The organism is Luteimonas sp. MC1572, assembly GCF_016615815.1.
Taxonomy (GTDB): Bacteria; Pseudomonadota; Gammaproteobacteria; order Xanthomonadales; family Xanthomonadaceae; genus Luteimonas.
This window is the reverse complement of record NZ_CP067112.1, coordinates 2,891,740-3,005,636: the sequence shown is the minus strand read 5'-3', so window position 1 is coordinate 3,005,636 and position 113,897 is coordinate 2,891,740. Positions and strand designations below refer to the sequence as shown.

Below are 113,897 nucleotides of genomic sequence, written 5' to 3'. Positions count from 1 at the left end.
GGCAAGGATTTCTCCGCCACCGAGATCGCGCGCAACATCGAGCACGCGGTGACGGCAGCGGGCGGAGTGAAGGTGTACAGCGGCGAGGAGCCGTCCGACGCGCGCCAGGACAAGGCGATCCAGGCCGTGATGCGCGACTACCCGCCCGAGGCCAAGTGCCTGGTGATGCACCCGGTCGATGTGTACGTGCTGCGCCGCGACGACGGCAACGTGTGGGTGCGCGCGTGTTCAGGCCGCCACTTCTCCGGCCTGATCGTGCTGCGCGAGCGCGCGCTGGTGCCGACGTCGGCGCTGCTGCCGGCCGACGCGCTGCGCGCGAAGATCGATGCCGACGGCCGGGTGGCGATCCAGGTGAACTTCGCCGTGGACAAGGCCGACATCCTCCCTGCTTCGCAGCCGCAGGTGGACCAGGTTCTGCAGCTGCTGCGCGACGACCCGGCGCTGCGCCTGTCGATCGACGGCCATACCGACGCCAGCGGCGACGCCGCGCACAACCAGCGCCTGTCCGAGGCACGCGCGAAAGCGGTGGTTGCCGCGCTGACGACGCAGGGCATCGCCGCCGAGCGCCTGCAGGCGAAGGGCCACGGCCAGGCGCAGCCGGTGGCCGACAACGCGACCGAGGAAGGCAAGGCCAGGAACCGCCGCGTCGAACTCGTGAAGCGCTGAGTCGCTCTCGATCGCAGGCGGCACCGGCGCCTTGCCGGATCAGCGTGCGTCGTGTCAGACGCGAAAGGCGGCCCACGCCAGTCAGTGCGGATCGCGACGGCCGCGACGCATGAAGTATGGACATGCGGCCAATACGCAGCCGCCGTGGTTCAGCCGGACGTGGGCAGCCGGAAGAACGCGCGCGTGGTCGCGGTGGCGTTGGCCGCGGCCGATGCCACGTCCTCGCCGCGGTCGCGCGCGAGTTCCTCGACGATATGCGGCAGGTGCATCGGCTCGTTGCGGCGGTCCTTCGGCATCGGCTTGAGCGAGCGCGGCAGCAGGTACGGCGCGTCGGTCTCGACCATCAGCCGGTTTGCGGGGATGTTGGCGACGATCTCGCGCAGGTGCTGGCCGCGGCGTTCGTCGCACAGCCAGCCGGTGATGCCGATGTGCCAGTCGCGGTCGATGCAGTCGAAGAGCTCCGCGCGCGTGCCGGTGAAGCAGTGCACGACCGCGGGGCCGATGCGGCCCTCGAACTCTTTCATGATCGCGACGAAATCGGCGTGCGCGTCGCGCTGGTGCAGGAACAGCGGCTTGCCGGTATCCACCGCGATCTCCAGCTGGCGCTCGAACGCCTTGCGCTGGGCGGGGCGCGGCGAGAAGTCGCGGAAATAGTCGAGGCCGGTTTCGCCCACGGCCACCACTTCGGGATGCGCGACGAGCGCGCGCATCTCCGCGTCGCACTCGGCGGTGTAGTCGCTGGCGTGGTGCGGATGCACGCCGGCGGTGGCGAACAGTTCGCCGGGGTGGGCGCGGGCGAGTTCCAGCGCCATCGGCGAGTGTTCGCGGCTGGCGCCGGTGACGATCATCTGCACGACGCCGGCGGCGCGGGCGCGCGCCATGACCTGGTCGCGGTCGTGGTCGAAGCTGTCGTGGGTGAGGTTGGCGCCGATGTCGATCAGTTGCATGACGGCATTGTAGGCGAGGCGAATTGCGTGATGGCCGAGCGCGGCAGGCCCTATCCTTTGCGGGTGGACAAGGCTTCGTTTCCCATCGATGAGCTGCTGCCGGCGATACGCGCGAGCCTGGCGGAGCATGCGCGGCTGGTGCTCGAGGCGCCGCCGGGCGCGGGCAAGACCACGCGCGTGCCGTTGGCGCTGCTCGATGCGCCGTGGCTCGCCGGGCAGCGCATCGTGATGCTGGAGCCGCGGCGTGTCGCCGCGCGCGCGGCGGCGACGTTCATGGCGGCGTCGCTGGGCGAGGAGGTCGGGCAGACCGTCGGCTATCGCATCCGTTTCGAGAACCGGGTGTCGGCGGCGACGCGGGTCGAAGTGGTCACCGAGGGCATCCTCACGCGGATGCTGCAGGACGATCCGATGCTGGCCGGCGTCGGCGCGCTGCTGTTCGATGAATTCCACGAGCGCCACCTCGCCGCCGATCTCGGCCTGGCGCTGGCGCTCGACGTGCAGGCTGGGCTGCGCGAGGACCTGCGCATCGTGGTGATGTCGGCGACGCTCGACGGCGAGCGGCTGGCAGCGTTCCTCGACGCTCCACGGCTGTCGAGCGCCGGGCGAAGCTATCCGGTCGACATCGCGCACTTCCCGGCGCGGCGCGACGAGGTGCTCGAACACCACGCGCGGCGCGCCATCGAGCACGCGCTCGAGCGCCATCCCGGCGACGTGCTGGCGTTCCTGCCCGGGCGCCGCGAGATCGCGCGCTGTGCGGCGGCGCTGGAATCAGGCACCGCGGTCGCGGCGGCCGGTGCCGACGTGCTGGCGCTGCACGGCGAACTCGCGGTCGAGGAGCAGGCGCGGCTGCTGCGCCCGTCGACCGACGGCCGGCGCCGGGTGGTGCTGGCGACGAACATCGCCGAATCCAGCGTCACCCTGCCCGGCGTGCGCGTGGTGGTGGACAGCGGGCAGGCGCGCGAGCCGCGCTACGACCCCAACAGCGGCTTCAGCCGGCTCGACGTGGTGCGCATCGCACAGGCCTCGGCCGACCAGCGCGCGGGCCGCGCGGGGCGCGTCGCCGAGGGCTGGGCGTACCGGCTGTGGCCGGAATCGCTGCGCCTGGAAGCGCAGCGCCGCCCGGAGATCGCGCAGGTCGAACTGGCCGCGCTGGCGCTGGAGCTGGCCGCCTGGGGCAGCGACGCGCTGCGCTTCGTCGACCCGCCGCCGAGCGGCGCGATGGCGGCGGCGCGCGACCTGCTGCGCCGGCTCGGTGCGCTGGAGGGTGATGCGATCACAGCCGCCGGGCGGCGCATGATCGCCCTCGGCACGCATCCGCGGCTGGCGGCAATGCTGCTCGCCGCGCCCGACGCGGCGGCGCGCGCGCTGGCCTGCGACCTGGCGGCGCTGGTCGAGGCGCGCGACCCGCTGCGCGCGCGCAGCGATGCGATCGCGGCGCGCTGGCGTGCATTGGCGGCGTTCCGCGAGCGCCGCGTGCCGGCCGACGCCAACCGTGGCGCGCTGGCCGCGATCGATGCCGCGGCCAAGCAGTGGCGCCGGCGCCTGCGCTGCGATGCCGCGCCGCCCCGCGACGTGCCGGCGCATGCACTCGGCGACCTGCTCGCACACGCGTTCACGGACCGCGTCGCGGCGCGCCACGGCACTGACCTGCGCCGCTACCAGCTGGCCAACGGGCGCATGGCGCGGCTTGCCGACGACAGCGCGCTGGTCGGCGAGCCGTGGCTGGTCGCCAGCGAGCTGCGCTTCGAGGCGCGCGATGCGCTGCTGCTGCTCGCCGCCCCGGTCGACGAGGCGCTGCTTCGGCGCGATTTCGCCGCGCGCTTCAGCGACCGCGACGAAACCCGCTGGGATCCGGCGCGCCTGGCGCTGGTCGGCGAGCGCGTGCGCCGCTTCGACGGCATCGTGCTCGACAGCCGCGTGACCGGTCGCGTCGATCCCGCGGCCGCCGCGCAGGCGCTGACCGATGCGGTGCGCGCGCTCGGCCTCGACGCCCTGCCCTGGAGCCCCGGGTTGCAACAGTGGCGCGCGCGGGTGCGCGCGCTCCACGCCTGGCAGCGCCAATTCGAACTGCCCGGTTCCGGCCTGCCCGATCTGCACGATGCAGCGCTGCTGGCCAGCCTGGACAGCTGGCTGCGGCCGGCGTTCGCCGGCAAGTCCAGGCTCGATGCGCTCGGCACGGAGGAATTCGCGGGCGCGCTGCGCAGCCTGCTCGACTGGCCCGCGCAGCAGCGCCTCGAGGCGCTCGCCCCGACGCGCATCGTGGTGCCGTCGGGACAGGCGCGCGCGATCGAGTACGCGGTCGACGACGACGGCACGCCGCAGGCGCCGGTGCTGGCAGTGAAGCTGCAGGAACTGTTCGGGCTGGCGGATACGCCGCGCATCGTCGACGGCCGCGTGCCGCTGCTGCTGCACCTGTTGTCGCCGGCCGGACGCCCGCTGCAGGTGACCGGCGACCTGCGCGGCTTCTGGGATCGCACCTGGCCGGAAGTGCGTCGCGAAATGAAGGGCCGTTACCCGCGGCATCCGTGGCCCGAGGATCCGTGGAACGCCACGCCCACCCACCGCGCGCGGCCCCGCCAAGGCTGAATCAACGTTGTTCCGATCACGCCGGCGCGACGCGCGCGGCAACAGACTTGTTGCATCCTGTCACGCCGCCGGACCACTCCGGCGAACTACGCCAAGAGGCCCCCGCATGCGCAAGCGCCAGCATCTCCGCGACACCTTCCCCGACAAGGCCATGGAGCTGGTCGGCCAGCTCGGCGACGGGCTCCGCAACGTCGTGCCGGCCGGTGCCGGCAAGTGGCTGCAGACCGGCGCCGCGATCGGCGTCGCACGGACCGGCACCCGCGTGGTGGGCCAGGTCGTGCGTCGCAACCCGGTGGCGGTCGCTGCCGCAGCCGCAGGCATCGGCCTGGTGCTGTACGCGGTGCGCAGGCACCGCAGGAAGGCAGAAGCCGAGGCCGCCATCGAAGGCAAGTCGCGGCGTATCGAAGCCCGCCGTGGTGTGCCGCGCAAGCGCGCGTCCGCCCAGGATGGGGTGGTCGCCGCCAGCGGTGCCGACGGCGACTGAGGCCTCACCGCACGATCAGAGGGCGGCGGCTTCCGGCAGTTCGATCACGAAGCACGCGCCGCCACCCTCGCGGTCTTCGTACCAGAGTTGCCCGCCGGCGCCACTGACGATCTGCTGCGCCAGCGACAGGCCAAGCCCGCTCGAGGCGCCGGCAATCGCCGGGTCGTCGTTGGCCAGGCGCACGAATGGCCGGAACAGCTCGCGCTGGCGATGGCCCGGAATACCCGGGCCGCGGTCCTCCACGCGCAGCTGCCAGTAGCCCGGCGCGCTGGCCGGCGCCGACAGTTCGACATCGCTGCCGGGCGCGTACTTCATGGCGTTGCTGATCAGGTTCTCGGCGACCTGGCGCAGCACCACGGCGTCCATCGCCACCACCGCCGGTCCCACGGGCGCCGCCTGCAGCCGGCAGCCACGGTCTTCGAACTGCAGGCTGTAGCGGCCCATGATCCACTCCACCACGTCGCCGAGCGACGCGCGCGCGTCCGCCTGGGTGTCCTGCCTGCGCGCCTGGGCCTGGGTTTCCAGGTAGCGGCGGATGTAGCCCAGTCCGTCCTCCGCGCTGTCGCGGATCATCTGCAGGTAACGCGGCACGCGCTCGGCGCGCACGCTGTCGGCGAGCAGCATGTCGCTGGCGAACACGACGCTGGACAGCGGGTTCTTCAGGTCATGCGCGACCAGGTTGACCAGCTCCTGGCGCTCGCGTGCCACGCGTTCGAGGCGGTCGCGGGCCAGCTTCAGGCCGACGTGCGCGTTGACGCGCGCCATCAGCTCCTCGGGAATGAACGGCTTGGTCACGTAGTCCACCGCGCCGGCGCCGAATGCGCGCAGCAGCAGCTCACGGTCCTGGGCGGCGGTCAGGAACACGACGGGCACGCGCAGCAGCGCGCGCTCGCGGATCTCGGCCATCACCCCGAACCCGTCCATGCCCGGCATCATCATGTCCAGCAGGATCAGGTCGGGCACCTGCGCCTCGACCATGGCCAGCGCGGCCGGCCCGTTGTCGGCCACGGCGACGTCGTAGCCGTGGCGTGCCAGCAGCGCACTGACGACGCGGAGGTTGGCCTGCTGGTCGTCCACGACCAGCACGCGGCCCTGTGCGGTGATGCCTGATGCCATGACCTTCCGTGCCTGGGTTGCCATCCGGCGGCGTGAATACGCTGCGGATGGTGGACGTGAAGGTAGCAGAATCACCGGGGGGCGCTGCAAGCACCCCGGTGCATTGCATGGCGTCGCCGATGCGCGCCCTGAACCGTTCAGCCAAACGGCGTCGCCATCGGGATTTCGCGCCAGGCGCCAGGCGCGATGCCATCCAGCGCACACCCGCCAATCGCGATCCGCACCAGGCGCAGGGTGGGCAGCCCGACCGCCGCGGTCATGCGCCGCACCTGGCGGTTGCGGCCTTCGCGGATCTCCAGTTCCAGCCACGCATCCGGCACGGTCTTGCGCATGCGCACCGGCGGGTCGCGTGGCCAGAGCGGCGGGGGCATGTCGAGCAGGCGCGCGCGCGCCGGGCGCGACGGTCCGTCGCTGAGCGTCACGCCTGCGCGCAGGGCATCCAGCTGCGCGGGCGACGGCGCGCCCTCGACCTGCACCAGGTAGGTCTTGGCAAGCTTGTGCCGCGGGTCGGTGATGCGGTGCGCGAGCGCGCCGTCGTCGGTCAGCAGCAGCAGGCCTTCGCTGTCATGGTCGAGTCGGCCGGCGGGGTACACCGCCGCCGGCAGCCCGAAGCCGGCCAGCGTCGGCCGCGGCGGCGCGCTGCGGTCGGTGAACTGGCACAGCACGCCGTGCGGCTTGTTGAACGCGACCAGCACTACTTCACGAAGCGCAGGGTCATCCGGTCGCTTTCGCCGATCGCCTGGTACTGCTGGCGGTCCTCGGCGTCGTGGCGGTTGGTCGGCGGCAGCGTCCAGACGCCATTGGGATGATCGCGGTCGTCGCGCGGATTGGCGTTGATCTCGCTGGCGGCGTCGAGGCGGAACCCGGCGGCTTCGGCCATCGCGATCACCTGCGCCTGCCCGACATAACCGGACTTGTCGTCGGCGGGGACGTCGGCGCGCGCGCGGTGCTCGACCACGCCCAGCACGCCGCCCGGCTTCAGCACCGCATGGAAGGCCTTGAACATGCCTTCGGCCTGGCCCGCGCTGCGCCAGTTGTGCACGTTGCGGAAGGTCAGCACCGCGTCGGCCGAACCCGGGGCGCCCAGCACCGGCGCGGCGGGATCGTAGGCCACGATGCGGGCACGCGAGAACTGTGCGGGCGCGGCCGCGAAGCGCGCCTCGAGCCGGCCACGCGCGGTGTCCTGGTACGTGCGTCCGGAGCCCGCCGGCAGGGCGGCGGGATCGACCACCGCGGCGATGTAGCCGTCCGCAAGCCAGGGCGCGAGGATCTCGGCATACCAGCCCGCGCCGGGCGTGATCTCGATGACGGTCTGCCCGGTTTCGATGCCGAAGAAGGTGAGGGTTTCGCGCGGGTGGCGGTACTGGTCGCGGGCGACGTTAGCGGGCGAACGCCAGCTGCCGCCGAGCGCCGCGTCGAGCAACGGGTCGGGCGCGTGTTCGCCCACCCCGGCCGACCGTGCGCCGGGGCTGGTGCCGGCGGGCTGGGCCGAGGCGCAGGCGGCGAGCAGCAGCAGCGGCAGCAGGGCGCTGCTCTTGCGGAGGATGGACATCGGCGTGCTCCAGGGGATGGTGTCGCAAGCCTAACCGGAAACCATGCGCCTCCCTTGCACGCCACGCTGGATCGCGGTGTGTTCCCGCCCCGCCAACGAAAAGGCCCGGCGCAGGGCCGGGCCTTGTTTCACGCGGGTGTATCGATCAACGCACTTCGTACTCGCGCGTCTGCACGACGGCACCGTTGAGCAGGATCTCCACCTTGTAGCGGCCCACCGGCCAGCCGTCCGGCTTGCTGACCTGGAACGCGGTGTTGCCGGTGCCGGTGAAGTCGAAGTCGCGGCTCAGTTCGTCGACCAGCTGGCCATCCTCGAACGACCAGCGCGCGGTCAGCTGGCCGCGCTGTGGCATGGCCGGGTCCGACGACGTGGTGGCCACCGAGGCATGGATCGTGTCGCCTCTCGCGAACGTGGTGGCCGGCGCTGTGACGCGGTTGTTGGCGTCGACCGCGGTGCCGAGGTCGACCGACGTCACGCTGACCGCGGCTGCGGGGGCGGGAGCCGGCATGGGGGCCGGGGTCGGGGCCGGCGCGGCCGGAGGCGGGGTGACGACGGCGGGCTCGTCCTTCTTGCAGCCGGCCAGGGCCAGGGTGCCCAGCAGCGCCGCGGCCAGTGCGGCATGGATCGGGGTGCGCATCATGTGGTGGTTCTCCATGGGGTTCAGGGCGGGGGCGAACGTCGAGCGGGTCAGCTGTCGGCTTCGGCCGGGGGGATCTTCAGCACCTGGCCCGGCTGGATGCGGTCGGGATCGTCGAGCTGGTCGCGGTTGGCATCGAAGATGCGCCGCCACTGGCTGGCCTTGCCGTATTGCGCCTTGGCGATGTGCGAGAGCGTGTCGCCCTTCTGCACCGTGTAGCTGGTCGCGCCCGCCATGTCCTCGGTGGAGGACACCGAGGACTGCACATTGCCGAAATCGGCGCCGCGCGGGGCCGCCGCCTCGGTGCTGTCGACCGCGCTGCGGACATTGGAAAAGTCGGCCTTGCCCGGCTTGTTGCCGGTTTCCGCCTTGCGGTCGGATTGCAGCGACAGCGATGCCGGATCGTTGGGATTCTGCGGATTGCTCATGCTGGCCTCCTGTGCCTTGCAGCGCGGAGGTTCACACGGCCCTTGTTAAGGAAACATCGCGTCACCGTGAGCGACCAGGCGCGCGCCGCTTGGTGCGCGCGGCGTTGCCCCTGCGCTCACTGCCGCACGTCGCGCCGCGCCGCAGGCGGCGGCAGGCCTGGCGTGGCCCGCCAGGGATTGATGTCCAGGCCGCCGCGGCGCGTGTAGCGGGCTTCGACCGACAGCCACTCCGGGCGGCACTGCGCCATCAGGTCCACGAACACCTGCTCCACGCACTGCTCGTGGAACCCGGCGTGCTCGCGGAACGACACCAGGTAGCGCAGCAGCGCGGCGCGGTCGATGCGCGGGCCGCGGTAGGCGATGCGCAGGCTGGCCCAGTCCGGCTGGCCGGTGACCGGGCAGTTGGACTTCAGCAGCTGCGAGCGCAGGGTTTCCTCCACTTCCGCCGCCGGGTCGCAGGCGAGCAGTTCGGGCGCCGGGTGGTCGTAGGCGTCGATGGCGACGTCAACGCCGTCGATGTCGATGCTGCCTGCATCGTCGTCGACGCCGGCCATCGGCGGCAGGCCGAAGTCGACCGCCACCGTGGCGCCGGCCGCGCCCGAGAGGTCGGCGGCGATGCGCGCCCGCACATCCGCGGCATCCGCGAAACGCGTGCCGTTGAAGGAGTTCAGGTACAGCTTGAGCGACTTCGATTCGATCAGCCGCGGCGACGCGGCCGGCACCAGGAAGGTCGCGGTGGCCACCGCCGGCTTGCCGCGCGCGTCCAGCCAGGAGAGCTCGTAGGCCTGCCAGCGGTCGTGGCCGTCGAACGGCAGGGCGGCGCCGATGCCGAGCGTGTCGCGGCCGGCGTCGCGCGCGATCGGGAACAGCAGCGAGGCGTCGTAGGCGCGCGGGTAGGCGACTTCGCGGCCGAGGGGGAGTTCGGTGGTCATGGGCGCATTATCGCGCCTGCGCTCAGCCGCCGCTTGTGGGCGCGTCGTCGCCGTGCAGGTAGTCCAGCGTCAGCTGCAGCATCGCGCGCATTCCCAGGTCGAGCGCGGACTCGTCGAGGAAGAACGCCGGCGAGTGGTTGCTGGGCGCGGTCGCCGGGTCCTGCCCGACGGGCGTGGCGCCGACGAAAAAGAGCAGGCCTGGCACCTCGCGGGCGAAGAACGAGAAATCCTCGGCGCCCATGTTGAGCGGCATGTCCAGCAGGTTGCCCGGGCCGGCCACCTTCGCGAGGCTCGGGCGCATGCGCGCGGTCAGCGCCGCGTCGTTGGCGGTCACCGGGTTGCCGTCCTGGTCGGGCACGTTGGCCTCGACGGTCGCGCCGTGCGCGGCGGCCACCTTTTCCGCGACGTTCTTCAGGTCGGCGAACACCGCGTCGCGCATGCCGTCGTCGAACGTGCGGATGGTGCCGACCAGCTCCACCTGCTCGGGAATGATGTTGTAGCGGATCCCGCCCTTGATGGCGCCGAAGCTGACCACCACCGGCTGGCTGGAGATGTCCTGGCGGCGGCTGACGATGGTCTGCGCGGTGCCGATGATGTCCGCCGCGGCGACGATCGGGTCCACGCCGCCCCACGGCCGGGAGCCGTGCGTCTGGCGGCCCTTGACCACGATGTTGAAGCGGTCGGACGCGGCCATCGTCGGCCCGCTGCGCACGCCGAGCTTGCCGGCCTGCAGCGTGGAGAACACATGCAGGCCGAATACCGCATCCGGCTTGAAGTCGCGGAACACACCCTGCGCCAGCATCTCCTTCGCGCCGCCCTTCTCGTCGTCCGGCGGGCCTTCCTCGGCGGGCTGGAACACGAACAGCACCTCGCCCGGCAGTTCGTCGCGCATCGCCACCAGCGCCTCGGCGACGCCCATCAGCACCGAGGTGTGGGCGTCGTGGCCGCAGGCGTGCATCACGCCGACGGTCTCGCCGCGGTAGGTGGAGGTGGCCGTCGACGCGAACGGCAGGCCGCTGGTCTCGGTGACCGGCAGCGCATCCATGTCGGCGCGCAGCGCGAGGCGCGGCCCCGGCTTGCCGCCCTTGAGCACGGCGGTAACGCCGGTGGTGGCGATGCCGGTCACAGGCTCCAGGCCGAGCGCGCGCAGGTGCTCGGCGACCAGCGCCGCGGTGCGCGTCTCGCGGTTGCCGAGCTCCGGGTACTGGTGCAGGTCGCGGCGCCAGGCCACGACCTTGGCGCCGAGTTCCGACGCGGCCGCGGCCACTTCCGGGCGCTGCCCGTCCCGGGCATGCAGCGGCAGCGCCAGGCCGGCGAGGACGAACGACGACAGCAGGATGCAGGCGTTGCGTGACATGGCGCGTTCTCCCCGGGCAGTGCGCCGATGGTAACCGGCGGACGGCAGCCGTCAGAACGCCTCGTCGAAGGCCACTTCGCCCTCCACGCCCACCTGGTAGGCCGAGACCCGACGCTCGAAGAAGTTGGTCAGTTCCTGCACGTCCTGCAGCTCCATGAACGCGAACGGGTTGCGCGCGCCGAAATGCCGCGGCATGCCCAGCTGGGCCATGCGCTGGTCGGCGCAGTACTCCAGGTACTGGCGCATGTCCTTCAGCGACAGCCCGGCCACGCCGCCCGACAGCGTGTCCTCGGCGAACGCGTACTCGCACTCCACCGCCTCGGTCATCATTTCCACCACCTGCGCGCGGAACGCGTCGTCGACCAGGTCCGGTTCCTCCTCGCGCGCGGTGCGGATGACCTCGAACGCGAATGCCATGTGGCAGCTCTCGTCGCGGAATACCCAGTTGGTGCCGCTGGCCAGGCCGTGCAGCAGCCCGCGCGAGCGCAGGTAGTACACGTAGGCGAACGCGCCGAAGAAGAACAGGCCCTCGATGCAGCCGGCGAAACACACCAGGTTGAGCAGGAACTGGCGGCGCTGCGCGCGGGTCTCGATGCGGGTGACGCCCTGCAGCGAGTCGATCCACTTGAAGCAGAATTCGGCCTTGCGGCGGATCGAGGGGATGTTCTCGACCGCGGCGAAGGCACGCGTGCGGTCGGCGGGGTCGGGCAGGTAGGTGTCGAGCAGGGTGAGGTAGAACTGCACGTGCAGCGCCTCTTCGTACAGCTGCCGCGACAGGTACATGCGCGCTTCCGGCGCGTTGATGTGCTGGTAGAGGTTGAGCACCAGGTTGTTGGACACGATGGAATCGCCGGTGGCGAAGAACGCGATCAGGCGCTCGATCAGATGGCGCTCGGCGGGGCCGACTTTGGTCTTGAGGTCGGTGGTGTCGAGCGAGAAGTCGACCTCCTCCACCGTCCAGGTGTTGCGGATCGCGTCGCGGTACATCTCGTAGAAGCGCGGGTAGCGCATCGGCCGCAGGGTGAGTTCGAAGCCGGGGTCGAGCAGCAGCCGGGCGTGGTGCGTGGACATCATGGTGTTCCTCGGGATAGGGGCGGGCTTGCGGAGTCGCGTCTGCACGGCCTACTGGCAGGCCTCGCAGCTCTCCGGGTTCTCCAGCGAGCAGGCCACCGCCTCGGCCGGTGCGTACTCCCGCGGGGCCGGCGCCTCCGCGTCCATGCCAGCCAGCGTCGCCTTGGCGATCTTCGTGGCCGGCCGCGAGCGCAGGTAGTACGTGGTCTTGATGCCGCGCTTCCAGGCATGCATGTACATCGACGACATCGCGCCGATCGACGGGCTTTCCATGAACAGGTTGAGCGACGCGGACTGGTCGATGAACGCGCCGCGGTCGGCGGCCATGTCGATCAGCGAACGCATCGGCACTTCCCAGGCGGTGCGGTAGATCGCGCGCAGCGCCTCCGGGACCTGCGCCAGGCCCTGCACCGAACCCTCGGCGCGCTTGATCGCGTCGCGCACCTCCGGCGTCCACAGGCCGAGCTTCTTGAGTTCCAGCACCAGGTGGCGGTTGACCTGCAGGAAGTCGCCGGACAGCGTCTCGCGCTTGAACAGGTTGGACACCTGCGGCTCCACGCATTCGTAGCAGCCGGCGATCGAGGCGATGGTGGCAGTGGGCGCGATGGCGATCAGCAGCGAGTTGCGCAGGCCGTGCTCGCGGATGCGCGCGCGCAGCGCGTCCCAGCGCACGGTGTCGGCCGGGATCACGCCCCAGGCGTCGAATTGCAGCTCGCCGGCCGCGGCGCGGGTGTCGGCGAACGCCGGATGGCGGCCGCGTTCGATCGCCAGCTCGCAGGACGCTTCAAGCGCGTGGAAATAGATCGCTTCGGCGATGCGCGCCGACAGCGTGCGCGCCTCGTCGCCGTCGAACGGCAGGCGCAGCTGGAAGAACACGTCCTGCAGGCCCATCACGCCCAGCCCGACCGGCCGCCAGCGCAGGTTGCCGCTGCGCGCGGAGTCGATCGGATAGAAGTTGAGGTCGATCACCCGGTCGAGCTGGCGCACCGCGAGGCGAACGGTCTCGCCGAGCTTGTCGAAATCGAAGCGCGTGCCGTGCCCGGCATCGGCCTCCAGGTGGTGTGCAAGGTTGATCGAACCCAGGTTGCAGACCGCGGTCTCGCTGTCGGATGTGACCTCGAGGATCTCGGTGCACAGGTTGGACAGATGGATGACGTTGCCGGCCCGCGCGGTCTGGTTGCTGGCGCGGTTGCACGCGTCCTTGAACGTCATCCAGCCGTTGCCGGTCTGCGCCAGCGTGCGCATCATCCGCGCGTACAGCTCGCGCGCCTTCAGCGTGCGCACCGCCTTGCCGTCGGCCTCGGCCTGCGCGTAGGCGCGATCGAACGCGTCGCCATGGAGGTCGGTGAAGTCGGGCACCACGCGCGGATCGAACAGTGACCAGTCGCCATCCGCCTCCACGCGGCGCATGAACAGGTCCGGGATCCAGTTCGCCAGGTTGAGGTTGTGGGTGCGCCGCGCGTCGTCGCCGGTGTTGTCGCGCAGTTCCAGGAACTCCTCGACGTCGGCATGCCACGGCTCCAGGTACACGCAGGCCGCGCCCTTGCGCTTGCCGCCCTGGTTGACCGCCGCCACCGAGGAATCCAGGGTCTTCAACCACGGCACGATGCCGTTGGAATGGCCGTTGGTGGACGTGATCAGCGAACCGCGCGAGCGCACGCGGGTGAAGCTCACGCCGATGCCGCCGCTGAACTTGGAGAGCTGCGCGATCTCGCCGTACCTGCGGTAGATGGACTCCAGCGAATCCCGTGGCGAGTCGAGCAGGAAGCACGACGACAGCTGCTCGTGGGTGGTGCCGGCGTTGAACAGCGTGGGCGACGACGGCAGGTAGTCCAGGCGGCCCATGCGCCGGTACAGCGCCAGTGCCTCGGGCACGTCCTCGCTGAGCGCGCAGGCGATGCGCAGGAAGAACTGCTGCGGCGATTCGACCACCTTGCGCGTGTGCGGGTGGCGCAGCAGGTAGCGGTCGTAGAGCGTGCGCAGGCCGAAGTAGTCGAAGCGCAGGTCCAGCGACGCATCGATCGCGTCGTTGAGCTTGCGCGCGTTGGCCTGCACGAAGCCGAGCAGGCGCGCGTTGATCAGGCCGAGTTCGTGGCCGCGTGCGACCGACTGCGAGAACGCGTGGATCTCCTGGCCGGCGACCTCCTTGGCGATCACGCCGGCCAGCAGGCGCGCGGCGAGGCGGCTGTACTCGGGCTCTTCCGCGGTCAGCATGGCCGCGGTGCGGATCGACAGTTCGTCGAGTTCGCGGGTGCTGGCGCCGTCGTACAGGCCGGAGATGGTGCGCGTGGCGACGCGCATCGGGTCGACGGCGTGCAGGCCGTCGGCGCAGCGCTGCACGGCGCGGACGATCTTGTTGAGGTCGACGGCCTCGTCGCAGCCGTTGCGCTTGAGCACGCGCATCGTGGTGGCGGTGGGCGGCGGGGTGAGCAGGAAGCCGTCGGGGCTGCCGGCCGGTGCCGCGGGCGCGGCGCCGGAGTGGTCGTGTTCGGTCATGGCGTTCGCCTTGTACAGGGTGGCGCACCTGGCCATCGCTCCCTCGGGCGGCGGCCGGAGGCCTGGCGTCGCCAAGGGTCTGGTGTCGGTGTCGCAACGGCCGCGACGCACCCGCGCGAGCGGATGGGCGGAGCTGCGTCACCGGCCACCTCCCCCCGGAGATTCCACGGCCGGCACCGCGCGGCGTGCTTCGCGCGGCTGTCGGCAGGTCTTCGGACTCGTGGACACGGCGACGGAGGTCCGTCGCCACCTACTTGCCGCTGCTTCCCGGGGCGCGTGCCCCAGTGCATGTCGCGACTTCGTTTCCACCTACCGCTGCGGGGCAGTGCCGGCCTTGGCACACGTTCGAAGAACGCGCGCCGCACCGGCTTCCCTTTTCATCCCGTGGCGCAGGCCGCGGGAACCGACCGGCACAACATAGTGGGGTCGATGAGGTAGGTCAATACAATATGTCGTGGCCTAGTCGCGGTGCTCGCGCGCGAGGTATTCGGCGCTGCGCATCTCCACCAGCCGCGATGCGGTGCGCTCGAAGGCACCGCGCAGGCGCTCGCCGGAGTACAGCGCGTGCGGCGCGTCCGCGGCGGTGCACACCAGGTTGACGTTGCGGTCGTAGAGCTCGTCGACCAGGGTGACGAAGCGCCGTGCGGCGTCGTCGCGCGTGGCGTCCATGAGCGGGATGCCGCCGAGCAGCACGGTGTGGAACTCGCGCGCGATCTCGATGTAGTCGGCGGCCGCTCGCGGGCCTTCGCACAGCGCCGCGAAGTCGAACCAGGCCATGCCCTTGCAGCGTGCGCGGGTGGCGATCTTGCGGCCCTCGAGTTCGATCGAGCCGTCGCGGTGGGCATCGTCGCCGCCAAGCGCATGCCAGCGCGTCTCCAGCCAGGCGTCGCCGCCGTCGTCGAGCGGCGCGCGATACACCGGCGAGCGGGTCAGCTCGCGCAGGCGGTAGTCGGTGTCGCTGACCAGTTCCAGCACGTCGCAGTGCTGTTCGAGCAGTGCGATCGCCGGCAGGAACCGCGCGCGCTGCAGGCCGTCGGCGTACAGCGCGGAGGGCGGCGCATTCGACGTGGTCACCAGCACGATGCCTTCGGCGAACATCCGCTCCAGCACGCGCGCCAGCAGCATCGCGTCGCCGATGTCGCTGACGAAGAACTCGTCCAGCACCAGCACGCGCAGCGAGCGCCGCCATTCGGCCACGATCGTGGCCAACGGGTCGCGTTCGCCGGCGTGCTCGCGCAGGCGCTGGTGGACCACGCGCATGAAGCGGTGGAAATGGGTGCGGCGCTTGCCGTTGCCGCCGCGGGCGCCGGCGTCGAGCTTGGCGACCGGCAGCGGCAGGTGCTCGTAGAACTGGTCGACCAGGAAGGTCTTGCCGCGGCCCACGCCGCCCCAGAGGTAGAGGCCCTGGGGCGCGCGCTCGCCGGCGCCGAGCAGGCGCGTGAGCAGGCTGCCGCGCCGCCGCGCGATCAGCGCCGCATGCACGCGGTCGAGCGCCGCGAGTGCCGGCTGCTGGGCCGGGTCATGGCCCCAGTCGCCGCGTTCAACGCCTGCGCGGTAGGCCTGCGACGGCGACATCCCGCCGCGGTCGTCAGTCATTGCCGCCCGGCAGGTGGCGTCGCACGCCACTCTTGATGGCGCCGCGCAGGTCGATCAGCTTGCGATGGAAGAAGTGCGAGGTGTCGGGCATGCGCACCAGTTCGGCCTTGGCCTTGCGCTTGGCCAGCCAGTCATAGACCGCCTGCGGGTCGACGATCTCGTCGGCCTCGCCCTGCACCACCAGCCACGGCATGGTCGGCAGGGTGATGGCATCGAAGTCCCAGCCGCGGCCGGCCGGCGGCGCGATCGACACCAGCATCGCCGGCTGCAGTTCGCTCGCCATTGCCAGGCTCACGTAGGCGCCAAAGCTGAAGCCGGCCAGCCACAGTTCGTCGGACGGCCGCTGCGCGCGCACCCAGCCGGCCACTGCGCGCAGGTCGTCGCGCTCGCCATCGCCCTGGTCGAACGACCCGGCCGACTGGCCGGTGCCGCGGAAGTTGAAGCGCACCGTGGTCACGCCCAGCTCGCGCAGGGCGCGCGCCGCCATGGTCACCACCTTGTTGTGCATGGTGCCGCCCTCGGTGGGCAGCGGATGGCAGACCACGGCCACCACCCGAACCCGCGCGACGTCGTCATCGGGAACGTCGACGGCCACCTCGAGCGCACCCGCCGGGCCCGGCAAGAGCAGCGCGCCGGAGGCGTCGGGGAACACGGGCAGGGGGGTGGTCATGGGGGAATGATAGGTCCTGGTGTTCAGGGCGTGCGCAGGCGCAGGTCGACGACGACCGGGTCGTGGTCGGAGCTGCGCCATGGCTTGACGGCCTGTTCGCCGCCATTGCCGGCCTGATCGGCGACGTTCGATGCCTCGTCTGCGTTGCTGTGCCAGGCGGAGGCCGCCTGCAGGCGCGCTGCCAGCGCCGGGCTCAGCAGGGCGTGGTCGAGGCGGCCGGCCTGGGCGTCATAGACATAGGTGTACGGCGGGCTGGCTGGCGCCGCGTGGCTGCTGGCGGCAAACGCGTCCTGCCAACCCGCGGCGATGAAGTCGCGCACCGGCTCCTCCATCGCGTAGGCATTGAGGTCGCCGAGCACCGCGACCAGCGTGCTGCCGCTTCCGGTGGGATCGCCGGACAGCCAGTCGCGGAGCAGCGCGCCGGATGCGCGGCGCGTCGGGTTCCAGCAGGACTGGCCATCGCCCTGGTCGGCATCGCCGGCGCTGGCGTCGCGGCAGCCCTTGGACTTGAAATGGTTGGCCACCACCACGAACGCGGGGCCGTCGCCGGCGCGGAAAGCCTGCGCCAGCGGCGCGCGGCTGAGCGTCGCAAAGGGGCCGTCGGCAAGGGTGGCCGGCGCACCCACGGGGTGCACCCGGTCGCTGCGGTACAGCAGGCCGACGCGGATCGGGTCGCTGCCCGGGCCCGTGCCGGCATCGACGAAGCGCCAGCGCGCGCCTGTAGGGTCCAGGGCGGCGACCAGTTGCGCAATGCTCGAGCGCGCGTCGTAGCCGTCGTTCTCGACCTCCAGTACCGCGACGATGTCCGCCTCCAGCGCCGCCAGCGCGGCCACCAGGCGCGCCTGCTGCGCCACGTGTTCGCCCGGGGTGCGCGCGCCGCGCTCGGTGGGGAAGCCGCCGCCGGCGCCGTCACCGTTGAAGAGGTTTTCAAGGTTGAGGCTGGCCAGCCGCAACTCGCCGGCCCGCGGTGGCGGTGCAGGCCGTGGCGCGGGGCGCAGCGCCGGCGCGGCCGTGACCTCCAGCCGCGCGCCGTATTCGCCCAGGCGCAGGATGCCTTCGGCGCCATCGACGATTCCGCCGGCGCGCCAGTCGGCGGCCGCCACCTGCGCGTCCTCGCCCAGCGCCAGCACCAGGCTGCGCCGCCGGTTGTGGGCGGCCAGCGCTATCGCGTCGGGGCCGGGTGCGGCGACTTCGGTCGGCGCGAACAGGCGGCCGTCGAAGGACAGCACGACCTCGCCGTTGCGCGCCAGGCGCTGGTTGCCGCTCACGACCAGCGGAGCGGCGATGCGGATCCGTTGGCCTTCGTGCACCCGCCAGTCCGCGGGCGGTGCGCCGAGCACGGCGACCGAGTCCGCGTCCGCGGGGCGCGATGTCGCGATGCTGCCGCAGCCCGCCGTGATCGCCAGCAGGGTGGCGGCGAACAGCACGCCAGGAAAGGGCTTGGACAAGCTGCGCATGGCGACTCCGGCGGGGTGGGCGAACGGCAAGCGGGGGGCGGAAATGACAACGCCGCCCGAAGGCGGCGTCGTTGGCAGGCGGGTGGCCGCTTACTCGAGGTTCGCGACCATCCAGTCCACGGTGGCGATGACCTGTTCGTCGGTCAGCGCCGGGTTGCCACCCTTGGCCGGCATCATGCCGGCGCTGCCGGTGAAGCCTTCGATGGCGTGGCGGTGCAGGGTGTCGGCGCCCTGGGCGATGCGCGCCGCCCATGCCGCGCGCTCCAGCTTGGGAGCGCCGCCGGCGCCGGAGACGTGGCAGCCGGCACACAGGTTCTGGTGGATCACCGCACCGTCGAGCGTGCCGCCGTACGCGACCTGCGCGGTCGCAGCGGCGGCCGCGGCAGCCGAGGCCGCGGCCTGCGCGGCGGCACCGGTGGAGCCCGCATAGACGGCGCTGATCGGCGCGATGCGATCCGCGGTGCGCTTTGAAATGCTCGGGTCGACGTCCACTTCGAGGCTGTGGTGCAGGAAGTACGCGCCCACCATCAGGCCGAAGGTGACCAGGGTCAGGAAGACCAGCACCAGGGAAAATTTCTTGAGGAAATCGAGGTCGTAATTGCGCACGGAGCACCTTTCGCGCGTGGCGGGCGGCCACAGCTGGGCCGGATTATAGAACAGAGCCCGCGGCATTGGCCCGCCTCGGCCACGCCTCATCCGTTCGCGAGCGCCAGCCATGCCGAGATGGTCGCCACCGAGAGCACGGTGGTCACCGCCGTCACCCGCGAGCTCAGGAGGACGCGCGTGCCGAGATGTTCGGCGAGCATAGACGGCCCCGTGCCCGTGGGCAGCATGGCCATCAGCACCACCAGCTGCGCGTGCATCGGCGGCAAGCGCAGCAACGGGACCGCAATCAACCAGGCCACCGCGGGCTGCACCAGCAGCTTGGCCACCGACAGGCCGAGCACCGCGCCGCGCCCGGCGCCGGCGCGAATGTGCGCGGCGACCGGCAGCGCAGCGGCTTCGCGTCGGCCCTGTGTCAGGAACAGCCCGATCGCCACCAGCGCGCAGGGGCTGGCGCAGGCGGCCAGCCGGTCCACCGGGGCCGCCAGCACGGCCGGCAGCCGCCACTGCGCCCACGTCATCGCGGCGCCCGCCGCCGGCGCCCACAGCAGCGGGTTGCGCGCGAGCATCGGCAAGGTGCGCCGCAGCGTGGCGATGATCCCGGCGCCGCGCTGGCGGTCGAACTCGATCACCGCGAGCGCCAGCGCGAACAGCACGCACGCCGTCACCACCACCGACAGGCCGGCGCCGGGCAGCGCGGCATCGCCGAGCGCAACCTGCGCCAGCGCGATGCCGATGAAGCCGGTGTTGGCGTAGGACGCGCACAGGCCATCGAGGCTGGCTCCGGTGAGCGTGGCGCCGCGGCGCCGGGACCACCACAGCACCGGCAGGTACAGCGCCAGGGCGGTCAACACGAACGCCGCGAGCAGCCGCGGCTGCGCCAGCGACGCGCGGTCGGCGCCCGCCATTACCGCGAACAGCATTGCCGGCAGCGCCAGCGACACCACGAAGCGGTTGAGGCCGGCGGCCGCGACCGCATCCAGCACGCCAATGCGGCGCAACAGCACGCCCAGCGCGACCAGGAGGAAAACAGGCAGGGCGGCGGTGATCGTGGACATCTGCTTCCTCTCAATCTGCGCAGCGAACGCGGTGGGGCCGGCATGCGCATGGGTACGGAACGTCGCCTGCGCAGGCGCTGTTGCCGCGCTGCAGCAACGCGCCGGACGCCTTGCCGCAAGGGGTCATGGCGCGCACGGCCGCCGGCTATGTTGCGATGCGACACAGTTGCAACAGCAACCTTTGTTGACAGCCTTCCGCGACGCCGATGAGCATCCGGTGGCCGCCAAGTTACAGACAGATTGGTCGGTTTGTTACTTCAACCACGAACGCAACCTGGACCGCCCGACCGGCGGCCACCCAAAGGGGACGAACGCAGATGTCAGCGCAACCAACCGCGGATACCGCCGCGCCGCAGAGCATCCGCAAGGTGCTGATCGCCGGCTGGCTCGGAACCACCGTCGAGTACTACGACTTCTTCATCTACGGCATGGCCGCCGCGCTGGTGTTCCCGAAGATCTTCTTCCCGGAGCTCGGTGCCGCGGCCGGCGTGGCCGCTTCGTTCGCGACGTTCGGCGTGGCGTTCGTGGCGCGTCCGGTGGGCGGCGTGCTGTTCGGCTATCTCGGTGACAAGCTCGGTCGCAAGACCACCCTGGTCGCAACGCTGGTGCTGATGGGCGCGGCCACCGTGGCCATCGGCCTGCTGCCGCCGGGTTCGATGATCGGCATCTGGGCGCCGATCCTGCTGGTGATCCTGCGCTTCGCGCAGGGCCTCGCGGTCGGTGGCGAATGGTCGAGCGCGGCCTTGTTCGTGGGCGAATACGCGCCGGCCGACAAGCGCGCCTGGTACGCGTTGTCGCCGACCCTCGGAACCTGCTCGGGCCTGCTGCTGGCCACGCTGACCTTCCTCGTCTCGGGCTACTTCATGTCGCAGGAGACGTTCGAGGCCTGGGGCTGGCGCATTCCGTTCCTGCTCAGCGTGCTGCTGGTCGCCGTGGGCCTGTACGTGCGCGTTGGCATCGCCGAAACGCCGGTGTTCCGCGCCGCCGCCGCGCGCGCCGACAAGATCGCCGCCGCGCGCGCGCCGGTGGTCGAACTGTTCCGCCACCAGTGGCGCGAAGTGCTGCTGGCCGCCGGCTCGGTGTCGATGTGGCTGGCGTTCTTCTATCTCGGCGCGGTCTACCTGACCAACTACGGCACCAGCGTGCTCGGCTTCAGCCGCAACGAGATGCTGGGCGTGAACCTGATCGCGGTGGTGGTCAACATCATCGCCACGGTGATCGGCGCGCGCCTGGCAGACCGGATCGGCCGGCGCACGGTGATGGGCTGGGCCAACGGCCTGGCCGTGATCTGGGCGTTCTGCCTGTTCCCGATGGTCAATACCGGCAACCTGCTGCTGGTCGGCATCGCGATGTCGGTGACGCTGACCCTGGTCGGCCTGGCCAACGGCCCGACCGCGGCGCTGATCCCGGAGACCTTCCGCACCGCGTACCGCTCCACCGCCACCGGCGTGTCGTTCAACCTCGGCAGCGTCATCGGTGGCGCAATCCCGCCGATCCTCGCGGCGCCGCTGCTGGCCGCGTACGGCAGCATCGGCATCGGCCTGATGATGGCGCTGATCGCCGCCATCGCCACCGTCTCGATCCTGCTGATGCGCGAAACCGTCGGCACCTCGCTGCACACCGCGGGCTACAAGGCGGGCGACGCGCGGTCGGTCGAGTCGGCGGCTTCGTTCGCCGCCGAACGCGCCTGACGCCACCACTTCCCACCCGTACACCGGACCGCGGCATCCGCAAGGGTGCCGCGCGCCGGGCAACACAGGAACACCCCACGCAATGAGCAAGACCAGCGTCCTCATCGTCGGAGCCGGCCCGGTCGGCATGATCAACGCCCTCGGCCTGGCGCGCGCCGGCGTCGACGTCACCGTCATCGAACGCAACGCCGGCATCGTGCCGGAGCCGCGTGCCATGACCTACCACTGGACGGTGCTGGCCGGCATGCAGCGCCTGGGGCTGCTGGACGACATGGTCGCCGAGGGCTTCAAGCTGCACGAGATGTGCTACCGCATCCTCGCCAGCGGCGAGGTCATCCGGCTCGACATCGATGCCGTGGCCGACGACACCGCGCATCCGTACGCGGTGGTGCTGGGCCAGGACCAGCTGGAGCAGATCGCGCTGCGCAAGCTGGCCGCGTATCCCAACGTGCGCATCGACTGGAACACGCGGATGACCGCGCTGGCGCAGGATGGCAACGGCGTCGACGTGGAGGCCGAGCGCGACGGCAACACGGTGCGCTATCGCGCCGACTGGGTGATTGGCGCCGACGGCGGCGGCAGCGGCGTGCGCAAGGCGATCGGCGCGACCTTCGACGGCATGACCTGGCCGCAGCGGTTCGTGGCCACGAACGTCGTCTGCGACCTCGAGGCGCATGGCTGGGACGCCTGCAACTACCTGGTGGATCCCGCCGACGGCGCGGTGATCGCCAAGGTCACCCGCTCCGGCATCTGGCGCGTCACCTTTTCCGAAGACACCAGCCTCCCGCTGGAAGGCCTCGAGCAGCGCATCCACGCCTACTACGCGCGCGTGCTCCCCAGGGACATGCCCTACGAGCTGAAGCTGTACTCGGCCTACAACATGCACCAGCGCATCGTCGACCGCATGCGCGTCGGCCGCGTGCTGCTCGCAGGTGACGCCGCGCACGTCACCAACCCCACCAACGGCTTCGGCCTGGTGTCGGGCATGCTGGATTCGCAGGTGCTGTCCGAGGCGCTGGCCGCCGTGGTGCAGGGACGCGCGCCGGAGTCGGTGCTCGACCGCTATGCCGAAGAGCGGCGCCGGGTGTTCGCCGAGACCGCCTCGCCGACGTCGGTGGAGACCAAGCGCCTGGTGTTCCACTCCGAAGATCCCGAGCGCCTGGAGCGCGACCTGGAACGGCTGCGCAAGCTCGCCCAGGACAAGGAGTTGCGCCGTGCGCAGTTCAACGTCGGCCACCGCCTGCAGACGCCGTCGGTGCTCGATGCGATCCAGCGCCCGGCGGCGCCGGCGGAGGCCGTGCCGGCGTGAACCAGGCGTACGAGGTGGTGATTTCCGGAGCCGGCCCTGCAGGCCTGACGCTGGCGATCGACCTGGGGCGCCGTGGCGTGCGCACGCTGCTGCTGGAGCGCAACGCCGAGCCGGGCCCGTGGCCGAAGATGGAGCGCACCAACGCGCGCTCCATGGAGATCTACCGCCGGCTCGGGCTTGCCGACGCCATCCGCGAAGTCGGCTACGGGCCGGACACGTCGATGGACGTGTTCACCGCGGTCGACCTGGCCACGCCGATCGCGCGCCTGCGCTACCAGACGGTGCGCGAGCAGCGCGAGTGGATCGCCGCCACCAACGACGGCAGCGCGCCGCTCGAGCCGTACCAACTGGTGTCGCAGTACGCACTGGAGCCGCTGCTCAAGGCGGCCGCCGAGGCCCTGCCTTCGGTCGACGTGCGCTTCGGCCACGAGACCGTGGGCTTCGAGCAGGATGATGGCGGCGTCTGCGTGCAGGTGCGCGGCCCGGGTGACGACACGCAGCGCGTGCGCGGCCAGTACCTGGTGGCCTGCGACGGCGGCGCCAGCTTCATCCGCAAGACGCTCGGCATCGCGCTCGAGGGCCGCGGCCGGCTGGCGCACATGGCACAGGTGCAGTTCCGCTCCGAGCAGTTGTACGACCGCATTCCGATCGGCAAGGGGCGCCACTACTACCTCGCCGATGGCGCGATCGTGGTGGTTCAGGGCAACCGCACCGACTTCACCCTGCATACCTCGCTGCCCGCCGACAGCGACTTCGTGCCGGTGATCCGCGGCTACATCCCCGGCGACTACGACCTGCAAGTGTTGCGCGTCAACGAATGGGACCTGCACCTGCTGGTCGCAGAGCGCTATCGCGAACGCCGCGTGTTCCTTGCCGGCGACGCGGTGCACCTGGTGATCCCGACCGGCGGCCTCGGCATGAATACCGCCGTGGGCGACGCCATCGACCTGGGCTGGAAGCTTGCAGGCGCAGTGCAGGGTTGGGGCGGGCCGGCGCTGCTCGATTCCTACGAACACGAGCGCCGGCGCGTCGGCCTGTTCAATCGCGATGCCTCGGGCTGGGCATCGCAGGGGCCGCAGCGCTGGCGCGCCGCGGTGACGCCGGCGATCCATGCAGCGGGCGACGAAGGTGTCGCCGCGCGCGCCGCGCTGGCGCCACTCGCCGACGTCGAACAGCGGCGCGTGCACGAGATGGCCGGCGCCGAGCTTGGCTACCACTACGCGGGCTCGCCGGTGATCGCCACCGAGCCGGGCCCGGAGCCCGCCTGGGAGCTCAACACCTACGTGCCCAGTGCGCAGCCCGGCGCGCGCCTGCCGCACATGTGGCTGCGCGACGGCCGTGCGCTGTTCGACCTCGTGGGCGATGGCTACACGCTGCTCGCGCTCCCCGCCGCGCCGGATATCGAAGCGCTCGTCGACGCGTTCGCCGCTCGCGACGTGCCGCTGCAGGCGCTGGTGCTCGATGAGCCGGCGCTGGCACGCGTGTACGGAGCGCCGCTGCTGCTGCTGCGCCCGGACCTGCACGTCGCATGGCGCGGCGAACACCTGCCGGCGGATGTCGAGGCGCTGGTCGCGCGTGTCACCGGGCATGGCACGGACAGCCAGCCGGTGTCCGCAAAAGATGAATGCGCGGGCATTCGCGAATTGATCATCGAAGCCGCCGCACCCGCGTTGGAAACCGCCTCCAGCGAAGGTTGACATCACGGTGCAAGGGCGGCAACGATGTCCCATCACTTACAGACAGTCTGGTCGGTTTGTTACTGACTGCCGGATCCGGGGATTGAACGCGTGGACATGCAGCTCGACAACAACGTGGTGATCGCAGGCGCAGGCCAGGCCGCGGCGACGGCAGCCGCCGAGCTGCGCCGTGCCGGCCACGCCGGCGCGATCGTCATCGTCGGCGACGAGGCGCACGCGCCGTACGAGCGCCCGCAGCTGTCCAAGGCGATGCTCAAGCCCGGCGCCGCGCCTGCGCGCCACATCCGCGACGTCGCGGCCTTCGCCGCCGACGGCATCGAACTGCGCCTCGGTCGCCGCGTGCAGGCGGTCGACGCGGCGGCGCGCCATGTCGAGCTCGACGACGGCTCCACCCTCGCCTGGTCGCGCCTGTTGATCGCCACCGGCGTGCGTCCGCGTCGCCTGCCCGGCGCCATGGACGTGCCCGGCCGCGTGCGCTACCTGCGCTCGCTGGAAGACGCCGCGCACCTCGCGCGCGACTTCGACGAAGGCCATGCACTGGCGATCGTCGGCGGCGGCGTGATCGGCCTCGAGGTCGCCGCGGCGGCCGCAGCCCGGGGCATCGCGGTGACCCTGGTCGAGGCCGCCGACCGGCTGATGCCGCGCAGCCTCGATGCGCCGGTTTCCGCGGCGCTGGCGCGCATCCATGCCGCGCGCGGGGTCGACATCCGCCTGGGCTGCCAGGCCGTCGCGCTGCACGACGACGGCAGCGTGGAGCTGTCCGACGGCAGCCGCGTGCCCGGTGCGCGCGTGCTGGTCGGTATTGGCGTAGAGCCGAACATCGAAGCCTTCGCCGGCCTCGGCATCAGCGATGCGCTCGGCATCCGCGTCGACGCCTGCGGGCGTACCGCGATCGAGGGCATCTACGCCGCCGGCGACGTCGCCTCGCAGCCGCTCGCCGCCGGCCATGGCCGCATCGAGACCTGGGCCAATGCGCAGGACCACGCCGTCGCCGTGGCCCGCAACCTCATCGGAGAGCCGGTCGCGTACACGGCGCCGACGTGGTTCTGGTCCGACCAGGGCGGCACCAACCTGCAGGTGCTCGGCGACGCCACGCAGGGCACGCGCGTGGTGCGCGGCAACGAGGGCAGCGACCGCTTCAGCGTGTTCCGCCTCGACGACGCGGGACGGATCAGCGGCTGCACGACCTTGAACAACCCGAAAGACATGGCCATGGCGCGTCGCTGGATGCGCCAGGCCACCCGGCTGGAGCCTTCGAAGCTCGCGGACCCGGCCACCAACCTGAGCGACTGCCAGTCCTGACACGGACCAGCAAGAAAGAGGAAGCGACATGAGCGACAAGCTGGACATCAAGCTGATCGACCGCGGCGACGAGCACTTCCGGGTGTCGCGCGAGGCCTTCGTGCGCGAAGACGTGATGGACGCGGAATACGCGCGCATCTTCGACAAGTGCTGGCTGTACGTCGGCCACGAGTCCGAGTTCAAGAAGCCCGGCGACTTCGTCGCCCGCACCGTGGCGCGCCGCAACCTGCTGGTCACCAAGAACAACGAAGGCGAGATCGGCGCGTTCTTCAACACCTGTCCGCATCGCGGCGCCACCGTCTGCCGCGAGCCGCGCGGCAACGCCAAGAACTTCCAGTGCTTCTACCACGGCTGGGTGTTCGGCTGCGACGGCAAGCTCAAGAGCCAGCCGGGCAAGGAAAGCTACTGCGAGGACTTCAACGCGGAGGGCCGCGGCAACCTGATGCCGGTGCCGCGCTTCGCGATCTATGCCGGCTTCTGCTTCGTCAGCTACGACGCCGACATCGTGCCGCTCGAGGACTACCTCGCCGGTGCCCGCGAGTACCTCGACCTGGTCTCGAAGTATTCCGAGGCCGGCATGGGCGTCAACGAGGGCATGCAGGAATACGCGATCCGTGCCAACTGGAAGCTGCTGGTCGAGAACAGCATCGACGGCTACCACGCGGTCAGCACCCACGCGACCTACCTCGACTACCTGAAGAACACCAACGGCAGCCTGAGCAGCACCAAGCTGGAAGGCATCAGCCGCGACCTCGGCAACGGCCACGCCGTGCTCGAGTACGCCGCGCCGTGGGGCCGCCCGATCGCGTCCTGGGTGCCGCTGTTCGGTGAGGACGGCAAGGGCGAGATCGAAGCGATCCATGCGCGCCTGGTGGAGCTGCACGGCCAGGAGATGGCCGACCGGATGGCGTTCAAGAACCGCAACATCCTGATTTTCCCGAACCTCGTGATCAACGACATCATGGCGATCACGGTGCGCACGTTCTATCCGCAATCGCCCGACTACATGCTGATCAACGGCTGGTCGCTGGCGCCGAACGAAGAATCGGAGTGGGCGCGCAAGTACCGCCTGAGCAACTTCCTCGAGTTCCTCGGCCCGGGCGGGTTCGCCACGCCTGACGACGTGGAAGCGCTGGAGTCGTGCCAGAACGGCTTCAAGAACCATCGCCAGGTGCCGTGGAGCGACATCTCCAAGGGCATGTCGAAGGACGTGCCGAGCTACGACGACGAGCTGCAGATGCGCGCGTTCTGGTCGCGCTGGAACCAGCACATCAACGGCCTGCTGCCGGAGCCCGCCACGCGCGGCGCCGACGCCGCTCCCGCCACCGACCGCGTCGTCGCCTGAGGAGACCGCACATGAATGCCGTACTGCCCGAAGGCCGCGCCGCGGCCGCCACCACCCGCGCCGAAGTCGAGGACCTGCTGTTCACCGAGGCCGAGCTGCTCGACACCTGGCAGCTCAACGAATGGCTGGCGCTCTACACCGAGGACTGCACGTACCTGGTGCCGTCCACCGACCTGCCGAAGGATGCGAACCCCGACCGCAGCCTGTTCTACATCGCCGACGACGCCACGCGCCTGAAAGAGCGCGTGGTGCGGCTGATGAAGAAGACCGCGCACTCCGAGTGGCCGCGTTCGCGCACCCGCCACCTGGTGGCCAACGTCCGCATCCTCGCCGATGACGGCGACGAGGTCGTGGCCGGTGCCGCGTTCATCACCGCGCGCATGAAGAACGGCAGCAACGACCAGTTCATCGGCTCGCTCCGCTACCGCCTGCGGCGGATCGACGGCGAACTGCGCATTGCGGAAAAGCGCATCACGCTCGACCTCGAGAACCTGCGCCCGCACGGCCGCATCAGCATCCTGCTCTGACCCGCGGCCGCCACCCAGGACATCGCCATGACCGTGCCATTCCGCTACAGCAAGCTCGCCTACGCCGCGCTCAACGTCACCGACCTCAAGCGGTCGGTGGCGTTCTACCGCGACATCGTCGGCCTCGACCTGGTCGAGGAAGCCGGCGGCGTGGCGTTCCTGCGCTGCAGCCGCGACCACCACAACATCGTGCTGTACCAGTCGCCGGCACGCGGCCTGAAGCGCGTGGCGTTCGAACTCGAGTCCGGCCACGACGTCGAGGCCGCGTTCGCGCACTTCGCCGCATTGGGCATGGCGCCGGAGCGCATCACCGATGCCGAAAGCGCGCAGCTCCGCCAGCAGGACGGCTTCCGCGTGCGCGAACGCCACAGCGGGCTGCTGATCGAGCTGTTCGCCGGCGCGCGCCAGCTGGCCAGGCCGTTCGTGCCTACCCAGGCCGACATCGCGCGCATCGGCCACGTGGTCATCGGCAGCGCGGATTTCCCGTCGAGCCTCGATGCGCTGGTGCGCGACTTCGGCTTTCGCGTGTCGGACCACATCGAGGACCGCATCGCCTTCCTGCGCTGCCATCCGAACCCGTTCCACCACACGTTCGCGGTCGGGCCGGCGGCGGGCAGCAACTTCCACCACGTCAACTTCATGGTCACCGACATCGACGACATCGGTCGTGCGCTGTACCGCATCAAGAAGAACGACATCAAGGTGGTGTACGGCCCGGGCCGCCATCCGCCGTCGAACAGCGTGTTCTTCTACTTCCTCGATCCGGACGGCATGACGGTCGAATACAGCTTCGGCATGGAGGAGTTCCCCGAGGACGACGCGCGCCAGCCGCGCTGGCTGGAGCCGGTGCCCGAATCGCTGGATACGTGGGGCGCGGTGCCGGATCCGCTGTTCGGCCGCAGCGGCCCGCTCGAGGGTGCGCTGTGCAACGCGGAAGAGCCCGCGCCGCGGAGCGCTGCAGGAGTGGCTGTTTGAGCGCGATGGCGCCCCCGCACGGCGGCCTGCACGGCCATGCCGCGGTGGTCACCGGCGCCGCGCACGGCATCGGCCTGGCGATCGCATCGCGGCTGCTGCGCGAGGGCGCGGCGGTGATGGTCACCGATCTCGACGCCGCCGCCGCCGCCACGGCAGCGGATGCGCTGCGCGCCGACTATCCGGGCGCGCGCGTGTCGAGCCGCGGTGGCGACCTGTCGTTCGAGGCGGAGGCCGTCGCGCTGCACGAGGCCGCGCGCCGCGAGCTCGGCGGCAGCATCGGCATCCTCGTCAACAACGCCGGTGGCGGCGTGATCCTGCCGTTCCTGGAGCACACCCCGGAAACGCTCAAGGCCACCATCGACCGCAACCTGTGGACCACGCTGTGGTGCTGCCGTGCGTTCCTGCCGGACATGATCGCGGCGGGCTGGGGCCGGATCATCAACATCGGCGCCGACTCGGTGCGCAACGGCCTGCTCGACCACGCCGGCTACAACGCCGCCAAGGGCGGCATGCACGGCCTGACCACCGGGCTCGCGCGCGAGTTCGCGCGCAGCGGCATCACCGTCAACACGGTGGCGCCGAGCACCATCCACACCGCGGCGCTGCAGCGCTTCATCGACGCCGACCCGGCCAAGGCGCAGCGCTTCATCGACCCCATCCCGGTCGGCCGTGCCGGCGCGATCGACGAGGTCGCATCCATGGTCGCCCATCTCGCCCTGCCGGAATCGGCGTTCGTCACCGGCCAGGTGATCAGCGTCAACGGCGGCAGCACGATGCTGTGAGGACACCACGATGACAGTCAGCTCGCTTGTCGACCTGTGCGCCATGGCCGAGGTCGAGGCCGGTGGCATCCGCCGCGCCGAACTCCCCGATGGCCACGCCGTGGCCGTGTACAACGTCGACGGCACCTACTACGTGACCGACGACATCTGTTCGCACGGCGAGGCCTCGCTGTCGGAGGACGGCATGCTCGAAGGCCACCAGGTCGAGTGCAGCTGGCACTTCGGCCGCTTCGACGTGCGCACCGGCGAAGCCTGCGCGATGCCGTGCGAAACGGCGCTGCGCACCTGGCCGGTGCGCATCGAGAACGGCCGCGTGCTGGTCGATGCCGGCGACGCCGCGGCGATCTCCGCCGCTGGCGGCGGCTGTCCGAAGGCGCACGCGGCATGACGCCGGTCCCGTCGCCGGCGCTGGAGCGCCGCGTCCGCGTCGCCGCCCGCGCGCTGTCGCGCCATGGCCTGGTCCAGGCCTGGGGCCACTGCAGCGCGCGCATCGACGACGAACATTTCCTGGTCTGCGCGCCGCGGCCGATGGGCCGCATCGCGGTCGGCGAGGCCGGCACCGTGGTGCATGTCGCGCAGCCGCTTCCGGACGGCGTACTCGGCGAGGTGCGCATCCACCAGCAGGTCTACCGCCAGCGCCCCGACGTCGGCGGCGTGTGCCGGGTCATGCCGCCGAAGCTGGTCGCGCTGTCGACGCTGGGCATCGTGCCCTCGCCGCGCCACGGCGTTGGCGCCTTCAACGCCGCCTGCCGCTTCTGGCAGGACCCGCGCCTGCTGCGTGACGACGGCCTGGCGGCGGAACTGGTCGCGCACCTCGGCGACGCGCCGGCGCTGGTGATGCGCGCCAACGGCGCGGTCACCGTGGGCGGCAGCATCGAAATGGCCGCCGGCTTTGCCTGGTGCCTGGAGGACGCGGCGCGCATCGAGCACGACGTGCGCGCGATCGGCGCCAGCGCCGAGGTCGACGCCTGCCGGCTCACGCGCGACGAGATCGGCCTGCGCCAGGTCAGCTCGGGCCGCGTGTTCGAGCGGCTCTGGGACCATATGTGCGGCTCCGATCCGGAGGCCATCGAGGCCGAGGCGCAGTTTCCGGCGCCGGCCTGGGGCACGGCGTGAGCCAGGCCCGGGCCGCGAACGCCGCGCGCTCCGCGTCGCCCCGTCATTGCCGCCGCGACCCGGCGCGCGGTACGGTTGCGGCGATCACGCTCTTTCGTGTGCAGGCAGGACGCAATGCCCAAGACAACGGTGCCGGATGGCGCCAAGCCCAGGATCAAGGCGCCGCCGCGCAGGACGCAGGCGGAACGGCGCGAGGAAACCCGAAACCGCATTCTGGCGGCGGCGGTGAGCGAGCTGACCACCAAGGGCTATGCCGGCTTCCGGGTCAACGAGGTCGCGACCGCGGCCCAGGTCTCGAAAGGCGCGCAGACCCATCACTTCCCGACCAAGCAGAGCCTGGTGATCGCGGCGGTGCGACGCGCGTACGAAGAGTCGCATGCCACCAGCACGCGGTTGATCGCCTCGGTCAAGCCGGGCAGCGACGTGTTCGCGGCGCTGATCAAGGACTCGGAGAAGTTCTACTTCGGCGCGAACTTCGCCATCTCGATCACCATGATGGGGCTCGGCGACCACGAGCCGGAGCTGCGCAAGCAGGTGCAGCTGATCTCGCGCAGGTTCCGCCTGCCGATCGAGGGCGAATGGTTCCGGGTGCTGTGCGAATCGGGTCTGCCCGAGGACACCGCGCGGACCGTCCTCTACCTCACCCAGAACATCTACCGCGGCATCGTGATCCGGCGCTTGATGCGCAACGAGCCGCAGTACTCCCGCTATTCGACCAGCGCCTGGGCGAAGCTCGCCCGCGGCCTGATCGAAGCACAGCTCGGCAAGACCGCCATCCCGGCCTGAGCCGCGGCGCCGGCACGGCGCCCACCCGTTCCCGCAACGCCATGCCCCTGCGCTTCCGCGCGGGCGGGCGGCGCCTGCCCGTCATTCCCCATTGGAGAACCCCATGAGTCTCTGGCTCGATCTGCTCGGTACTGAAATCCGCTACGTCACCACGAAGAACTTCGGCACCATCCGCGTCGCCGAAGCCGGCAAGGGCAACGGCGACACGATCATCTTCCAGCACGGCCTGAACGGCCATCTGGAGGCCTACGCCAAGAACATCGTGCCGCTGTCGAAGGACTTCCACGTGGTCGCCTTCGACTACGTCGGCCACGGCCTCTCGAGCAAGCCCGAGCGCGAGTACACGCCGATGATGCTGGCCGAGCAGCTCGGCGAGCTGATGGATGCGATGGGCATCGACAAGGCGCACCTGTCCGGCGAATCGCTGGGCGGCTGGGTGTCCGGGCACTTCGCCGCGAACCACCCCGAGCGCGTCGGCCGGCTGATGCTCAACACCGCCGGCGGCATTCCGATCGTCACCGACAAGGGCCGCCAGGACCTGGCGACCTTCATCGGCCTCAACAAGCGCAACATCGACAACACGCCGAGCTACGAGTCGGTGCAGGCGCGCATGCACTGGCTGATGCACGAGAACAACCGGCACCTCGTGGACGCCGAGCTGGTCGACCTGCGCCTGGGCATCTACCTGCGGCCCGAGAGCCGCAAGGTGCTGCCGCTGCTCAACCGCATCATCGAGAACCACGACGACTACCTGATCCCGCTGGACAAGCTGCCCGAGGGCACGCTGTTCCTGTGGACCCGCGACAATCCGATCCACGACACGCCGTCGGTCGAGGCCGCGCAGGCACGGGTGCCGGGCAGCACGCTGTACATGATGCGGGGCGACGCCGCGCACTGGCCGCAGTACGAAGCCATCGACGAGTTCAACACGCTGGCCACCAACTTCTTCAAGACCGGGCGCGTCGAAGGATGAGCGACGCCCGCGTCCAGGCGATTGCCGACCGCCTCTGGCAGGCGCAGCAGGCACGCACGCCGTGCGCGCCGGTGCGCGACCAGTTCGAAGGCGACGCGGCGGCGGTCGCTGCCGGCGCCTACGCCGTGCAGCAGGTCAACATCGCGCGCCAGCTGGCGGCCGGCCGGCGCGTGGTTGGTCGCAAGATCGGCCTGACCTCGCCGGCGGTGCAGCGCCAGCTCGGCGTCGACCGCCCCGACTTCGGCACCCTGCTCGACGACATGGCGGTGGTGGACGGCGAAGCGATCGACACCGCCACGCTGCTGCAGCCGAAGGCCGAGGCCGAGATCGCGCTGGTGCTTGAGCGCGACCTGGTGCACGAGCGCCACACCGTGGCCGACATCATCGGCGCCACCGGCTACGCGCTGGCGGCGATCGAGGTGGTGGCCAGCCGCATCGCCGGCTGGGACATCCGTTTCGAAGACACCGTGGCCGACAACGCTTCGTCCGGCCTGTTCGTGCTCGGCACCCAGCCGGTGCCGCTGCGCAAGCTGGATCTCGCCGGCGCGGCGATGCGCATGCGGCGCGGCGCCGATGTCGTGTCGGAAGGCGTCGGCGCGGCCTGCCTGGGCAACCCGCTCAACGCCGCCCGTTGGCTGGCCGACACCCTGGTGCGCACCGGCACGCCGCTGCGCGCCGGCGACGTGGTGCTCACCGGCGCGCTCGGGCCGATGGTGGCCGTGCAGCCAGGCGACACGCTGACCGCGCACATCGACGGCTTCGCGCCGGTGCGCGCAATTTTTTCCTGAGGATTCCGAAATGGGCGACATCCACGACGACCGCGCCGCGGTCGCAATCATCGGCTCGGGCAACATCGGCACCGACCTGATGGTCAAGATCCTGCGCAACGCACGGCACCTGCGCATGGGCGTGATGGTCGGCATCGACCCGGCGTCGGACGGCCTCAAGCGCGCCGCGGGCATGGGCGTGGACGTGGTGGCCGACGGCATCGACGGCCTGCTGGCGCATCCGCGCTTCGCCGACATCCGCTTCGTGTTCGACGCCACCAGCGCCGGCGCGCATGCGCGCCATGACGCGCTGCTGCGCCCGCACGGGGTGCGCGTGATCGACCTGACGCCGGCGGCGATCGGCCCGTTCGTGGTGCCGCCGGTCAACCTCGACCAGCACCTCGATGCACCGAACCTCAACATGGTCACCTGCGGCGGCCAGGCGACCATCCCGATGGTGCATGCGGTGGCGCGCGTGGCGCCGGTGGCCTACGCCGAGATCGTCGCCTCGATCTCCAGCCGCTCGGCCGGGCCCGGCACGCGCGCCAACATCGACGAGTTCACCGAGACCACCTCGCGCGCGATCGTCGAAGTGGGCGGTGCGGCGCGCGGCAAGGCGATCATCGTGCTCAATCCGGCCGAGCCGCCGCTGATCATGCGCGACACCGTCTACTGCCTGGTCGCAGGCGACGCCGACCGCGCCGCGATCGCGGCATCGGTGGCGTCGATGGCCGCCGAAGTGCAGCGCTACGTGCCCGGCTACCGCCTCAAGCAGGAGGTGCAGTTCGACGCCTTGGACGGCCGCATGCCGGAAGAAGACGCCACGGCCGACATCGCGCCGCGGCTCAAGGTCTCGGTGTTCCTCGAGGTCGAGGGCGCCGGCCACTACCTGCCGAGCTACGCCGGCAACCTCGACATCATGACCAGCGCCGCGCTGGCCACGGCCGAGCGCATCGCCGCGGCCGCACGCGTCGTGGAAGGAGAACCCGCATGAGCGACCAGACCGCCGCCACCGGCATCACGCCGCGGCCGTTCGATGCCGCCCGCGCCATCCATGTCTCCGACGTCACCCTGCGTGACGGCATGCATGCCATCCGCCACCAGTACAGCCTGGATGACGTCGAGCGCATCGCACGCGCGCTGGACGGCGCCGGCGTCGACAGCATCGAGGTGGCGCACGGCGACGGCCTGCGCGGCTCCAGCTTCAACTACGGCTTCGGCGCGCACACCGACCTCGCCTGGATCGAACGCGCGGCATCGGTGGTCAAGCGCGCGCGCATCGCCACCCTGCTGCTGCCCGGCATCGGCACCGTGCACGACCTCGAGGCCGCGCATGGCGCCGGCGCCAGCGTGGTGCGCGTGGCCACCCACTGCACCGAGGCCGATGTCTCGCGCCAGCACATCGAGCACGCGCGCAAGCTGGGCATGGACACCGTCGGCTTCCTGATGATGAGCCACATGTCGGCGCCGGCGGCGCTGGCCGCGCAGGCGAAGTTGATGGAGTCGTACGGCGCGCAGTGCGTGTACGTGGTCGATTCCGGCGGCGCGATGAACATGTACGACATCGCCGACCGCTTCAAGGCGTTCAAGGACGTGCTCGATCCGGCCACCCAGACCGGCATGCACGCGCACCACAACCTGTCGCTGGGCGTGGCCAACTCGCTGGTCGCGCTGGAGCATGGCTGCGACCGGGTCGACGCCAGCCTCACCGGCATGGGCGCCGGCGCCGGCAATGCGCCGCTGGAGGTGTTCATCGCCGCGGCGGATCGCCTCGGCCTGGACCACGGCTGCGACGTGCGCGCGCTGATCGATGCCGCCGAGGACATAGTGCGCCCGCTGCAGGAGCGTCCGGTGCGCGTGGACCGCGAGACCCTCGCGCTCGGCTACGCCGGCGTGTACTCGAGCTTCCTGCGCCATGCCGAAACCGCCGCCGCGCGCTACGGCCTGGACGCCTTCAACATCCTGGTCGAGCTGGGCAAGCGGCGCATGGTCGGTGGCCAGGAAGACATGATCGTCGACGTGGCGCTCGACCTGGTGCGCGCACGCGACGCCGCGCCCGCGGAGGCCTGACCGACACGGGCCCGCCGCAAACCGACCACCCGGCTCCACCCGAACGCCGCCTCCCCCACGCGCGGTGCGCCCTTCCACCCACCACAACAACGGACCCCTGCCAGGGGCCCGAGGGGTTCGCCATGTCCAGTGATCCGCAAACGAAGCACTTCCACGCACGGACGCGTGCCGCCCGCCATCCGCTCGCCGCAGCACTGCTGCTGGCGCTGTTCGCCGCGCCGGTGATCGCCTCCGAACCGGTCGCGGATGCGCCGGTCGAAGCCGACCAGGTCGAAGCGCAGGCCGTGGCGCCCGAGCCGCCGCCCCCGGCGCCGGCCGCACCCGCTCCGCCGTTCCGCGCACCCAACGTGCACATGATCCCCTGGGCCAACAACTACGCGTTCCTGGCCGACCCGGCCAAGCGCACCGGCGCCGCCTGGGAAAAGCTGTCGTACATCCCGGTCAGCGATCGCGACCCGCAGAAGTTCCTCACCATTGGCGGCGAGTTCCGCTACTACGGGCAGTACTGGGAGCACGTCACCAACGGCATCGCGCCCAACGACAAGAACGACTCGCACCAGCGCCGCACGCGCATCTACGGCGACCTGCACCTGGGGCCGGACTTCCGCGCGTTCCTCGAGCTCGGCGAGAGCTGGGAGCACGACGCCGAGTTCCCGACGCCGAACAACTTCGACGGCCTCGACATCCAGCAGGCGTTCGTCGATGCCAGCTTCGGCATCGGCGACGGCCACCGCATCACCTTCCGCCCGGGCCGCTTCCAGATGCCGCTCGGCAACGGGATCATGGTCGGCACCCGCGACGGCACCGCGCTGCGCTACACCTATGACGGCCTGCGCGTGATGCTGGCCACCAAGGCGGGCAACAAGCTCGACGTGTTCGCGACCCGCCCGGTGGCGATCGCGCGCGGCAGCTTCGACAACGGCCCGGACAACGGCCGCAGCTTCAGCGGCGTGTACTTCAGCCACCCGACCGGCAAGGGCAGCGGCGTGGACGCCTACTGGTACAACGTCGGCCACGAACGGGTCGCGTTCCCGGGCGGCTTGGTGGGCCCGCAGCGCCGCCACAGCGTCGGCGTGCGCGCCTTCGGACGCCCCGGCCGCTGGGACTACGACGTCGAAGGCGTGCTGCAGGCCGGCAGCTTCGCCGGCGAGGACATCCGCGCCTGGGGCTTCATCTCCAACGGCGGCTACACCTTCACCGATGCGCGCTTCGCGCCGCGCCTGGGCGTGCGCGTCAACGCCTTCAGCGGCGACGACGACCGCGGCCAGGGCGACCTCGGCACCTTCGAGGCGCCGTTCCCGCGCACCGCGCTGCATACCGATGCCGGCCTGTTCGTGTTCATGAACCTGGTCAACGTGCATCCCACCGTGACCTGGGCGTTCACGGACCGCGTGCGCGCAAGCCTCGGCTTCAACGCGATGTGGCGCGAGAACACCAACGACGACATCTACTACGGCGGCACCGGCCGGCCGCTGGCCGCGGTGCCCACCCGTGACCGCCATGTGGCGACCAGCTACGAGGCGCAGGCCAACTGGCAGGTCAACCGCAACCTCAACCTCAACGTGTTCCTGTCGCACATCGAGGCCGGGCGTGCGCTCGAGGCCGCGGGCGGCGAAAGCGGCCAGTACTACGGCATGTGGGCGCAGTACCGCTTCTGACGCGCGTCCCCGCGCGCCGGCCATGCCCGGCGCGCGGACCGCCTCAGCCGTGTGCGTCGACGGCGTCCATGACGCGCGCCGAGTACACCAGCGCGGCCCCGGCGTTCAATGCGACCGCCACGGCCAGCGCCTCCGCGATCTCCTCGCGGCTTGCACCGCGCTTGAGCGCGGCATCCACGTGCACCGTGATGCCCAGTTGGTTGGTCTGCGCTCCGGCGTTGCTCAGGGTGGCGTAGCCGCGCACCGCGACTGGAACGGGTACCGGACCGACCTGGCGAAGCGGATCTCCGAGATCGGCACGCTGTCGCCGGACAGACGATCGACGGCGACGCGAGGGCCGCCAGTCGGTGCGATCGGTGCGATTGGTGCGCCTGGAGGGATTCGAACCCCCGACCAATGGCTTCGGAAGCCACTACTCTATCCGGCTGAGCTACAGGCGCGCAGGGCGGCATTTTCCACTATCCCGCCGGATGAAGCGAGCGCCGCGCCGCGGGATGCGCTGTTGCCGACGCCTGCGCGGTGGCTGCAGCAGCCCGGCGGTACCATGCTCGCCATGTCCTACGAACGTTTCGAGTCGCCACCCGCCACCACGCCGGACTGGCGCGCGCGCCTGGGTCTGTACTGGCGCCTGATGCGCGCCGACCGGCCGATCGGCTGGCTGCTGCTGCTGTGGCCGACCTGGTGGGCGCTGTGGATCGCCGCCGAAGGCGTGCCGCCGCTGTGGACCCTGTTCGTGTTCAGCGCCGGCGTGTGGCTGACGCGCGCGGCCGGCTGCGTGGTCAACGACTACGCCGACCGCTGGCTGGACCCGCATGTCGAGCGCACCCGCGAGCGGCCGCTGGCGACGGGCGCGGTGTCGGGGCGCGAAGCCCTGGCGCTGTTCGTGGTGCTGATGCTCATCGCGTTCGCGCTGGTGCTGACGATGAACCGCCTGACCATCCTGCTCAGCGGGGTCGGGTTGTTCCTCGCCGCCACCTATCCGTATCTCAAGCGCCACACCCACCTGCCGCAGGTGTACCTGGGCATGGCCTTCGGCTGGGGCATCCCGATGGCGTTCGCCGCGGTGCAGGGCGAAGTGCCGGCGGTGGCCTGGGTGCTGTACGTCGCCAACATCTTCTGGTCCACCGCGTACGACACCTGGTACGCGATGGTCGACCGCGACGACGACATCAAGGTGGGCTCGAAGTCGACCGCGATCCTGTTCGGCGAACTCGACCTGGTGGCGCAGGGCGTGCTGTACGCGCTGGCGTTCTCGGCGCTGGCCCTGGTCGGGCGGCAGGCCGGCCTGGGCAACTTCTATTGGGCGGGCCTGGGCGTCGGCGTGCTGCTGGTGGCGTACGAGTTCTGGATCGCCCGCCATCGCCAGCGCGACCTTTGCTTCCGCGCCTTCCTGCACAACCACTGGGTGGGGATGGCGGTATTCGCCGGCATCGCGGTGGACCTGGCGATGCGCGGCGCGGGCTGAGCGGCCAGTTCCCTGATGGCGCAGATTCCCCCGACTCCGCCAGCTCCAGAGCAGCGCCCGTCGGCGCTGTCGGCCATGCGCTATCCGATCTTCCGCAAGGTCTGGTTCGCGAGTGCGTCCTCCAACTTCGGCGGCATGATCCAGTCGGTCGGCGCGTCGTGGCTGATGATCTCGATCGCGCAGTCGGCCGACATGGTCGCGCTGGTGCAGGCGTCCATCGCGCTGCCGGTGATGCTGTTCTCGCTGGTGGCCGGCGCGATGGCGGACAGTTTCGACCGCCGCAGGATGATGCTGGGCGCCCAGCTGTTCATGCTGCTCGTGTCGGTGGCGCTGGCCGTGTGCACCTGGTCGGGACTGATCACTCCGTGGCTGCTGCTGCTGTTCACATTCCTCATCGGCTGCGGGGCTGCATTCAATGCCCCGGCCTGGCAGGCGTCGGTGGGCGACATGGTGCCGCGCGCGGAACTGCCCGGCGCGGTGGCCATCAACAGCATGGGCTTCAACATCGCGCGCAGCGTCGGGCCGGCGCTCGGCGGCGCGATCGTCGCCGCGGCCGGTGCCGCGGCGGCATTCGCGGTGAATGCCGTCAGCTACATCGCCCTGATCGTGGTGCTGGCGCGCTGGCGGCCGCCGTCGGAGCCACGGGCGCTGCCGCGGGAAACCCTGGGCGTCGCGATCTCCGCGGGCATCCGCTATGTCCTGATGTCACCCGCCATCCGCACCATCCTGGTCCGCAGCGCCGTGTTCGGCGTCGGCGCGAGCGCGATCATGGCGCTCATGCCGCTGGTGGCCAGGGACCTGATCGCGGGCGGTCCGCTGACCTATGGCCTGCTGCTCGGTGCCTTCGGCGTCGGCGCGGTCGCCGGTGCGATGGGCAGCGCGCACCTGCGGCGGCTGCTGTCCACGGAGGGACTGGTCCGCTACGGCTGCGTCGCCTTCGCGGTCGCCGCGGCCGGCGCCGCGCTGAGCACCCGGCTGCCGCTGACGATGGCGGCGCTGCTGCTCGGCGGCGCCGCGTGGGTGCTGGTGCTGTCGACCTTCAACGTCACGGTGCAGCTGTCCACGCCGCGCTGGGTCGTGGCACGCGCGCTGTCGCTGTACCAGATGGCGGCGTTCGGCGGCATGGCGCTCGGCAGCTGGCTGTGGGGCTTCATCGCCGAGCACGATGACGTGCGCACGGCGCTGCTGGCGGCGGCCGCGGTGATGATCGCCTGCGCGGTGCTGGGCCGCTGGCTGCCACTGGCGAAACTCACGGAACTCAACCTCGATCCGCTGCGGCGCTGGCAGGAACCCGCCACCGCGGTGCCGGTGCAGCCGCGCACGGGGCCGGTGGTGATCACCATCGAGTACGTGATCCGCGAAGAGGACGTGCTGGAGTTCCTCGGCGCGATGGCGGAGCGGCGACGCATCCGCCGCCGCGACGGCGCGCGCAACTGGCGGGTGCTGCGCGACCTCGCCGATCCGCAGGTCTGGATCGAGCGCTACGAGACGTCGACCTGGCTGGAGTACATCCGCCACAACAACCGCCTGACCCACGACGATGCGACCATTCCCGAGCACCTGCGTGCCCTGCACCAGGGGCCCGGTGCGCCCCGCGTCCGGCGGATGATCGAACGCCAGACCTCCGCGCTGCACACGGTCGCGGTTGCCGGGTCGTCGACGCTCAGCGAACCCCTGATCGATCCGAACCGCTCGGCCTAGGGCACCCGCGCCGCCACCCATGCGTCGACCCGCGCCACCCCGGCGCGCCGCAGCGCCGTTGCGGCGGCATGCAGGGTGGCGCCGGTGGTCATGACGTCATCGACCAGGGCCACGTGCCGCGGCACGCAGGCCGGGGCATGGTGGGTCGCGAACGCGCCGCGCAGGTTGCGCCGGCGGTCATCGGCATGCAGGCGCGACTGCGGCGTGGTGGCGCGCGCACGCAGCAGCAGGCCGTCGCACAGCGGCAGCGACAGGGCGCGCGCCAGCGGCCGCGCGAGCTCCAGCGCCTGGTCGTAGCCGCGTTCGCGCAGGCGGGCGCGGTGCAGCGGGATCGGCAGCAGCGCGTCGGGCCGCGGCAGCGACGCGAACGCGCTGGCCATCGCCGCCGACAGCAGGCGGCCGGCGGCCAGGTCGCGGTGGAACTTGAAGCGCGGCAGCAGCCGGTCCAGCGGGAAGGCGTAGACGAACGCGGCGTGCGCGGCATCGAGCGGCGGCGGCTGGCGGATGCAGGTCGCGCAGGGCAGGGCCCCCGCGCCCGGCGCCGCGCAGCGCGGGCAGGCCAGGCGGTTCCATGGCAGCGCCGCGGCGCAGGGCAGGCACAGGTCGCGCCGGCCGGCGGCCAGCTCTCCGCAGACCAGGCAGCGCGGCGCCCACAGGCTGCGGCCCATGCACGCGAGCCAGCCGTCAACCGCGCGGGCCCGGCTGCGGTTGACAGGCGCAGGCATGGTTTCCAGACTGCCGGGTCCGCAATACGTGCGCCCTCAGGACTCCGCCATGCCCGACGTCAGCGACTTCCGCGCCAGCGACGCCGCCATTCCGCGCCACGACTGGTCGCGGAGCGAGGTCGAGGCCCTGCTGGACCTGCCGTTCACCGAGCTGCTGCACCGCGCGTCCAGCGTGCATCGGCTGCATTTCGATCCCGCCGAGGTCCAGGTGAGCACCCTGCTGTCGGTGAAGACCGGCGGCTGCCCCGAGGACTGCGCCTACTGCCCGCAGGCACAGCGCTATGACACCGGCGTCGACGCGCAGAAGCTGATGGCCACGGGTGACGTGCTCGAGAAGGCGCGCCAGGCAAAGGCGGCGGGTGCCTCGCGCTTCTGCATGGGCGCCGCCTGGCGCTCGCCCAAGGACCGCGACATCCCCAAGGTCGCCGAGATGATCGCCGGCGTGAAGGCGCTCGGCCTCGAGACCTGCGCCACGCTGGGCATGCTCACCGGCACGCAGGCGCAGGCACTGAAGATGGCCGGGTTGGACTACTACAACCACAACATCGATACCGACCCCGAGCACTACGGCAACATCATCCACACCCGTGAGCTGCAGGACCGCTTCGACACGCTTGGGCACGTGCGCGATGCCGGGCTGAAGACCTGCTGCGGCGGAATTGTCGGCATGGGCGAGTCGCGCCGCCAGCGCGCCGGCCTGCTGCAGACGCTGGCGACGATGCCGGCGCACCCGGATTCGGTGCCGATCAACCGCCTGGTGCAGGTGGAAGGCACGCCGCTGCACGGCACCACCGAGCTCGATCCGTTCGAGTTCGTGCGCACGATCGCCGCGGCGCGCATCCTGATGCCGAAGTCGATGGTGCGGCTGTCCGCCGGCCGCGAGCAGATGAGCGACGAGCTGCAGGCGCTGTGCTTCGCCGCCGGTGCCAATTCGATCTTCCACGGCGACAAGCTGCTGACCACCGGCAACCCCGATACCGCGCACGACGAGGCGCTGTTCGCGCGCCTCGGCCTGCGCGCGATGGCGGTCGCCGTGGATGCCCCCGACCACGACCACGGCGGCACCGTGCACGCCGACATCGTCGCCTGCCAGCCGCGGAGGCAGGCCGTTGGCTGAGCAGCGCCCCGACCTGCGCCGGCGCGTGCAGTCGGCGCGCTCGAGCGCACTCGCGGACGACCTGGTGCGCCGCCGGCGCGTGGTCGGCCGCCGCGACGGCGTGCGGCTGGAGGTCGACGGCCGCTGGCTGCAGAACTTCTGCGGCAACGATTACCTGGGCCTGGCGCAGCAGTTCCAGGTGGTGGATGCGCTGCAGAATGCCGCTTCACGCGACGGCGCCGGTGGCGTCGCCTCGCACCTGGTCTGCGGCCACCACGTGGCCCACGAAGCGCTCGAGCGCGAGGTCGCCGACTGGCTCGGCACGCCGCGCGCGCTGCTGTTCGGCAGCGGCTATCTCGCCAACCTCGCCGTGCAGCAGGCGCTGCTCGGCGATGACGACGCCTGCGTGCAGGACCGCCTCAACCACGCCAGCCTGATCGATGCCTCGCGCCTGGCCGGCTGCCGCCTGCGCCGCTACCCGCACGCCGACGCCGAAGGCGCGCTGCGCCAGCTGAAGACCGTGCCGACCGGAGCGGCGATGCTCGCCACCGACGGCGTCTTCAGCATGGACGGCGATGTCGCGCCGCTGCGCCAGCTCGCGCTGGCCGCGCGCATGCAGTCGGCGCTGCTGTACGTCGACGATGCGCATGGCGTCGGCGTGCTCGGCCCGGGCGGCCGCGGCAGCGTCGCCGAGGCCAAGCTCGGCGTCGAGGAAGTGCCGCTGCAGCTGGCCACGCTCGGCAAGGCGCTCGGCGGCTACGGTGCCGTGGTCGCCGGTGATACCGACCTGATCGAACACCTCGCCGGCACCGCACGCCCGTACCTGTACACCACCGCGCTCCCGCCGGCGCAGGCCGCGGCGTCGCTGGCCGCGGTCAAGCTGGCGCGCCGCGAACACTGGCGTCGCGACAAGCTCGTCGCGCACGTGCAGCGCTTCCGCGACGGAGCCCGCCGCGTGGGCCTGCAGCTGCTGCCGTCCGACACCCCGATCCAGCCGGTGCTGTGCGGCGGCAACGCGCGCGCGCTGGACATGGCCTCACACCTCGAGGGCGACGGCTTCTGGGTGGCCGCGATCCGCCCGCCGACGGTGCCCGAAGGCCGCGCGCGGCTGCGGGTCACGCTGAGCGCGGTCCACGGCGACGAGCAGGTGGATGCACTGGTCGAGGCGCTGGCGCGCGCGCGTGACCGCGTCGACGCGCTGCACCTGGGCTGAGCGCAGTGTCCGCCGATGCGCCCGCTCCCGGCCGCGCGCTGGCCGCCGTCGGCATCGCCCTCGGCGCCTCGCTGTTCTTCACACTCACCTATGTGCTCAACCGCGCCGCCGCAGACCAGGCCACGCACTGGACCTGGATCGCGGCGCTGCGCTACCTGATCACCCTTCCGCTGATGTTGCCGCTGATGCCGTTCCAGGGCGGGGTGCGGCCGGTGTTGCGCGCGATCGCGGCGCATCCCTGGCCCTGGCTGCGCTGCTCGGTGCTCGGCTTCGGGCTGTTCTACTGCACCCTCAGCTACGCCGCGGCAAGCGGGCCGTCGTGGCTGGTGGCCGGGACCTTCCAGTTCACCGTGATCGCCGGGATGCTGTGCGCGCCGCTGCTCTACCGCGATGAGCGGCGCCGGATCCCGCGCGCCGGCCTTGCAGTCGCGGCCGTGATCTTCGCCGGCGTGCTGCTGATGCAGTTCGGCCATGCCAGCGGTGCACTCGATGCCGCCGGGTGGATCGCACTGGCCTGCCTGCTGGTCGCCGCGTTTTCCTTCCCGCTCGGCAACCGCATGCTCCTGCTGCACCTGGAGGACACCGGCGAGGCGCTCAACGCCGCGCAACGCGTGTTCGGCATGACGCTGGCCAGCCAGCCGCTGTGGATCCTGCTCGCGATCCATGCCTGGACCACGCAGGGCCCGCCCACCGCGTCGCAGATCTGGCTGTGCGCCGCGGTGGCGCTGTTCGCCGGCGTGATCGCGATGGTGCTGTTCTTCCAGGCCACCGGCATGGTGCGGCGGCAGCCGTTGGCGCTGGGCGCGGTTGAGGCGATGCAGGCGTCGGAGGTCGTGTTCGCGATGCTGCTTGGCGTGCTGCTGCTTGGCGAGGACCGGCCCCAGGGCATGGCGCTGGCCGGCGCGGCGCTGGTGGTGCTGGGCATCATCGCGTTCGCCTGGGTGGTGGCGCGCCCGGCTGCCGGTAGCGACCGCGCGACGCGCGTGCTGCGCACCGATCGGGGCGCCTGAGCGCGGCTATCCTGCCGGCGCGGCGTCGCTGCAGATCGGCCCCAGCTTCGCGGCTTCCACCGCCGGTGCCGCGAAGTCGATCGAGGCCAGCAGGCCGTCGTCGGCCACGTTGTACCAGGCCACCCCGTTGGCGAACATCGCCACGCTGATGCCGCCGAAGCCGGACATGAAGGGCACCCACGCGGGCTGCGCGCAGCCGAGCTCGGCCTGCAGGTTGCGCGCCCAGAAACCGTGCTGGTAGCGGTAGCGCTCGAGCGTCGCGACCTGCAGCCCGCGCCGTCCGGGATCGCGCTGCATCGCGGCTTCGAACATCACCGGATCCAGCAGCTGGTGGCCGTCGATGCGGCCCCGCCCCTCGCCCAGGAAGCGCGCCAGCTTGGCGATGTCGTCGGACAGCAGGGTCAGGCCGAAACCGGACAACGGCTGGCGCGCGTCGTCGTAGCTGCGGCGCGTGGCGCGCGCGGTCGGGCTCAGCGCCAGCGGGGCGAACACGTCGGCCCAGAGCACGTCGTCGAAAAGGTCGTCGCCAGCGCGGCCCGGCCAGCGGCGCAGCGCATCCTGCAGCACGGTGCCGAGCAGGTAGGTGTCCGAGGTGTGGTAGACCCAGCGCGCGCCGGGCGCGGCGCGGCGCGGGTACGCATCGCAGGCGAAGGCCAGGCGCTGCGCGTGGGTGTCGGGCGCGAAGAAGCCGCGCACCTTCGCGTCGTCCTCGTCGGCCATGTACGCGGGCGCGTCGTACTGCCCGGTGGCCATGTCCAGCAGGTGGTGGAAGCGCACGCCCTCCCATTTCTCCGCCCTGCAGCCACTGGCGCGCGCGACGTCGCGCACCGGCAGATCGGCGACGCCCGGATGCAGCCGCTCCATGCGCATCAGCGCGATGCCGGCCACCGCCGACTTCGCGACCGAATAGGACGGGATGGCCATCGCGTCGCAGTACGGATACGTGCCGTGGCGGGTGTTGCAGCCCGAGCGGTAGTGCGTGCCGCCGACGACGACGCCATGCACCGTGCGCCCGCGCGTTGCGCCGATGGCGAACCGCGTGGGGTCGATTCCCGGATGGTCCGTAGCCAGCGCGGACATAGGTCGTACCGGCATGCGGGTGGCCGCTTCGACGACATGCGCGGCGACCAGCTCGGCGCGCCCCGGCACCGTTTCGGGCACGTAGGTCGCGTCCAGCAGCCCCCACATGTCCAGCTGCAGGTAATGGCAGGTTTCGCTGCTGACCTGCATCGCCGCGCGCGATACCGCGCCGCCGTCCTTGAACAGCAGCATCAGCACGCCGTTGTGGGTGCAGTTGGCGTTGCGCTGCACCAGCGCGAACGGGATCGCGGCGCGCGTCCAACCGTCATCGCCCGGTTCGTCCCAGGCGCGCCCGGCCTCCAGCACGAACTCCCACCACGGATGGCTGCTGGCGATCGGGCCGCGTCGTGCCGGAAGCAGCACGGCCCCTTCCTGCACGAAGGCGATATCGAGATCCTGCGGCAGCGTGCGCCCCGCCGCCGCGCCGCCCGCGCCAAGGAAATCATCGAGCGCCAGGAGCGTGCGCGTGGCCGGCTGCCCGGAGAGGCGCAGGCGGCCTTCGAAGCGATGCGTCGGCGGCAGTGCGTCGGCGGGCGGCGCGTAGGCGGACAGGTCGACGCTGCGGCGGTACGCGCCCGTCAGCAGCGTGTCGCTGTCCAGCAGCGTGCGCGCGCCGGCATCGCGGTCGGCGCCTGCGGCGACGGCCGTGCCCGTTGTGGCGACTAGCAGCGCCAACCCGGCAAACGCACCGGCGAGCGCGTGCCGCATCGCCATCAGATCCCGCCGATGCACACGTACTTGAGCTCGGTGTAATCGGCGAGGCCGTACTTGGAGCCCTCGCGGCCCACGCCGGATTCCTTCACCCCGCCGAACGGCGCGACCTCGGTCGAGACCAGGCCGGTGTTGACGCCGACGATGCCGCATTCCAGCGCCTCGGCCACGCGGAAGGCGCGGGCCAGGTCGCGGGTGTAAAAGTAGCCGGCCAGGCCGACTTCGGTGTCGTTGGCCAGCGCCAGCACCTGCGCTTCGCTCGAGAAGCGGAACAGCGGCGCCACGGGGCCGAAGGTCTCTTCGCGGGCGAGCAGCATGTCGGAGTTGGCGTCGAGCAGCAGCGTGGGCTCGTAGAAGGTGCCACCCAGCGCGTGGCGCTTGCCGCCGATGGCCACGCGCGCGCCCTTGGCCTGCGCGTCGGCCACGTGTTCTTCCACCTTCTCCAGCGCCCTGGCGTCGATCAGCGGGCCCTGGTCAGTGGCGCCGGCCAGGCCGTCGCCGACACGCAGCTTCGCGATCGCAGCGCCCAGCTTTTCCGCGAACGCGTCGTACACCGCGTCATGCACGAACAGGCGGTTGGCGCAGACGCAGGTCTGTCCGGTGTTGCGGAACTTGCTGGCCATCGCGCCATCAACCGCTGCGTCGAGGTCGGCGTCCTCGAACACGATGAAGGGCGCGTTGCCGCCGAGTTCCATCGAGATGCGCTTCATGCTTTCGGCACACTGCGCCATCAGCTTCTTGCCGACGCCGGTGGAGCCGGTGAAGCTGAGCTTGCGTACCTTGGCGTTGCCGGTCATCTCGCCGCCGATCGCGGATGCGTCGCGGCCGGTGACGATGTTCAGCACGCCCGGCGGCAGGCCGGCGCGCTCGGCCAGCAAGCCGAGCGCCAGCGCCGAGTACGGGGTCTGCGTCGCCGGCTTGCAGACCACGGTGCAGCCGGCGGCCAGCGCCGGAGCGATCTTGCGACCGAGCATCGCCGAGGGGAAGTTCCAGGGCGTGATCGCGGCGACCACGCCGACGGGCTGGCGCAGGGTCATGATGCGTTTGTCCGCGGCGTGGCCGGGGATGGTGTCGCCGTACATGCGCCGGGCTTCCTCGGCGAACCACTCCAGGTAGCCCGCGGAGTAGGCGATCTCACCCTTCGATTCGGCCAGCGGCTTGCCCTGTTCCGCGGTCATCAGCCGCGCCAGATCATCCTGGTGCTCGAGCATCAGCCGGTGCATGCGCTTGAGCACGTCGGCGCGCGCCTTCGCGGTGCTGCGCGACCACGCGGGGAAGGCGGCGTGCGCGGCCTCGATGGCGCGGCCGGTCTCGCCGGCGCCCATGTCGGGCACCGTGCCGAGCAGCGCGCCCGTCGCGGGGTTGGTGACGTCGCAGGTGCCGCCGCCGTCGGCATCGCGCCATTCACCTCCGACCAGGCCGCGCATGCGCAGCAGGTCGGGATCGGACAGCGCCAGCGCGGATCCCGCGGCGTTGGTGGTGTTGCTCATGTGCGTGGTTCCAGTAAATCGATGCGCCGCGCGGCGGCCAGCATCGCCACGCCGGACAGCGCCAGCGCCGCGATCGCCGCCGCGATCAGCAGGGGGAAGTCGTCGTCGTGCAGCAGCAGGCCGGCCGCCATCGGACCGGACGCGAGGCCGAGCTTGGACATGAAGCCACCCAGCGTCGCGAGCCGGCCGGACAGGTCCAGCCGTGCCAGCATGCCGAACAGGTACGGCACCACGAACGACCAGGTGACCGCGGTGCCGACGTTGGCGATGAAGTACACCGGCTGGCTGCCGCTCCAGAAAAATCCGGCGGTGCCGGCCAGTGTGAGCAGCATCGCCACCAGCATCGGGCGCATGCGGCCGAAGCGGGTGCCCATGAAGATCACCAGCCCGGCGCCGGCGGCACCGACCCAGGTCGCCCAGCCCAGCGCCTGGCCGATGAAGCCGCGGCCGAGTTCGTAGTGTTCGCCGAGGCGGATGATGAACGCCGACAGCGCCATGTTGCCGGCCTGGAACAGGAGCAGCGCCAGCAGTGCCAGCACGGCCGTGGTGCGCGCGGTCGTCGACAGCCGTTGCGCGAGGGCGCCCTCGGCGGCCGGACGCGAGTCGGCGAGGTGCGGTATGGCGAAGATCGCGACCAGCGCGCAGGCGGTGAGCGCTGCCAGCGACAGGAACAGGATCCGCGCGCCGAACTCCGGCACCAGCGTCGGCAGGAACATCACCCCCAGCCCGCCGAGGCCGAACTGGACCAGCAGCAGCATGCCGAAGGCGCGGTCCGGGGACTGCGTCCTGGCCATGACCGAATAGACCACGCCGACCGCCATGCCGCCGACCAGTCCGTGCAGCGCGCGCATCGCGGTGAGCGGGCCGGCGGTGTGGATCGCAAGAGAGCCGAGGTCGAGCAGCAGCAACAGCGACAACAGAGCGAACAGCGTCGGCCGCCAGCGAACGCGCCGCACCAGCAGCACCGCGATGAAGCTGCCGACACTGGCGCCGTAGATGTTGGCGGCGGCGACGGTGCCGGCCTGCGCGTTCGTGAAGTCGAGACCGGTGATCAGGCCGTCGACGATCGCCGACATGATGTTGACGTAGAAGAAGCCGGCGGTGGCCACCAGTGCCAGCAGCGCGTACAGCCACAGCCGGTCCGGGGCTTGCGCGACCGGGGTCTGCACCGCGGCGGCGTCGATGGCGGGTGCGTTGGCGATGGCGGTCATGCGGAGGAAACCCTGTGGCCGTCGATCGCCACGCCGGCCGCTTCGAAGCGCCGCCGCAGCGGCGCGAGTCCGCGCTCGTGGTTGCGCCACAGGCCCACCGACGTGCGGTACACCGGCTGTCGCACCTGCGCCGCGCTGGCGGTCAGCGTGGGCTGCGGATTGCGCTCGAAGGCGAGGCAGGCCGGGTCCCAGTCAAGGCCGGCGTGGGCGACCAGGCGGCGGCTCACTGCGTCGTGGTCGGCCACCAGGTCCTCGTAATCCACTTCCATGAAGCGTTCGGTGGGAAGCACGCGCCGCCAGTGCGCCATCAGCGCGTCATGGCCGAGCCAGTAGCGGCCAAGATCGTCGAGGTCGTAGGAGAACGGATAGGCCATGCGGAACAGCGTCTTGTACATCGCGTAGCAGGCGTCCATCGGATTGCGGCGCAAGTGCACGATGCGCGCCTGCGGCAGCGCCGCGGCGATGAGACCGAGATACAGGACGTTGCCCGGTGTCTTGTCGATCACGCGCGCGTGGTCGCCGGCCGGCAGCGTGCCGCAGTACGCGCGCCCCAGGGCGGCGAAGTCCATCCCGGCCGTGCGCCGCACCAGTTCCGCCTTGCCGCTGGCGGGCCCCGCCATGCGCACCACGGCCTGCGCGAGGTCGGCGCTTTCGCCGCGGCTGGTCACCGCGCCGTGCGAGCCGAGGGTGCGATCGACCAGCGTGGTCCCGCTGCGCGGCAGGCCGACCACGAACAGCGGCCTGGCGTCGTCGTGCCCGGCGTGCTGGCGTGCGAAGAAGCCGGCATCGAAGGTGTCGGCGATCAGCCGCATGGTGTCGAGGTCGTCCTCGACCCGGTACTGCAGCCGCCGCCGGCGTGCGTCGGCGCCGCGCTTCAGCGCCGCGAATGCGGCGGCGTGTTCGCCCAGGTCCTCGCGTTCCTTGGCGATCGCGTGGCACAGCGGCACGACGGCGGGATCGGCGTCGGCCAGCTGCGCGAGCCGCGCTTCCAGCTCCGCCACGTGGTTGCGCGCCGGCGTCTGCCGGCGCAGCGTCGAGCGGTTGTACCAGGCGTCACCGTCGCCGGGCGCCAGCGCGATCACGCGGTCCAGCGCGGCTTCCGCCTCATCCAGCCGCCCCAGCGCGATGAGTGTCGTGGCGTGGTTGTACAGGCTCGACGGATCGCCCGGACGCAGCGCGAGCGCTCGCGCGTAGCAGCGCTCGGCGTCGTGGAACAGGCCGAGCAGCGTGTAGCGCAGGCCGAGCTCCTGCAGCAGGTCCACCTGTCCGCCGGCCTCGGTCGCCAGTACATGCATTGCCGCGATGCATGCTCCGGCCTCCCCCGCGCGATGGTGGGCATCGATGCGTCGCAGCGCCGCGTCCGCGGCGCCGCCCATCGTGTCCACCGGTCTGCGCTCCCCCATCTCAGAAACGGTAGCCGATCGTGACGCCCACGGTGCGCGGCAATGCGACCAGTGCCTTCGAGCCGTTGCCGAAATAGCCCTCGGCCGGCGCGGTGCCCATGTATTCCTCGGTGTACAGGCCGCCGATGCCTTCCTCGTTGGCGATGTTCTTCAGCCACAGCGTCAGGTCCCAGTTCTCGACGCTGTAGGTCGCCGACGCGTTGAAGATCGCGAAGCCGTCGAGCGTGCGCTTGAACTTCGGATTGAGGCTGAGCGCGTTCTCGGACTCGGACTGGTAGTAGGCATCGCCGCGCAGCGTCAGCAGGCCACGCCCGAGCGGGATGCCGTAGCTGCCGCCGGCGTTGAAGCGGTGCTCGGACACGCCGGGCAGCGGATCGCCCTTGCGGCCGTAGAGGTAGGCGCCGTCCACGGCCACCGCATCCGCTTCGAGGCGGGCCTCGGTGTAGGTGTAGCCGAGGTTGTAGTTGAAGCCTTCGCCAATGCCGCCGGCGAGCTCCAGCTCCACGCCGCGGGTGCTGGCCTTCTCCGCGTTCTGCACAGCGAAGAAGCCCCACCACGTGGTCGAGCTGTTGACCTGCGGGTCCTCCCAGTCGACGTAGAACACGTTGGCGTTGTAGCTGGTCCTGCCGATGCGGCCCTTGATGCCGAGTTCGTGGTTGCGCACGGTGTCGGACTTGTAGGTGGTCCAGGCCGGGTCTTCGGCGAAGTTGCCGGTGGTCGGCGTGCCGTTGGTGCCGCCGCGGCGATAGCCCTCCGAGACCGTCGCGTAAAGCTGGCTGTGCGGCGCGAAGAACCACGACGCGTTGCCCTTGAACAGCGTACGCGTGTCGCTTTTTTCGCCATGCGACTGCGAGCTGTCCACGATCGACGCCCAGTTGCTCGTGGTCTGCGCGACGTCGGTCTCCGCTTCGTGGCGGAAGTGGCGGAAGCCGCCGGTGAACTGCATGGCATCGGTGGCGTGCCAGGTCAGCTCGCCATAGACCGCGGTTTCCTGGAAGTTCTCGTCCTGCCGGTAGTCGAAGTCGACATCGCTGATCACCGCGCCCTCGAAGCCGGGGAAGGCGGCGTCCCACCAGCGCTTGAAGCCGCGCAGGTAGCTCACCTGGGTCGCGAAGCGGTCCTGGTCCTGGTAGTAGGCGCCGAGCACGTAATCGAAGCGGCCTTCGGACTTCGAGACCAGGCGCAGCTCCTGGGTGAAGGCCTTCTCGCCGTAGCTGCGCACCGCCGAGGCCAGCGGCCGCGGGTAGTTGTAGTAGAAGCCGAGCCAGCCGTTCTGTGCGTAGAAGCCGGTGTTCTCGCTGGTGATGTCGCCCTCGTGGTTGTAGTGCGAGGTGCTGGAGGTCAGCGTGGCGAAGCCGAGGTCGACATTGGCCTCCAGGCTGGTGAGGTTGACGTGGCGCGCGGCCGGTTCGCGCTGCACCGAGCCCACTTCGAGGTCGTCGTAGGGCACGCCCCAGCCATCGTTGCCGAGGCTGGTGGCACGGCGTCCGCCAAAGCGGTCGGCCTGGGCCATGTAGCTGAGCGTCAGGTCGAACGCGTCGCTGGGCTTCCACAGCAGCGAGCCGCGGCCGTAGTGCTGGCGCACGGTGTCGGCATCGCGGACGCGCTCGTATTCCGCCGTGTCGGCGAGGATGCCGTCCGGAGCGGTCGGCATGCCGTCCGCATCCAGGCGGTACACGTTGCGGTAGTCGGTGACGCCGGCGAAGTCGTTGCTGGTGACGTTGAAGCGCATTGCCAGCGTGTCCGACACCGGTACGTTCAGCATGCCGGAGCCGGACAGGCCGATGCCGCTGGAGCCGTCGACGCTCGACGCGCTGAAGCTGACCCGCGCATCCCAGGCATCGAGCTCGGGCTGGCGCAGCAGGAAGCGCACCGCGCCGCCGAGTGCGCCGGAGCCGTACAGCGTGCCCTGCGGGCCGCGCAGCACCTCGACGCGGTCGATGTCGGAGAGCAGGAAGTTGGCGAACAACGGCGTGTTGTCGACATACGTGGCGACCGTGGACATCGCCGAGACCGCGTAGTCACCCAGCGCCGAGCTGTCGACGTTGAGGCCGCGGATGCGGATGCCGCTGACCACGCTGGAATTGCGCGCGCCGCGATCGACCACGCCCACGCCGGCGACGCCGCGCATCAGCTCGGCGGTGTCGAGGATGTTCTGCTGCTCGATCGCCTCGCCCGACACCACGCTGATGTTGTAGGGCACCGCCAGGATGTCCTGCTCGCGGCCCTGCGCGGTCACCACGATGGTGTCGAGCTGGGTCGGCTGGCTGGCCGGCGCGTCGGCGGACGGCGCGTCCTGTGCGAACGCCGGTGCGTGCGCCAGCAGCCCGGCCATGACGGCGACGGCGAGTGGCGAGCAGCGCGGACGGCGGTGGTGCGGGATCTTGCGTGCGTTTGTTGCGGTCATCTTTTCGGCCTCCCCAGGCAACAACTCGAAACAGTGCGGATGTGTCGCGGATTCATTCGGTTCCGGGCAGCCGCAGCGCCCCGAGCGCATCGAACGCGGGCGAAGGCGCCGGCGCGGCGTCGTAGGCGGGAAACACCACGGTGCTGTCCCGGAAACTCTTGAGTGGTTGCCCGAGGCCCTGCCAGCCGCGCTCGCGGCAGCGGCGCACGTGGGCGAAATCGACCTCGAACGCGATCACCTCGCGCCCGCTGCCGGCCTGGTGGATCACCTCGCCGCCGGGTCCGCAGACGATGGAGCGTCCGACGCCGAGCGTGCCGGCGACGTTGATGTCGACGAAGTAGCACTGGTTGGTGGCCGCGCCCGCGCGGGCGATCGCGAGTTCGGTCTCGCGGTCGATGGTGTTGGTCAGGGTGGGATGCAGGATCACCTCGGCACCCAGGCTCACCAGCGAGCGCGTGGTTTCCGGGAACCACATGTCGTAACAGATCGACAGTCCGAAGCGGCCTGCACCGGGCACGTCGAACACCACGAATTCGTTGCCGGGCGCGACGCCGCGCTCGTACGGTGCGAACGGGAACATCTTGCGATAGCGCGCCACGACCTTGCCGGACGGATCGATCACCGGCGTGGTGTTGTAGACCGCGTCGCCGTCGCGCTCGTACAGCGAGCCGGGCACCAGCCACAGCCCGCTGTCGCGCGCGACATTGCGCAGGAACTGCTCGGCGTCGCCCGGCAGGCACTGCGCGTGGCCGGTGTTGGCGCCGAAGCCGCACAGCTCGCCCAGCAGCACCATCCGCACCCATGGGAAGCGCCTGGCCACCTGGGCCACCTCGGTCGCGATCCGCTCGAGGTTGTCGCCCGGCGCCAGGTCGAGCTGCAGCCCGGCGATCCCGAAGCCGGGAATTGTGTCGCTGTTGGCCAAGGCGTGATCCTGTTCGATGTGCACGAGGCCGACGGTAGGGGCAGCGGCGCGCGCAGATTAGAGCCAGTCGGCGGGCCTGGATGGTGCCAGAGCACACGGGTGACGCGGCTGGCCCCGCGGCACATCGCACGGCCGGGCACTGGCCCCATCGAAGCCCCCGGATTGGCGCTATCGCCGACCGGCATGCATGGGGCAGCGTGCGGTGGTCGCCTGTCCAGGCCAAGAGGTGCGCCGCCATGAAGCTGCCTGTCTTCGCGGGATCGGTCGTGGTGTCGTTGGCACTGGGGTTGGCGCTGTCCGCCACGGCGCGCGCGAGCACGGTGTTCGCCGTCGACTTCGCCGGAGGCATCGCCGGCTGGGCCACCAGCGGCAGCGTCGATGCTTACCAGGGCACGCTGCGACTGCGCGGCGCGGCGAGCGCGACCCGCGCGATCTCCACCGCGGGATACAGCGCGGTGCGGGCGGAGTTCACGATCTCGGCCGGCTCGCTGGAGAGCAACGAGTTCTGCCACGCGGAGGTCTCCACCAACGGTGGCGGCAGCTGGACCGCAGTGCTGACGCTTGGCAACGGCCAGGACAACGGCATCCCGTACACCGCGGGCGCCTCGCCCGCCGGCATCGACAACAGCACGCAGGTGCTGCTGCGCCTGCGCGGCAGCGGCACCACTACCGGCGACTACTGCTACGGGCACGCGGTCGTGGTCAGCGGAACCGCTGGTGCGCCCACCGGGCCGGACATCGTGGTGCCGGCGAGCCTGGGGTTTGGCAGCGTTGCGGTCGGTGCAAGCGCGAACGTGGTGGCGACGGTCGCCAACGCCGGCACCGCGGCGCTGGTGGTTTCGCAGGTGGTCGCGCCCGTCGCGCCCTTCAGCATCACCGCGCACGACTGCGGCACCCTGGCGCCCGGCGCGAGCTGCCAGGTCCAGCTGCGCTTCGCACCGCTTGCCGCCGGAAGCTTCTCCGGCACGCTGGTGATCGCCTCGAATGATCCCGACCACGCGCAGGTCGGCATTGCGCTGTCCGCCACCGCCACCACGGCACCGGGTGGCGGTGGCGATTTCGATCCGCTGCCCGGCAATGGCAACGTGGCCCGCAGCCAGCTCGGCTTCACCACGCTGATGAGCGGCACCGCGCCCGGCGCGCCGCTCGACTACGCCCACTACGCGCTCCCCGCGGGCGCGGCGACACCCGGCAACACCTTTGCGGGCCGGCTCACGCTGTCGGGCGAGGCCACCGCCGGCGGTTTCACCGAGCACGTGGACAGCTTCCGCTACACCGGCAGCCAGGACAGCCCGCTCAAGCACCTGCCGGAATTCGATTTCGAGCTGGTGCAGACCGGCAGCCACATCGTGCCGGTGCGGCGCGACTCGGTGCCCGCCCTCCATCCGCACTGGGAATACGTGCTGTCGCCCGGCCGCGTGTGGGATGAGGCTGGCGACAACGGCTACAGCCGCGTGGCGTTGCCGTTCGCGCTGCAGCAGAAGAACGCCAACTGCATGCACAACGGCGTGCTTACGTTCCTGTTCCGGGACGACGGCGCGGTATCGAAGGTGGCCTACCAGATCGCCTCGGAGACCTGCCTGTATTTCAAGGTCGACATGTGGGGACTGCTGGCCAGCGACTACACGCCGGCGGCGGTTGCCGGCGCGGCCAGCGTGGTCGCCGATCACCAGGCCGACGTCGCCGGCCGCATGCCGGTCCGGCCCCTGTCCGCGCTGGCCCAGGACTACCCGGGCACCGATCCGGCGAAGTTCGCAGCGCCCAACGGCAAGGATCCGCAGCACGTGTCGCTGGTGGGCTTCGTCATCGACGGCATCCACTACAGCGGCGGATGCACCACCCGTCGCGGCGCGTATCCCTACTGCGAGTCGCTGGTCGTGCCGTCGTACTCGGCCGCCAAGAGCGTGTTCGCCGGGCTGGCGATGATGCGCCTGGAGGCCAGCCATCCGGGCACCTTCGACCAGATCATCGGCAGCCACGTCCCGGCCTGCGCCGCGAACGGCAGCTGGAACGACGTGACCTTCGGCAATGCGCTGGACATGGCCACCGGCAACTACGCGCTGGCGGGCTACATGAGCGACGAGGGTGCGACCCACACCAACGGCCTGTTCCTGGCCGAGACCCATGCGGCCAAGATCGGCTACAGCTGCAGCCACTACAGCCGAAAGGCGCAGCCGGGGAGCCGCTGGGTCTACCACAGCTCCGACACCTACATCCTCGGTACCGCGATGAACGCACGCCTGAAGGCGCTGGAGGGCGCGGCCGCCGACATCTACGCCGACACCGTGCTCGGTGACGTGCTGCTGCCGCTGGGCGTGGGCCGCACCGCCGATTTCACCCGACGTACCTACGACGCGACGATCCAGCCCTTCACCGGCTGGGGGCTGATGTGGACGCGCAACGACGTCGCCCGGATCACCGACTTCCTTGCCAGCGGCAGCCAGTCGCAGGCCGTCCTTGACCAGGGCCAGCTCGATGCCGCCCTGCAGCGCGATCCCGCGGACCGCGGCCTCGCCCCGCTCGCCGGCTATCGCTACAACAACGGCTTCTGGGCGCACGACGTGGGCGGCCGGATGGCCGGCTGCAGCGGCGAGCTGTGGATTCCGCTGATGTCCGGCTATGGCGGCATCACGGTGCTGATCCTGCCCAACCGCAGCGCCTACTACTACTTCTCCGACGACGACACCTATCTGTGGATGGACGCCGCGCTGGCCGCGCACGGCATCCGCAGCCTGTGCCCGTGACGCAGTAGGCGCCCTAGCGCGCGCGGCGCCGGGTTGGCCAGCGCGTCAGCACCGCCGTATCGGCGAGGAACCCGTCCTCGCCGAAGAAGCGCACCTGGTCGCCGTCGACCACCACCGAGTAACCGGTCGCCTCGCCGTAGGCCCATTGCCGCCACTGCCGGTACCAGCGATCGTCTTCGATCCACCAGTGGCCGCGGTCGCAGTCCTCGCCGGCGTAGCCCGCGGTGCCGGCCAGGTCGCCGTCGGCGTGGATCTCCAGCGTGCAGGGCGCGCCATACACCGTGCTGTAAAGCAGCGAAGCGCCGGCGATCGCACGGCGCAGCGCCTTGCCGCGCAGGGGTGCGCTGGGCTCGTCTTCCATCCGGCGCGACGACGGCGACAGATCGCCGCGCACCAGCCGCGCCAGGTGGCGCACGCCCTCGCGGATGCGCGCGGCGGAAATGCCGGTTACGCCCATGCACAGCGCCTCGCGGCCGTCGCGGTGGCAGCCGGGTTCGACCAGCACGCCGATCCCGGCGGCCTGGCGCGCCAGCTCGCGCGCATCCATTCCGACGGGCACGCTCACCCAGTACGCACTGGCGCCGGGCGCGGTCTCGATGCTGACCCGTTCGTGCAGGTAGTGGTTGAGGGCGTCGCGCAGCGCCGTGCGGCGCTCGGCCAGCACGCGTCCGGCGCGGACCAGTGCTGACGAATAGTGGCCGAGCCCGATGAAGTACGCCCAGGCGCGCTGCATCAGGCGCGGCGGGATGGTGCCCTGCCGGGCGCGCAGCTCGCGCGCGCGCTCAATCAGTGCCGCCGGCGCGACCAGCATGCCCGGAGGCTCGCCGTACGACACCGCCGGCGCCAGCCCGCCGGCGTAGACCACCCGGCCGTCCTGGTCGAAGGCGCGCAGCGCGGAAGCGACGCGGCCGGTGTCCTGGACGCCGGACGGCACGTCGTGTTCGATCAATACCCCGTCCGCGGCCGCGACGCGCGCCAGCAGCCGTCCGGGGTCGTTCGAGCCGGAGGCGAAGCCGTGCCGTCGGCTGGTCACCACCACCGCACCCGGTGGCAGCGGCGCGAGCGGGTCGGGGTCGAGCATCGAAACGTCCGCATGGCGCGCGCGGAGCCGGCGCTCGAACGCGGGATCGGTCGGGCGCTCCAGCACCACCGGCGTGCCGCGCCTGACCAGCAGTTCCCCCGCGATCTGCAGGGCATGCGTGCTCGACAGCGTTACGAGAACTTCGTCGGCGCCGGCCTGGATGCCGCGCATCGGCAGGATCTTGCCGCGGATCTCCTCCACCAGCATGGCGTCGTCGTTGTCGCCGCCTTCCTGGTGCCACTGCTGCACTTCGTGGCGGGACCCGGCCAGCCGGATGGCTTCGCCCCATTCCGCGGCCGGAGTCAGTTCGGCGTCGACGCGGCCGTCGATGAACGAGAAGGGATAGCGGTGCCAATGCTGCGGACAGCGGAAGCCGGTGTCCTCGGGCTCCGCTGGCAGGCGCGCGGCCAGCGGCGATGCAGGATCGCGCCGCCGCCGCCCGGCGCCGATCCGCGCCCCGACCACGTCCGCGGCCACGTACACGCCGCTGCGCGAGCGACTCGAGAGGTAGCCATCGGCCAGCAAGCCGTCATAGGCCAGGCTGACGGTATTGCGCGACACGCCGATGCGTTCGGCGAGCTGCCGTGACGACGGCAGGCGCTGCCCGGGCCGCAGCACGGCGCGGTGCATGGCGTCGACGATCTGCTGCCGGAGCTGGTGCTGCAGGCTCAGCGGCGCGGCCGGGTCGAGGGCGAGGTTGAGCTGGTCGAGCGCGCGCGGTTCGGGCTTCATCGGCGGCATCGCATGCGCAGGACCGCCGAATGGTAGCCGCAGGACACCGATGCCGGCCCGCGCGTCAGGCCGCGGCGTCCGACGGCAGCAGCAGCGCCTGTTCCAGCAGCGCCATGCCCTCGTCGAACACGCCATCGGAAATCGTCAGCGGATACAGCAGGCGGATCGACTCGCCCTGGCCGCCGCAGCCCAGCAGCACCAGGCCCAGCGCATGCGCCCGCTGCAGCACCGCGCGGGTCGCGGCCGGATCCGGCGCGGCGTCGCCGCGGCGGGCGAGCAGGTCGAAGGCGAGCATCGAGCCGAGGCCGCGGACGTTGCCGACCGGGCGCAGGTCGTCGCGCTGCGCGAATGCCGCCAGGCGCGCGAGCACGCGCTCGCCGAGCACGCGCGCGCGCTCCAGCAGGCCCTCCTCCTCGATCACGTCCAGCACGGCGAGTGCGGCTGCGCAGGCGATCGGCGAGCCGGCATAGGTGCCGCCCAGCCCGCCGGGCTCGGCCGCATCCATCAGTGCGGCGCGGCCGATCACGCCGGACAGCGGAAAGCCGCCGGCAAGCGACTTGGCCACGACCATCAGGTCGGGGCGGACGTCCGAGTGTTCGATGCCGAACATCCGCCCGGTGCGACCGAAGCCGGTCTGCACCTCGTCGGCGACCAGCGCGATGCCATGCGCGTCGGCGATCTCTCGCAGCGCGCGCATCAGTCCGGCCGGCGCCGGCAGGAAGCCGCCTTCGCCCTGCACCGGCTCGATCACGATCGCCGCCACGTCCTCTGGCGACACGTCGGTGCGGAACAGGCTGTCCAGCGCCGCAAGGCTCTCTTCCACCGTGCCACCGCGGTGCGCGGCGGGGAACGGCAGGTGGTGGACGTCGCCGGGCAACGGGCCGAAGCCGCGCTTGTACGGCACGGTCTTGCCGGTCATCGCCATCGCCATGAAGCTGCGGCCGTGGAAGCCGCCCGAAAACGCGATCACCGCACGGCGGCCGGTCGCCGCACGGGCGATCTTGACCGCGTTCTCCACCGCCTCGGCGCCTGTCGAGAACAGGATCGTCTTGGCCGGACCGTCAATCGGCGCCAGCGCGTTCAGGCGTTCGGCCAGTGCCACGTAGGGCTCGTAGGCCATCACCTGGAACGCGGTGTGGGTGTAGCGGTCGAGCTGGTCACGCACCGCCGCCATCACTTTCGGGTGGCGGTGGCCGACATTGAGCACGGCGATGCCGCCGGCGAAATCGACGAAGCGCTGTCCGTCGGTGTCCCAGAGCTCGGCGTTCTCTGCGCGTTCGGCGAAGTTGGTCATCGCGGTCGCCACGCCGCGGGGAATCGCGGCCATGCGGCGCTGCTGCAGGCGGGTACTGTCGGTCACGATCGGGCTCCTGTGCTTTGGGGCCAGATTGCGAGGGCCGCGGGTGCGATCATAGGGCCAGATTGCCGCGGTCCATGGGGCCAGCCTCGGCCGCGGACCCCTTCCGTCAACCACCGGGCTCCGCGTCTGGTTGACAGGGTCGGACCCGGTTTCCAGACTTCCCGGTTCACTGCGCCGCTCTCTACGGAAATCCGCCATGCCCTTCGACAGGGACATTCCAGCCCCGCACCACAAGGTACCGACTGCGGCGTGAGCACGAACCTGCACGTCGAAGTCCGCGGCCAAGGCGCGCCGCTGGTGCTGCTGCACGGCTGGGCGATGCACGGCGGCGTGTTCGCGCCGCTGGTGGCACGCCTCGAGGACCGCTTCACCCTGCATGTGGTGGACCTGCCGGGGCACGGCCGCAGCCGCGACAGCGATGTCCCGCTCGCGCCGGAAGCCTGCGCCGCCGCGATCGCCGCGCGTGTGCCTGTGGCGCCGTGGCTGGGCTGGTCGCTGGGCGGGATGGTGGCGCTGCACGCCGCGGCCACGCGCCCGGAGCGCGTGCCGGCGCTGGCGATGGTGTGCTCGGCGCCGCGCTTCGTGCGCGACCCGGCGGCCGCGGGCGACGACGACGGCCGCTTCGGCATGTCGGCGGAGATCTTCGCCGGCTTCGCACGCGGGCTGCGCGAGGACTACCACGGCACGCTGGAGCGCTTCATCGCGCTGGAAGCCTTCGGTTCCGACGATCCGAAGGGCGAGCTTCGCGCCCTGCGCGCCGAGATCTTCGCGCGCGGCGAGCCGCCGGCATCGGCGCTGGCCGACGGCCTCGACCTGCTCGGCAGCGTCGACCAGCGGCCGCTGCTGCCCGCGCTGCGCGTGCCCAGCCTGTGGCTGGCCGGGCGCCGCGATCGCGTGGTGGATCCGCGCGCGATGCGCGCCGCGGCGGCGCGCACGCCTGCGTCGCAGTTCGTCCAGGTCGAACACGCCGGCCACGCGCCGTTCCTCACCCATGCCGACGAGGTCGCGGCCGCGATCAGCGGCTTCCTTGCCGCAGACGCATCGCCATGACCGACACCTTCGACACCCGCCAGGTGCGCCGCGCCTTCTCGCGCGCCGCTGCCGGCTACGGCGCCGCGGCGGCGCTGCAGCGCGACGTGGAAGCGCGGCTGATGGAATCGCTGGAATACCTCGGCGAGCGCGTGCCCGACACCGTGGTGGATGTCGGCAGCGGTCCGGGCAGTGCCGCGCTGGCGCTGCGCGCGCGCTGGCCGAAGGCGCGCGTGCTGGCCATCGACCTGGCGCTGCCGATGCTCCACCAGCTGGCGCCGCGCCGCGGCTGGAACCCGCTGCAGCGGCGCATCGACCGCGTCTGCGCGGATGCGCGCCTGCTGCCGCTGGCCGACAACAGCGTCGACCTGCTTTTCAGCAACCTGTGCGTGCAGTGGGTGGACGACCTCGACGCGCTGTTCGCCGGCTTCCGCCGCGTGCTGCGCCCGGGCGGCATGCTGCTGTGCTCGACGTTCGGCCCCGACACCCTGCACGAGCTGCGCGCGGCGTTCGCGGCGGCCGACGACGAGGCGCACGTGTCGCCGTTCGTGCCCATCGCCGGCTTCGGCGATGCGCTGATGCGGGCCGGCTTTCGCGACCCGGTGCTCGACCGCGAGGTTGAGGTGCACGGCCACCGCGACATGCCGGCACTCATGCGCGAACTGCGCGCGCTGGGCGCGACCAACGCGCTGGCCGGCAGGCGGCGCGCGCTCACCGGGCGTGGGCGCTTTGCCGCGGCGCAGGCCGCCTACGAAGACTGGCGCGGCGCCGACAACCTGCTCCCGGCCACGTGGGAAACGATCACCGCGATGGCCTGGTCGCCCGCGCACGGCGCGCCGATCCGCGAGGCCGGCGGCGAAGTGGCACGCTTCCCCGCGAGCGGCATCCCGGTGCGCCGCCGCAACGCCTGAGCCGCGGGTTCAGCGAACGCACACCGGCGCTGCCTACACTCCGCGGATGAGCAACCACATCCGGCACGCCATGACTGTCCGCAACGCGCCCGTCGCCACGGACGCCATCGCCCTCGCACCGCGTCCGGCGCTGCGCCGCTTTGCCGGCGGCGCCTTGATGGCCGTGCTGCTGGCTGGCGCCGCCTCCACCGCCAGCGCGCAGGGCTACGGGATCGACCTGTCGCGGATCGATGCCAGCCAGGTGCTGGCGATGGGCGATGACGTGCTGCTGCGCGCGCCCGACGCGACGATCGACAGGCTGTTCCAGGCGGTGCACGCCAGCTCGCGCCTGCCGGACGAATCGCTGGCGCTGTGCGCGCTGTTCGAACCCGATGCGGCACGCGATGTCGCCGCGTTCCAGCGCACGGTCGACCGCCTCGGCAGCGCCAGCCGCGAGCGTTTCGCACTCGCCTTTACCGATGTCGCAATCGCCGGCCTGCAGGGCCAGCCGCAGCCTTACGATCCGGTCCAGGCGCGCCAGGTGCTGAAGTCCGCCGCCGTCAGCGCGACCTTCCTGCATGACGGCTTCATGGCCGGGCTGATGTCGGAGGGTCGCGATGCCGCCAGTCGCGACGCGCGCTGCCGGTCCTTCCGCTGGCTGGTGGGCGTGCTGGTCGACGTGCCGCTGGCCGACCGTGCCGCCGCGACGCGCTGGCTGCTGCGCGAAGGCCTGACCCTGGTGTCCGCCACGCCCTGAGCGGGCATCCCCGCCGCTACTCGGGTCTGACCACCACGTCGCGGTGGAAGAAGTACACCTCGCGCGCGAGGAACCGCCATTGCGTGCGGAAGCTGCGGAACCGGCTGCTCGGCGTGGGCGAGCCGAGCGCGTCGATGCCGAGCCGGCGGCACAGCCGCAGCGCGCGCGCCATGTGCAGCGGATCACTGACCACGATCACGCGCTGCAGGCCGTTTTCGGACAGCACGTCGCGCGCCTGCGCCAGGTTCTGGAAGGTGGTGCGCGACAGGGTTTCGAACAGGATGGCGTCGTCCGGAACGCCCTGGCGCAGCGCATACGTGCGCGCCACCTGCGATTCGGAGAAACGCGCGCCGCTGCCATAGCCGCCGGTGAACACCAGGGTCGGCGCAAAGCCGCGTTCGTAGAGCGCGATGCCATGGCGGATGCGTTCGGTGAACACCGGCGACGGCCGCGTGTCGTAGGCGGCGGCACCCAGCACCACGATGGCATCGGCCGGCCCGGCCTGGTCGCGGCCGCCCACGTAGACGATCCACGCGGCCACCCCCGCCAGCCACAGCAGGCACAGCAGCACGAGGCGCGGCAGCCAGCGCAAGCTGCGCAGGCGCGGTTGCCGGCGGCGTTGGGCGCGGCGCCGGCTCATGCGCGCCACGGCAGTGCGTCGAGATCGACGTTGCCGCCCGAGAGCACCACGCCGACACGCTGGCCGGCGAAGCGCTCGCGCTGCCCAAGCACCGCGGCGAGCGCGATCGCCGACGACGGCTCGACGACCTGTTTCAGCCGCTGCCATAGCAGGCGCATCGCGGCGACCGTGTCGGCGTCGTCGACTAGGATGACTTCGGCGCCGTGCTCGCGGAGCAGGGAAAAGCCGGGCGCGCCGAGCGTGCCGCGCAGGCCGTCGCAGATGGTGTCGGGCACCAGGTCGGTGACCCGTTCGCCACATGCCAGCGAAGCCTGCGTGTCCGCGGCGCCGCGCGGCTCGGCGAGGAACAGGCGGCAGCCCGGTGCGCGCGCGGCCAGCGTGAGCGCCGTGCCGGCCGCCAGGCCGCCGCCGCCCACCGGCACCACCAGGGCATCCAGGTCACCCGCCTCGGCGAGCAGCTCCAGTGCTGCCGTTCCTTGCCCGGCGATCACCAGCGGATCGGCATAGGGATGGACCAGCGTTGCGCCGCTGGCCGTCTGGACCTCCGCGCAGGCCGCCTCACGGGCGGCGATGCCGGGCGCGCAGCGGTGCAGTACCGCACCGTACGCGGCAATGGCCGCCAGTTTGGCCCGCACCGCGTCCGCCGGGACCACCACGTGGCAGGACATGCCGCGCGTCGCCGCGGCCAGGGCCAGCGCACCGCCATGGTTGCCGGACGAATGGGTCACCACGCCGCGTGCGGCCACGGCGTCGGGCAGCGCCCACACCGCATTGCATGCCCCGCGGAACTTGAACGCACCCGCGCGCTGCAGGTGCTCGCCCTTGAAGGCGAGCGTGCACCCGGCCAACGCATCCAGGCCGCGCGACCGGAGCACCGGCGTGACCAGTGCGTGTGGCGCGATGCGGGCGGCAGCGGCAAGCACGTCGTCGAAGCTGGGCAGGGCGTCGGGCATGTCCGCACATTATCCGAGATGGCTGAGGGGTTCAGCCGCGCTTCTTGCAATCGGCGGTGGGTTAAGCGCCAATTCAAGGGCTTGGGCCGACTCTGGCCCAGTACACCTCCAGGGGAATCGCCATGATCCGCAAGTTCCTTATCGCCGCCGCCGCAGCGCTGGTGCTGGGCGGTTGCGCCACCGGTTACGGCTACAGCGGCCGTGGCGGATACGACGCCTACGGCGACTACTACCACGGTGGCGGCTACGGCCGTGGTGGTTATGACGGCTATGGCGGATACGGGTATGGCGCGCCGTACGGGCTCGGTGTCGGCATCGGCTATTACGGCGGCTATGGCCGCTACTACGGTGGTTACGGCTCGCCGTGGTACGGCGGTTCCTCATGGTACGGCTGGCCCGGTTACGGCTATTACCCGCCGTATCGCCCGCCATACCGCCCGCCGTACCAGGGCCGTCCGGACAGGCCGGATCCGCCGTCCACGGGCATTCCGTCGCGGCCGAGCCAGTCGCAGGCGCGCCCGCATATCCGCGACGGCTGGGAATCACGGCCCGGACGCACGATCACGCCATCTGACGGTCGCCTGCGGGCACCGGCTCCCGCAGACCGGGCGCCTCCGCGCACCCGCGAGCGCCCGCTGCAGCGGGATCCGCGACCCACGTCGATGATGGCTCCAGACGCCAGGCTGCGGACGCCCGTCGTGCAACAGGAGCGGCCGGGCGCGCGCATGCAGCCAGTCGAGCGCGCCGCGCCGTTGCAGGCACGGCAGCAACGCCCCGTGCCTGCGGCGGCCCAGGGCGGGCGCCTGCAGTCGCCAGCCAGGGTTGAGCGCAGCGCCGCCGTCCCCGCGTCGCGGCCTGCGGTCCGGGCGCCAGTGCGCAGCGCGACGGAGCGGCGCAGCACCCGCGAGGTCCTGACGGAGACGCCGTAACGCGACCTGTGTCGCGAACTTGAAACATATTGCCGCTTGCAAAGGGGCTCGCAGTGGTCGCAAGCTAGGCCAACTGACCGGTTGCGTCGCTTTAGGACGTAATTGGGTCTGACGATTGTCGACACCCGGCGGGGGATCCCGGATCCCCCCTGTTCCGCTCCCGCCGGGCGTCGGCGCCTTTCAAGGCGCCACCGGCCCGTTCCTGCGGCCAAAAAAAACGGGGCCGAACGTCCCCCGACGTTCGGCCCCTTCGCTCCCCCGGAATGCGCCTGGCCAGCCCTGTTCCAATCTCCGGCCCCGTCCCCCTGGGTCGTTGGCCATTCCGGGTGCGCCAGAAGAGAATGCAGGTAGCGTGCCAACTTTCCGCGCGCGCGCACTCCGCCAACAGCTAACGCGATAATCGCGACATGCATCACGACTTCCATCGCTACGACGTCATCGTCATCGGCGGTGGCCACGCCGGCACCGAAGCCGCGATGGCCGCCGCGCGCGCCGGTGCGCGCACGTTGCTGCTGACACACAACATCGAGACGGTCGGCGCGATGAGCTGCAATCCGGCCATCGGCGGCATCGGCAAGGGCCATCTGGTGCGCGAGATCGACGCGCTCGGCGGCGTGATGGCGCGCGCCGCCGACGCCGCCGGCATCCAGTGGCGCCGGCTCAACGCATCCAAGGGGCCGGCGGTGCGCGCAACGCGTTGCCAGGCGGATCGTGCGCTGTATCGCGCCTTCATCCGTCGCGCAGTGGAAGCGCAGGCCAACCTCACCGTGTTCCAGGCCGCGGTCGATGACCTGGTGATCGAAGCCGGCAGCGTGCGCGGCGCGGTGACCAACACCGGTCTGCGCTTCGATGCGCCGGCGGTGGTGCTGACCGCGGGCACCTTCCTCGCCGGGCGCATCCATGTCGGCGAAACCCAGTACTCCGCCGGCCGCATGGGCGACCCGCCGGCAACCACGCTGGCCGCGCGCCTGCGCGACGGCCCGTTCGTGGTCGATCGGCTGAAGACCGGCACGCCGCCGCGCATCGATGGCCGCAGCCTCGACTACTCGGTGATGGTGGAGCAGCCCGGCGACGACCCGCGCCCGGTGTTTTCGTTCATGGGCACGCACGCCGACCAGCCGCGCCAGGTCTCGTGCTGGATCACCCAGACCACGGAGCGCACGCACGACATCATCCGCGGCGCGCTGCACCGTTCTCCCCTGTACTCGGGACAGATCGAAGGCACCGGCCCGCGCTACTGCCCGTCGATCGAGGACAAGGTGGTGCGCTTCGCGGAAAAGGCGAGCCACCAGGTGTTCGTCGAGCCGGAAGGGCTGGATGTCGCCGAGATCTACCCCAACGGCATCTCCACCTCGCTGCCGTTCGACGTGCAGCTTGCGCTGGTGCGTTCGGTGCAGGGCTTCGGGCGCGCGCACATCACCCGCCCGGGCTACGCGATCGAATACGACTTCTTCGATCCGCGCGGGCTCAAGGCCACGCTGGAAACCAAGGCCGTGGCAGGGCTGTTCTTCGCCGGCCAGATCAACGGCACCACCGGCTACGAAGAAGCCGCCGCGCAGGGCCTGCTGGCCGGCGCCAACGCCGCGCGCCTGGTGCAGGGCCATGAAGGCTGGTCGCCGCGCCGCGACCAGGCCTACATCGGCGTCCTGGTCGACGATCTCATCACCCACGGCACGGTCGAGCCGTACCGCATGTTCACCTCGCGCGCCGAATACCGCCTGCAGCTGCGCGAGGACAACGCCGACCTGCGGCTCACCGCGATCGGCCGCGACCTGGGCCTGGTCGACGACGCGCGCTGGGATGCGTTCGCACGCAAGCGCGATGCGGTGGCGGCCGAGACCGCGCGCCTGGGCGCGCTGCGCGCGTCGCCCAACAACGCGACCGGGCGCGAGGCGGTGGCCACGCTCGGCATCGAACTGAGCCGCGAATCCAGCGCGCTCGACCTGCTGCGCAGGCCCGAGCTCGACTACGCGCGACTGGTCACGGTGCCGGCATTCGGACCGGCAGTGGCCGATCCGGCCGTGGCCGAGCAGGTCGAGATCGAGACCAAGTATTCCGGCTACCTCGAGCGCCAGCGCGAGGAGATCGCGCGCCAGCGGCGCAGCGAGGACACCACGATCGACCACGCGTTCGACTACGCCGTGGTCCGCGGCCTGTCGTCGGAACTGCGCCAGAAACTGGAGCAGGTGCGGCCTGGCACCATCGGCCAGGCGCAGCGCATCCCGGGCATGACTCCGGCGGCGATCTCGCTGTTGCTGGTGCACCTGCAGCGTCGCCGGCGCGTGGCTTAACGGCAGGCAACGGTGGACGCGCGATGCGGCCGCCGCCACCTTGATCACGGTTCCGCCGTTCCTATCTCCGCCAGTGGTGGGCCGGTGCGCCTGCCCTGCAACAACGGAGGAGGACATATGAACCAGATCAGCCGCCAGCGCGACCAGTGGCCTCGCGCCCAGGACCCGATGGGCCAGCTCTTCGACCGCCTCTTCGGCGGCAACCTGATGGGCGACACCGGCAACGACGAATCGTCGGTGGTCACCAGCCAGTGGGCGCCACGCGTCGACATCAAGGAAGAACACGACCGCTTCGTGCTCTATGCCGACATCCCCGGCGTCGACCCCAAGGACATCGAGATCCAGATGGACAAGGGGCTGCTCACCCTGAAGGGCGAGCGCAGCAGCGTGACCCGCGAGGAAGGCGAGCAGTTCTCGCGCATCGAGCGCAGCCACGGCATTTTCCATCGCCGGTTCGCACTGCCCGACAGCGCCGATCCGGACCGCATCTCGGCGAGCGGCGAGCACGGCGTGCTCGAGATCGTCATCCCGAAGCGGCCGGAAACCACCCCGCGCCGGATCCAGGTGGGTTCACGCACCACCACGCAGCAGAACGGCGGATAACGCCGCGCATTGCCAGGGTCGGCCGGCATCCGCGGCTGCGGGTGCCGGCCGACCAGTCCACGCGACGCAGGTTGTGTGCGCCGCTCAGAACTTCCAGGTCGCCCGCAGATACACGTCGTCGTCCCGTCGCGGGCCGGCGGCGCTGGCGGGCAGGTCGATCTCCTCGCGGCGGCGGATGCGCGCGTCGAGCTGCCAGGCCTTCGAGGCCTGCCACACCCAGCGCGCCTCGAGCAGCTCGTCGTGGGGGCGGAAGTCGCTCGACAGCAGCCAGCCGTCGGCCACGCGCCCGTAGACGAGGCCGAAGTCGTGGTCGGGCAGGACGTCCATGAAGCTGAAGGAGGCCTGCCAGGACAGCGCGTCGGCTTCGCCGGTGCCGGAGTTCACCGCCTCGCGGCGCGGCGTGTCCGGCGCCCAACCGATCTCGCCGCCGAGCCGGAACCTGGTGCCGCCGTCGCCCAGCGGCCATTCGGCGGCGGCCTTGGCGGTCACCGCCAGGTAGTCCTCGAGCGCCGGGTCGGCGAGGCCGTTGGTGCGCAGCGCGGACGGCAGCCAGGTCAGCGTGACCATGCGCTGCACCACGGGGCCGACGGCCGTCTTCGATTCCGCCGCCACGAACAGGCCGGCGCGCGAACCGCCATCGGCGAAGTCCAGCGGGCGGCGCAGCGCGCCGGTGGGGCCGCGGCGGTCGTTGTGCCGCGCGATCACGTGCGTGGTCCAGTCCTGGCCCCGCCACTGCCACCAGGCGCCATCGGTCCAGGTGATGTCGAAGTTGGTGCTGTCGTTCTGGTCCAACGACTTCTTCATGATGTCGTCGATGGCGAACGCGGCCTGGAAGCGCCCCAGGCGCAGGCTCCAGGGCGATTCCGCGGGGCGGTATTCCAGGTAGGCCTCGTCGATGGTCGCCTGGCCGTCCTCGAGTCCGGCGGGGCCGGGCGCGTAGGTGCGCACCCAGAATTCCGCGTCGTCCTGTTCGCTGTCGAGGCGCGCGGCCACGCGGCCGCTGGCATGCCAGTCGCCGCCGAGGTCGCCGCGCACGCGGAAGCGCACCCTGGCGCGGATGCTGTCGGCGTCGGTGGTGGCGCCGCTGCGGGCGCGCGTTTCGGAGCCGACGTAGCCGAAGCGGACGTCGCCGCTGGTTTGCCACGCGTCGCTGGCCTGCGCGCCGCCCGCGGCGAGTGCCAGGGCGAGCGCCAGGGCAGTGCGTCCGGCGTGGCGCGCCGGGGTTCGCCGGGCGAGCCGGCCTTGAATCGCGTGCACGTCGTCGACCTCCAGGCCATGCGGGTGCCGGGGCAGCGCGGAAACAGGCTGCCCCGGATCGTGGGAGGAGTATGGATACGCGCCTGCGGCGGGTCCTTGACCCGCATCAACCGGGCGCGTGCCGCGCGTGGCGGCATCGGGCCATCAGGCGCTGATGCGCCGGCGTCAGCCGGCGTCGGGGTGGCGCTCGAGCCAGCGTGCGAGCTGCTCGCGGTAGAACTGCAGCTCTTCGCTGTAGCTGTCATTCACGCACGGGTCGCAGCCGCTGTCGCAGCAGTCGCTGGGGAGCGGCGGCTCGGGCGGCACCGGGCGCGGGTCGCGGTCTGGGACGGGATGGAGCGTTTTCATCGCCCGCCATTGTCCCACGCAGCGCCCGGGCGAAGGTTCCGCCGCGCTGAACATGGCGTGCCAGCAGCGTGCACGCGTCGCGCCCGCCACGTCCGGCGTGGCGGGCCGACGTGGCCGGAGGCCGCAATCCTCAGCTGCGCTTCGCGCGGGAGAAGGCGTCGGCCAGTGCGCTGTTCGCTGGCGGGGCGTCGGCGCGCGGGGCGCCGCTGCGTGGACCATTCCCGGGTCCGCCAGCGCCGCGCGGGCCACCACCCGTGCGCGAGCGCGGATCGCGGGCACCGCCATCGCGGCGCGCGTCCTGCCGTTCCTCGCGCGGCGCCGGCGCATCATCCAGCCGCCGCGTCAGCGCGATGCGCTTGCGGGCCACGTCGACCTCCAGCACCTTCACTTTCACGATGTCGCCGGCCTTGACCACCTCGCGCGGGTCCTTCACGTAGCGGTCCGCCAGCGCGGAGATGTGCACCAGCCCGTCCTGGTGCACGCCGATGTCGACGAAGGCACCGAACGCGGCGACGTTGCTCACCACGCCCTCGAGGATCATCCCCACGCGCAGGTCCCTGATGTCCTCGACGCCGTCGGCGAAGGTCGCCGCCTTGAACTCCGGGCGCGGGTCGCGGCCCGGCTTTTCCAGCTCGCCGAGGATGTCGCGCACGGTCGGCTCGCCGAAGCGCGCGTCGGTGAACTGTGCGGGCTTGAGCGTGCGCACGAAGGCGGCATCGCCGATCAGCGCTTTCACCTCGCGGCCACAGGCCTGCACCATGCGCTCGACCACCGGATACGCCTCGGGATGCACGGCGGAGGCATCGAGCGGTTCGTCGCCGTCGGCGATGCGCAGGAAACCGGCGCACTGCTCGAAGGTCTTCTCGCCCAAGCGCGGCACCTTCAAGAGGTCCTTGCGGCGCTTGAACGGTCCGTTGGCGTCGCGGTGCGCGACGATGTTGTCGGCCACCGTGGTCGACAGCCCGGCAACACGCGCGAGCAGCGCACCCGAGGCGGTGTTGACGTGCACGCCGACCGCGTTGACGCAGTCCTCGACGCGCGCATCCAGCGCGCGCGCCAGCCGGTACTGGTCGACGTCGTGCTGGTACTGGCCGACGCCGATCGCCTTGGGCTCGATCTTGACCAGTTCGGCGAGCGGATCCTGCAGCCGCCGCGCGATCGACACCGCGCCGCGGATCGACACGTCCAGGCCGGGGAACTCACGGGCCGCGGTCTCCGATGCCGAATACACCGAGGCGCCGGCCTCGCTGACCACGATCTTCTGCAGCTTCAGTTCCGGCGCGGCCTTCATGACGTCGGCGGCGAGCCGGTCGGTCTCGCGCGAGGCGGTGCCGTTGCCGATCGCGACCAGCTGCACGCCATGCTCGGCGCACAGCTTGCGCAGCACGTGCACCGACTGGTCCCACTGCTTGCGTGGCTCGTGCGGATAGATGGTGTCGGTGGCGACCAGCTTGCCGGTGGCGTCGACCACCGCGATCTTGCAGCCGGTGCGGATGCCCGGGTCGATGCCGAGCACCGCCTTGGGTCCCGCCGGCGCCGCCAGCAGCAGGTCCTTGAGGTTGTCGCCGAACACCGTGATCGCTTCGGCCTCGGCCTTCTCGCGCGCCTGCGCGAACAGGTCGAGCATCAGGTGCAGCTGCAGCTTGGCGCGCCACGCCAGGCGGCAGGCGTTGAGCAGCCAGGCGTCGGCGGCACGGCCCGCCGCGCGGATGCCGGCGCGCAGCGCGACGCGGCCCTCGGCGTAGGCGTTGCCGGCGTCGACATCGCTGCCGGGTTCCAGCTCGATCTGCAGGAATTCCTCGCGGCGGCCGCGGAACAGCGCCAGCAGCCGGTGCGAGGGGATCTTCGCCAGCGGCTCGGCGTGGTCGAAGTAGTCGCGGAACTTCTCGCCGGCGGCTTCCTTGCCCTCGGCCACCTTCGACCGGATCACGCCCTGCGCGGACAGCCATTCGCGCAGCTCGCCGATCAGCGCCGCGTCCTCGCCCCAGCGCTCGATCAGGATCGCGCGCGCGCCTTCCAGCGCGGCCTTGGCATCGGCGACGCCGTTGTCGGCATCGACGAAGCCGAGTGCGAACTCGTCCGGCACCTGCGTCGGGTCGGCGAGCAGGCCGTCGGCCAGCGGCTCCAGCCCGGCTTCGCGCGCGATCTGCGCACGGGTGCGGCGCTTGGGCTTGTAGGGCAGGTACAGGTCTTCCAGGCGCGCCTTGCTGTCGGCGGCGTCGATGTCGGCGCGCAGTTCGTCGCTCAGCTTGCCCTGCTCGTCGATGCTGGCCAGGATCGCCGCGCGCCGCTCCTCGAGCTCGCGCAGGTAGGCCAGGCGGACCTCGAGGTCGCGCAGCTGGGTGTCGTCGAGGCCCTCGGTGGCCTCCTTGCGGTAGCGCGCGATGAACGGCACGGTCGCGCCGCCGTCGAGCAGCGCGGTGGCGGCGTCGACCTGGGCGGGGCGGGCACCGATCTCGTCGGCGATGGTGGCGGCGATCTTGCGCGCGAGCGCGGGCGTGATGTCCAGCGTCGTGTCCTGCAGGCAGGCGGCAGCAAATCGCCGCGGACCGGTGATTGTCCCCCGCGTCGCCGAAGCGCGTAACCCGTTGACAGCGCCGGCCGCTCAGGCCTTGCGCACGACCTCGTCGGAACCGCCGCGGCGCCGGCGCCATGGCAGCGGCAGGCCGAGCAGCATCAGCGCCGCCCAGGCGATGCGGCTGGAGACGGATTCGCGGTCGGGTGGCAGCAGGCGCGCGTCATCCGCTGCGGCTTCGGCCGCGTCGGCGGCATCGTCTTCGGCGGTGTCGAGCGCGTATGCGCCGGCATCGAGTTCGGCGAGCACGCGGCGCGCATGGATCGCCTGGGCGTCGGGCACCCGCAGGCGCATGCCGCCGATCGCCAGCCGCCACTCCCAGTTGGCGATCGCGGTGCCGGTGTCGTCCAGGCGTGCGTCGAGGCCCTCGGCCTGCAGCAGCCCGCAGGCGAGGTGCGCCTCGAGCGGATCGCTGTAGCTGGCGACGGTGGTGAACATGGCGTGGCCCACGGTACGCTGCAGCCATGCGCACCGCCATCCTCGCCCTTGCCGTGCTGGGCCTTGCCGCCGGATGTGGCGACAGGGCCGAGACCCCCGCGCCCGCCGCGCCCGCCGCCGGCGTCGATCCCGCCGTGGAGCGCGTCGTCGAGGACTGGCCGCTGCCGGCGACGCAGCCCGGCTCGGCGCTGCCGGACCTCGCGCGCGCGGCCGATGGCCGCCTGCTGCTGGCGTGGACCAATTCGCAGCCCGGCCGCCGCCACATCCTGCAGTTCTCCAGCTACCACCCGGGCGACCTGCGCTGGCAGACCGCGCCGGTCACCATCGCCATCGGCCAGAGCATGGTCGTGAACTGGGCCGACACGCCGCACATCACCGCCACCGCCGACGGCACGCTGTGGGCGCACTGGCTGCAGAAGAACGGCGCGGCGCCGCACGCCTACGACGTGGCCCTCAGCAACTCGCGCGACGGCGGCATGCGCTGGAGCACGCCGTTCAGCCCGCACGACGACGGCACCGCCAGTGAGCACGGGTTCGTGTCGCTGTGGCCGCAGGCGCAGGACAGCGTCGGCATCGCCTGGCTGGATGGCCGCAACACGGGCGCGGCGATGGCCGCGACCGATGCCGCTGCAGCGGAAGCCTCCGCTGGTGGCGACGCCGGTCATGCCCACGGCGCCGAAGCTGGCGGTGCGATGACCCTGCGCGCCGCCGTTTATGGCCCCACGCTGCGTCGCACGCTGGACACGGAGATCGACGCCAGCGTCTGCGATTGCTGCCAGACCTCGGTGGCGGTGACCGGGCGCGGCGCGCTGCTGGTGTACCGCGGCCGCACCTCCGGCGAAGTGCGCGACATCATGACCACGCGCCTGATCGGCGATGCGTGGACGACGCCCGTGCGCGTGCATGCCGACAACTGGACCATGCCGGCCTGCCCGGTCAACGGCCCGTCCGTGGCCGCCGAAGGCGATGCGGCGGTGGTGGCCTGGTACACCGCGCCTGACGGCGTGGCGCAGGTGCGCGCCGCGTACAGCGATGATGCGGGCACCACGTTCGCGGCGCCGGTGGACCTCGACCGCGGCGAAGCGGTGCAGGGCCGCGTCGATGTCGCGCTCGGCGATGACCAGGCCTGGCTGCTGTGGCTGCGCGAGGACGGCGACGGGCAGTCGCTGTGGCTGTCGCGCCGCTCGCCAGATCTCGCCACCGAATACCAGCGCCTGCAGGTGGCGAAGGTCGCTGGCCGCGGGCGCGGCACGGGCTTCCCGCAGCTGCAGGTCGCCAACGGCGTGGCGCATGTGGTGTGGACCGACGTCGTCGACGGCGTGGCGCAGCTGCGCGGCGCACGCGTTTTGGTGCGCTGACGCAGCGGCCTCGCGGCGCGCGGCGGCGCTTATTCAGCGCTCGTGGCGGTAGTTGATCGAGCCGCGGCTTTCCAGCGTGCTCGATTCGATCTCGATGTCGAAGCCGCGGCGCAGCAGGTACTTCAGCGTCAGTACCTGGCCGGTGCCGAGCAGCGACACGCCAAATCCGACATACAGCCGCGGCGACAGCTGCTTGCCCACGCCGAGCACGCTGCCGCCCAGCGCGCGCGATTCCATCACGCCGGCGTCGTCCAGGCCGATCTGCTTGCCCAGCTGGCCGGCCAGCAGGCTGCCGCCGGCGTTGAGCGCGGCGGAGGCGGCATCGAGGTCGCGCGCCTGGCTGCCGCTGAGGCTCGACAGCGGACGGCCGAGCGCCAGGTAGGCGAGGGCTTCGGCTTCGTCGCTGGCGGGATCGGTCCAGACGCGCGCGCGCGGCGCCGAGGCGCGGCCATCGACGTCGATGCCCGCCGTCACGTCGCCCACGCGGCGCTCGGCGCGGATGTCGAGCACCGGGTCGGCGACCGGCGTGTTCGACCACTCCAGCCGCCCGCGGGTGATGTCGAGCTCCTGGCCGTAGGCCTCGTAGCGGCCACCGACCTCGAGCATGCCGTCGCCGGTCATCTCGCGGCCGGCGCGCGAGCGCACGCGCAGGCGCCCACCCAGCGTGCCTTCCAGGCCGAAGCCGTTGAGCGTCACGGCGTCGCCCATCACCAGCGACAGGTCGAGCTCCATCGCCATCGGCGGTCCCTTCTCGGGGTCCACCGGGTCGAGGACGACCACGTCGGGCGAGACCGACGCGCCGTCGCTCAGGCGCTCCAGGTCCATGTGCGCACTGGGCACGCCGACCGTGCCGGTGACGCGCAGCGGCTGGCGCGCGGCATAGCGCACCTCGATGTCGGGGCTGGCCACGGCGCGCAGGTCGCGGGTGTCGGAGACCAGCACGTCGTTGCCGCGCACGCGCAGCACCAGCGGCGCGTCCGCACTCTGCCAGCCGAGGCTGCCGTCGATCGCCAGGCGCCCCGTGCCACCGGTGCCGAGCGTGCCGGTGATGCGCGCCGTGCCGTCGGGCAGCGCGTCCAGGCGCGCGCTGCCGTCGACGATCGCGATGGCGAGCGCCGGCAGCTCGGCGTTGAATCCGCTCAGCGCGGCCTGGCCGCCGAGCGACGGCTGCGCGCGCGTGCCACCAAGGCGGATGTCGGCGTCCAGCTTGCCGGTGGGCGAGACGATGTCCGGCGAGAAAACTTCCATCCAGGTGAGTTCACTGGTGGCCAGCGCGATCTCGCCGTCGAGCGGCGCGTAGGCATCCCAGCCGGTGCGCAGGCGCGCATCGATCCGGCCGTCGCCGTTGAACGCGCTGCCGAGCGTGGCGTCGATGCGGTTGGCGTCGAATCGCGCCGTGAGCGCCAGGCCTTCGTACGACAGCACGCTGCGCCGCGCGCCGGGCCGCGTGCGCAGCGCGCCACTCGCCGAGGTGAGGTCGACATGGCCCTGCCAGGCGCGGCCCGCCGGGCGCAGCCGGCCATCGAGGTCGATGCTGCCGTCCAGCGCCCAGGGGCGGCCGTTGTCCTGCTCCGGCAGATAGGGCAGCGCCAGCGCCAGCGGCAGGCCCTCGCCGCTGACCGCCAGCCCCTGGCGCGGCCAGTCGGCGCTGGCGCAGAGGTTGCCGCCGGCCGTGGACGCCAGGCAGGTGCGCGACAGCGTCCAGCGGCTGCCGGCCTGCTGGGCGAAGATGGCCGGTGCCTGCAGGCGCCAGCTGGCACCACGCGCCGGCGCGGCATCCAGCGACGCGAGCGCGCCGCGCCACAGGCCATTGCCGCCACGCTGCGCGCTGCCGGCCAGCGCGAGCCGACCGATCTCGCCCTGCGCGTCGGCGCCGAACTCGAGGTCTTCGACCGCGCCGCGCGCGCGCACCGCCAGGGTGTCGAAGGCGATGCCGGCCTGCAGCCCGCCGGCATCGATGGCGAGCTCGCCGCCGCGGCCACGCCAGGGCAGGTGGCCCTGCAGGCGCAGGCGGTCGGCGCGGTAATCGCCATGGCGCAGGCCCTCGCCGGTGAGGTCGGCGCGGATGTCGGGCGCGGCGCGCGGGCCGCTGACCGCGAACGTGCCGCGCAGCTGGCCGGACGCGCCGGGCAGCAGGTCGTCGAGCCGCAGCGGGCTGAGCGCGCCATCGACGGTGATGGTGTCGGTGAGGCGGCCGCTGGCGTCGATGCGGCTGGCGCCGACGGTCAGCGCGGCCTCGCCTTCAAAGCGCGCGACATCGGCCGCGGTCGCGGCGCCCTGCATCGCGAAGCGCGCACTGCCGGCCAGGCGCCGGCCGCGCAGCTGGCCGCCGAGGTCACGGGCATCGACGGAAATGTCCAGGCCGCCGTCGTCGCGGGTGGTGCCGGTGCTGGCGATGCGGCCGTCGATGGCGCCGTCGAAATCCGGCACGAAGTAGCCGGGGTCGAAGCCGGCCAGGGTGGCGTCCAGCGTCCAGCCCAGCGCCGGTGCCCAGGTCAGGTCGCCGCTGCCGTCGAGGCGGCCGCCGGGCATGGTCGCGCGCAGTGTCTGCAGCTGCATGCGGGCGTCGTCGCCGCGTCCCTTGAGCTCCAGTTCCGCGGATTGCGTGCCGCGCTCGAGTGCCGCCGTACCCACCAGCGCCCAGGCGTCGGTGCGCCCGGCGATGCCGAAGTCGGCATCGCCGCGCACGGTGGCCGCGGGGTCGGCGCTGGCGCCGTCTTCGGGTGTCGGCGCCCACGACAGCCCGCGGGCGATCACCGCGTAGCGGAATGTCGCCGCCTGCGGATCCTTGAAGTCGCCGCGTCCGGTGACGGTCACGCGGCCGTCGAACACGTCCAGCACCAGCGGCTCGAACGCCAGTACCTGTTCTTCCAGGCGCAGCTGCGACGGCTGCAGCACCGCGCGCAGCGTGCCCTGTGCCAGCTGCCCCTGCAGCGTCGCGGCACCGCCGGTGCCGTCGGCGCGCACGTCGAACGACAGCGGCGCGTCGCGGGTGCCGGTGCCGGCCAGCAGCGCCAGGTCGAGTTGTTCGCTGGCCGCGCTGAACGTCCAGCGCGGCGCGCCTGCGCCGCGCAGGGTGAGGCGCGCGCGCAGCGGCGCCGGGGCGTGGCCGGTCAGCGCGATGTCGAGCGCCGCCACGTCGCCGCGCGCCACCAGCCCGAAGCGCGGCCGGGTGCGGCCGACGGGGGCCGGCAGCAGCGCGGACGCGGTCAGGTCCATGCGGTAGTCGTCGCCCGGCGCGTACTCGCCGCCGGCGGTGAAGCGCCCGCGATCGCTCTCCACCACCACGTCGACGAGCTTGAGCGTGCCGCGCCGTGCATCCATGCCGCCGCGCAGCGAGGCGATGTCGATCAGCGGCTCGCCGCCGCGCAGCACGCCGAAGCCGTCGACCGCGATCGCGTCCGCCTGCAGGCCGAGCGGCGGATTGACCTGCGGCAGCACCTCGGGCCACTGCGGCAGCGAGAACGGCTCGTCGTCGGCGGGCGGCAGCTCGAGCACCGCGTCTTCGACCTCCAGGCGGTCGAGGCGCAGCAGGCGCCCGAGCAGCGGGCGGATGTCGGGGTCCAGGGTCACCCGGCGCGCGGCGAAGCGCAGCGCACGCGGCGTGGCGCAGCTGCCGTAGGGCGCCTGCTCGCCGTCGACGTCCGGGCACACCAGCTGCTCGAACACCACGTCGTGCATGGTCAGCGGCCCGGACGCCGGGCCTTCGGCGGCGCGCCAGGTGAGCGTGGTGCCGGCCGGCAGCCGCGCCACGACCTGGGCGAGCAGGAAATCACGGCCGCCGAGCGTGGACAGCAGCCAGTAGCCCGCCACCAGCAGCAGCGCGACCAGCGCGGCGGTGCCGATCGCGCTGCGCCGCGCCAGCAGGCGCATCCGCGCGCGGCGGCGTGCGCGCAATTCGGCGATGCGCGCCTCGCGCTCGTCCTCGCCCGGCTGCTGCGCGTGCGCCATCACAGGTCGGCGCCGATGTTGAGGTGCAGGGTGAACGGCGAGTCCGGATCGTCCAGGCCGCGCGCGACGTCGAACCTCAGCGGCCCTACAGGCGAACGCCAGCGCAGGCCGATGCCGACGCCGGTGCGGATGTCGGGTGAACCGTCGTAGGCGCTGCCGGTGTCGACGAACGCGGCCACGCCCCAGCTGCCGTCGAAGTAGTGCTCGTACTCGGCGCTGGCGGTGAACACGTGGCGCGCGCCGAGCGCGAAGCTGTCGTCATCGGCATCGACCACGCGCGGCCCGACCTCGCGCCATTCGTAGCCGCGGATGCTGTTGTCGCCGCCGGCGTAGAAACGCAGGCTGGGCGGCATGTCGACCAGCGCGCTGGTGGACGTGCGGCCGAATTCGCCGCGCAGGATCAGCCGGTCGAGTTCGCCGAAGCCCAGGTACCAGTGCGCGCGGGCATGCACCTGGGCGAAGCTCGCCTCCGAGCCCAGCCCTTCGGCGCCGCCGCGCAACAACAGGTGGCCGCTGTAGCCGCTGCGCGGGAACAGCGTGTCGTCGAGGTCCACGTAGCTGGCGCGCAGCGAGGGATAGGTGAAGGTGGCGTAGCGGTACAGCGCCGGCGTGTCGGGGTCGTTGTCGTCCTCGTACTGGTAGGCCCAGCGCTCGCGCAGCGCGTGCATCGAGGCGACCAGGTTGAGGTTGCGGTTGTACTGGCCGCTGCGGCTGGCGACGAATTCGATGCGGCGGGTGTCGATGTAGTCGGTCTGCTCGTCGGCCGCCTGCAGGCTGGCGGTGTACCAGCCGTCGAGCCACAGGAACGCCGGGATGCGGTACTGCATGGTGAGCGTCTTGCGCTTGCGTGCGTAGTCGAGCTGCGCCAGCGCCTTGTGGCCGCGGTCGTTGACGTAGCGGCGCTCCAGCCCGAGGCGCACGCCCGGCCCGCTGTCGGTGCCGTACGACAGGCCGGCGGTGTAGACGTCGCGCTTGGCGGGCGTGAGCGTCACGTCCACCGGCACCTCGCCGTCCACCGCCTCCTCGATGCGCGGCTGGATGTCGATGCGGCTGAAATAGTCCAGCCGCGCGAGCGAGGTGCGCAGCCGGTCCAGGCGGCCCTGGTGGTAATAGTCGCCCTCGTCCCAGTACACCAGGCGCTCGAGCAGGTCGTTGCGCACGACCGCCTTGGGCTCCTGCAGGAAGCGCGTCGCGCCCATGTCGTAGCGCGCGCCGCTGGTCCACACCAGCTCGATGTCGGCGGCGTGCTCGGCGCGGGTCACCGCCACCCGGCGCGCGGAGAAATCGGCGTCGAAGTAGCCGCGCTCGGCGAGGCGGCGGCTGATGCGCGTCTTGCTGGATTCGTAGGTCGGGTGGTGGAAGACCGAGCCTTCGCGCGGCAGGAAGGCGTCGATCTCCTCTTCCAGGTACCGGTCGTCGTGGCCGTCACCGAGGATGGCGATGTCGGCGCGACGCACGCGCACCGGTTCGCCGGGCTCGATGGTGATCACCACCGCGACCGGTCCGCGGCTGTCGGCGCCGCCCGCGCCCGGGGCGCGCACCTCGCGCGTCACCGCGGCCGCGCGCTCGGCATCGTCTTCGGGCGCGGCGGCGGTATCCAGCACGACCCGGCGGGCACCGTCACGCTCGCGCTCCACCACGATCCGCGGCGAGTAGTAGCCGAACGGCTCCAGCGCCTCGCGCGCCTCGTCGCCGGCGGCGCGCAGCATGTAGCCGAGGCGCCGTGGCGTGACCTCGCTGCCGATCGCGCCGCTCAGCGACAGCGAAGTGCGCACGTTGTCCTCGAGTTCGTCATCCAGGCCGCGGATCTCGACCGACGACACCTTCACCGCATGTGCAAGGCCGCCGATCGACAACAGGACGACGGCGATGGCGGCGCGGGAGGCTGGATGCATCGCGCGAGGATACCGGTCCGGCGTCAAGCCGCGATTAACGGCGCATGGCGCCGCAACCGCAGTGCCCGGCGGCACCGCGGTGCTGCCTGCATCAGGACGAAAGATGCTCGATCGCCGCCACCGCGCCCAGGCGCGCCGACAGCCGGCCAAGCAGCGCGAGGCGGTTGTCGCGCAGCGCGGTGTCGTCGACGTTCACCATCACCTCGTCGAAGAACGCATCCACCTGCGGGCGCAGGCGCGCCAGGCGCGCCAGTGCCGTGACGTAGTCGCCATTGGCCAGCGCTGGCGCGGTATCGGCTTCGGCGGCGGTGACCGCTTCGGCCAGCGCGCGCTCGGCGGGCTCGGCAAGCAGCGCCACATCGACATGGTCGGCGCGCGTGCCCTCGGCCTTCTTCAGGATGTTGCCGATGCGCTTGTTGGCGGCGGCCAGCGCCTCGGCCTCGGGCAGCGCCGCGAACGTGCCGATGGCGGCGACGCGGCGGTCGAAGTCGCGCAGCGACGCCGGGCGCAGTTCGGCCACCGCGGCGAAGTGCTGCGGCGGCACGCCGCGGTCGGTGTAGTAGCCGCGCAGGCGGTCGAGGATGAAGTCGTAGAGCTCGGTGGCCAGCACTTCCGGCGCCGGCGGAGGCGCGGCGGGCTTGCCGGCCTTGGCCGCGTCGCCGCCCGCGTCGGCCCTGGCGGCCAGCTGTGCGGCGTCGACCGCGGCGATGCCGGCGACCACGTGGCGCGCCGCGATCGCGGCCAGCGCCGGCAGGTCGAGCTCCAGACCGCTTTCGATCACGGTCCGCGCCAGGCCGAGCGCGGCGCGGCGCAGCGCGAACGGATCCTTGTTGCCGGTCGGCTTCTGGCCCGCGGCAAAGCCGCCGGCCAGGGTGTCGAGGCGCTCGGCGATCGCCAGCACCCGGCCCGCCGGCGACGGCGCGATGGCGTCGCCCGCGTGGCGCGGCTGCCAGGCCTCGTCGATGGCGTGGGCCAGCGCGAGGCGGTCGTCATGCGCGAGGTCTTGGAGCGACGCGTCCTGCATCGCGTAATAGCGACCGGCGATGCCCTGCAGCTCGGGGAACTCGTTGACCATGCGCGACTGCAGGTCGGCCTTGGACAGCAGCGCCGCGCGCGCCGCCAGCTCCGGATCGACGCCGACCGGGCGCGCGATGTCGCGCGCCAGCGCCGCCACGCGCGCGGCCTTGTCGGACACGCTGCCCAGCCGCGCCTGGTAGGTCACGCCCGCGAGGCCGGCATTCATCGATGCCAGGCCCTGCTTCATGTCTTCGACGAAGAAGAAGCGCGCGTCGGCAAAGCGTGGGCGGATCACGCGCTCGTAGCCCTTGCGGATCTCGGCCTCGTCCTTCGATTCGATGTTGGCGATGCCGATGAAGTGTTCGCCGAGGCGGCCGTCGGCGTCGAGCACCGGGAAGAACTTCTGGTTGGCTTCCATGGTCGCGATCAGCGCTTCATGCGGCACTGCCAGGAAGCCGGCGTCGAACGAACACGCGACCGCCTTCGGCCATTCCACCAGGCATTCCACCTCGGCCAGGTTGCCCGGCTCGATGCGCGCGCGGCCGCCGGCCGCGGCGGCCGCGGCCTCGACCTCGGCGACGATGCGCGCGCGGCGCTCCACCGGGTCCACCAGCACCCTGGCGGCGCGCATGGCGTCGACGTAGTCGCCGGGCTGGCCGATCCACACCGGCTTGTCGTGCATGAAGCGGTGGCCGCGGCTCATGCGGTCGGCGCTGGCGCCGAAGGCCGCGGCAGGTACGACCTGGTCGCCGAGCAGCACCACCAGCCAGTGCACGGGACGCGCGAAGGCGTGGCCGTGCGCGCCCCAGCGCATGGGCTTGGGGATCGGCATCGCGGCAATGGCGTCGGCGAGCACCGCGGGCAGCAGGTCGCGGGTGGCCGCGCCCGGCGTGACCGCACGGTGCACGAACCGCTCGCCCTTCTGGTCGCTGGTGCGCTCGAGCGCGGTCCAGTCCACGCCGGCCTTCTGCGCGAAGCCCTGCAGCGCGCGCGTCGGCTGGCCGTCGGCGTCGAGCGCGATGTTGACGTACGGCCCCAGCACCTCGCTGGCCTGCTCCGGCTGCAGCACGGCCACGCCGTCGAGCAGCGCGGCGATGCGCCGCGGCGAGTACAGCGGTCGCGCGTCGGCGGCGAAGGCGATGCCGCGGCGCGCCAGCGCGTCCTGCACGCCGGCGAGGAACGCCTGGGCCAGGCCGGGCAGCGCGGCGACCGGGAGTTCGTCGGTGCCGAGTTCGATGAGCAGCGGGGCGGTATCGGTCATTGCTGTGCCTTGGTGCGTCAGGCGGCCGAAGCCGGGGCCTGCTTGAGGCCCGGGAAGCCGAGCTTCTCGCGCTGTGCGTGGTAGCTCTCGGCCACCGCCTGCGACAGCCGGCGCACGCGCAGGATGTAGCGCTGGCGCTCGGTGACGCTGATCGCGCGGCGCGCGTCGAGCATGTTGAAGCTGTGGCTGGCCTTCATCGCCTGCTCGTAGGCCGGCAACGGCAGGTCGAGCGCGACGAGCTTCAGCGCCTCGGCCTCGCAGGCGTCGAAGCGGTGGAAAAGCTCGGCGACGTCGGCGTGCTCGAAGTTGTAGGTGCTCTGCTCGACTTCGTTCTGGTGGTAGACGTCGCGGTAGGTCACCGGCGTGCCGTCGGGGCCGTGCGTCCACACGATGTCGAACACGTTGTCGACGTTCTGCAGGTACATGCACAGGCGCTCGAGGCCGTAGGTGATCTCGCCGAGCACCGGACGGCACTCCATGCCACCGGCCTGCTGGAACCAGGTGAACTGGGTGACTTCCATGCCGTTGAGCCAGACTTCCCAGCCGAGGCCCCAGGCGCCGAGCGTCGGCGACTCCCAGTTGTCCTCGACCAGGCGCAGGTCGTGCACCAGCGGATCCACGCCCAGGCTCTTCAACGAATCGAAGTACAGCTCGACGATGTTGTCGGGGCTGGGCTTCATCGCCACCTGGTACTGGTAGTAGCGCTGCAGGCGGTTGGGGTTCTCGCCGTAGCGGCCGTCGGTCGGGCGGCGGCAGGGCTGCACGTAGGCGGCGTTCCACGGCTCCGGGCCCAGCGAGCGCAGGAAGGTCGCGGGATGGAAGGTGCCGGCACCCACCTCCAGGTCGAGCGGCTGGATCAGCACGCAGCCCTGCGCGGCCCAGAATTCGTTGAGCCGCTGGATCAGCTGCTGGAAGGTCGGTGCGGTCATGCGCGTTCGGTGCCCGTGGAAAGGCCGCGTGGCGGGGCGCGCTAGTATAGCGGCGCCCCCGCACGCCCCCATGCGGATGCCGGAGCGATGTTGCAGCCGCCTACTCCAATCCGCGACCACGCCACGCCTCCGCCCACGCGCCTGCCGCGCGGCCGCCTGGCGCTGGAACCGGTGCTTGCCGCGCTGGTCGCCGACGGCCTGCTCGCCGAGGACGATGCCGGGCGCGCACGCATCGCATCGCGCCAGGCCCGCGCGCTGGACGGCATCCATCCGCTGGTGCTGCTCGCCAACCTCAAGCTGCCCGCGCGCGTGCCGGTGGGCACCGACCTCAGCCTGGAGCGCCTGTCGCAGTGGCTCGCCGCTGCCTGCGGCCTGCCCTACCTGCGCATCGACCCGACCCGGGTCGACGTGGCCGTGACCACCGCGCTGGTGTCGCAGGCGTACGCGCGCCGCCATCGCATCCTCGCCGTCGAAGTCACCCCGACCCACGCGGTGCTCGCGACCAGCGAGCCGCTGGACACCGCCTGGCTGCCGGACCTGCAGCGCCTGCTGCGTCGCGAAGTCTCGCTGGTGGTGGCCAACCCGCTGGACATCGGCCGTTACGCCATGGAATTCCACGGCGTCACGCGTTCGGTGCGCGGCGCACGCGACACGCGCGAGGGCGGCGATGCCGGCCTGCCGAGCTTCGAGCAGCTGGTCGAGCTGGGCCGCGCCGGCGACGTCAACGCCGACGACCAGCACGTGGTGCACATCGTCGACTGGCTGCTGCAGTACGCCTACGAGCAGCGCGCCAGCGACATCCACCTCGAGCCGCGTCGCGAGGCCAGCCAGGTGCGGTTCCGCATCGACGGCGTGCTGCACAAGGTGTTCGAACTGCCGCCGCCGGTGATGGTGGGCGTGGTGAGCCGGGTCAAGGTGCTCGGGCGCATGGACCTGGCCGAGCGCCGGCGCCCGCAGGACGGGCGCATCAAGACGCGCTCGCCGGGCGGGCGCGAGGTCGAGATGCGCCTGTCGACCATGCCCACCGCGTTCGGCGAGAAGTGCGTGCTGCGCATCTTCGACCCGGACACCGCGTTCAAGCCGCTCGAGGCGCTGGGCTTCGATGCCGACGAGGCCGCGGCCTGGAACGACCTCACCACGCGTCCGCACGGCATCGTGCTGGTCACCGGCCCGACCGGCTCGGGCAAGACCACCACGCTGTATTCCACGCTCAAGCGCCTGGCCACGCCGGACCTCAACGTGTGCACCGTCGAGGACCCGATCGAGATGATCGCGCCCGAGCTCAACCAGATGCAGGTGCACAACGCGATCGACCTCGGCTTCGCGCAGGGCGTGCGCACGCTGCTGCGCCAGGACCCGGACATCATCATGATCGGCGAGATCCGCGACCTCGACACCGCGCAGATGGCGGTGCAGGCCTCGCTCACCGGCCACCTGGTGCTGTCCACGCTGCACACCAACGACGCGCCTTCGGCGGTCACGCGCCTGCTCGACCTGGGGCTGCCGCATTACCTGATCGCGTCCACGCTCAACGGCGTGCTGGCGCAGCGCCTGGTGCGCACGCTGTGCCCGCACTGCAAGGCGCCGGCGGAGGTGCCCGCCGATGACTGGCGCGCGCTGCTCGGCGAGGGTGCGCGCATCCCCGCGGGCACGCCGTTCGGCCCGGTCGGCTGCCTGGAGTGCCGCAACACCGGCTACTACGGACGCGTCGGCCTGTACGAACTGATGCCGGTGTCGCCCGCGCTGCGCGCGAAGATCAGCGCCGACATGGACCTCGCCGGCTTCGCCCGCGCCGGTGCCGCGGAGGGCCTGCGCACGCTGCGCATGGCCGGCGCGGAGAAGGTCGCACAGGGCCTCACCACGATTGCCGAGGTCGTCTCGGTGCTGCCGCCGCGCGAATAGCGGCGTGTCCATGGATCATTGCCGATGAGTCGCCGCCACGCCCCCTTCCTGGTCCTCGAAACCGGCCGCCCGGTCGCGTCGATGCGCCGCCACGGCGGTTTCGCGCACTGGATCCGCACCGCGGCCGGCCTCGCACGCGACGAGGTGAGGGTGGTCGACGTGCAGGCCGGCGCCAGGCCGCCGTCGCACCGCGGCTATGCCGGGGTCCTGGTCACCGGATCCGGCGCGATGGTCAGCCACCGCGAAGACTGGAGCGAACGCAGCGCCGAATGGCTGGGCGACGCGGCGCGCGACGGCGCCCCGGTGTTCGGCATCTGCTATGGCCACCAGCTGCTCGCGCATGCGCTGGGCGGCGAGGTCGGCGACAACCCGCGCGGCCGCGAGATGGGCACCGTCGCGCTCGACCTGCACCCGGATGCTGCCCACGACCCGCTGTTCGCCGGCCTCCCGCCGCGGATCTGCGCCCAGGCCACGCACCTGCAGAGCGTGCTGGCGCCGCCGGAAGGCGCGACCGTGCTGGCTGCGTCCGCGCTCGACGACTGCCACGCGTTCCGCTGGGGCGATGCCGCCTGGGGCGTGCAGTTCCACCCCGAGTTCAGCGGCACCCACATGCGCGGCTACATCGAAGCGCGCCGCGATGCGCTGGCCGGCGAGGGCCACGATCCGGTCGCGGTGCGCGACGCCGTGCGTGCCGCGCCGCGGGCCCGCGATGTGCTGCGCCGCTTCGTGCGCCACGCGCGTCGCGGCGGGGCCGTCGGGTAGGCGGCCGTCCAGTAGAATGTCGCCAGCGTGGCGACCGCCACGGACACGCTTGATTACGGGGAACGGCATGACCACGCGCGCGATGGGCCCGGTTGCGGGTTTCAGCTGGCTGAAACAGGCGATCAACCAGGGGGGCGGCAACCCGAAGGCCGTGTTTGGCGGCGCCGCGCTGCTGATGCTGGTGGCGCTGGTGCCCACCCTGGTGCAGATCGTGGTGCAGGGCGGCATGGGCGCGGTCAGCGCGCAGGCGACCATGGCGCTGCTGGGTTTCTCGGTGCTGTACTCGCTGGTGGTGATGGGCCCGCTGTTCGCCGGCTACCTGCGCCTGCTGCACGCCAACGAGTCGGGCGCGCCGGTGCATGCCACCTCGATCTTCCAGGTGTTCCAGGCCGGCCAGGGCGCGGGACGGGTGATCGCGGTCCTGCTGGTGGTGATCGTGGTCGGGCTGCTGCTGTTCGGTGCCATCGCGCTGGCGTTCGGCGGCGACTTCTTCGCCGAGATGGCGGTGGTGATGGAGGCGCTGGAGTCGGCGGAGCCCGGCGAGACGCCGGTGATCCCGGCGTTGCCGAGCGGCACCGGCACCCTGTTCGCGCTGCTGTTCATCGTCGGCGTGTTCTTCAACGGGGTGTATTCGCTCGCCCTGGGCCAGGCCGCGCTGGGTCGCGCGAGCGTGGGCCAGTCGCTGGCCGACGGCCTGCTGGGTGCGCTGAAGAACCTGTTGCCGCTGCTGGTCCTGACCGTCGCGGTGCTGGTGGTCGGACTGGTCGCGGTGTTCGTGCTCGCGCTCGCCGTCGCGCTGCTGATGGCGCTGGGCTCGTTCATCAACCCGGCGTTGGGCATGGTGCTGGCGGCGCCGCTGTACTTCGCGGCGATGGTCGCGGTGTACGTGGTGATGTTCGGCGTGATCTACGCCATGTGGCGCGACGTCTGCGGCGGCGCGGCCGACGCGGACAGCAGCAACGGACACGAAGTCGCGGCCTGAGCCGCCGCTCAGCCCAGCGCGCGTTCCAGCGCGGCCCGCAGCACGCCGCCGGCCGCGGACATCACCCAGGCGTTCGCCGCGAGCGTCGCGGCCGCGAGCAACCACAGCCATGCGCGTGCCCAGCCGGGCATGCGCGCCGTCGCGTCATCGGCCAGGCACACGCGCGTACCGCTGATGCGGTCGTGCAGCGCCGCGTGGCGTGGCGGCAGCGCGGCCAGCAGGTGGCCGACATTGAGCGTGAGCCAGGACAGGCCGCCGGCAACGAAACGCACGAGCAGCTGCGCGATGCGCGGCGGCTGGCCCGCGGCATCCACCACGCGCAGGCCGAGCGCGCGCTTGCCGGGCGTCGCCTGCCAGCGCGAGCGCTCGAAGCCGACGCACCACGCCATCCACGCGACCACGAACGCCGCCAGCGGCGGCAGCAGCATTGCGGACATGGCCGACTGCACATCGCCCGCCGCTGCCAGCAACACCGGGTCGCGCAACCAGCCATTGGCGAGGGCGAGCGGCGACTGCAGGGTCTGCAGTGCGTCGGCCATGCGCACGGCGGAAGCCTCGAAGAGCGTATGGGCTGCGGCCCCGAGCACGCCGGCCGAACGCTGCAGGTGTGTCCAACCCAACCCCACCACCGGCAGCGCAACCAGCACGGCATCCAGGCTCCACGCCGCGGCGCGCCGCCAGAAGCCGGCGGGTCGCATCAGTCGGCGCCGTCGCCCGCCGCGGGCTCGCGCCGCGACAGCGCACGCGCCGCCAGGATCCCGGCCTCGTACAGCAGGCACATCGGGATCGCCAGCATCAGCTGCGAGATCACGTCCGGAGGGGTGATCACCGCCGCCAGCACGAAGATGCCGACGATCGCGTAGCCGCGCGATTCGCGCAGCTGCGCGGGCGTCACCCAGCCCAGCAGCACCAGGATCACCAGTGCCACCGGCAGCTCGAAGCTGATGCCGAACGCCAGGAAGATCACCAGCACGAAATCCAGGTAGGCGTTGATGTCGGTCATCATCGCCACGCCCTCCGGCGTCACCGCGGTGAGGAAGGTGAACACCGACGGCAGCACCACGAAGAACGCGAACGCGCAGCCTGTGTAGAACAGGATCAGCGACGTTGCGAGCAGCGGCAGCGCCAGGCGCTTCTCGCGCCGGTACAGGCCCGGCGCCACGAACGCCCAGGCCTGGTACAGCAGCCACGGCATGCTCACCACCAAGGCCGCGAAGAACGCGAGCTTGAGCGGCGCGAAGAACGGCGAAGCGACTTCGACCGCGATCAGGTGCGCGCCTTCGGGCAGCTTGTCAATCAGCGGCTGCGCCAGCCACGCGTACAGGCGGTTGGCGAACGGCAGCATGGCCAGCAGCGCCACGCCCAGCCCCATCAGCCCGCGGATGATGCGCGCGCGCAGCTCCAGCAGGTGGTCGAACAGCTGGCTTTCGCCGCTATCGGTCTCCGCGGACATGCGTGTCTCCCGGGCCGGACGGCGCGTCGTCGCTGGTGGCACCGGGCTCCCCTGCGGCATCGGCGGGCGCCGGTGCGTCAACGGCTGGCGCGGGCGCGGGCGATGCGGCTGGCGCCCAGGGCTCTATCGCGTCGCTGACCTCGCCGCGCATGCGCTCGAAGTCGCGCCGCACCTCGTCGCCGCTGGCGCGCACGCGGTCGCGCAGGTCGCCGGCGGCTTCGCGGGTCTCGTCGATGCTGCGCTTGAGCTCCTCGGCGGCGAGTTCGCGCTCGAGTTCGGACTTCACCGAATACCACTGCGCGCGCGCGCGGCGCACCCACAGCCCGGCGAAGCGCGCCGCCTTGGGCAGGCGTTCGGGGCCGAGGACCACCAGGGCGACCACTGCGATCAGCAGCAGCTCGCCAAAGCCGAGGTCGAACATGCGTGCGTTCGCGAAGCGCCGGCCCGGAGGCTCAGCGCTTGACGTTGTCGTCGTGGTGTTCGGAGGCCTTGTCGCTTTCGCGCGACTGGTCGCCGAGCTGGCCGGCCGGCTTGTCGTCGTCGTCGGACATGCCCTTCTTGAAGCCCTTCACCGCTTCGCCCAGGTCACGGCCGGCGCCGCGCAGGCGCTTGGTGCCGAAGATCAGCAGCACGACCACCAGCACGATGAGCCAATGCCAGATGCTGAAACTGCCCATGCTGCTCTACCTGGATTCCGTCGGGTGCTCAGGATAACAAGACGCCCCGCGCGGCGCGTGCCGGCGGGACGCGCGTGCAATTACCAACGCGGTTCCGGGAGCGGCTCGGGCAGCGATTCAGGCAGCGGCTCGGCGAACACCGGGCTGTCCTCGACCGGTTCGAAGGCCGAAGGCGCCGCGCTGCCCGCGGCGATCGGCCGGGTGTCGACGACCGCAGTCGCAGGCGCCGCAGGCGCGCTGTAGCCCGTGCGGCCTTGGGCTGCGGTCGTGCCCCGGTTGCTGCGCGCCAGCGCGGTGGCTTCTTCCAGGCGGTCGCGGAAATCCACCACCGCGGCCGACGGCTGGCCCCTGGCGCGGCCCTCGAAGATCATCCTCGGCGTGGTGTCGCGGCCGTAGACGGACTCGTTGGCGGAGTCGTCGATCGACAGCACCGCGCCGTCGAGCGCCACGCCGGCGAACAGGCCGCGCGCGCGCGACCACGACCAGATCTCGGCTTTCAGCTCGCCGTCGGTGGCGGTGGACGCATTGCGGCCCAGCGGACCCGCGGCCACCGCGGCATCGGCGCCGAGGGTGAACTTGCCGTTGACGATCGACTCCAGGCCGCGGTCGCTGCGGAACACCAGCACCACGTCGGCCGACTGCACGCCCGCCTGGAAGCCGATGCTGCCGCCGGTGAGCGTCACGAAGCTCGGGTTGGACCAGGTGCCATCGGGATTCTTGACCGACATCAGCCCGCGGCCGCGGCGGCCGCCAAGCACCAGGCCGGCCTTGATGGTGTCGGGCACCACCACGATCGCGCGCGCTTCGTCGAACAGCTTGTCCGGAATCCCGGACTCCGGGATCTGCTGGATGTCGGTGAGCACGCGCACGGCATTCAGCGCGCGCGCATCCTGGTCCGGGCCGGCAACGGCGGGCGCGGCGACGAGGGCGAGCGCGAGCGCGGCGGCAAGCGCGGGCATGCGGAGCTGGTTACGCGTGGCGGACATGGCGGACTCCGGAAAGGGATGGCACGAGGATGCGGCGGGTGGCGCGTGCTGTCGAGCGGGCACGATGTCGACCGCGGCGCGAAGGCCGTCAGGCTATGCGCAGCGCGATGAATCGGCGATGAGGCGGCGAACCCTTAGACTGGCGCCTGTTGCCGAACGCCACGCGCATCCCGCGAAGCCATCGCCCATGACCGAACTCCATCCCGCCCCCGGCGACACGCTGTTGCTGGTCAACCTCGGTACGCCCGCGGCGCCGACGCCCGAGGCCATCCGCACGTACCTCGCCGAATTCCTGTCCGATCCGCGCGTGGTCGCGCTGCCGCGCTGGCTGTGGCAGCCGATCCTGCGCCTGGCGGTGCTGCCGCGGCGCTCGAAGGCGGTCGCGCACAAGTACGAACAGGTGTGGATGGACGGCGGCTCGCCGCTGGCGGTGCACACGCGCCGGCTGGCCGAAGCGGTGCAGGCGCGCATGCCCGGCGTGCGCGTGGTGCACGCGATGCGCTACGGCGCGCCGGTGCTGGAAGCAGAACTCGTCGCCGCACGCGACCGCGACGGGCGGGTGGTGGTGCTGCCGCTGTATCCGCAGTACTCCACCACCACCACCGCGTCGGTGGTCGACGTGGTGCGCAGGGTGATGCCGGCCGCACAGGTGCGCGTGGTCGACGAGTATTCGGTGGATCCCGGCTGGGTGCACGCGGTGGCCGCGTCGATCCGCGCGCACTGGCAGGCCAACGGCCGCGGCGAACTGCTGCTGTTCTCGTTCCATGGCATCCCGCAGCGGCTGGTGGATGCCGGTGATCCCTACGAGCGCCAGTGCCATGCCGGGGCGCAGGCGATCGTCGCCGCGCTTGGACTCGAGGACGGCGAATGGCAGACCGCGTTCCAGTCGCGCTTCGGTGCGGGCGCCTGGCTCAAGCCCGCGACCGACGCCACGTTGCGCGCGCTGGCAGGAGCCGGCACGCGCCGCGTCGACGTGGTCTGCCCGGGCTTCTCGGCCGACTGCCTGGAGACGCTCGAGGAGATCGCGATCCAGAACGCGGAACTGTTCCGCGAACATGGTGGCGAGACGCTCGCCTACATCCCCTGCCTCAACGACGCGCCGGCGCACGCCGACGCGATCGCGGCCATCGCCATGCGCGAACTTGCGGCGTGGCGCTGATGGACGCCTTCGAACTCGACGTGCCGCTGGGCAAGGTGCGCGGCCTGAGCGCCGGAACGGCGGGTGCGACGCCGGTGCTGGCCTTGCATGGCTGGCTCGACAACGCCGCGAGCTTCATTCCACTGGCACCGCACCTCGCGGGCGTCGACCTGCGCGCGGTCGACCTGCCCGGGCACGGCGCCAGCGACCACCTCGCCGCGGGCGCCGACTATTCGTTCGCCGGCGCCGTGCATTCGGTGCTCGACATCGCCGACGCGCTCGGCTGGGAGCGCTTCGCGCTGCTCGGCCATTCAATGGGCGCCGGCATCGCCAGCCTGGTGGCCGCCGCGTGCCCCGAGCGGGTGACGCGGCTGGTGGCGATCGAGGCGCTGGGCGCGCTGGCGGAAACGCCGGAGAACACCGTCTCGCGGCTGCGCGATGCCGTGGCCGCGACCCGCGCGCTGCCCGGCAAGCGCCTGCGCGTGTTCCCCGACCTCGAGATCGCGGTGCGCGCGCGCATGAAGGCCAACGGGCTGACAGAACCGGTGGCACGGCTGCTGGTGGAGCGCGGCGTGCTGGCGGTGGAAGGTGGCTGGAGCTGGAGCAGCGATCCGCGCCTGACCCTGCCGACCATGGTGCGCATGACCGAGGCGCAGGTCGACGACCTGGTGGCCGGCATCACCTGCCCGACACGGGTGGTGTTCGCCGACCCCGCGCAGGTCTACCTGCCGGATGCGCTGCGCCGCGCTCGCGCCGCGCGCCTGCCCGATGGCGACATGACCATCATCGCCGGCAGCCACCACCTGCACATGGAAGATCCGCAGGCGGTTGCCGACGCGATCGGCGATTTCCTCGTCCGCTGAGCGCCGCGCCGCAGGCGCCCGTCAAGGCGGGGAAGCGGTGTCCCCGGACAGCAGCACGCGCAGCGCGGCCTTGAGCTGGCGGCCTTCGCTGCGGAAATAGTCGCGCTCGGCGCGCCAGTCCGGGCAGCGCGCCTCCACCTCGTGCCAGAACGCCGGCGAATGATCGGGCCGCAGCAGGTGGCAGAGCTCGTGCACCAGCACGTATTCGAACGCCGACGGCCGGCCGAGCACCAGCGCCAGGTCGAGCGCGAGCGTGCCGTCCGGCGCCAGCGAACCCCACTGCGAGGACATCGGCTTCAGGCGCATGCGCGCGGGCGCCCGCGGCAGGCCGGGCAGGTAGCCGGGCAGCCAGCGGCCGACGTCGGCGCGCGCTTCGCTCTCGTAGAACTCGCGCAGTGCGCGGCGCAGCGCGGTGCCGCCGCCACGCGCGGTGTCGCGGAACACCAGGCCGTCGGCATCGCGCACCACGCAGGCGAAGCGCCCGCGCTCCCAGCGCAGCGGCAGCAGTTCGCCCCGCAGCGGCAGCGCGTCGGTGACGCCACGCTGCAGCGGCGTGATGTGGTCGATGGCATGCGCGCGCAGCTGCGCCTGCAGCCAGTCGCTGTGTTCGCGCAGGAAACGCTCGCCCGCATCCAGGCTGGCGCGCGGCGGCAGCGTCAGGCGCGCGCCGCGTTCATCGACCGACAGGCGCACGCGCCGCGCGCGCGGGTCGCGCACGCGCAGCACATCGATGGAGCTGCCATCGTCCATCGCGAGCGCGACGGTGTCGCGCTGGACGTTGCGGGTGCCCGGTGCAATGGACTTCGGAAGCAGCAGGCGGAGCAGGGACGACATGCGCGCATTCTACCGGTGCGCGCACGCAACGCGCATGCGTGATGCATGCGCGCGTGCGACGACGTTGCGATGCACCGCGTTCAGGCGTCGACGCGCGACAGCTTGAGCGCGGGCTCGAGCACTTCGAACAGGCGCCGCACTTCGGCCGACATCAGCGCGAACTGCGCGTCGAGCTCCGCGCGCTGGTCGGCGCGGTCGCCGCTGTCGAGCTGGTCGACCACGCCGTCGAGGAACTTCAGCTTGCGCACCACCAGGTCTTCGCCGAGCACGAACGACACGTGGTCGTCGAGGTTGAGCGCCAGGCGGGTGACCTGCTTTCCGGCCTCGAGGTGGTGGGTGATCTCGTCGCTGCCGAGGTCCTGGCGCTGGCACTTCACCACCGCGCCCTTGTCGTTGGCGTCCTTCATCTCGCATTCCTCGCCGAGCGTCAGGCCGTCGGGAAGCTTCTCGCCGGCGATCCAGCCGGTCAGCACGCTGCGCGGCGCGACTTCCGCATTCAGCGGCAGGGCCGGGAAGCTGCCCAGCGCCTCGCGCAGCTGCGACACCACCGCCTCGGCGCTCTTGCGCGACGAGGAGTCGACGATGCACAGCCCGTTCTTCAGGTCGATCATGGCGTCGGTGCGCGTCGGGCGCACGAACGCACGCGGCAGCAGCTCGTGCACCAGGTCGTCCTTGAGGCGCTTGCGCGCGCGCCCGCCGGGGCGGCGGCCTTCGCGTTCTTCCAGCTCGTCGAGCTTGCGCGCGAGCATGTCGTTGACCACCGCCGACGGCAGCAGGCGGTCCTCGCCTCCCACGGCCACCCAGATGGCGTCGGGCACGCGGTGGGCGAAGGCTTCGGTGTCACGGCCGAGCGGCGCGACGAAACCGCGCGAGGAGAGTTCCAGCGGGCCGACCGGCTTCAGCGGCTGCGCGGCAAGCGCGTCTTCGAGTGCGGCGAGGTCGAGCGAGGTGGGGAAGCGGAACAGCGTGAGGTTGCGAAAGAACATGCGGGGGCAATCCAGGATCGGTGTGTCGGGGGCAATGGCGCGTCGTTCCCGCGGATGCGGGAAGACGCCCATCGGGCGTGGGGGTCAGTGCTCGGTACGGGGGGCGGGCCCGGCGTCGCTGCGGCCGAGGCCGGCGAAGTCGAACAGCGCCGGGTCGCCCAGCTGCGACGGGCGCACGTCGCCGAGCGCGCGCGCGATCTGGTCGATGCGGCCGGGCGTCTCGCGCTCCCAGTCCGCCATCATGCGCTGCACGTGCCTGCGCTGCAGGTTCTCCTGCGAGCCGCACAGGTTGCAGGGGATGATCGGGAAGCGCATGGCATCGGCATAGGCGGCGATATCGGCTTCCGCCACGTAGGCCAGCGGGCGGATCACCAGGTGGCGGCCGTCGTCGCTCAGCAGCTTCGGCGGCATGCCGGCGAGCTTCGCGTGGAAGAACATGTTGAGGAAGAACGTCGCCACCATGTCGTCGCGGTGGTGGCCCAGCGCGATGCGCGTGAAGCCGTGCTCGGCGGCGTGCGCGTACAGCGCGCCGCGGCGCAGGCGCGAGCACAGCGAGCACATGGTCTTGCCTTCCGGCACGACGCGCGCGACCACCGAATAGGTGTCCTGTTCGATGACGTGGAAGTCCACGCCGAGCGCGCGCAGGTAGTCGGGCAGCACGTGCGCCGGAAACCCCGGCTGCTTCTGGTCGAGGTTGACCGCGGTGAGCGAGAACGACACCGGCGCCTTCTTCTGCAGCTGCAGCAGGATGTCCAGCAGGGTGTAGCTGTCCTTGCCGCCGGACAGGCACACCATCACCTTGTCGCCGTCTTCGATCATGCCGAAATCGGCGATCGCGCGACCGACCTGGTGGCGCAGGCGCTTGGCCAGCTGCGGTGCCGGGGTGTCGGCGCGCGGCTTGCGCGGGGTCGGTTCGGCGAGGGGCAGGACGGTGCTCATCAGCGGGCCATTCTACCGGGGTGGCGGTTTTCGACACCGCAGTACGTATGTGTCTGGATTGCGCGGTGCCGTCGTGGCTGGCCGCGCCGCATCGGGCCTTGCACATGACCACCAGATCCAGCGCGTTGCTTGCCGTCGCGACCCTTTCCGTTGGCGCCGCGGTAGCCGCCGGCCTCAACCACGCGCCGGCCGACGACAGCACGCTCACCGTCCGCGATCGTCCCGTCACCATCGACGTGCTGGCCAACGATCCCGGCGTGACGGCCAGCACCGACCTGCGCCTGTACCGGCATCCGGCACACGGCAGCGCCTCCGTGGTGGGTCGCAGGGTGGTGTACACGCCGGCGCCGGGCTTCGCAGGGCGTGACCGCATCCAGTACTCGGTCAAGACCGGGCGCAGCTTCGGCATTGCCAGCGTGGAGATCCTCGTGGGCGACGCAGTGGTGCTCGATGGCGCCGTGACCGACGCTGGCGGCAACGCGCATGTCGCGGCCGGCGTTGGCGGCCACGTGTTCCGGGCGCGGGCAGGGGCGGACGGCCGCTACCGGCTCGAGGTGATCGGCCTGCCCGGCGACATGGTGACCCTGTCGGCGTCATCGGGCGACGTGGCCCTGCTGGCCGTGCCGGGCACCGTAGGGCGGCTGCGCGGCGAAGCCGGGGCCGACGGCGTGCTGACCCGCGACGAGAACAGCCAGGTGCAGCTCAGCCGTCTCAGCTCCGCACTCGCCTACCTGCTGCAGCTGGCCAACGGCGGAGCGCCGGTCGCGTCCGAAGCCGGGCTGCACGCGGCGCTGGGTGCGTACGACGCCGCGGCGCTGCTGGAGATGGCCGCGGCCATCAAGCTGGTGGCCGACGGGGACTATCCGCTGCCCGCCGGGATCACGGACACCCTTGCGCTGATCAGCGACGCGGATGCGTACCGGGCCTTCATCGCCGCGGTCGACGCCGATGACGCGCTGGCGCTGCGGGTGGCAGCCCTGGCGACGATGTTCGACGATGCGGTGCTGCCGATCGCGAGGCCCGAGGACTTTCTCGGCGCCCGCTCGCTGGCATCGCCGGCTGCGGGGGGCAATGTCCGGGTCGGCCTGATCGAGGGTGAGCGCCTCGACCTGCAGGCGGGCGGAGCGGGGCAGTTCCATGCGACCCACCCCACCGCGGACCCCAGCGCTGGATGGACATTCGGCGCGGGCAGCATGCGCGTGGTTCCGCACGCGCCGGCGGTCACCGAGGAAGACGGCTGGCTCGATGGCATCGCGACGCGCCGCCTGCGCAGCGTGGAGCGCCTCGACCATCGCCTGCTGGTGGAGGGCCTGGGCAGCGGGCGCGACCTGGTCGCCGTGACGGTGCATACGCGCCTGCGCTACCCGGACAACCCGGGAGCGCCCGACGAGCTGTACACGGCCCACCTGCTGCGGCTGTCCTACCGCGACGGTGCCACCGGCATCCCGTTCGTGGCAGCGGAAATCCCCGGGGTGCGCACCCTGCCGCTGCACCGCCCGGAAGCGTTCACCCTGTCGGGTGGCGGCGATGCGACCCAAGGCCATGCGCCGCACCGCTTCCTGCCGGGCGGCACCGGCATCGTGCTCGACGACGGCCAGGCATTCACCTGGTCACTCGAGGCGGACGGCAACCTCAGCCTGGCGTATGCCGATGGCGAGCACATGCGTGTGCGCCGCCTGATGCGCGACGGGCGCAAGGGCGAGGGCGTGCTGGCCAGCTTCGTGCTGCCGGGCGGGCTGCTGAGATCCGACTTCGCGCTATCCGCGGTACGCGATGGCAGCCTGGCTTTCGATGCGGCGGGCGTGGCGCGGGCGTGGCGTTCGGGCTTCGCCATCGGCCAGGCGATCCACGACGAATATCGCTTCGACTTCCACATCGTGCTCGACGGTCCGGGCCAGACCGGCTACCAGCTCAATGTCGGCGACGGCGTATCCACCAGCAGCCCCCTGCGCTGGGAGATCGAAGGCGGCGCCATGGTCGCGCGCCGCTATCGCGACAACCGGGGCTGGCAGGTCGAGTGCACGGTGGGCGTGGACGGCTGCGTGGTCTACCTGGAGCGGCGCTGGACCCCCATGTCCGCCAGCGGCGGGCGCATCTACGTCCACGAAGAACTGTGGATGATGGGCCCGGCGGACGGTGGCCTGGAGATGTACAGCCAGCGCGGCAACTTCTACGACGCCGGCTGAATGCCACGGTGCCGCGGCGCGGCCATTCGCACCCACTGCGGGCCGGGTGCCGGCTGCGCGCACAGCGTGTAACCTCGGACCGCCATGCACTTCTCCGACACTTCAGAGCAGGCTCGACTCGTACGCCGGCTGGTCGAGCTGAAGGCCGAGCATCGCGACCTCGACGCCGCGATCGCCGGCCTGCAGGCATCCATCGCGGCGGACGAGCTCGAGGTGAAGCGCCTCAAGAAGCGCAAGCTGCAGCTGAAGGATTGCATCGAGCGCCTGGAATCGGCGCTGATCCCCGACGAACCCGCCTGAGCCACGCCGATCACTTCGCTGCGGTCACCAGCGAAGCGGCCTCGAGCCGCAGCGGGGCCATGCAGGCCCCGCCGCGGATGCTCAGGGCACCCAGACCTGCTGTCGCGTCAGCACGTCGGCACTGATCTCGGACACCCGGCCGCCGGCGTCGAATGCCACCTGGATCTCGTCGAAGCTGCTGCGCCAGTAGCGCCAGACATTGGCGGCGAGATCGGGGTTTTCGCTGCTGATCGGATAGCCCAGCGACATCAGCACCTGTTCGCGGGTCATGCCGGCGGTCAGGCGCGCGCTGGCGATGGCATCGCGGATCTTGTCCGGGAATGCCGCCGCGGCGATCCGCGGATCCTCCGCCACCACGTAGCGCTGCGTGAAGCGCGCGCTGCCGAGGTCGCGGCTGTAGTCGTTGGCGAGCACGTGGCGTTTGCCGCCGATCAGGAGCCGCAGCTTCTTCGGGCCCTGGCCGGCGACCTTCACCGGCGTGCCGAACGGCACGATCGACATGCCTTCTTCATCGTAGTTGATGTCGCTCATCTCGCTGCCGTAGCTGCGCATGTTGCAGCACAGGTAGCCCTCGGGCTTGTCGGCGGCGTGGGCCACGGTGGCGGCCGCGAAGGCGGCGAGCGCAAGCAAGGTCCGGTTGAATCGCATGGCACAACTCCCTGTCGTCGATGCGCGGCCGGACGCGCCGCGTTCAATGCGGTTCGCAAGAGGCATGCAGGTGTCCCCCCCGGGCGTCGCGTCCACCGACGCCGCGGGCATTGTGCCGCCGCCGGCGGCGTCCGGCATAGCCCGCGGACGCTCAGCCCCCGGACGCGTCCGCGGCCTGGTCCGTTGCCGCGGGCTCGGGCTGCCGCTTGGCCGCCTCGGGGCTGATCTTCTCGATGGTGTGGCGCAGCTCGCGGCCGAGGATCAGCTTGGCGTCCTTGGCCCAGGTGTCCAGGCGCTGGTCGAACGCGAGCTTGCTGTTGTGGTCCAGCTTCACCAGGCCGAGCTCGCGCAGCTTCTGGATGAAGCCGCGGAACAGGGTCTTGTCGAAGAACTCCGGTGCCGCCGGGGCGTACAGCAGGCTCAGGCGCTGTGCCGCCAGCTGGCACAGGGTTTCCAGTTCGCCGGTGCCGAGCGCGCCGGAACCGTTCTTGGCCAGCACCGATATCGCGATGTAGTAGCGCTCGAACGCCTGCTGCAGCGGATGCCCGAGCGCGCGCAGGCGGAACACCTCGTCGGACTGGCCTGCGTGGCGGGCGAGGATGCCGCCGTCGTCGTCGCCGACGCGCTCGAGCAGGCCCTCGCGGATGAACAGCGCGATGGTCTGGTCGATGCGTCCGGCAAACCCGTCCTCGTCCCAGGGCAGGAACAGCTCGCCCTGCAGGAACGGGTACATCGCACGGCCGATGCGCAGCAGGCTGTCGCGCGCCATGCGCCGGTTGTGCAGGAAGCAGCACGCGATCCACGCCGAGGCGGTGAACAGGTGCACCACGTTGTTGCGGAAGTACGACAGCAGCACCGCGGTGTTGCCGTCGACGCGCAGCACGTCGCCGAGCGGATGCGCCACGCGGTGCAGCACGCCGATCTCTTCGCCGTGGGCGATGATCTGTTCCGGAGAATGCGGGGTCACGGTGACCAGCGGGCTGTAGGGCACTTCGTCCAGCAGCTTCTTCGACAGCACGATCTGCGCGGTCAGGTCGCCCTCGCCCATCGCGTGCTTGGGCGTGGACAGCAGGGCGAGCGCCAGCAGGTTGATCGGGTTGACGTCGGCGGCGCTGTTGACGCGCTCCTGGATGCGCTGCGCGGTGGCGTCGACCGTGGTCGACAGCCAGCCGGGTTTTTCCTCGTCCGGCAGCGGCGTGCCGTCCCACTCGCCGGCGTGCTCGGCGAGCATGTCGGCCAGCGCGATCGGCTGGCCGAAGTTCACCACCACCTGGCCGTAGTTCTGGCGCAGCACTTTCGGGATGCCCCACAGCAGCGCCCAGATCGACTCGCCTTCCTTGGGCTTGCCGGAGAGCTCGTCGAGGTAGCTGTTGCCCTCCATCAGCTTCTCGTAGCCGATGTACACCGGCTGGAACAGCACCGGCCGCGTCGGCTGGCGCAGGAACGCACGCACCGTCATCGCCACCATGCCGCCCTTGGGCTGCAGCAGGCGGCCGGTGCGCGAACGCCCGCCTTCGATGAAGTACTCGATGGAATAGCCGCCCGATACCAGTTGCGCCACGTATTCGGTGAACACCGCCGAGTACAGCGCGTTGCCGCGGAAGCTGCGCCGGATGAAGAACGCGCCACCCTTGCGCAGGATGGTGCCGATCACCGGCAGGTTGAGGTTGATGCCCGCGGCGATGTGCGGCGGCACGATGCCGCGCGTGTACAGCAGGTAGCTCAGCAGCAGGTAGTCCATGTGGCTGCGGTGGCAGGGCACGTAGACCACTTCATGGCCCGGCGCCGCGGCCTTGAGGTTGTCGAGGTGGTGCACCAGCACGCCGCGGAAGATCCGGTTCCAGACCGTGGACAGGAGGAAGCTGGCCGAGCGCACCACCGGATGCGCGTAGTCGGCCGCGATCTCGTAGGCGTAGCCGTGCGCCTTCTTCCAGGCTTCGGCCTGCGCCTTGTCGCCGACCGCGCCTTCGCGTCGTGCCTGGTCGGCAATGGCGTCGCGCACCGGCTGCGCGGACAGCACCTTGTCGACCAGCAGGCGGCGGGTGGACAGGTCGGGGCCGATCACCGCCGCGCGGATGCGGTTGAAGTGCGTGCGCAGCACGCGCGACAGCTTGCGCACCTCGCGTTCCGGCTCGAGGCCCTCGGTGATCACGCCCTGCAGGTCGATCGCCGGGGAGAACCGCACCAGGGTGTCGCGGCCATTGAGCAGGATCGCCAGCAGGCGCCGGAAACGCCCGACGATCGTCCAGTTCTCCGAGAACAGCACCGAGAACCAGCCGCTGTTCTTGTCCGGCGAACGGCCGACGAAGATCGAGACCGGCACCAGCTGCACGTCCAGGCCCGGGTCGTGCCGATGCGCCTCGAGCAGGCGGGCCAGCGAGTCGGAGTGGCTCTTCTTCGGCGGCTTGCGCTGCTGGGTGGCGATCTGCGTCGCCAGGGCGAGCGCGTTGCCGGCGTTGCGCCGCGACAGCGCCACGTAGGCGCGCTTGCGGCCCAGCGGGTCACCCGGGAGCGGCCGCAGCGGGGACGGCAGGCCTGCTTCGCGGCAGGCGCGTTCCAGGATCAGGGCGTTGGAAAGCCCGTAATCCTCGAGCACGTAGCAGACCAGCCGCCCATCGATCGTGGGGCCGGGGGCCGACGGCTCGATCTTCAGCCCGATCCAGGGCGCCAGCATGCCGCCGAGCAGGCGCGCCCACAGCGGGCGCTGCGCGCGCGGCGCCGCACGCGGGCGGGCGGGCGCGCGCAGGACGTCCGCAACCGCAGGGCCCGGCGGTTGCGGGCGGGTGTCGTGCAGGTCGGCCGGCGCGGCAGCACCCGGCGAAAGATCCTCGGGCGCGGCAGCGCCGGGGGCATCCGCGCCGCCGGGCCTCGCGGCCTCGGGGCTGCTGTCGAACAGGGAAGGTTGGTCAGGCATCGTCGGCATTATGCCCAAGCGCGCCGGTTGCCCGGTCGCGCACGCCTTCAGGGAGCCGCCGCCGGGCCATCGGGCAGCGGCGCCGTCGGCTGCGGGGTGGCAGGGCGGGCGGGCACGCCCGCGGCGGACTCGGCGTGGCGCAGGAAGTCACTGATGTACCACTGGCCGCCAAGGCGCTCAACCGGGACCAGGGCGTCGATCTGCTCGCCGGCGAGCAGGTAGCGCAGGCGGACTTCGGCATAGTCGCCGGCCTGCATGTGCAGGCTGGCCTCCAGTGCGTCCAGGCTGTCGTCGACGGCCAGCCCGTAGCCGGCCAGCACGGCCTTGGCTTCGCCGCTGAAGGTGCCGATGCGGCGCAGCGAGGCATCCATGCCGGCGGCCGACCAGGCCTCCGCGTCGGCGTCAGCGAGCTCCACGGCACGCGCCGCGGTGGCCAGGCGCGCGATCGCCACGTGCGCGCGTTCGCGCTCGGCCAGCGGCGCACGCTGCGCCCAGCGCGCCACGGCGGTCACCAGTTGCGCGTAGTGGGCGCGTTCGGCCGGGCTGAAGTCACCCTGGTGGTCCACGTACTGCACGCCAAACAGGCCCAGCGTGGTCGCGGCGGCGCGGATCTCGGCGCCGGCACCGGCGAACTGACGGTCGAAGTCCTTGCGCAGGGTGGCTTCCGCGTCCGGGGCGGCGAGCGCGGCCAGCACCGACGGGATGCGGTCGTTGAAGGGCAGTTCGTCCAGCGGCCAGCGGCTGCGGCCATCGCGCCAGGCCTGTTCGAGGCGGGTGTGCACCGCGGGCGGTACCGCGTCACGGGCGAAGGCGGCGAAGTCGTCCTCGCGCAGGTGCCGGCTCAGCAGCTGCACGGCCAGCACCGGGCGGCTGGTGTCGCCGCGGACCGGCGCCGTGGCCGGCGCCTGCGGTGCGGGCTTGCAGGCGGCAACCGCACAGGCCAGCGCGGCGGCTGCGAGCAGCGGCAGCAGGGTGATTCGTGGATGCGGCACTCGGCTTCCCTCCCCGGAGGCTGAGCCATCTTGGCCGTCGGCCGACGCCGGCGGCAAGCGCGAAGGGCTCAGAGGTCGCGCACGACCCAGCCATGGGGGTTGGCGCTGGCGCCGCTGTCGATGGCCGCCTCGGCCACCTTGTCGGGCGGTTCCCCGGCCGCCCACGCCGCGGCAATCGCCGCCAGGCGCTCGCGCGTGGCGCGGGTGTAGGCGCCCTCGAGCTCGTTCTGTGCGTCGGCGGCAAGTTTCTGCGGGTAGAGCGCACGCGCCTCGTCGCTGCGGTTGAGCATGGCGATCATGCGCGCCAGGCTGCCGCGGAACGTGTCCGCGGACAGCGCCGTGCGCTGGGTGCGCTGCAGGTGCCAGACCGTGAGGTACTCCACCGGTCCGAGCATCCGTCGCGGGGTGGCACCGAAGAAATGCCCGGACAGCGCACTGGCCGCGACCGGCGCGCCCGGGTCGGGGAGGCTGGTCGCGCCCCATGAGCTCAGCGCGCCGCCGGGCAGGTCCATCCGCCGCAGCGCAGTGCCGAAGGTCTCGGCAAGGATGCGCTGCGCGCGTTCGTCGTCGCTTTCGGCCACCACGCCCACCAGGCGAAGGAACAGCGGGTACTGCTCTTCGCCCAGCCGGCGCACCAGGCGCTTGAGCACGGCCAGCCGGTATTCCGCATCGGAATGCGCGGCCAGCGCCGAGACGAGGCGATCGGCGGCGGTTCGCAGGGCGGCAGGCGTGGGGAGTGGGTCGATCATGTCGCCGGCATTATCACGGCCTGGCGCTGCGGGCAGCCAGTCGCTGCCGCGCACGGGATTCAAGCGAAGGCGGCGAGCACGGCGTCGACGGCGTGTTCCGCGGCCTGCGCCAGCGGCATGCCGCCCAGGCTGGACTCCAGCGCGAGGTCGCCGGCCAGCATGCGGTCGTCGCCGGACTCCCACGCCGGAGCGTTGAGCATGTATTCGCCCGCGTCGGCGAGCGGTGCCCGTGCGACGTCGGCTTCGGCCGACGGTGCGGTGCCCTGTACCTCGTGCGCGTCTCGGCCCTGCTGGCGACGGAGGTCGTCGAGCGGGCTGTCGATCCGGTGCAGGCTGGACGCGACGTTGAGGCGGGAATCGGGGCCGGTGATGCTCATTTCGCTGCGTGGATCCTGGACGGACGAGGGGCGATGGCGGAACTCTACGCCGCCGCTCCCGCCCTGCCAGCTCGGGGGAACCCTAGATGGCGACGGCTTGGCGGGCTGGCGTTCAATTCCGCCACGGTGGCATGAAGACGGGGCGTCGGGCCTGTCGTCGTGCGCATGCTAGCGTGCACCGGCACACCAGGCAGGGAACGGGATGGCGAAGGACCAGGGCGCCGACAAGACCGAGCAGCCCACCTCGAAGAAGCTGCGCGACGCGCGCAAGGACGCCAATGTCACCAAGAGCAAGGAGCTGACGAGCACCGTGCTGGTGCTGGGCTGGCTGGTGGGCGCTTGGATGATGCTGGGCTTCATGTGGGACCGCATGCGCCAGCTGTTCGAGGCCAGCGTGGCCTCCATCGGCCGCCCGTTCGCCGAGGCGCTTCCCGACGTCGGCATGCTCGCGTTCTGGACCCTGATGTGGCTGTGCCTGCCGCTGCTGCTGCTGGCGGTGTTCCTGGGCCTGGTGACCGAGTTCCTGCAGACGGGGCCGGTGGCGAGCATGAAAAAGCTCACCCCGGACCTGGCCAAGCTGAACCCGGTCGAGGGCATCAAGAAGATGTTCTCCATGGACAACCTGGTCGAGCTGGTGAAGGCGTTCTTCAAGAGCGCGGGACTGATCTTCATCGGCGGCTTCGTGCTGTACGGCATGCGCCACAGCCTGCTGCTGCTGCCGCATGCGCCGCCCGAGGCCATGGCCACCGCGATCTGGCACGGGCTGCTGCGCATCGGGATCTGGACGATCTTCGTGTTCTTCTTCGTGTCCGTGCTCGACGCCTGGTACCAGAAGTTTTCCTACCTCAAGCAGCTGCGCATGAGCCGGCGCGACATCCGCCAGGAGGTCAAGGAGAACGAGGGCGACCCCTACATCAAGCAGCGCCGCAAGCAGTTGCACCAGGAGTGGTCGCAGCAGACCATGCTCAATGCCGTACGAGGATCGAACGTCGTCGTGACCAACCCCACCCACATCGCCGTCGCGCTGCAGTTCGAGCCGGGGGTCAACGACCTGCCGGTGGTCGTGGCCAAGGGCGAGGGCCACCAGGCCGAGGAGATCAAGCGCGCCGCCGAAGAGGCCGGCGTGCCGATCCTGCAGAACATCCCGCTCGCGCGTGGACTCAACGAGAAGGTCGAGCTGGACGAGTACATCGGCGGCGAGTTCTTCGACGCCGTGGCCGAGGTCCTGCACTGGGCCGAGGGCATCCGTCGCGGCGACTGAGCCCGGCGGCGCGGGTCAGGTCAGGTGCCGAACGCCTGCTGCAGCACGCCCAGCAGGTAACGGTTGCTGCCCAGGCGCTCGAGCACGATCTCGATGTACACGCCCAGCAGCATCAGGATCAGCGCCGTGGCCAACCAGGCCTTGATCGGCAGGGTGAGTGCGAACACGTTGAGCTGCGGCGCGTAGCGGTTCACCAGCCCGAACGACAGGTCGATGATCAAGAGGATCACCATGATGGGCGCCGCCATCACCAGGATCGCCGTCATCATGTAACTGAACTGGCCGACGAACAGGTTCATGCCAGCTGCCGGCAGGTTCGGGAAATACGAGGTCACCGGCCACAGCAGATAGCTGGACATCAGCAGGTCGAGGAACACCAGGAACGCGCCGCTGGCCATGAACAGCCACGCCGCCAGCTGCGACAGGAACTCGCCGTGCAGGGTGACGGTGTGGCCCTGGATGGGATCGAACACCGATGCCATCGACATGCCCACCTGGGTGTCGACCACGTTGCCAACCGCGCCAATCGCCCAGAACACGATGCCGAAGCAGAAGCCGATGGCGACGCCGATGAACAGCTCCTTGAGCACAATCACCGGCCATTCCGCGGCGCCCAGCGACTCCATCGGCATGCCGGCCAGCGCCACTGGGAGCGCGATGATCGCCAGGCTGACCATGAAGCTGTTGCGCACCATCGACGGCACGGTCTGCTGGGTCATCAGCGGCAGCACGACGAACGCGCCCACCACGCGCGGCAGCGTCAGCGCGAGCGCCAGCAGGGGATTGCCGAGGAAGTCGAACACGCGCTACTGCCGCACCAGTCCCGGGAAATCACGGAAGATGCGGTCCGCATAGCTGTACAGCGAACCGCCGATCAGCGCCGCGGTCACGAACAGCATCAGCACGATCGCCAGGAACTTGCAGGCGTAGGCGAACGTCTGCTCCTGCAGCTGGGTGGCGGCCTGCAGGAACGCGATCACCAGGCCGACCAGCGCCGCGGCGCCGATCGGTGGCCCCGACAGCAGCATCGTCAGGAACAGCGCCTCCTTGGTGAGTTCCAGGACCTCGTTCACTACCAGGCGCTCCCGTAGGTCAGCACCAGGCCGTGCACCAGCTTGGCCCAGCCGTCGATCAGCACGAACAGCAGCAGCTTGAACGGCAGCGAGATGGTGGTGGGCGACAGCATCATCATGCCCAGCGCCAGCAGGATGTTGGCCACCACCAGGTCGATCACCAGGAACGGCAGGAAGATCAGGAAGCCGATCTGGAACGCCGCCGCGAGCTCGCTCACGGTGAACGCCGGCACGACCACGATGAAGTCGTCGACGTCGAGCTCGTCGCGGCGGTCGGCGGGCATCAGGCGCTGCGCACTGCGCAGGAAGAACGCGCGCTCGGCATCGTTGGAATGGTTGATCAGGAAGCCGCGCAGCGGCTCCTTGCCGGCATCCAGGATGCCCAGCATGCGCGCCGCGTCCATCGGACCGTCGGTGGCGGGCTTCGCGGGTGGCGTGCCGACCGCGGTCACCACCACGGGGCCGCCGTCGCCGGCCGCCGCTTCGCCGGCGGCGGGGTCCTCGGTGCCGTTCTGCACGTTCGCGAACAGCGGACCGCGCGATGGTCCCTGCGGCGCCTCGCTGGCAGGATCCGCAGGGCCCTGGGCCGCGGTGCCTGCAGCCATCGCCTCGGCCTCGGCGCGCAGCGCATCCGCCGCGGCGGGGCTGGTGGGCGGCGGCTCCACCGGGGTGGCGGTGGTCGCAGGCGTCGCCGCTGGACCACCCGCTGCACGTTCCGCGCGGACGCGAGCGAGCTCGCGGTTGGCGGCGCGCTGCGCCCGCCCCGCGGCGCGCGCCTCCAGCTGCGCCTGCACCGATGCCGGCGGCGGCTTGCCTTCCATGTAGGCGGTCACCGACGCATGCGTCTCGAGCAGCACCGGATGCATCACATAGATCGACAGCACGATCGCCAGGCCGTTGATGACCACGTTGGGCGGTACCTGCTGCAGGCCCAGCGCGTTGCGCAGCAGGCTCAGCACCACCACGATCTTGGTGAACGACGTCACCATCACCGCGACGAACGGCGCCAGGCCGATGAACACCACGGTGACGAGGACGACAGCGGGGGAGAACGTGGTGAAGTCCATGCCGGGTCAGCTCCAGGACACCAGGCGCACGCCGAGGGTGTCGCCGACGGCGACCAGTTCGCCGCGGCCCACGTCGCGGCCGTTGGCGCGGATCGCGACGTTGGCGCCTTCGAGCGCGGTGGCGAGCGGGAAGACGTAGCCGGGCTGCAGGTCGGCGAGTTCGCCCACGCTCAGTTCGGTGCGGCCGAGTTCGAATTCCAGGCGCACCGGCAGGCGACGCGCGGGGTCGGCTGGCGCGGCGTCGGTCGCCGTCGGGCTGGCCTCGTGGTCGGTCATGGTGTTGTCCTCGTGGAAGATGGAAGTCGGGGTGGGTGCGCCGCGCACGGACCAGCCGCCCGCGGCGGACGCCAGCGGCCAGTCCTGGCCGGCGGCGCGCGCGATGAGGTTGGGCAGGCTGCTGCGGCCGGCGACGATCACGTCGCCCGGGCGCAACGCGCGCCAGTCGCCGGCGGAGAGCGGGGGCGCTGCGAGCAGCAGCGACACGGCGACCGGCAGCGCGCGCCAGCGGCCGGCACCTTTCGGCGGATCCTCGGCGTGCGCCGGTTCGGCGCGCGCGGCCAGGCGATGCAACCAGTCCGCCGGCAGCCAGAGGCGCGCGCTGGCGCGTGCCGGCGGCGGTGCGGGTACGTCGCCATCCGGCAGGGGAACGTCGTCCTCGATGGCAACGTCGAGCCAGAGACCGGGCGTGGCCAGTGCCGCGGCGGCGTCGCCACCCTCGGCCGCGTCGACCACCGGCAGCAGGGACACGCCCAGCCATTCGCTCAAGCGCATCAGCAGCGATTCGTGCGCCAGGCTCCAGGCGAGCACGCGCGCGCGGCCGCTGCGGTCGCTCCAGCGCAGCCGTCCCTCATCGGGATCGCCCGCGGCGCCATCCACGTGCAGCGCCAGTCGCGTGCCTTCGGCGTCGATCTCGAACGCGGCACTCGGCGCGCGCGCGCAGGCCACCTGCACCGCGCTGCGGTCGGCCAGCATCCACCAGCGCGGCTCGGCGAAGAAGCCACGCAGTGCCTCGGCCACCGGCGCTTCCACGGTGGGCAGCACGCCGCGCGCTGACCGCGCCTCCACTGCGGCTGGCGGCGCGGAGGCGACCTTGTCCTTGTCGCTGCGCGCGCGGCCCTTGCGCGCGTCGCGCTCAACCGTGGCCAAGCGCCACCTTCATCAGCTCCGGCACGGAGCGCACGCCCAGCTTTCCCATCATGTTCGCCCTGTGCAGTTCAACGGTCTTGATGCTGATGCCGAGGATGTCGGCGATGATCTTGTTCGGCTTGCTGGCCACCACCAGGTCGAGCACCTGGCGTTCGCGCGGGCTGAGGCGGGCGAGCAGTTCGCCGGCCATCGCGCCGCCGCCGTTGCCGCGGCTGCGTGCCCGGGCAAATGCGGTGCGCAACGCATCCACCAGCGCCTCCTCGCTGAACGGCTTCTCGAGGAAGTTCGACGCGCCCTTGCGCATCGCCTCCACCGCCAGCGGCACGTCGCCGTGCGCGGTCACGAACACCAGCGGCAGGTGGATGCCGCGGCGGATGAGTTCGTCCTGCAGCTGCAGGCCGCTCATTTCCGGCATGCGGATGTCGGAGACCAGGCACTCGGCGACATCGCCGTGGCGATTGCCGGCATAGGCCGCCAGGAATGCGGCGCCGGACGCGAACGGCAGCACTTCGAAGCCCGAGGTCTCGAGCAGCCAGGCGGTGGAATCGCGGAAGCCGTCGTTGTCGTCGACCAGGTAAACGCGCGTAGCCGGCATCCCTATCCCCTTCCGTCCGCGGTCGGCAGCGTGAAGCCGAACACGCTGCCACCGCCTTCGCGCGGCTCGAAGAACAGCCGCCCCTCGTGGTATTCGATAATCGAGCGGCAGATGGCCAGGCCGATGCCCAGGCCATCGCTCTTGGTGGTGAAGAACGGCGAGAACAGCTGCTGGCCCTGCTCCGCGCTGAGGCCTTCGCCACGGTCGCAAACGCGCACCTCGACCTCGCCGTCGAGGTTCACGCGGCCCTCGATGCGCAGTCCGCGCTTCGCCGGCGGTACCTCGCGCATCGCCTCGATGGCGTTCTTGACCAGGTTCAGCAGCACCTGTTCGACCATCACCCGGTCCGCGTAGACCGCCGGCAGGTCGTGGGCCAGCGCCAGCTCGATCCGCAGCTGCTGGCGTTCGGCCTCCAGGCGCAGCAGTTCGAGCACGGTGTTGGTGATCTGCGCCATGTCACGCGCATCGCGCCGCGGCTCGCGGGCGCGGATGAACTCGCGCACGCGCGAGATCACAGCGGCGGCGTGCTCGGCCTGGGTGCGCGCGGCGAGCAGGGCGCGTTCGACCTGCACCGGCCCGCCGGCCTGGTCGACCAGGCGCAGGCTGCCGTTCAAGTAGTTCACGATCGCGGCCAGCGGCTGGTTGAGCTCGTGCGCGAGCATCGCCGCCATCTCGCCCACCGACATCAGCCGGGAAGTGAAGAGCAGCTTCTCCTGGCGGCTCTTGTGCGAGTCGAGCGCCTCGATGCGCGCGCTGATGTCGACCGCGGTCAGCAGCGACAGCGGCTGGCCGCCGGCATCCGACTCGCCCCAGTGCAGCGCGTACCAGCGGTTGCTGTGCGTGGCGTGGACTTCGCGGGGCGCGTCCGGGTCGCCGGCGTCGCCGCCGCCATCGCCCAGTGTCGCCAGCAGGCGCGCGCGATCGACATGGCCCGGCAGTTCGCTGAACGCGTCACGGTAGCGGCGGTTGCTGGCGACCAGCCGCCCGTCGCCGCGCGCGAAGGCGGCGCACGGCACCGGGATCGCCTCGAGCAGCGCAGCCACCGCGACGGTCGCGCCATCGCTGTCGACGGGCAAGGCGTCAGCGGCGACGCGGCCGCGGACGCGCGCTGCCGTCATCGCCTGCGCATCCCGCGGCGCTGGCAGGCATGCGCGCTGTTGTAGGCTGGCGCCGCGCGGCCCGCGCGAACCCCCAGGCTCATCCATTCCGCCATGTCCAAGCGATCGCTGACTGCCATACCCGCCATCCTGTCCCTCGCCTGTGGCCGTGCCATGTCGGCCGAGCCCGTGGTTGCCGATGCCGCGCCCGCCGCCTCGTCCTTCGGCGCCGAGTTGATGGCCATCCTGCTGCCCCTGGCCTTCATCATCGTGGGCCTGCTGGTGGTGCTGCGCCTGCTCCGTCGGCGCTATGGCCTCACCGGTCCCGATGCCCCCTTGTCGATCCTGCAAATCCTGCCGCTCGGGCCGCGTGAACGCCTGGTGCTGGTGAAGCTGCGCTCCGGTCGCGTATTCACGATTGGCGTGAGTGCGCAAAGCGTGAACTTCGTCACCGAACTGCATGCCGACGATGTCGCGCCAGCCACGCCTGCGTCCGGAACACACACACCGCTCAAGTGATGCATTGCCGCGGCGAAATTTCCGTGAATGCAAAATTACGCCTGAATTACAGCCACTTGCGCTCACATCCCTGAATCCGCAATGCGCAGTTCGCACTTGCGCCCTGCAATATTTCCTGCGTTGCTCTTGTGGCGAGACTATCGTAATTTGCCACAAAGTGACGCGTGGGGTCAGGGTGATGTGGCGAGCGCGAGGCATCGATAACAGCGGACAGCGGCGCGGCATTTGCACGCCGGCTGCGCGCTGCGCGAAGGGCGCCACCACATGCGTGCGCTGATCGGCACGCTGTTCGCCACGCCGGGCAATGCAGGCCCGCGGGTCAAGCTCGGCTACAGCGACATCATCCTGGCGTTCGCGGCGGTGATGATCATCAGCGTGATGATCCTGCCGCTGCCGCTGGTGGTGATCGATGCGCTGGTCGCGGTCAACATCTCCATCGGCTTCGGCCTGCTGCTGCTGGCGATCTACATCCCCACGCCGGTCGCGTTCTCGAGCTTCCCGAGCGTGCTGCTGCTGACCACGCTGTTTCGCCTCGCGCTGTCGATCGCCATCACCCGCTCGATCCTGCTCGATGCCGAGGGCGGCCACATCGTCGAGACCTTCGGCAGCCTGGTGGCGGGCGGCAACCTGGTGGTCGGGCTGGTGGTCTTCATGATCATCACGGTGGTGCAGTTCATCGTCATCGCCAAGGGCGCCGAACGCGTGGCCGAAGTCGCCGCGCGCTTCACCCTCGACGCCATGCCCGGCAAGCAGCTGTCGATCGACTCCGACCTGCGTTCCGGCCTGATGGACAAGGACGAAGCCAAGCGCCGCCGGCGCCTGCTCGAGTCCGAGAGCCAGCTGCACGGCGCGCTCGACGGCGCCATGAAATTCGTCAAGGGCGACGCGATCGCCGGCATCGTCATCATCATCATCAACCTGCTCGGCGGCCTGGCGATCGGCGTCATGCAGCGTGACATGTCGCTGGCCGATGCCACGCGGACCTACAGCATCCTGACCATCGGCGACGGCCTGGTCTCGCAGATCCCGGCCATCCTCGCCACCATTGCGGCGGGCCTGGTGGTCACGCGCACCACCGGCGAGGTCGACGACCGCCATCTCGGCGACGCCATCACCCGCCAGGTCAGCGGCCAGCCGCGCGTGCTGCTGATCACCGGGCTGCTCGCACTGCTCATGACCCTGGTGCCGGGCTTCCCGAAGATGGTGTTCGCGGCGCTCGGCGTGTCGCTGCTCGGCATCAGCGCATGGCGCTACCGCCACGGGTTCGTGGTCCTGCGCCGCGCGTTCCGCGTGCCGGAGGACGAGGTCGCCGAAGCCGACCGCCTGCCGCCGGTCGACGACCTCGCGCCGCCCGCGCCGCTGCAGCTCGAGCTGTCGCCGGCGCTGCTTGCGGCGACCGGCAAGGACGCGCTGTTGGCGCGGGTCGCGAGCGTGGCGCAGCGCATGCGCGAGGAATACGGCGTGCCCGTACCGGTGCCGCAGCTGCGCATCTCGGAAGCGCTTGAACATGGCGAGTACCGCCTGACCGCGTTCGGCGCGCGCCTGGCCGTGGGCCAGCTGCGCGTCGACCAGGATTTCCGCCAGGCGGCCGTGGCCACCGACGGCAACCGCCAGCCCGGCTTCTTCCCGGCACTCGCCGGCGACTGGGTCGTGCGCGGCGAGGCAGGCGCCGTGGCACCCGAGGAGGTGCTGGCCACGCACTGCCGTGCCGCGCTGCAGCGTCGGCTGGGTGGCTTCATCGGGATCCAGGAGACGGCCAACCTGTTCGCGCGCATGCAGCGCGACTACCCCGACCTGGTCAAGGAGATGCTGCGCGTGGTCGCTCCGCAGCGCGTCGCCGACGTGCTGCGCCGGCTGGCCGAAGAGGGCGTGCCGGTGCGCAACCTGCGCGACGTGTTCGAGGCGATCACCGATGTCGGTGGCCGCGAGAAGGACGTGGTGCTGCTCACCGAGTACGTGCGGGTCGCCCTGAAGCGCGAGATCGCCGAGCGCCATGCCGACGCCGAACGCACGCTGCACGTGCTGCTGATCCATCCGGAGCTCGAGGACAAGCTGCGCCAGTCGGTGCGCGTGGCCGGCGGCGCGAGCCAGCTGGCCATTTCGCCCGAACTCGCGGCGCGGCTCGGCAACGAAGTGCGCGCACACCTCGCGCGGCAGGCGGCGGGCGTGCAGCCGGTGCTGCTGTGCTCGCTCGATGTGCGCCGCCACCTGCGCAAGCTGATGGAAGTCGATTTCTTCGAACTGCCGGTGCTGTCGTACCAGGAACTCGCACCCGACCTGCGCATCGTGCAGGCCGGCCAGATCAACGCATGACCCCGGGGCACTTCACCGCCGGGTAACGATGCAATTGCAGGATGGGGCAAAGGGAGGATCCATGAGCGTGGCAAGGGACAACCAGTCGGAGACAAGCCCAGCGGGCAACGTGCTGCGCGTGGTCTCGGGCCTGCATGCAGGCGCGGTGCGTCCACTCGGGCTGCGCGAGATGATCCTCGTCGGCAGTGGCGACGATTGCGACATGGTGCTTGCCGATGCCGGTGTCGCCAGCCACCACGCGTTGCTCAGCCTGGTCGATGGCGTGTTCTCGCTGCGCGCGCTGGACGCGCCGCTGCACGTCGGCACCACCATGGTCCACCCGGGTGATCCGGTCGAACTCGACCGCGTGCAGCGCGTTGGCCTGGGCGACGCGGCGATCGCATTCGGCGCGGAAGACGATCCCGCCTGGGAGCTGCTGGTGCCCGGCGGCCCGGGTCCGCGCGCGGCGCCCACGCCGGCGGTCACCCCGTACCTGCGGCGCCTGCCCGCCGTCGCCGCGGTGGCCGTGCTGTCGCTGGTTTCGCTGGCCATCTTCGCCGCCGTCATGCCGTCCAAGCCGGCGGCGCCGGATCCTCGCGAGCAGCTGCAGCGCCTGGTGCCCGAGTACGGCATCGACGACGGCCGCGCCAACGTCGACTTCCAGGGCGGGCTGGTGCTCACAGGCACCGTGCCCGACGCCGCCACGCGCGAGCGCATCGCGCGGCGCATCGCCGACGACAACATCGATGCCAAGCTCGAGCTGCGCACCGGCGACGACATCGCCGGCGACGTCAGCGAAATCCTCCGCGGCCAGGGCATCACCGCGCGCACGCGCTACCTGGGCAACGGCGATGTCGAAGTGAGCGGCCGCTTCGAGGACGAGGCCGCGCTGCGCGCCGCGTCGTTCTCGCGCGCCATGCGCGAGGTCAAGGGCGTCACCCGCGTGATCCCGGTGAACATGGCCGAAAGCAGCGCGACCGCGCGCGCGCCGGCCGCGGCGGCGAAGCCGGTGCGCATCCGCGTCGCCGCCATCGTCCGCGGTGCCGATCCGCACGTGCTGTCCGGCAAGGGCGACAAGTATCCGGTCGGCGCGGAACTGCCCGGCATCGGCACGCTGGTGTCGATCACCGAAAACAGCGCGCATGCGCTGCGCGCCGATGGCGGGCTGGAAAAGCTCGCGGTCGAGGCGGCGCCGCGGCCGGAAGACGACGCGGCCGAGCCGAAGGATTTCTCGAACGTGCGCGGCGAGGTAACGCCACTCCGCATGTGAATCACGGGACGGCCCCTGGGAAGGCCGGCCCGATCCATCCGCAATCCAACGCAGCACAGATCAAGAGAGAGGAGAGAGAACCATGACCAACGTCACCGGAAATGCAGGAATCGGGCAGTTCATCGCAGGCGCGGCCGTCACCGGCGGCGCAGGCGGCATCCGTGGTGGAGCTTCGGCAGGCGATCGCGGCAGCTGGTACGAGGCGATGTCGCGTGCCTGGGGCCAGACCCTGGACTCGCAGGCATCCGTGATCACCGACATGTCGGCCAACATCAGCGGTGGCGATGACCAGCCGTCCTCGATGGTGCAGCTGACCGCGGCCAGCCTGAAGATGCAGTTCATGTCCAACAACGCCGCCACCTCGCAGAACAGCGTCGGCCAGGCGCTGGAAACGCTGGGCAAGCGCCAGTAACCGTGGCATCCGGGCTCGCGCCGCCGGTGGCTCCGCCACCGCGGCCGGTTCCCGGGAATGCAGCCCAACAGGAGACGGAAATGATCGAAGCCATCCAGGTGGCGGCCATGGACCCGATGCAGGCGGCCGGCAATGCCGGCGCGTCCGCGGGCGGTGGCCAGGCCACGGCCACGCCCTACGACGTGCGCGATTTCGCCGCGTCGCTCGAGCGCACCGGCGGCGTGCAGCCGCAGCAGCAGGCAACGCCGGTGGAACTGCCGCCGACACAGGCGTCCGAGGGCACGCGCGCGCTGATCGCCGCCATCGACAACCTCAACACCGGCGCCGCCAACATCAACGCGCTCTCGCAGACCATGAGCGGCAACATCGCCGAGCTCACGCCCGGACAGATGATGGAAATGACCATGAAGTGCCATCAGTTCCTGTTCCAGGCGGAAATGACGTCGAACGTCGCCAACCGCACCTCGGACGGCATCCAGCAGCTGTTCCGGCAGCAGGGCTGACCCAGGGGGCATGGCATGAAGTTCCACGACCGGCCGCGCGCGTTGCGCGCGGCCCTGTTCGCAATCGCGGCAGGCGTGCTGCTCGCCGCCTGTGGCGGCAAGCCGCTGTACAGCCAGCTCGACGAGGGCCAGGCCAACCAGATCATGGGCGTGCTGATCGGCGCGGGCATCGATGCCGACAAGAATCCGTCGCCGTCGAAGACCGGGTGGGAGGTGCGCGTCGCCGCGTCGGACTTCCCGTATGCGATGCAGATCCTCGGCGCGCACGGGCTGCCGCGCGCGCAGTTCGCGACCACCTGCGACGTGTTCAAGAAGGAAGGGTTCGCCTCGTCGTCCACCGAGGAACGCGGACGCGAGGTCTGCAGCCTGCAACAGGAACTGTCGGACACGCTGACGCGCTTCCCGGGCGTGGTCGACGCGCGCGTGCACGTCACCCTGGCCGAACGCGATCCGCTGGGCGGGTCCAGCCTGGATTCGTCGGCGTCGGTGGCGATCTTCGAGCAGGCGGGCGCCAGCGTCCGCGACCGCGAAGCCGACATCAAGCTGCTGATCAAGGACGCGGTGCCCGGCCTGACCGACATCAACAAGGTCACGGTGAAGTTCGCGTCCGCGCCGCCGCTGCCCGCGCGTCCTGCCCAGGGTGCGGTCGCGCTCTCGGGGATCAACCCGCTGACGCTGGGCATCGCCGCCGCCGTGGTGGTGCTGCTCGGTCTGCTGGTCGCGTTCTGGGGGCGGCTCCGCGCCTCGACGCAGCCCACCAAGCCGTCCGACCAGGTCTGGAACGGCTGAGGCATGGCCTCCAGTGCGCTGCTGGCGGACATCGAGCCGGGCTGGCTCACCGACGGCGA

General features: G+C 71.4%; 101 protein-coding genes, 1 tRNA gene, 1 pseudogene and 1 riboswitch (2 of these 104 only partly in view). Of the genes and pseudogenes, 47 read left to right on the top strand and 56 right to left on the bottom strand.

Annotated features, from left to right (window positions below; genetic code table 11):
- Positions 1-666, top strand: partial view of an OmpA family protein gene (locus JGR64_RS13970; protein WP_199374200.1) — the 3' portion only. 420 nt of this gene lie to the left of the window's left edge; 666 of the gene's 1,086 nt are visible here — the last part of the coding sequence; its start codon lies off the left edge, out of view; its stop codon occupies positions 664-666.
- Between the two features lie 149 nt (positions 667-815).
- Here the strand turns inward: JGR64_RS13970 and JGR64_RS13725 are convergent, their stop codons facing one another.
- Positions 816-1,613, bottom strand: coding sequence for a TatD family hydrolase (locus JGR64_RS13725; protein WP_199374198.1), 798 nt, complete (start codon positions 1,611-1,613; stop codon positions 816-818).
- Between the two features lie 63 nt (positions 1,614-1,676).
- On the opposite strand from JGR64_RS13725, the gene hrpB reads away from it, so the two are divergent.
- Both hrpB and JGR64_RS13715 read left to right on the top strand, forming a co-directional pair.
- Positions 1,677-4,199 carry an ATP-dependent helicase HrpB gene (gene hrpB, locus JGR64_RS13720; protein WP_234446964.1) on the top strand — a complete coding sequence of 841 codons (2,523 nt, stop codon included), beginning with the start codon at positions 1,677-1,679 and terminating at the stop codon, positions 4,197-4,199.
- Between the two features lie 106 nt (positions 4,200-4,305).
- A complete protein-coding gene (locus tag JGR64_RS13715; RefSeq protein ID WP_199374193.1) occupies positions 4,306-4,683 on the top strand; it encodes a hypothetical protein in 378 nt (125 codons plus the stop codon).
- Between the two features lie 15 nt (positions 4,684-4,698).
- On the opposite strand, the gene JGR64_RS13710 is transcribed toward JGR64_RS13715, so the two are convergent.
- The 14 genes from JGR64_RS13710 to JGR64_RS13645 form a co-directional block, all read right to left on the bottom strand.
- A complete protein-coding gene (locus JGR64_RS13710) occupies positions 4,699-5,799 on the bottom strand; it encodes a hybrid sensor histidine kinase/response regulator (protein WP_199374191.1) in 1,101 nt (366 codons plus the stop codon).
- A gap of 137 nt (positions 5,800-5,936) precedes the next feature.
- Positions 5,937-6,494 (bottom strand): pseudouridine synthase, encoded by a 558-nt coding sequence (locus JGR64_RS13705; protein WP_199374189.1) that lies wholly within the window; start codon positions 6,492-6,494, stop codon positions 5,937-5,939.
- Positions 6,494-7,351 (bottom strand): class I SAM-dependent methyltransferase, encoded by an 858-nt coding sequence (locus JGR64_RS13700; RefSeq protein ID WP_199374187.1) that lies wholly within the window; start codon positions 7,349-7,351, stop codon positions 6,494-6,496. Before JGR64_RS13700 ends, JGR64_RS13705 begins: the two co-directional genes overlap by 1 nt.
- 145 nt (positions 7,352-7,496) lie before the next feature.
- Positions 7,497-7,991 (bottom strand): hypothetical protein, encoded by a 495-nt coding sequence (locus JGR64_RS13695; protein ID WP_199374185.1) that lies wholly within the window; start codon positions 7,989-7,991, stop codon positions 7,497-7,499.
- A gap of 47 nt (positions 7,992-8,038) precedes the next feature.
- Positions 8,039-8,416 (bottom strand): LysM peptidoglycan-binding domain-containing protein, encoded by a 378-nt coding sequence (locus JGR64_RS13690; RefSeq protein WP_199374183.1) that lies wholly within the window; start codon positions 8,414-8,416, stop codon positions 8,039-8,041.
- A gap of 116 nt (positions 8,417-8,532) precedes the next feature.
- Positions 8,533-9,348: an NADPH-dependent 7-cyano-7-deazaguanine reductase QueF gene (gene queF, locus JGR64_RS13685; RefSeq protein ID WP_199374180.1), complete on the bottom strand. Its 816-nt coding sequence runs from the start codon at positions 9,346-9,348 to the stop codon at positions 8,533-8,535.
- 22 nt (positions 9,349-9,370) lie between these two features.
- A complete protein-coding gene (locus tag JGR64_RS13680) occupies positions 9,371-10,705 on the bottom strand; it encodes an amidohydrolase (protein WP_199374178.1) in 1,335 nt (444 codons plus the stop codon).
- A 51-nt stretch (positions 10,706-10,756) separates the two neighbouring features.
- Positions 10,757-11,776, bottom strand: a complete 1,020-nt coding sequence (locus tag JGR64_RS13675; protein WP_199374176.1) for a ribonucleotide-diphosphate reductase subunit beta — start codon at positions 11,774-11,776, stop codon at positions 10,757-10,759.
- A 51-nt stretch (positions 11,777-11,827) separates the two neighbouring features.
- Entirely contained in the window at positions 11,828-14,272 is a 2,445-nt protein-coding gene (locus JGR64_RS13670; protein WP_199374174.1) for a ribonucleoside-diphosphate reductase subunit alpha, read from the bottom strand.
- 185 nt (positions 14,273-14,457) lie between these two features.
- Positions 14,458-14,695, bottom strand: a riboswitch (cobalamin riboswitch).
- Positions 14,696-14,731: 36 nt separating this feature from the next.
- Entirely contained in the window at positions 14,732-15,847 is a 1,116-nt protein-coding gene (gene zapE / locus JGR64_RS13665) for a cell division protein ZapE (protein ID WP_199374387.1), read from the bottom strand.
- 13 nt (positions 15,848-15,860) lie between these two features.
- Complete coding sequence (locus JGR64_RS13660; RefSeq protein ID WP_199374172.1) at positions 15,861-16,538, bottom strand: alpha/beta fold hydrolase; 678 nt, start codon at positions 16,536-16,538, stop codon at positions 15,861-15,863.
- 23 nt (positions 16,539-16,561) lie between these two features.
- Positions 16,562-17,995 (bottom strand): ExeM/NucH family extracellular endonuclease, encoded by a 1,434-nt coding sequence (locus tag JGR64_RS13655; protein ID WP_199374170.1) that lies wholly within the window; start codon positions 17,993-17,995, stop codon positions 16,562-16,564.
- Between the two features lie 90 nt (positions 17,996-18,085).
- Positions 18,086-18,601, bottom strand: a complete 516-nt coding sequence (locus JGR64_RS13650; protein WP_199374168.1) for a c-type cytochrome — start codon at positions 18,599-18,601, stop codon at positions 18,086-18,088.
- 86 nt (positions 18,602-18,687) lie between these two features.
- Complete coding sequence (locus tag JGR64_RS13645; protein WP_199374166.1) at positions 18,688-19,656, bottom strand: AEC family transporter; 969 nt, start codon at positions 19,654-19,656, stop codon at positions 18,688-18,690.
- Between the two features lie 317 nt (positions 19,657-19,973).
- Between JGR64_RS13645 and JGR64_RS13640 the strand changes: the two genes are divergently transcribed.
- The 16 genes from JGR64_RS13640 (at position 19,974) to JGR64_RS13565 (ending at position 36,654) form a co-directional block, all read left to right on the top strand.
- On the top strand, positions 19,974-21,347 hold the full coding sequence (locus JGR64_RS13640; protein WP_199374164.1) for an MFS transporter: 1,374 nt from the start codon (positions 19,974-19,976) through the stop codon (positions 21,345-21,347).
- Between the two features lie 82 nt (positions 21,348-21,429).
- Entirely contained in the window at positions 21,430-22,656 is a 1,227-nt protein-coding gene (locus JGR64_RS13635; RefSeq protein WP_199374162.1) for an FAD-dependent monooxygenase, read from the top strand.
- Positions 22,653-24,353: an FAD-dependent monooxygenase gene (locus tag JGR64_RS13630; protein ID WP_199374160.1), complete on the top strand. Its 1,701-nt coding sequence runs from the start codon at positions 22,653-22,655 to the stop codon at positions 24,351-24,353. Before JGR64_RS13635 ends, JGR64_RS13630 begins: the two co-directional genes overlap by 4 nt.
- Positions 24,354-24,449: 96 nt before the next feature.
- Positions 24,450-25,655: an FAD-dependent oxidoreductase gene (locus tag JGR64_RS13625; RefSeq protein WP_233348279.1), complete on the top strand. Its 1,206-nt coding sequence runs from the start codon at positions 24,450-24,452 to the stop codon at positions 25,653-25,655.
- A 28-nt stretch (positions 25,656-25,683) separates the two neighbouring features.
- Entirely contained in the window at positions 25,684-27,000 is a 1,317-nt protein-coding gene (locus tag JGR64_RS13620; protein ID WP_199374156.1) for an aromatic ring-hydroxylating dioxygenase subunit alpha, read from the top strand.
- An 11-nt stretch (positions 27,001-27,011) separates the two neighbouring features.
- A complete protein-coding gene (locus tag JGR64_RS13615; RefSeq protein WP_199374154.1) occupies positions 27,012-27,527 on the top strand; it encodes an aromatic-ring-hydroxylating dioxygenase subunit beta in 516 nt (171 codons plus the stop codon).
- Positions 27,528-27,554: 27 nt separating this feature from the next.
- A complete protein-coding gene (locus tag JGR64_RS13610) occupies positions 27,555-28,502 on the top strand; it encodes a VOC family protein (RefSeq protein WP_199374152.1) in 948 nt (315 codons plus the stop codon).
- Positions 28,503-28,507: 5 nt separating this feature from the next.
- Positions 28,508-29,284, top strand: coding sequence for an SDR family oxidoreductase (locus JGR64_RS13605; RefSeq protein WP_233348278.1), 777 nt, complete (start codon positions 28,508-28,510; stop codon positions 29,282-29,284).
- A gap of 10 nt (positions 29,285-29,294) precedes the next feature.
- Positions 29,295-29,672: a non-heme iron oxygenase ferredoxin subunit gene (locus JGR64_RS13600; RefSeq protein ID WP_199374148.1), complete on the top strand. Its 378-nt coding sequence runs from the start codon at positions 29,295-29,297 to the stop codon at positions 29,670-29,672.
- Positions 29,669-30,400 carry a class II aldolase/adducin family protein gene (locus JGR64_RS13595; RefSeq protein WP_199374146.1) on the top strand — a complete coding sequence of 244 codons (732 nt, stop codon included), beginning with the start codon at positions 29,669-29,671 and terminating at the stop codon, positions 30,398-30,400. Before JGR64_RS13600 ends, JGR64_RS13595 begins: the two co-directional genes overlap by 4 nt.
- 114 nt (positions 30,401-30,514) lie before the next feature.
- Positions 30,515-31,186, top strand: a complete 672-nt coding sequence (locus tag JGR64_RS13590) for a TetR/AcrR family transcriptional regulator (protein WP_199374144.1) — start codon at positions 30,515-30,517, stop codon at positions 31,184-31,186.
- Positions 31,187-31,289: 103 nt separating this feature from the next.
- A complete protein-coding gene (locus JGR64_RS13585) occupies positions 31,290-32,159 on the top strand; it encodes an alpha/beta fold hydrolase (protein WP_199374142.1) in 870 nt (289 codons plus the stop codon).
- Complete coding sequence (locus tag JGR64_RS13580; protein ID WP_199374140.1) at positions 32,156-32,947, top strand: fumarylacetoacetate hydrolase family protein; 792 nt, start codon at positions 32,156-32,158, stop codon at positions 32,945-32,947. Before JGR64_RS13585 ends, JGR64_RS13580 begins: the two co-directional genes overlap by 4 nt.
- A gap of 10 nt (positions 32,948-32,957) precedes the next feature.
- Positions 32,958-33,920 carry an acetaldehyde dehydrogenase (acetylating) gene (locus JGR64_RS13575; protein ID WP_199374138.1) on the top strand — a complete coding sequence of 321 codons (963 nt, stop codon included), beginning with the start codon at positions 32,958-32,960 and terminating at the stop codon, positions 33,918-33,920.
- Positions 33,917-34,996: a 4-hydroxy-2-oxovalerate aldolase gene (gene dmpG / locus JGR64_RS13570; RefSeq protein ID WP_199374136.1), complete on the top strand. Its 1,080-nt coding sequence runs from the start codon at positions 33,917-33,919 to the stop codon at positions 34,994-34,996. The genes JGR64_RS13575 and dmpG overlap by 4 nt, the downstream gene beginning before the upstream one ends.
- Positions 34,997-35,118: 122 nt before the next feature.
- Positions 35,119-36,654, top strand: a complete 1,536-nt coding sequence (locus JGR64_RS13565; RefSeq protein ID WP_199374134.1) for an alginate export family protein — start codon at positions 35,119-35,121, stop codon at positions 36,652-36,654.
- Positions 36,655-36,697: 43 nt separating this feature from the next.
- Here the strand turns inward: JGR64_RS13565 and JGR64_RS13950 are convergent, their stop codons facing one another.
- Positions 36,698-36,898 (bottom strand): carboxymuconolactone decarboxylase family protein, encoded by a 201-nt coding sequence (locus JGR64_RS13950; protein WP_234446963.1) that lies wholly within the window; start codon positions 36,896-36,898, stop codon positions 36,698-36,700.
- A 119-nt stretch (positions 36,899-37,017) separates the two neighbouring features.
- Positions 37,018-37,094 (bottom strand) — tRNA-Arg (locus JGR64_RS13555).
- Positions 37,095-37,207: 113 nt separating this feature from the next.
- On the opposite strand from JGR64_RS13555, the gene ubiA reads away from it, so the two are divergent.
- Positions 37,208-38,119, top strand: a complete 912-nt coding sequence (ubiA, locus tag JGR64_RS13550; protein ID WP_199374130.1) for a 4-hydroxybenzoate octaprenyltransferase — start codon at positions 37,208-37,210, stop codon at positions 38,117-38,119.
- A 15-nt stretch (positions 38,120-38,134) separates the two neighbouring features.
- Positions 38,135-39,820, top strand: coding sequence for an MFS transporter (locus JGR64_RS13545; protein WP_199374128.1), 1,686 nt, complete (start codon positions 38,135-38,137; stop codon positions 39,818-39,820).
- Here the strand turns inward: JGR64_RS13545 and JGR64_RS13540 are convergent.
- Positions 39,817-40,545, bottom strand: coding sequence for a ComF family protein (locus tag JGR64_RS13540; protein ID WP_199374126.1), 729 nt, complete (start codon positions 40,543-40,545; stop codon positions 39,817-39,819). The genes JGR64_RS13545 and JGR64_RS13540 overlap by 4 nt on opposite strands.
- Positions 40,546-40,594: 49 nt before the next feature.
- Between JGR64_RS13540 and bioB the strand changes: the two genes are divergently transcribed.
- Genes bioB through JGR64_RS13525 form a run of 3 tightly spaced genes read left to right on the top strand, consistent with a single transcriptional unit; the run spans position 40,595 to position 43,864 of the window.
- Positions 40,595-41,662, top strand: a complete 1,068-nt coding sequence (gene bioB / locus JGR64_RS13535; protein ID WP_199374124.1) for a biotin synthase BioB — start codon at positions 40,595-40,597, stop codon at positions 41,660-41,662.
- Entirely contained in the window at positions 41,655-42,854 is a 1,200-nt protein-coding gene (gene bioF, locus JGR64_RS13530) for an 8-amino-7-oxononanoate synthase (protein ID WP_233348211.1), read from the top strand. The genes bioB and bioF overlap by 8 nt, the downstream gene beginning before the upstream one ends.
- A gap of 5 nt (positions 42,855-42,859) precedes the next feature.
- Positions 42,860-43,864, top strand: coding sequence for a multidrug resistance efflux transporter family protein (locus JGR64_RS13525; RefSeq protein WP_199374121.1), 1,005 nt, complete (start codon positions 42,860-42,862; stop codon positions 43,862-43,864).
- A 6-nt stretch (positions 43,865-43,870) separates the two neighbouring features.
- Here JGR64_RS13525 and JGR64_RS13520 read toward each other — a convergent pair whose 3' ends face one another.
- From JGR64_RS13520 to JGR64_RS13495, 6 genes are read right to left on the bottom strand one after another with little or no spacing between them, the layout of a single operon-like run.
- Positions 43,871-45,658 carry a serine hydrolase gene (locus JGR64_RS13520; protein WP_199374119.1) on the bottom strand — a complete coding sequence of 596 codons (1,788 nt, stop codon included), beginning with the start codon at positions 45,656-45,658 and terminating at the stop codon, positions 43,871-43,873.
- Positions 45,658-47,145, bottom strand: coding sequence for an NAD-dependent succinate-semialdehyde dehydrogenase (locus JGR64_RS13515; RefSeq protein WP_255529266.1), 1,488 nt, complete (start codon positions 47,143-47,145; stop codon positions 45,658-45,660). Before JGR64_RS13515 ends, JGR64_RS13520 begins: the two co-directional genes overlap by 1 nt.
- Positions 47,142-48,356: an MFS transporter gene (locus JGR64_RS13510; protein WP_199374117.1), complete on the bottom strand. Its 1,215-nt coding sequence runs from the start codon at positions 48,354-48,356 to the stop codon at positions 47,142-47,144. The genes JGR64_RS13515 and JGR64_RS13510 overlap by 4 nt, the downstream gene beginning before the upstream one ends.
- Positions 48,353-49,732 (bottom strand): sulfotransferase, encoded by a 1,380-nt coding sequence (locus JGR64_RS13505; RefSeq protein WP_233348276.1) that lies wholly within the window; start codon positions 49,730-49,732, stop codon positions 48,353-48,355. Before JGR64_RS13505 ends, JGR64_RS13510 begins: the two co-directional genes overlap by 4 nt.
- A 28-nt stretch (positions 49,733-49,760) precedes the next feature.
- Positions 49,761-52,166 (bottom strand): TonB-dependent receptor, encoded by a 2,406-nt coding sequence (locus tag JGR64_RS13500; protein ID WP_199374113.1) that lies wholly within the window; start codon positions 52,164-52,166, stop codon positions 49,761-49,763.
- Positions 52,167-52,218: 52 nt separating this feature from the next.
- The gene (locus tag JGR64_RS13495) at positions 52,219-53,088 is read right to left on the bottom strand and encodes a carbon-nitrogen hydrolase family protein (RefSeq protein ID WP_199374111.1); all 870 of its coding nucleotides are present in this window, start codon (positions 53,086-53,088) and stop codon (positions 52,219-52,221) included.
- 236 nt (positions 53,089-53,324) lie between these two features.
- On the opposite strand from JGR64_RS13495, the gene JGR64_RS13490 reads away from it, so the two are divergent.
- Positions 53,325-55,832, top strand: coding sequence for a choice-of-anchor D domain-containing protein (locus JGR64_RS13490; protein WP_199374109.1), 2,508 nt, complete (start codon positions 53,325-53,327; stop codon positions 55,830-55,832).
- Positions 55,833-55,845: 13 nt separating this feature from the next.
- On the opposite strand, the gene JGR64_RS13485 is transcribed toward JGR64_RS13490, so the two are convergent.
- Entirely contained in the window at positions 55,846-57,645 is a 1,800-nt protein-coding gene (locus JGR64_RS13485) for a PLP-dependent aminotransferase family protein (RefSeq protein WP_199374107.1), read from the bottom strand.
- Between the two features lie 64 nt (positions 57,646-57,709).
- A complete protein-coding gene (gabT, locus tag JGR64_RS13480) occupies positions 57,710-59,005 on the bottom strand; it encodes a 4-aminobutyrate--2-oxoglutarate transaminase (RefSeq protein WP_199374105.1) in 1,296 nt (431 codons plus the stop codon).
- A 261-nt stretch (positions 59,006-59,266) separates the two neighbouring features.
- On the opposite strand from gabT, the gene bioH reads away from it, so the two are divergent.
- The 3 genes from bioH to JGR64_RS13465 are packed head-to-tail and all read left to right on the top strand — an operon-like array spanning position 59,267 to position 61,681.
- Positions 59,267-60,055 carry a pimeloyl-ACP methyl ester esterase BioH gene (bioH, locus tag JGR64_RS13475; RefSeq protein ID WP_199374383.1) on the top strand — a complete coding sequence of 263 codons (789 nt, stop codon included), beginning with the start codon at positions 59,267-59,269 and terminating at the stop codon, positions 60,053-60,055.
- The gene (gene bioC, locus JGR64_RS13470) at positions 60,052-60,945 is read left to right on the top strand and encodes a malonyl-ACP O-methyltransferase BioC (protein WP_199374103.1); all 894 of its coding nucleotides are present in this window, start codon (positions 60,052-60,054) and stop codon (positions 60,943-60,945) included. Before bioH ends, bioC begins: the two co-directional genes overlap by 4 nt.
- 46 nt (positions 60,946-60,991) lie before the next feature.
- Complete coding sequence (locus JGR64_RS13465; protein ID WP_199374101.1) at positions 60,992-61,681, top strand: hypothetical protein; 690 nt, start codon at positions 60,992-60,994, stop codon at positions 61,679-61,681.
- Positions 61,682-61,697: 16 nt separating this feature from the next.
- Here the strand turns inward: JGR64_RS13465 and JGR64_RS13460 are convergent, their stop codons facing one another.
- Both JGR64_RS13460 and JGR64_RS13455 read right to left on the bottom strand, forming a co-directional pair.
- A complete protein-coding gene (locus JGR64_RS13460; RefSeq protein ID WP_199374099.1) occupies positions 61,698-62,321 on the bottom strand; it encodes a YdcF family protein in 624 nt (207 codons plus the stop codon).
- Entirely contained in the window at positions 62,318-63,274 is a 957-nt protein-coding gene (locus tag JGR64_RS13455) for a pyridoxal-phosphate dependent enzyme (RefSeq protein ID WP_199374098.1), read from the bottom strand. The genes JGR64_RS13460 and JGR64_RS13455 overlap by 4 nt, the downstream gene beginning before the upstream one ends.
- A gap of 122 nt (positions 63,275-63,396) precedes the next feature.
- Between JGR64_RS13455 and JGR64_RS13450 the strand changes: the two genes are divergently transcribed.
- From JGR64_RS13450 to JGR64_RS13440, 3 genes are all read left to right on the top strand, one after another.
- The gene (locus tag JGR64_RS13450; protein ID WP_199374096.1) at positions 63,397-64,203 is read left to right on the top strand and encodes a hypothetical protein; all 807 of its coding nucleotides are present in this window, start codon (positions 63,397-63,399) and stop codon (positions 64,201-64,203) included.
- Positions 64,204-64,610: 407 nt separating this feature from the next.
- Positions 64,611-66,494: a tRNA uridine-5-carboxymethylaminomethyl(34) synthesis enzyme MnmG gene (gene mnmG / locus JGR64_RS13445; RefSeq protein ID WP_199374094.1), complete on the top strand. Its 1,884-nt coding sequence runs from the start codon at positions 64,611-64,613 to the stop codon at positions 66,492-66,494.
- A gap of 117 nt (positions 66,495-66,611) precedes the next feature.
- Positions 66,612-67,097, top strand: coding sequence for an Hsp20/alpha crystallin family protein (locus JGR64_RS13440; protein WP_199374092.1), 486 nt, complete (start codon positions 66,612-66,614; stop codon positions 67,095-67,097).
- Positions 67,098-67,181: 84 nt separating this feature from the next.
- On the opposite strand, the gene JGR64_RS13435 is transcribed toward JGR64_RS13440, so the two are convergent.
- The 4 genes from JGR64_RS13435 to JGR64_RS13420 form a co-directional block, all read right to left on the bottom strand.
- Complete coding sequence (locus JGR64_RS13435) at positions 67,182-68,354, bottom strand: porin (protein ID WP_199374090.1); 1,173 nt, start codon at positions 68,352-68,354, stop codon at positions 67,182-67,184.
- A gap of 165 nt (positions 68,355-68,519) precedes the next feature.
- Entirely contained in the window at positions 68,520-68,702 is a 183-nt protein-coding gene (locus JGR64_RS13430) for an oxidoreductase-like domain-containing protein (protein ID WP_199374088.1), read from the bottom strand.
- A 130-nt stretch (positions 68,703-68,832) separates the two neighbouring features.
- The gene (locus JGR64_RS13425) at positions 68,833-71,205 is read right to left on the bottom strand and encodes a Tex family protein (RefSeq protein WP_199374381.1); all 2,373 of its coding nucleotides are present in this window, start codon (positions 71,203-71,205) and stop codon (positions 68,833-68,835) included.
- Positions 71,206-71,307: 102 nt separating this feature from the next.
- A complete protein-coding gene (locus JGR64_RS13420) occupies positions 71,308-71,715 on the bottom strand; it encodes a DUF2007 domain-containing protein (RefSeq protein WP_199374086.1) in 408 nt (135 codons plus the stop codon).
- A gap of 26 nt (positions 71,716-71,741) precedes the next feature.
- Between JGR64_RS13420 and JGR64_RS13415 the strand changes: the two genes are divergently transcribed.
- Positions 71,742-73,073 carry a hypothetical protein gene (locus JGR64_RS13415; protein ID WP_199374085.1) on the top strand — a complete coding sequence of 444 codons (1,332 nt, stop codon included), beginning with the start codon at positions 71,742-71,744 and terminating at the stop codon, positions 73,071-73,073.
- A 33-nt stretch (positions 73,074-73,106) separates the two neighbouring features.
- On the opposite strand, the gene JGR64_RS13410 is transcribed toward JGR64_RS13415, so the two are convergent.
- From JGR64_RS13410 to glyQ, 4 genes are all read right to left on the bottom strand, one after another.
- Positions 73,107-77,024, bottom strand: coding sequence for a translocation/assembly module TamB domain-containing protein (locus JGR64_RS13410; RefSeq protein WP_199374083.1), 3,918 nt, complete (start codon positions 77,022-77,024; stop codon positions 73,107-73,109).
- Positions 77,024-78,919, bottom strand: coding sequence for an autotransporter assembly complex family protein (locus JGR64_RS13405; protein ID WP_199374081.1), 1,896 nt, complete (start codon positions 78,917-78,919; stop codon positions 77,024-77,026). Before JGR64_RS13405 ends, JGR64_RS13410 begins: the two co-directional genes overlap by 1 nt.
- A 91-nt stretch (positions 78,920-79,010) precedes the next feature.
- A complete protein-coding gene (glyS, locus tag JGR64_RS13400) occupies positions 79,011-81,197 on the bottom strand; it encodes a glycine--tRNA ligase subunit beta (RefSeq protein ID WP_199374079.1) in 2,187 nt (728 codons plus the stop codon).
- 17 nt (positions 81,198-81,214) lie between these two features.
- Positions 81,215-82,126, bottom strand: a complete 912-nt coding sequence (gene glyQ / locus JGR64_RS13395; RefSeq protein ID WP_199374077.1) for a glycine--tRNA ligase subunit alpha — start codon at positions 82,124-82,126, stop codon at positions 81,215-81,217.
- A gap of 87 nt (positions 82,127-82,213) precedes the next feature.
- Here glyQ and JGR64_RS13390 point away from each other — a divergent pair, with 87 nt between their 5' ends.
- The 3 genes from JGR64_RS13390 to JGR64_RS13380 all read left to right on the top strand — a co-directional run bounded on the left by JGR64_RS13390 (position 82,214) and on the right by JGR64_RS13380 (position 85,772).
- Positions 82,214-84,028 (top strand): GspE/PulE family protein, encoded by a 1,815-nt coding sequence (locus JGR64_RS13390; protein WP_199374075.1) that lies wholly within the window; start codon positions 82,214-82,216, stop codon positions 84,026-84,028.
- Positions 84,029-84,052: 24 nt separating this feature from the next.
- Complete coding sequence (locus JGR64_RS13385; protein ID WP_199374073.1) at positions 84,053-84,790, top strand: glutamine amidotransferase; 738 nt, start codon at positions 84,053-84,055, stop codon at positions 84,788-84,790.
- A 67-nt stretch (positions 84,791-84,857) separates the two neighbouring features.
- On the top strand, positions 84,858-85,772 hold the full coding sequence (locus JGR64_RS13380) for a hypothetical protein (RefSeq protein WP_199374071.1): 915 nt from the start codon (positions 84,858-84,860) through the stop codon (positions 85,770-85,772).
- Between the two features lie 8 nt (positions 85,773-85,780).
- Here the strand turns inward: JGR64_RS13380 and JGR64_RS13375 are convergent, their stop codons facing one another.
- From JGR64_RS13375 to JGR64_RS13355, 5 genes are all read right to left on the bottom strand, one after another.
- Entirely contained in the window at positions 85,781-86,470 is a 690-nt protein-coding gene (locus JGR64_RS13375) for an RDD family protein (RefSeq protein ID WP_199374069.1), read from the bottom strand.
- Positions 86,470-87,225 (bottom strand): twin-arginine translocase subunit TatC, encoded by a 756-nt coding sequence (gene tatC, locus JGR64_RS13370; RefSeq protein WP_199374067.1) that lies wholly within the window; start codon positions 87,223-87,225, stop codon positions 86,470-86,472. Before tatC ends, JGR64_RS13375 begins: the two co-directional genes overlap by 1 nt.
- Positions 87,206-87,646 (bottom strand): Sec-independent protein translocase protein TatB, encoded by a 441-nt coding sequence (gene tatB, locus JGR64_RS13365; protein ID WP_199374065.1) that lies wholly within the window; start codon positions 87,644-87,646, stop codon positions 87,206-87,208. Before tatB ends, tatC begins: the two co-directional genes overlap by 20 nt.
- A gap of 31 nt (positions 87,647-87,677) precedes the next feature.
- Entirely contained in the window at positions 87,678-87,902 is a 225-nt protein-coding gene (gene tatA, locus JGR64_RS13360; RefSeq protein ID WP_199374063.1) for a Sec-independent protein translocase subunit TatA, read from the bottom strand.
- 80 nt (positions 87,903-87,982) lie between these two features.
- The gene (locus JGR64_RS13355; protein WP_199374379.1) at positions 87,983-88,861 is read right to left on the bottom strand and encodes a lipid-binding SYLF domain-containing protein; all 879 of its coding nucleotides are present in this window, start codon (positions 88,859-88,861) and stop codon (positions 87,983-87,985) included.
- Between the two features lie 214 nt (positions 88,862-89,075).
- On the opposite strand from JGR64_RS13355, the gene hemH reads away from it, so the two are divergent.
- Both hemH and JGR64_RS13345 read left to right on the top strand, forming a co-directional pair.
- Entirely contained in the window at positions 89,076-90,047 is a 972-nt protein-coding gene (gene hemH, locus JGR64_RS13350) for a ferrochelatase (RefSeq protein ID WP_199374061.1), read from the top strand.
- Positions 90,047-90,889 (top strand): alpha/beta hydrolase, encoded by an 843-nt coding sequence (locus JGR64_RS13345; protein WP_199374059.1) that lies wholly within the window; start codon positions 90,047-90,049, stop codon positions 90,887-90,889. Before hemH ends, JGR64_RS13345 begins: the two co-directional genes overlap by 1 nt.
- 21 nt (positions 90,890-90,910) lie before the next feature.
- On the opposite strand, the gene JGR64_RS13340 is transcribed toward JGR64_RS13345, so the two are convergent.
- The 3 genes from JGR64_RS13340 to ttcA all read right to left on the bottom strand — a co-directional run bounded on the left by JGR64_RS13340 (position 90,911) and on the right by ttcA (position 93,648).
- Positions 90,911-91,723, bottom strand: a complete 813-nt coding sequence (locus JGR64_RS13340) for a SprT family zinc-dependent metalloprotease (RefSeq protein WP_199374057.1) — start codon at positions 91,721-91,723, stop codon at positions 90,911-90,913.
- 80 nt (positions 91,724-91,803) lie between these two features.
- A complete protein-coding gene (locus JGR64_RS13335; protein WP_199374055.1) occupies positions 91,804-92,709 on the bottom strand; it encodes a recombination-associated protein RdgC in 906 nt (301 codons plus the stop codon).
- An 84-nt stretch (positions 92,710-92,793) separates the two neighbouring features.
- Positions 92,794-93,648, bottom strand: a complete 855-nt coding sequence (gene ttcA, locus JGR64_RS13330) for a tRNA 2-thiocytidine(32) synthetase TtcA (RefSeq protein WP_199374053.1) — start codon at positions 93,646-93,648, stop codon at positions 92,794-92,796.
- A 104-nt stretch (positions 93,649-93,752) separates the two neighbouring features.
- Between ttcA and JGR64_RS13325 the strand changes: the two genes are divergently transcribed.
- Positions 93,753-95,834: an Ig-like domain-containing protein gene (locus JGR64_RS13325; protein ID WP_199374050.1), complete on the top strand. Its 2,082-nt coding sequence runs from the start codon at positions 93,753-93,755 to the stop codon at positions 95,832-95,834.
- 84 nt (positions 95,835-95,918) lie between these two features.
- Positions 95,919-96,134 (top strand): YdcH family protein, encoded by a 216-nt coding sequence (locus JGR64_RS13320; protein WP_199374047.1) that lies wholly within the window; start codon positions 95,919-95,921, stop codon positions 96,132-96,134.
- Positions 96,135-96,215: 81 nt separating this feature from the next.
- Here JGR64_RS13320 and JGR64_RS13315 read toward each other — a convergent pair whose 3' ends face one another.
- From JGR64_RS13315 to JGR64_RS13295, 5 genes are all read right to left on the bottom strand, one after another.
- A complete protein-coding gene (locus tag JGR64_RS13315) occupies positions 96,216-96,782 on the bottom strand; it encodes a hypothetical protein (protein WP_199374045.1) in 567 nt (188 codons plus the stop codon).
- A gap of 151 nt (positions 96,783-96,933) precedes the next feature.
- Entirely contained in the window at positions 96,934-99,696 is a 2,763-nt protein-coding gene (gene plsB, locus JGR64_RS13310; protein WP_199374043.1) for a glycerol-3-phosphate 1-O-acyltransferase PlsB, read from the bottom strand.
- A gap of 47 nt (positions 99,697-99,743) precedes the next feature.
- Complete coding sequence (locus JGR64_RS13305) at positions 99,744-100,688, bottom strand: hypothetical protein (protein ID WP_199374041.1); 945 nt, start codon at positions 100,686-100,688, stop codon at positions 99,744-99,746.
- 68 nt (positions 100,689-100,756) lie between these two features.
- On the bottom strand, positions 100,757-101,437 hold the full coding sequence (locus JGR64_RS13300; protein WP_199374040.1) for a hypothetical protein: 681 nt from the start codon (positions 101,435-101,437) through the stop codon (positions 100,757-100,759).
- A 59-nt stretch (positions 101,438-101,496) separates the two neighbouring features.
- The gene (locus JGR64_RS13295; RefSeq protein WP_199374038.1) at positions 101,497-101,814 is read right to left on the bottom strand and encodes a hypothetical protein; all 318 of its coding nucleotides are present in this window, start codon (positions 101,812-101,814) and stop codon (positions 101,497-101,499) included.
- 202 nt (positions 101,815-102,016) lie between these two features.
- Between JGR64_RS13295 and sctU the strand changes: the two genes are divergently transcribed.
- The gene (gene sctU, locus JGR64_RS13290; protein WP_199374036.1) at positions 102,017-103,075 is read left to right on the top strand and encodes a type III secretion system export apparatus subunit SctU; all 1,059 of its coding nucleotides are present in this window, start codon (positions 102,017-102,019) and stop codon (positions 103,073-103,075) included.
- 20 nt (positions 103,076-103,095) lie between these two features.
- Here the strand turns inward: sctU and sctT are convergent, their stop codons facing one another.
- The 7 genes and pseudogenes from sctT to JGR64_RS13255 form a co-directional block, all read right to left on the bottom strand.
- Positions 103,096-103,878 carry a type III secretion system export apparatus subunit SctT gene (gene sctT / locus JGR64_RS13285; RefSeq protein ID WP_199374033.1) on the bottom strand — a complete coding sequence of 261 codons (783 nt, stop codon included), beginning with the start codon at positions 103,876-103,878 and terminating at the stop codon, positions 103,096-103,098.
- 3 nt (positions 103,879-103,881) lie between these two features.
- Positions 103,882-104,148: a type III secretion system export apparatus subunit SctS gene (gene sctS, locus JGR64_RS13280; RefSeq protein WP_199374031.1), complete on the bottom strand. Its 267-nt coding sequence runs from the start codon at positions 104,146-104,148 to the stop codon at positions 103,882-103,884.
- Entirely contained in the window at positions 104,148-104,969 is an 822-nt protein-coding gene (locus JGR64_RS14010; RefSeq protein ID WP_343225152.1) for an EscR/YscR/HrcR family type III secretion system export apparatus protein, read from the bottom strand. The genes sctS and JGR64_RS14010 overlap by 1 nt, the downstream gene beginning before the upstream one ends.
- Positions 104,970-105,215, bottom strand: a pseudogene (locus tag JGR64_RS13270) (hypothetical protein); the annotation flags it as partial.
- A 6-nt stretch (positions 105,216-105,221) separates the two neighbouring features.
- Complete coding sequence (gene sctQ / locus JGR64_RS13265) at positions 105,222-106,361, bottom strand: type III secretion system cytoplasmic ring protein SctQ (RefSeq protein WP_199374029.1); 1,140 nt, start codon at positions 106,359-106,361, stop codon at positions 105,222-105,224.
- Complete coding sequence (locus tag JGR64_RS13260) at positions 106,348-106,956, bottom strand: response regulator (protein ID WP_199374028.1); 609 nt, start codon at positions 106,954-106,956, stop codon at positions 106,348-106,350. Before JGR64_RS13260 ends, sctQ begins: the two co-directional genes overlap by 14 nt.
- 2 nt (positions 106,957-106,958) lie before the next feature.
- Positions 106,959-108,074 (bottom strand): ATP-binding protein, encoded by a 1,116-nt coding sequence (locus JGR64_RS13255; RefSeq protein ID WP_199374026.1) that lies wholly within the window; start codon positions 108,072-108,074, stop codon positions 106,959-106,961.
- Between the two features lie 93 nt (positions 108,075-108,167).
- On the opposite strand from JGR64_RS13255, the gene JGR64_RS13250 reads away from it, so the two are divergent.
- The 7 genes from JGR64_RS13250 to JGR64_RS13220 all read left to right on the top strand — a co-directional run.
- Positions 108,168-108,572: a flagellar biosynthetic protein FliO gene (locus tag JGR64_RS13250; RefSeq protein ID WP_199374019.1), complete on the top strand. Its 405-nt coding sequence runs from the start codon at positions 108,168-108,170 to the stop codon at positions 108,570-108,572.
- Positions 108,573-108,836: 264 nt separating this feature from the next.
- Entirely contained in the window at positions 108,837-110,885 is a 2,049-nt protein-coding gene (gene sctV / locus JGR64_RS13245) for a type III secretion system export apparatus subunit SctV (protein WP_199374017.1), read from the top strand.
- A gap of 61 nt (positions 110,886-110,946) precedes the next feature.
- Positions 110,947-112,134 (top strand): FHA domain-containing protein, encoded by a 1,188-nt coding sequence (locus JGR64_RS13240; protein ID WP_199374006.1) that lies wholly within the window; start codon positions 110,947-110,949, stop codon positions 112,132-112,134.
- Positions 112,135-112,216: 82 nt separating this feature from the next.
- Positions 112,217-112,546 carry a hypothetical protein gene (locus JGR64_RS13235; RefSeq protein ID WP_199374003.1) on the top strand — a complete coding sequence of 110 codons (330 nt, stop codon included), beginning with the start codon at positions 112,217-112,219 and terminating at the stop codon, positions 112,544-112,546.
- Positions 112,547-112,626: 80 nt separating this feature from the next.
- On the top strand, positions 112,627-113,049 hold the full coding sequence (locus JGR64_RS13230; protein WP_199374002.1) for a hypothetical protein: 423 nt from the start codon (positions 112,627-112,629) through the stop codon (positions 113,047-113,049).
- 15 nt (positions 113,050-113,064) lie between these two features.
- A complete protein-coding gene (locus tag JGR64_RS13225) occupies positions 113,065-113,838 on the top strand; it encodes a hypothetical protein (RefSeq protein WP_199374000.1) in 774 nt (257 codons plus the stop codon).
- A 3-nt stretch (positions 113,839-113,841) separates the two neighbouring features.
- Positions 113,842-113,897, top strand: partial view of a hypothetical protein gene (locus JGR64_RS13220; RefSeq protein ID WP_199373998.1) — the 5' end (the start) only. It continues 571 nt past the right edge of the window; the window shows 56 of its 627 coding nt (coding positions 1-56); it begins with the start codon at positions 113,842-113,844; the stop codon falls past the right edge of the window.

Bases quoted from the DNA above. Each gene is read 5' to 3' on its own strand.
- JGR64_RS13340 (WP_199374057.1), bottom strand. From the start codon at position 91,723: ATGTCGTCCCTGCTCCGCCTGCTGCTTCCGAAGTCCATTGCACCGGGC.
- JGR64_RS13635 (WP_199374162.1), top strand. From the start codon at position 21,430: ATGAGCAAGACCAGCGTCCTCATCGTCGGAGCCGGCCCGGTCGGCATG.
- queF (WP_199374180.1), bottom strand. From the start codon at position 9,348: ATGACCACCGAACTCCCCCTCGGCCGCGAAGTCGCCTACCCGCGCGCC.
- JGR64_RS13715 (WP_199374193.1), top strand. From the start codon at position 4,306: ATGCGCAAGCGCCAGCATCTCCGCGACACCTTCCCCGACAAGGCCATG.
- JGR64_RS13235 (WP_199374003.1), top strand. From the start codon at position 112,217: ATGACCAACGTCACCGGAAATGCAGGAATCGGGCAGTTCATCGCAGGC.
- ubiA (WP_199374130.1), top strand. From the start codon at position 37,208: ATGTCCTACGAACGTTTCGAGTCGCCACCCGCCACCACGCCGGACTGG.
- JGR64_RS13615 (WP_199374154.1), top strand. From the start codon at position 27,012: ATGAATGCCGTACTGCCCGAAGGCCGCGCCGCGGCCGCCACCACCCGC.
- JGR64_RS13345 (WP_199374059.1), top strand. From the start codon at position 90,047: ATGGACGCCTTCGAACTCGACGTGCCGCTGGGCAAGGTGCGCGGCCTG.
- JGR64_RS13545 (WP_199374128.1), top strand. From the start codon at position 38,135: ATGGCGCAGATTCCCCCGACTCCGCCAGCTCCAGAGCAGCGCCCGTCG.
- JGR64_RS13565 (WP_199374134.1), top strand. From the start codon at position 35,119: ATGTCCAGTGATCCGCAAACGAAGCACTTCCACGCACGGACGCGTGCC.
- JGR64_RS13385 (WP_199374073.1), top strand. From the start codon at position 84,053: ATGAGTCGCCGCCACGCCCCCTTCCTGGTCCTCGAAACCGGCCGCCCG.
- JGR64_RS13430 (WP_199374088.1), bottom strand. From the start codon at position 68,702: ATGAAAACGCTCCATCCCGTCCCAGACCGCGACCCGCGCCCGGTGCCG.
- JGR64_RS13255 (WP_199374026.1), bottom strand. From the start codon at position 108,074: ATGACGGCAGCGCGCGTCCGCGGCCGCGTCGCCGCTGACGCCTTGCCC.
- JGR64_RS13510 (WP_199374117.1), bottom strand. From the start codon at position 48,356: ATGACCGCCATCGCCAACGCACCCGCCATCGACGCCGCCGCGGTGCAG.
- JGR64_RS13540 (WP_199374126.1), bottom strand. From the start codon at position 40,545: ATGCCTGCGCCTGTCAACCGCAGCCGGGCCCGCGCGGTTGACGGCTGG.
- JGR64_RS13585 (WP_199374142.1), top strand. From the start codon at position 31,290: ATGAGTCTCTGGCTCGATCTGCTCGGTACTGAAATCCGCTACGTCACC.
- JGR64_RS13325 (WP_199374050.1), top strand. From the start codon at position 93,753: ATGACCACCAGATCCAGCGCGTTGCTTGCCGTCGCGACCCTTTCCGTT.
- JGR64_RS14010 (WP_343225152.1), bottom strand. From the start codon at position 104,969: ATGGAAGGCAAGCCGCCGCCGGCATCGGTGCAGGCGCAGCTGGAGGCG.
- JGR64_RS13690 (WP_199374183.1), bottom strand. From the start codon at position 8,416: ATGAGCAATCCGCAGAATCCCAACGATCCGGCATCGCTGTCGCTGCAA.
- bioC (WP_199374103.1), top strand. From the start codon at position 60,052: ATGACCGACACCTTCGACACCCGCCAGGTGCGCCGCGCCTTCTCGCGC.
- JGR64_RS13725 (WP_199374198.1), bottom strand. From the start codon at position 1,613: ATGCAACTGATCGACATCGGCGCCAACCTCACCCACGACAGCTTCGAC.
- JGR64_RS13640 (WP_199374164.1), top strand. From the start codon at position 19,974: ATGTCAGCGCAACCAACCGCGGATACCGCCGCGCCGCAGAGCATCCGC.
- JGR64_RS13415 (WP_199374085.1), top strand. From the start codon at position 71,742: ATGCGCACCGCCATCCTCGCCCTTGCCGTGCTGGGCCTTGCCGCCGGA.
- JGR64_RS13240 (WP_199374006.1), top strand. From the start codon at position 110,947: ATGAGCGTGGCAAGGGACAACCAGTCGGAGACAAGCCCAGCGGGCAAC.
- ttcA (WP_199374053.1), bottom strand. From the start codon at position 93,648: ATGAGCACCGTCCTGCCCCTCGCCGAACCGACCCCGCGCAAGCCGCGC.
- JGR64_RS13455 (WP_199374098.1), bottom strand. From the start codon at position 63,274: ATGCCCGACGCCCTGCCCAGCTTCGACGACGTGCTTGCCGCTGCCGCC.
- JGR64_RS13710 (WP_199374191.1), bottom strand. From the start codon at position 5,799: ATGGCATCAGGCATCACCGCACAGGGCCGCGTGCTGGTCGTGGACGAC.
- JGR64_RS13230 (WP_199374002.1), top strand. From the start codon at position 112,627: ATGATCGAAGCCATCCAGGTGGCGGCCATGGACCCGATGCAGGCGGCC.
- JGR64_RS13700 (WP_199374187.1), bottom strand. From the start codon at position 7,351: ATGTCCATCCTCCGCAAGAGCAGCGCCCTGCTGCCGCTGCTGCTGCTC.
- JGR64_RS13625 (WP_233348279.1), top strand. From the start codon at position 24,450: ATGCAGCTCGACAACAACGTGGTGATCGCAGGCGCAGGCCAGGCCGCG.
- JGR64_RS13580 (WP_199374140.1), top strand. From the start codon at position 32,156: ATGAGCGACGCCCGCGTCCAGGCGATTGCCGACCGCCTCTGGCAGGCG.
- JGR64_RS13335 (WP_199374055.1), bottom strand. From the start codon at position 92,709: ATGTTCTTTCGCAACCTCACGCTGTTCCGCTTCCCCACCTCGCTCGAC.
- sctU (WP_199374036.1), top strand. From the start codon at position 102,017: ATGGCGAAGGACCAGGGCGCCGACAAGACCGAGCAGCCCACCTCGAAG.
- JGR64_RS13655 (WP_199374170.1), bottom strand. From the start codon at position 17,995: ATGCGCAGCTTGTCCAAGCCCTTTCCTGGCGTGCTGTTCGCCGCCACC.
- JGR64_RS13680 (WP_199374178.1), bottom strand. From the start codon at position 10,705: ATGTCACGCAACGCCTGCATCCTGCTGTCGTCGTTCGTCCTCGCCGGC.
- sctV (WP_199374017.1), top strand. From the start codon at position 108,837: ATGCGTGCGCTGATCGGCACGCTGTTCGCCACGCCGGGCAATGCAGGC.
- bioB (WP_199374124.1), top strand. From the start codon at position 40,595: ATGCCCGACGTCAGCGACTTCCGCGCCAGCGACGCCGCCATTCCGCGC.
- JGR64_RS13490 (WP_199374109.1), top strand. From the start codon at position 53,325: ATGAAGCTGCCTGTCTTCGCGGGATCGGTCGTGGTGTCGTTGGCACTG.
- JGR64_RS13515 (WP_255529266.1), bottom strand. From the start codon at position 47,145: ATGAGCAACACCACCAACGCCGCGGGATCCGCGCTGGCGCTGTCCGAT.
- JGR64_RS13225 (WP_199374000.1), top strand. From the start codon at position 113,065: ATGAAGTTCCACGACCGGCCGCGCGCGTTGCGCGCGGCCCTGTTCGCA.
- JGR64_RS13465 (WP_199374101.1), top strand. From the start codon at position 60,992: ATGAGCAACCACATCCGGCACGCCATGACTGTCCGCAACGCGCCCGTC.
- JGR64_RS13600 (WP_199374148.1), top strand. From the start codon at position 29,295: ATGACAGTCAGCTCGCTTGTCGACCTGTGCGCCATGGCCGAGGTCGAG.
- JGR64_RS13460 (WP_199374099.1), bottom strand. From the start codon at position 62,321: ATGAGCCGGCGCCGCGCCCAACGCCGCCGGCAACCGCGCCTGCGCAGC.
- hemH (WP_199374061.1), top strand. From the start codon at position 89,076: ATGACCGAACTCCATCCCGCCCCCGGCGACACGCTGTTGCTGGTCAAC.
- JGR64_RS13575 (WP_199374138.1), top strand. From the start codon at position 32,958: ATGGGCGACATCCACGACGACCGCGCCGCGGTCGCAATCATCGGCTCG.
- JGR64_RS13610 (WP_199374152.1), top strand. From the start codon at position 27,555: ATGACCGTGCCATTCCGCTACAGCAAGCTCGCCTACGCCGCGCTCAAC.
- glyQ (WP_199374077.1), bottom strand. From the start codon at position 82,126: ATGACCGCACCGACCTTCCAGCAGCTGATCCAGCGGCTCAACGAATTC.
- JGR64_RS13410 (WP_199374083.1), bottom strand. From the start codon at position 77,024: ATGGCGCACGCGCAGCAGCCGGGCGAGGACGAGCGCGAGGCGCGCATC.
- JGR64_RS13595 (WP_199374146.1), top strand. From the start codon at position 29,669: ATGACGCCGGTCCCGTCGCCGGCGCTGGAGCGCCGCGTCCGCGTCGCC.
- JGR64_RS13320 (WP_199374047.1), top strand. From the start codon at position 95,919: ATGCACTTCTCCGACACTTCAGAGCAGGCTCGACTCGTACGCCGGCTG.
- JGR64_RS13390 (WP_199374075.1), top strand. From the start codon at position 82,214: ATGTTGCAGCCGCCTACTCCAATCCGCGACCACGCCACGCCTCCGCCC.
- JGR64_RS13440 (WP_199374092.1), top strand. From the start codon at position 66,612: ATGAACCAGATCAGCCGCCAGCGCGACCAGTGGCCTCGCGCCCAGGAC.
- mnmG (WP_199374094.1), top strand. From the start codon at position 64,611: ATGCATCACGACTTCCATCGCTACGACGTCATCGTCATCGGCGGTGGC.
- JGR64_RS13505 (WP_233348276.1), bottom strand. From the start codon at position 49,732: ATGGGCGGCGCCGCGGACGCGGCGCTGCGACGCATCGATGCCCACCAT.
- dmpG (WP_199374136.1), top strand. From the start codon at position 33,917: ATGAGCGACCAGACCGCCGCCACCGGCATCACGCCGCGGCCGTTCGAT.
- JGR64_RS13695 (WP_199374185.1), bottom strand. From the start codon at position 7,991: ATGATGCGCACCCCGATCCATGCCGCACTGGCCGCGGCGCTGCTGGGC.
- JGR64_RS13590 (WP_199374144.1), top strand. From the start codon at position 30,515: ATGCCCAAGACAACGGTGCCGGATGGCGCCAAGCCCAGGATCAAGGCG.
- JGR64_RS13315 (WP_199374045.1), bottom strand. From the start codon at position 96,782: ATGCGATTCAACCGGACCTTGCTTGCGCTCGCCGCCTTCGCGGCCGCC.
- JGR64_RS13500 (WP_199374113.1), bottom strand. From the start codon at position 52,166: ATGACCGCAACAAACGCACGCAAGATCCCGCACCACCGCCGTCCGCGC.
- JGR64_RS13520 (WP_199374119.1), bottom strand. From the start codon at position 45,658: ATGGCGATGCGGCACGCGCTCGCCGGTGCGTTTGCCGGGTTGGCGCTG.
- zapE (WP_199374387.1), bottom strand. From the start codon at position 15,847: ATGTCGCCGTCGCAGGCCTACCGCGCAGGCGTTGAACGCGGCGACTGG.
- tatA (WP_199374063.1), bottom strand. From the start codon at position 87,902: ATGGGCAGTTTCAGCATCTGGCATTGGCTCATCGTGCTGGTGGTCGTG.
- JGR64_RS13660 (WP_199374172.1), bottom strand. From the start codon at position 16,538: ATGACCACCCCCCTGCCCGTGTTCCCCGACGCCTCCGGCGCGCTGCTC.
- JGR64_RS13300 (WP_199374040.1), bottom strand. From the start codon at position 101,437: ATGATCGACCCACTCCCCACGCCTGCCGCCCTGCGAACCGCCGCCGAT.
- JGR64_RS13675 (WP_199374176.1), bottom strand. From the start codon at position 11,776: ATGTCCACGCACCACGCCCGGCTGCTGCTCGACCCCGGCTTCGAACTC.
- JGR64_RS13405 (WP_199374081.1), bottom strand. From the start codon at position 78,919: ATGCATCCAGCCTCCCGCGCCGCCATCGCCGTCGTCCTGTTGTCGATC.
- tatB (WP_199374065.1), bottom strand. From the start codon at position 87,646: ATGTTCGACCTCGGCTTTGGCGAGCTGCTGCTGATCGCAGTGGTCGCC.
- JGR64_RS13250 (WP_199374019.1), top strand. From the start codon at position 108,168: ATGTCCAAGCGATCGCTGACTGCCATACCCGCCATCCTGTCCCTCGCC.
- JGR64_RS13380 (WP_199374071.1), top strand. From the start codon at position 84,858: ATGACCACGCGCGCGATGGGCCCGGTTGCGGGTTTCAGCTGGCTGAAA.
- JGR64_RS13260 (WP_199374028.1), bottom strand. From the start codon at position 106,956: ATGCCGGCTACGCGCGTTTACCTGGTCGACGACAACGACGGCTTCCGC.
- JGR64_RS13645 (WP_199374166.1), bottom strand. From the start codon at position 19,656: ATGTCCACGATCACCGCCGCCCTGCCTGTTTTCCTCCTGGTCGCGCTG.
- glyS (WP_199374079.1), bottom strand. From the start codon at position 81,197: ATGACCGATACCGCCCCGCTGCTCATCGAACTCGGCACCGACGAACTC.
- JGR64_RS13450 (WP_199374096.1), top strand. From the start codon at position 63,397: ATGATCCGCAAGTTCCTTATCGCCGCCGCCGCAGCGCTGGTGCTGGGC.
- JGR64_RS13605 (WP_233348278.1), top strand. From the start codon at position 28,508: ATGGCGCCCCCGCACGGCGGCCTGCACGGCCATGCCGCGGTGGTCACC.
- JGR64_RS13355 (WP_199374379.1), bottom strand. From the start codon at position 88,861: ATGCCCGCGCTTGCCGCCGCGCTCGCGCTCGCCCTCGTCGCCGCGCCC.
- JGR64_RS13620 (WP_199374156.1), top strand. From the start codon at position 25,684: ATGAGCGACAAGCTGGACATCAAGCTGATCGACCGCGGCGACGAGCAC.
- JGR64_RS13295 (WP_199374038.1), bottom strand. From the start codon at position 101,814: ATGAGCATCACCGGCCCCGATTCCCGCCTCAACGTCGCGTCCAGCCTG.
- JGR64_RS13670 (WP_199374174.1), bottom strand. From the start codon at position 14,272: ATGACCGAACACGACCACTCCGGCGCCGCGCCCGCGGCACCGGCCGGC.
- tatC (WP_199374067.1), bottom strand. From the start codon at position 87,225: ATGTCCGCGGAGACCGATAGCGGCGAAAGCCAGCTGTTCGACCACCTG.
- JGR64_RS13485 (WP_199374107.1), bottom strand. From the start codon at position 57,645: ATGAAGCCCGAACCGCGCGCGCTCGACCAGCTCAACCTCGCCCTCGAC.
- JGR64_RS13420 (WP_199374086.1), bottom strand. From the start codon at position 71,715: ATGTTCACCACCGTCGCCAGCTACAGCGATCCGCTCGAGGCGCACCTC.
- JGR64_RS13375 (WP_199374069.1), bottom strand. From the start codon at position 86,470: ATGCGACCCGCCGGCTTCTGGCGGCGCGCCGCGGCGTGGAGCCTGGAT.
- plsB (WP_199374043.1), bottom strand. From the start codon at position 99,696: ATGCCTGACCAACCTTCCCTGTTCGACAGCAGCCCCGAGGCCGCGAGG.